Origin of the sequence: Methylocystis bryophila (assembly GCF_027925445.1) — a bacterium.
GTDB classification, from domain to species: Bacteria; Pseudomonadota; Alphaproteobacteria; order Rhizobiales; family Beijerinckiaceae; genus Methylocystis; species Methylocystis bryophila.
On the sequence record NZ_AP027149.1, the window covers coordinates 1527113 to 1640775 of the forward strand.

Annotated in this window: 102 protein-coding genes (2 of these 102 running past the window's edge); 55 read left to right on the top strand and 47 right to left on the bottom strand. The window is 62.8% G+C overall.

Features of this window, described 5'->3' with window-relative positions:
- The 3 genes in view from mtoX to QMG80_RS07175 are tightly spaced (at most 1 nt apart) and all read left to right on the top strand, a layout consistent with a single transcriptional unit that may run on beyond the window.
- Positions 1–495: the final stretch of a methanethiol oxidase gene (gene mtoX, locus QMG80_RS07165; RefSeq protein WP_085772190.1), read on the top strand. It extends 810 nt beyond the left edge of the window; the window shows 495 of its 1305 coding nt (coding positions 811–1305); its start codon lies off the left edge, out of view; it ends in the stop codon at positions 493–495.
- A complete protein-coding gene (locus tag QMG80_RS07170; RefSeq protein ID WP_158658778.1) occupies positions 492–1169 on the top strand; it encodes an SCO family protein in 678 nt (225 codons plus the stop codon). The genes mtoX and QMG80_RS07170 overlap by 4 nt, the downstream gene beginning before the upstream one ends.
- Before the next feature lies 1 nt (position 1170).
- On the top strand, positions 1171–2235 hold the full coding sequence (locus QMG80_RS07175) for a cytochrome-c peroxidase (RefSeq protein ID WP_245299927.1): 1065 nt from the start codon (positions 1171–1173) through the stop codon (positions 2233–2235).
- Between the two features lie 118 nt (positions 2236–2353).
- Here the strand turns inward: QMG80_RS07175 and QMG80_RS07180 are convergent, their stop codons facing one another.
- A complete protein-coding gene (locus tag QMG80_RS07180) occupies positions 2354–3727 on the bottom strand; it encodes an O-antigen ligase family protein (protein WP_199768975.1) in 1374 nt (457 codons plus the stop codon).
- On the bottom strand, positions 3682–5109 hold the full coding sequence (locus QMG80_RS07185) for a GumC family protein (RefSeq protein ID WP_158658779.1): 1428 nt from the start codon (positions 5107–5109) through the stop codon (positions 3682–3684). Before QMG80_RS07185 ends, QMG80_RS07180 begins: the two co-directional genes overlap by 46 nt.
- Positions 5110–5555: 446 nt before the next feature.
- Between QMG80_RS07185 and QMG80_RS07190 the strand changes: the two genes are divergently transcribed.
- The 5 genes from QMG80_RS07190 to QMG80_RS07210 all read left to right on the top strand — a co-directional run bounded on the left by QMG80_RS07190 (position 5556) and on the right by QMG80_RS07210 (position 14901).
- Positions 5556–6824 (top strand): polysaccharide biosynthesis/export family protein, encoded by a 1269-nt coding sequence (locus QMG80_RS07190; RefSeq protein ID WP_085772193.1) that lies wholly within the window; start codon positions 5556–5558, stop codon positions 6822–6824.
- Between the two features lie 424 nt (positions 6825–7248).
- Complete coding sequence (locus QMG80_RS07195; protein WP_085772194.1) at positions 7249–7812, top strand: heme NO-binding domain-containing protein; 564 nt, start codon at positions 7249–7251, stop codon at positions 7810–7812.
- Positions 7809–10703 carry a PAS domain S-box protein gene (locus QMG80_RS07200; protein ID WP_281926256.1) on the top strand — a complete coding sequence of 965 codons (2895 nt, stop codon included), beginning with the start codon at positions 7809–7811 and terminating at the stop codon, positions 10701–10703. Before QMG80_RS07195 ends, QMG80_RS07200 begins: the two co-directional genes overlap by 4 nt.
- A 615-nt stretch (positions 10704–11318) precedes the next feature.
- On the top strand, positions 11319–13250 hold the full coding sequence (locus QMG80_RS07205; protein ID WP_158658782.1) for an ATP-binding protein: 1932 nt from the start codon (positions 11319–11321) through the stop codon (positions 13248–13250).
- 184 nt (positions 13251–13434) lie between these two features.
- Positions 13435–14901 (top strand): sigma-54-dependent transcriptional regulator, encoded by a 1467-nt coding sequence (locus QMG80_RS07210; protein ID WP_199768976.1) that lies wholly within the window; start codon positions 13435–13437, stop codon positions 14899–14901.
- Positions 14902–15166: 265 nt separating this feature from the next.
- Here QMG80_RS07210 and QMG80_RS07215 read toward each other — a convergent pair whose 3' ends face one another.
- Positions 15167–16030: a glycosyltransferase gene (locus QMG80_RS07215; protein ID WP_085772197.1), complete on the bottom strand. Its 864-nt coding sequence runs from the start codon at positions 16028–16030 to the stop codon at positions 15167–15169.
- A gap of 391 nt (positions 16031–16421) precedes the next feature.
- Between QMG80_RS07215 and QMG80_RS07220 the strand changes: the two genes are divergently transcribed.
- The gene (locus QMG80_RS07220; protein WP_085772198.1) at positions 16422–17411 is read left to right on the top strand and encodes a glycosyltransferase family 2 protein; all 990 of its coding nucleotides are present in this window, start codon (positions 16422–16424) and stop codon (positions 17409–17411) included.
- A gap of 399 nt (positions 17412–17810) precedes the next feature.
- Here the strand turns inward: QMG80_RS07220 and QMG80_RS21685 are convergent, their stop codons facing one another.
- Positions 17811–18203, bottom strand: coding sequence for an HU family DNA-binding protein (locus QMG80_RS21685; RefSeq protein WP_085772199.1), 393 nt, complete (start codon positions 18201–18203; stop codon positions 17811–17813).
- Between the two features lie 71 nt (positions 18204–18274).
- Positions 18275–19786, bottom strand: a complete 1512-nt coding sequence (locus tag QMG80_RS07225; RefSeq protein ID WP_085772200.1) for a WecB/TagA/CpsF family glycosyltransferase — start codon at positions 19784–19786, stop codon at positions 18275–18277.
- Positions 19787–20149: 363 nt separating this feature from the next.
- On the opposite strand from QMG80_RS07225, the gene QMG80_RS07230 reads away from it, so the two are divergent.
- Genes QMG80_RS07230 through QMG80_RS07240 form a run of 3 tightly spaced genes read left to right on the top strand, consistent with a single transcriptional unit; the run spans position 20150 to position 23412 of the window.
- Complete coding sequence (locus QMG80_RS07230) at positions 20150–21448, top strand: oligosaccharide flippase family protein (protein WP_085772201.1); 1299 nt, start codon at positions 20150–20152, stop codon at positions 21446–21448.
- Positions 21445–22374 carry a glycosyltransferase family 2 protein gene (locus QMG80_RS07235; protein ID WP_085772202.1) on the top strand — a complete coding sequence of 310 codons (930 nt, stop codon included), beginning with the start codon at positions 21445–21447 and terminating at the stop codon, positions 22372–22374. The genes QMG80_RS07230 and QMG80_RS07235 overlap by 4 nt, the downstream gene beginning before the upstream one ends.
- Before the next feature lie 36 nt (positions 22375–22410).
- Entirely contained in the window at positions 22411–23412 is a 1002-nt protein-coding gene (locus QMG80_RS07240; protein ID WP_158658783.1) for a glycosyltransferase family 4 protein, read from the top strand.
- 109 nt (positions 23413–23521) lie between these two features.
- Here the strand turns inward: QMG80_RS07240 and QMG80_RS07245 are convergent, their stop codons facing one another.
- Both QMG80_RS07245 and QMG80_RS07250 read right to left on the bottom strand, forming a co-directional pair.
- Positions 23522–24940: a sensor histidine kinase gene (locus QMG80_RS07245; protein WP_085772204.1), complete on the bottom strand. Its 1419-nt coding sequence runs from the start codon at positions 24938–24940 to the stop codon at positions 23522–23524.
- Positions 24937–25614, bottom strand: a complete 678-nt coding sequence (locus QMG80_RS07250; protein WP_085772205.1) for a response regulator transcription factor — start codon at positions 25612–25614, stop codon at positions 24937–24939. The genes QMG80_RS07245 and QMG80_RS07250 overlap by 4 nt, the downstream gene beginning before the upstream one ends.
- Positions 25615–25825: 211 nt before the next feature.
- On the opposite strand from QMG80_RS07250, the gene QMG80_RS07255 reads away from it, so the two are divergent.
- The 5 genes from QMG80_RS07255 (at position 25826) to QMG80_RS07275 (ending at position 32999) form a co-directional block, all read left to right on the top strand.
- Positions 25826–26164 (top strand): hypothetical protein, encoded by a 339-nt coding sequence (locus tag QMG80_RS07255; RefSeq protein WP_085772206.1) that lies wholly within the window; start codon positions 25826–25828, stop codon positions 26162–26164.
- 251 nt (positions 26165–26415) lie between these two features.
- On the top strand, positions 26416–28737 hold the full coding sequence (locus QMG80_RS07260; RefSeq protein ID WP_245299928.1) for a TonB-dependent receptor family protein: 2322 nt from the start codon (positions 26416–26418) through the stop codon (positions 28735–28737).
- Positions 28738–28797: 60 nt separating this feature from the next.
- A complete protein-coding gene (locus QMG80_RS07265) occupies positions 28798–29700 on the top strand; it encodes a methyltransferase domain-containing protein (RefSeq protein ID WP_342586546.1) in 903 nt (300 codons plus the stop codon).
- 37 nt (positions 29701–29737) lie between these two features.
- Positions 29738–31591, top strand: coding sequence for an extracellular solute-binding protein (locus tag QMG80_RS07270; protein ID WP_085772208.1), 1854 nt, complete (start codon positions 29738–29740; stop codon positions 31589–31591).
- 676 nt (positions 31592–32267) lie between these two features.
- A complete protein-coding gene (locus tag QMG80_RS07275; protein WP_085772209.1) occupies positions 32268–32999 on the top strand; it encodes a S1 family peptidase in 732 nt (243 codons plus the stop codon).
- Positions 33000–33036: 37 nt separating this feature from the next.
- Here the strand turns inward: QMG80_RS07275 and QMG80_RS07280 are convergent, their stop codons facing one another.
- Entirely contained in the window at positions 33037–33447 is a 411-nt protein-coding gene (locus QMG80_RS07280; protein ID WP_085772210.1) for a response regulator transcription factor, read from the bottom strand.
- A gap of 461 nt (positions 33448–33908) precedes the next feature.
- On the opposite strand from QMG80_RS07280, the gene QMG80_RS07285 reads away from it, so the two are divergent.
- The 5 genes from QMG80_RS07285 (at position 33909) to QMG80_RS07305 (ending at position 38731) form a co-directional block, all read left to right on the top strand.
- Positions 33909–34145, top strand: a complete 237-nt coding sequence (locus tag QMG80_RS07285) for a hypothetical protein (protein ID WP_158658784.1) — start codon at positions 33909–33911, stop codon at positions 34143–34145.
- 345 nt (positions 34146–34490) lie between these two features.
- Positions 34491–35894: an alpha,alpha-trehalose-phosphate synthase (UDP-forming) gene (gene otsA / locus QMG80_RS07290; RefSeq protein WP_085772213.1), complete on the top strand. Its 1404-nt coding sequence runs from the start codon at positions 34491–34493 to the stop codon at positions 35892–35894.
- Positions 35895–36096: 202 nt separating this feature from the next.
- Positions 36097–36351 (top strand): 30S ribosomal protein S21, encoded by a 255-nt coding sequence (rpsU, locus tag QMG80_RS07295; protein ID WP_085773738.1) that lies wholly within the window; start codon positions 36097–36099, stop codon positions 36349–36351.
- A gap of 417 nt (positions 36352–36768) precedes the next feature.
- Complete coding sequence (locus tag QMG80_RS07300; protein ID WP_085772214.1) at positions 36769–36978, top strand: cold-shock protein; 210 nt, start codon at positions 36769–36771, stop codon at positions 36976–36978.
- A 979-nt stretch (positions 36979–37957) separates the two neighbouring features.
- Positions 37958–38731, top strand: a complete 774-nt coding sequence (locus QMG80_RS07305; protein ID WP_085772216.1) for a hypothetical protein — start codon at positions 37958–37960, stop codon at positions 38729–38731.
- 243 nt (positions 38732–38974) lie between these two features.
- Here the strand turns inward: QMG80_RS07305 and QMG80_RS07310 are convergent, their stop codons facing one another.
- The 4 genes from QMG80_RS07310 to QMG80_RS07325 form a co-directional block, all read right to left on the bottom strand.
- A complete protein-coding gene (locus QMG80_RS07310; RefSeq protein ID WP_085772217.1) occupies positions 38975–39328 on the bottom strand; it encodes a TIGR02300 family protein in 354 nt (117 codons plus the stop codon).
- Positions 39329–40354: 1026 nt separating this feature from the next.
- Positions 40355–40492, bottom strand: a complete 138-nt coding sequence (locus QMG80_RS07315) for a hypothetical protein (RefSeq protein ID WP_199768978.1) — start codon at positions 40490–40492, stop codon at positions 40355–40357.
- Between the two features lie 97 nt (positions 40493–40589).
- Entirely contained in the window at positions 40590–40802 is a 213-nt protein-coding gene (locus QMG80_RS07320) for a cold-shock protein (protein ID WP_085772219.1), read from the bottom strand.
- Between the two features lie 623 nt (positions 40803–41425).
- On the bottom strand, positions 41426–42169 hold the full coding sequence (locus tag QMG80_RS07325) for an N-formylglutamate amidohydrolase (protein WP_245299930.1): 744 nt from the start codon (positions 42167–42169) through the stop codon (positions 41426–41428).
- 397 nt (positions 42170–42566) lie between these two features.
- Between QMG80_RS07325 and QMG80_RS07330 the strand changes: the two genes are divergently transcribed.
- Positions 42567–43394, top strand: a complete 828-nt coding sequence (locus QMG80_RS07330) for a transglutaminase-like domain-containing protein (RefSeq protein ID WP_085772221.1) — start codon at positions 42567–42569, stop codon at positions 43392–43394.
- Between the two features lie 275 nt (positions 43395–43669).
- Positions 43670–44686, top strand: coding sequence for a tRNA dihydrouridine(20/20a) synthase DusA (gene dusA, locus QMG80_RS07335; protein ID WP_085772222.1), 1017 nt, complete (start codon positions 43670–43672; stop codon positions 44684–44686).
- A gap of 69 nt (positions 44687–44755) precedes the next feature.
- Here dusA and cobS read toward each other — a convergent pair whose 3' ends face one another.
- Positions 44756–45532, bottom strand: coding sequence for an adenosylcobinamide-GDP ribazoletransferase (gene cobS / locus QMG80_RS07340; protein ID WP_085772223.1), 777 nt, complete (start codon positions 45530–45532; stop codon positions 44756–44758).
- Between the two features lie 22 nt (positions 45533–45554).
- Positions 45555–46097, bottom strand: a complete 543-nt coding sequence (locus QMG80_RS07345) for a DUF1993 domain-containing protein (protein WP_085772224.1) — start codon at positions 46095–46097, stop codon at positions 45555–45557.
- Positions 46098–46186: 89 nt separating this feature from the next.
- Between QMG80_RS07345 and sdhC the strand changes: the two genes are divergently transcribed.
- The 5 genes from sdhC (at position 46187) to QMG80_RS07370 (ending at position 49994) form a co-directional block, all read left to right on the top strand.
- Entirely contained in the window at positions 46187–46600 is a 414-nt protein-coding gene (gene sdhC, locus QMG80_RS07350) for a succinate dehydrogenase, cytochrome b556 subunit (protein WP_085772225.1), read from the top strand.
- A 21-nt stretch (positions 46601–46621) separates the two neighbouring features.
- Positions 46622–47020, top strand: a complete 399-nt coding sequence (gene sdhD / locus QMG80_RS07355) for a succinate dehydrogenase, hydrophobic membrane anchor protein (protein ID WP_281926261.1) — start codon at positions 46622–46624, stop codon at positions 47018–47020.
- Positions 47021–47169: 149 nt separating this feature from the next.
- Entirely contained in the window at positions 47170–49005 is a 1836-nt protein-coding gene (sdhA, locus tag QMG80_RS07360) for a succinate dehydrogenase flavoprotein subunit (protein ID WP_085772227.1), read from the top strand.
- 45 nt (positions 49006–49050) lie between these two features.
- A complete protein-coding gene (locus tag QMG80_RS07365; protein WP_085772228.1) occupies positions 49051–49296 on the top strand; it encodes a hypothetical protein in 246 nt (81 codons plus the stop codon).
- A gap of 8 nt (positions 49297–49304) precedes the next feature.
- Complete coding sequence (locus QMG80_RS07370; RefSeq protein ID WP_342586547.1) at positions 49305–49994, top strand: HisA/HisF-related TIM barrel protein; 690 nt, start codon at positions 49305–49307, stop codon at positions 49992–49994.
- 22 nt (positions 49995–50016) lie between these two features.
- Here the strand turns inward: QMG80_RS07370 and QMG80_RS07375 are convergent, their stop codons facing one another.
- The gene (locus QMG80_RS07375) at positions 50017–50898 is read right to left on the bottom strand and encodes an alpha/beta fold hydrolase (protein ID WP_085772229.1); all 882 of its coding nucleotides are present in this window, start codon (positions 50896–50898) and stop codon (positions 50017–50019) included.
- A gap of 258 nt (positions 50899–51156) precedes the next feature.
- Here QMG80_RS07375 and QMG80_RS07380 point away from each other — a divergent pair, with 258 nt between their 5' ends.
- The 3 genes from QMG80_RS07380 to QMG80_RS07390 all read left to right on the top strand — a co-directional run bounded on the left by QMG80_RS07380 (position 51157) and on the right by QMG80_RS07390 (position 55620).
- Positions 51157–53343: an alkaline phosphatase family protein gene (locus tag QMG80_RS07380; protein ID WP_085772230.1), complete on the top strand. Its 2187-nt coding sequence runs from the start codon at positions 51157–51159 to the stop codon at positions 53341–53343.
- 218 nt (positions 53344–53561) lie between these two features.
- Positions 53562–55121, top strand: coding sequence for a tetratricopeptide repeat-containing sulfotransferase family protein (locus tag QMG80_RS07385; protein WP_158658786.1), 1560 nt, complete (start codon positions 53562–53564; stop codon positions 55119–55121).
- A gap of 58 nt (positions 55122–55179) precedes the next feature.
- Positions 55180–55620, top strand: a complete 441-nt coding sequence (locus QMG80_RS07390; RefSeq protein WP_245299932.1) for an adenylyl-sulfate kinase — start codon at positions 55180–55182, stop codon at positions 55618–55620.
- Between the two features lie 195 nt (positions 55621–55815).
- Here the strand turns inward: QMG80_RS07390 and QMG80_RS07395 are convergent, their stop codons facing one another.
- Positions 55816–56211, bottom strand: a complete 396-nt coding sequence (locus tag QMG80_RS07395) for a hypothetical protein (protein ID WP_210190829.1) — start codon at positions 56209–56211, stop codon at positions 55816–55818.
- Between the two features lie 933 nt (positions 56212–57144).
- On the bottom strand, positions 57145–57870 hold the full coding sequence (locus tag QMG80_RS07400) for an RICIN domain-containing protein (RefSeq protein ID WP_158658788.1): 726 nt from the start codon (positions 57868–57870) through the stop codon (positions 57145–57147).
- Between the two features lie 292 nt (positions 57871–58162).
- Here QMG80_RS07400 and shc point away from each other — a divergent pair, with 292 nt between their 5' ends.
- On the top strand, positions 58163–60358 hold the full coding sequence (gene shc / locus QMG80_RS07405) for a squalene--hopene cyclase (protein ID WP_085772234.1): 2196 nt from the start codon (positions 58163–58165) through the stop codon (positions 60356–60358).
- A gap of 265 nt (positions 60359–60623) precedes the next feature.
- Here shc and QMG80_RS07410 read toward each other — a convergent pair whose 3' ends face one another.
- The 3 genes from QMG80_RS07410 to QMG80_RS07420 form a co-directional block, all read right to left on the bottom strand.
- A complete protein-coding gene (locus tag QMG80_RS07410) occupies positions 60624–60863 on the bottom strand; it encodes a hypothetical protein (RefSeq protein WP_085772235.1) in 240 nt (79 codons plus the stop codon).
- An 84-nt stretch (positions 60864–60947) separates the two neighbouring features.
- Positions 60948–61487, bottom strand: a complete 540-nt coding sequence (locus QMG80_RS07415; protein WP_085772236.1) for a peptidoglycan-binding domain-containing protein — start codon at positions 61485–61487, stop codon at positions 60948–60950.
- Between the two features lie 88 nt (positions 61488–61575).
- On the bottom strand, positions 61576–63405 hold the full coding sequence (locus tag QMG80_RS07420) for a PAS domain-containing sensor histidine kinase (RefSeq protein WP_158658789.1): 1830 nt from the start codon (positions 63403–63405) through the stop codon (positions 61576–61578).
- 275 nt (positions 63406–63680) lie between these two features.
- On the opposite strand from QMG80_RS07420, the gene QMG80_RS07425 reads away from it, so the two are divergent.
- Positions 63681–63962 carry a hypothetical protein gene (locus QMG80_RS07425; RefSeq protein WP_085772238.1) on the top strand — a complete coding sequence of 94 codons (282 nt, stop codon included), beginning with the start codon at positions 63681–63683 and terminating at the stop codon, positions 63960–63962.
- Between the two features lie 56 nt (positions 63963–64018).
- Here the strand turns inward: QMG80_RS07425 and QMG80_RS07430 are convergent, their stop codons facing one another.
- Positions 64019–64486 (bottom strand): SRPBCC family protein, encoded by a 468-nt coding sequence (locus QMG80_RS07430; RefSeq protein ID WP_085772239.1) that lies wholly within the window; start codon positions 64484–64486, stop codon positions 64019–64021.
- 289 nt (positions 64487–64775) lie between these two features.
- On the opposite strand from QMG80_RS07430, the gene QMG80_RS07435 reads away from it, so the two are divergent.
- The 4 genes from QMG80_RS07435 (at position 64776) to QMG80_RS07450 (ending at position 68155) form a co-directional block, all read left to right on the top strand.
- On the top strand, positions 64776–65357 hold the full coding sequence (locus QMG80_RS07435) for a hypothetical protein (protein ID WP_158658790.1): 582 nt from the start codon (positions 64776–64778) through the stop codon (positions 65355–65357).
- A gap of 180 nt (positions 65358–65537) precedes the next feature.
- Entirely contained in the window at positions 65538–67343 is a 1806-nt protein-coding gene (gene lepA / locus QMG80_RS07440; protein WP_085772241.1) for a translation elongation factor 4, read from the top strand.
- A gap of 162 nt (positions 67344–67505) precedes the next feature.
- Positions 67506–67754, top strand: coding sequence for an AbrB/MazE/SpoVT family DNA-binding domain-containing protein (locus tag QMG80_RS07445; RefSeq protein ID WP_085772242.1), 249 nt, complete (start codon positions 67506–67508; stop codon positions 67752–67754).
- On the top strand, positions 67751–68155 hold the full coding sequence (locus QMG80_RS07450) for a type II toxin-antitoxin system VapC family toxin (protein WP_085772243.1): 405 nt from the start codon (positions 67751–67753) through the stop codon (positions 68153–68155). Before QMG80_RS07445 ends, QMG80_RS07450 begins: the two co-directional genes overlap by 4 nt.
- A 29-nt stretch (positions 68156–68184) precedes the next feature.
- Here the strand turns inward: QMG80_RS07450 and QMG80_RS07455 are convergent, their stop codons facing one another.
- The gene (locus QMG80_RS07455) at positions 68185–71703 is read right to left on the bottom strand and encodes an indolepyruvate ferredoxin oxidoreductase family protein (protein WP_085772244.1); all 3519 of its coding nucleotides are present in this window, start codon (positions 71701–71703) and stop codon (positions 68185–68187) included.
- Between the two features lie 310 nt (positions 71704–72013).
- Between QMG80_RS07455 and QMG80_RS07460 the strand changes: the two genes are divergently transcribed.
- From QMG80_RS07460 to QMG80_RS07475, 5 genes are all read left to right on the top strand, one after another.
- Positions 72014–72673, top strand: a complete 660-nt coding sequence (locus QMG80_RS07460; RefSeq protein WP_085773741.1) for a DUF1007 family protein — start codon at positions 72014–72016, stop codon at positions 72671–72673.
- Positions 72673–73707: a nickel/cobalt transporter gene (locus QMG80_RS07465; protein ID WP_085772245.1), complete on the top strand. Its 1035-nt coding sequence runs from the start codon at positions 72673–72675 to the stop codon at positions 73705–73707. Before QMG80_RS07460 ends, QMG80_RS07465 begins: the two co-directional genes overlap by 1 nt.
- Positions 73708–73948: 241 nt before the next feature.
- Complete coding sequence (locus QMG80_RS07470; RefSeq protein WP_085772246.1) at positions 73949–75640, top strand: AMP-binding protein; 1692 nt, start codon at positions 73949–73951, stop codon at positions 75638–75640.
- A 139-nt stretch (positions 75641–75779) separates the two neighbouring features.
- Complete coding sequence (locus QMG80_RS21690; RefSeq protein WP_425351471.1) at positions 75780–75944, top strand: DUF4160 domain-containing protein; 165 nt, start codon at positions 75780–75782, stop codon at positions 75942–75944.
- A 31-nt stretch (positions 75945–75975) separates the two neighbouring features.
- The gene (locus tag QMG80_RS07475) at positions 75976–76416 is read left to right on the top strand and encodes a DUF2442 domain-containing protein (RefSeq protein WP_085772247.1); all 441 of its coding nucleotides are present in this window, start codon (positions 75976–75978) and stop codon (positions 76414–76416) included.
- A 104-nt stretch (positions 76417–76520) separates the two neighbouring features.
- Here the strand turns inward: QMG80_RS07475 and QMG80_RS07480 are convergent, their stop codons facing one another.
- The 5 genes from QMG80_RS07480 to fae (QMG80_RS07500) form a co-directional block, all read right to left on the bottom strand.
- Entirely contained in the window at positions 76521–77795 is a 1275-nt protein-coding gene (locus QMG80_RS07480; protein WP_085772248.1) for an adenosylmethionine--8-amino-7-oxononanoate transaminase, read from the bottom strand.
- Positions 77792–78406, bottom strand: coding sequence for a dethiobiotin synthase (gene bioD / locus QMG80_RS07485; RefSeq protein ID WP_085772249.1), 615 nt, complete (start codon positions 78404–78406; stop codon positions 77792–77794). Before bioD ends, QMG80_RS07480 begins: the two co-directional genes overlap by 4 nt.
- On the bottom strand, positions 78403–79551 hold the full coding sequence (locus QMG80_RS07490; protein WP_085772250.1) for an 8-amino-7-oxononanoate synthase: 1149 nt from the start codon (positions 79549–79551) through the stop codon (positions 78403–78405). Before QMG80_RS07490 ends, bioD begins: the two co-directional genes overlap by 4 nt.
- Before the next feature lie 94 nt (positions 79552–79645).
- A complete protein-coding gene (gene fae / locus QMG80_RS07495; protein ID WP_085772251.1) occupies positions 79646–80209 on the bottom strand; it encodes a formaldehyde-activating enzyme in 564 nt (187 codons plus the stop codon).
- 340 nt (positions 80210–80549) lie between these two features.
- Entirely contained in the window at positions 80550–81059 is a 510-nt protein-coding gene (gene fae / locus QMG80_RS07500) for a formaldehyde-activating enzyme (RefSeq protein WP_085772252.1), read from the bottom strand.
- Between the two features lie 665 nt (positions 81060–81724).
- Between fae (QMG80_RS07500) and QMG80_RS07505 the strand changes: the two genes are divergently transcribed.
- The 6 genes from QMG80_RS07505 (at position 81725) to amoB (ending at position 87582) form a co-directional block, all read left to right on the top strand.
- The gene (locus tag QMG80_RS07505; RefSeq protein WP_085772254.1) at positions 81725–81994 is read left to right on the top strand and encodes a DUF6156 family protein; all 270 of its coding nucleotides are present in this window, start codon (positions 81725–81727) and stop codon (positions 81992–81994) included.
- A gap of 274 nt (positions 81995–82268) precedes the next feature.
- On the top strand, positions 82269–83036 hold the full coding sequence (gene folP / locus QMG80_RS07510) for a dihydropteroate synthase (protein WP_085773742.1): 768 nt from the start codon (positions 82269–82271) through the stop codon (positions 83034–83036).
- Positions 83037–83047: 11 nt separating this feature from the next.
- Positions 83048–83542, top strand: coding sequence for a 2-amino-4-hydroxy-6-hydroxymethyldihydropteridine diphosphokinase (gene folK, locus QMG80_RS07515; RefSeq protein WP_085772255.1), 495 nt, complete (start codon positions 83048–83050; stop codon positions 83540–83542).
- Positions 83543–84531: 989 nt separating this feature from the next.
- Positions 84532–85299, top strand: a complete 768-nt coding sequence (gene amoC, locus QMG80_RS07520; protein WP_085771887.1) for a bacterial ammonia monooxygenase, subunit AmoC — start codon at positions 84532–84534, stop codon at positions 85297–85299.
- 133 nt (positions 85300–85432) lie between these two features.
- The gene (amoA, locus tag QMG80_RS07525; RefSeq protein ID WP_085772257.1) at positions 85433–86191 is read left to right on the top strand and encodes a bacterial ammonia monooxygenase, subunit AmoA; all 759 of its coding nucleotides are present in this window, start codon (positions 85433–85435) and stop codon (positions 86189–86191) included.
- A 131-nt stretch (positions 86192–86322) separates the two neighbouring features.
- Positions 86323–87582 (top strand): bacterial ammonia monooxygenase, subunit AmoB, encoded by a 1260-nt coding sequence (gene amoB / locus QMG80_RS07530; protein WP_085772258.1) that lies wholly within the window; start codon positions 86323–86325, stop codon positions 87580–87582.
- A gap of 410 nt (positions 87583–87992) precedes the next feature.
- Here amoB and QMG80_RS07535 read toward each other — a convergent pair whose 3' ends face one another.
- From QMG80_RS07535 to QMG80_RS07565, 7 genes are all read right to left on the bottom strand, one after another.
- Positions 87993–88301 carry an SRPBCC domain-containing protein gene (locus tag QMG80_RS07535; protein ID WP_245299933.1) on the bottom strand — a complete coding sequence of 103 codons (309 nt, stop codon included), beginning with the start codon at positions 88299–88301 and terminating at the stop codon, positions 87993–87995.
- Between the two features lie 138 nt (positions 88302–88439).
- Positions 88440–88799, bottom strand: coding sequence for an ArsR/SmtB family transcription factor (locus QMG80_RS07540; RefSeq protein WP_085772259.1), 360 nt, complete (start codon positions 88797–88799; stop codon positions 88440–88442).
- Positions 88800–88989: 190 nt separating this feature from the next.
- Positions 88990–89634 carry a guanylate kinase gene (gmk, locus tag QMG80_RS07545; protein WP_085773743.1) on the bottom strand — a complete coding sequence of 215 codons (645 nt, stop codon included), beginning with the start codon at positions 89632–89634 and terminating at the stop codon, positions 88990–88992.
- A gap of 161 nt (positions 89635–89795) precedes the next feature.
- Positions 89796–90683, bottom strand: a complete 888-nt coding sequence (locus tag QMG80_RS07550) for a YicC/YloC family endoribonuclease (RefSeq protein WP_085772260.1) — start codon at positions 90681–90683, stop codon at positions 89796–89798.
- A gap of 104 nt (positions 90684–90787) precedes the next feature.
- On the bottom strand, positions 90788–92611 hold the full coding sequence (gene mltG / locus QMG80_RS07555) for an endolytic transglycosylase MltG (RefSeq protein WP_085772261.1): 1824 nt from the start codon (positions 92609–92611) through the stop codon (positions 90788–90790).
- A 172-nt stretch (positions 92612–92783) separates the two neighbouring features.
- Positions 92784–94046 carry a beta-ketoacyl-ACP synthase II gene (fabF, locus tag QMG80_RS07560; RefSeq protein WP_085772262.1) on the bottom strand — a complete coding sequence of 421 codons (1263 nt, stop codon included), beginning with the start codon at positions 94044–94046 and terminating at the stop codon, positions 92784–92786.
- A 118-nt stretch (positions 94047–94164) separates the two neighbouring features.
- Positions 94165–94404, bottom strand: coding sequence for an acyl carrier protein (locus QMG80_RS07565; protein ID WP_085772263.1), 240 nt, complete (start codon positions 94402–94404; stop codon positions 94165–94167).
- Between the two features lie 646 nt (positions 94405–95050).
- Here QMG80_RS07565 and carB point away from each other — a divergent pair.
- Both carB and greA read left to right on the top strand, forming a co-directional pair.
- Entirely contained in the window at positions 95051–98374 is a 3324-nt protein-coding gene (gene carB, locus QMG80_RS07570; RefSeq protein WP_085772264.1) for a carbamoyl-phosphate synthase large subunit, read from the top strand.
- A 163-nt stretch (positions 98375–98537) separates the two neighbouring features.
- The gene (gene greA / locus QMG80_RS07575) at positions 98538–99011 is read left to right on the top strand and encodes a transcription elongation factor GreA (RefSeq protein ID WP_085772265.1); all 474 of its coding nucleotides are present in this window, start codon (positions 98538–98540) and stop codon (positions 99009–99011) included.
- An 82-nt stretch (positions 99012–99093) separates the two neighbouring features.
- On the opposite strand, the gene QMG80_RS07580 is transcribed toward greA, so the two are convergent.
- Positions 99094–99246 (bottom strand): hypothetical protein, encoded by a 153-nt coding sequence (locus tag QMG80_RS07580; protein ID WP_158658792.1) that lies wholly within the window; start codon positions 99244–99246, stop codon positions 99094–99096.
- Between the two features lie 14 nt (positions 99247–99260).
- Positions 99261–100967 carry a HEAT repeat domain-containing protein gene (locus tag QMG80_RS07585; RefSeq protein WP_085772266.1) on the bottom strand — a complete coding sequence of 569 codons (1707 nt, stop codon included), beginning with the start codon at positions 100965–100967 and terminating at the stop codon, positions 99261–99263.
- Positions 100968–101388: 421 nt separating this feature from the next.
- On the opposite strand from QMG80_RS07585, the gene QMG80_RS07590 reads away from it, so the two are divergent.
- Positions 101389–102600 carry an NADP-dependent isocitrate dehydrogenase gene (locus QMG80_RS07590; RefSeq protein ID WP_085772267.1) on the top strand — a complete coding sequence of 404 codons (1212 nt, stop codon included), beginning with the start codon at positions 101389–101391 and terminating at the stop codon, positions 102598–102600.
- Between the two features lie 48 nt (positions 102601–102648).
- Positions 102649–103227 (top strand): nitroreductase family protein, encoded by a 579-nt coding sequence (locus tag QMG80_RS07595; RefSeq protein ID WP_085772268.1) that lies wholly within the window; start codon positions 102649–102651, stop codon positions 103225–103227.
- A 79-nt stretch (positions 103228–103306) separates the two neighbouring features.
- Here the strand turns inward: QMG80_RS07595 and QMG80_RS07600 are convergent, their stop codons facing one another.
- Together QMG80_RS07600 and QMG80_RS07605 are read right to left on the bottom strand one after the other, a co-directional pair.
- On the bottom strand, positions 103307–104980 hold the full coding sequence (locus QMG80_RS07600; protein WP_085772269.1) for an acyl-CoA dehydrogenase family protein: 1674 nt from the start codon (positions 104978–104980) through the stop codon (positions 103307–103309).
- A 228-nt stretch (positions 104981–105208) separates the two neighbouring features.
- On the bottom strand, positions 105209–105655 hold the full coding sequence (locus tag QMG80_RS07605) for a hypothetical protein (protein WP_085772270.1): 447 nt from the start codon (positions 105653–105655) through the stop codon (positions 105209–105211).
- Positions 105656–105897: 242 nt separating this feature from the next.
- Between QMG80_RS07605 and QMG80_RS07610 the strand changes: the two genes are divergently transcribed.
- Together QMG80_RS07610 and rlmB are read left to right on the top strand one after the other, a co-directional pair.
- Entirely contained in the window at positions 105898–106770 is an 873-nt protein-coding gene (locus tag QMG80_RS07610) for a 4-(cytidine 5'-diphospho)-2-C-methyl-D-erythritol kinase (protein ID WP_085772271.1), read from the top strand.
- Between the two features lie 10 nt (positions 106771–106780).
- Positions 106781–107623 carry a 23S rRNA (guanosine(2251)-2'-O)-methyltransferase RlmB gene (gene rlmB, locus QMG80_RS07615; protein ID WP_102938104.1) on the top strand — a complete coding sequence of 281 codons (843 nt, stop codon included), beginning with the start codon at positions 106781–106783 and terminating at the stop codon, positions 107621–107623.
- 20 nt (positions 107624–107643) lie between these two features.
- Here rlmB and QMG80_RS07620 read toward each other — a convergent pair whose 3' ends face one another.
- The 9 genes from QMG80_RS07620 to QMG80_RS07660 form a co-directional block, all read right to left on the bottom strand.
- The gene (locus QMG80_RS07620; protein WP_085772272.1) at positions 107644–107964 is read right to left on the bottom strand and encodes a hypothetical protein; all 321 of its coding nucleotides are present in this window, start codon (positions 107962–107964) and stop codon (positions 107644–107646) included.
- A gap of 20 nt (positions 107965–107984) precedes the next feature.
- Positions 107985–108221, bottom strand: a complete 237-nt coding sequence (locus QMG80_RS07625; protein WP_085772273.1) for a hypothetical protein — start codon at positions 108219–108221, stop codon at positions 107985–107987.
- Positions 108222–108366: 145 nt separating this feature from the next.
- The gene (locus QMG80_RS07630; protein ID WP_085772274.1) at positions 108367–109248 is read right to left on the bottom strand and encodes a hypothetical protein; all 882 of its coding nucleotides are present in this window, start codon (positions 109246–109248) and stop codon (positions 108367–108369) included.
- Between the two features lie 292 nt (positions 109249–109540).
- Positions 109541–109984, bottom strand: coding sequence for a hypothetical protein (locus tag QMG80_RS07635; RefSeq protein ID WP_085772275.1), 444 nt, complete (start codon positions 109982–109984; stop codon positions 109541–109543).
- A 64-nt stretch (positions 109985–110048) separates the two neighbouring features.
- Positions 110049–110945, bottom strand: a complete 897-nt coding sequence (locus QMG80_RS07640) for an outer membrane protein (protein WP_085772276.1) — start codon at positions 110943–110945, stop codon at positions 110049–110051.
- 266 nt (positions 110946–111211) lie between these two features.
- A complete protein-coding gene (locus tag QMG80_RS07645) occupies positions 111212–111706 on the bottom strand; it encodes a phage tail tip lysozyme (RefSeq protein ID WP_085772277.1) in 495 nt (164 codons plus the stop codon).
- 149 nt (positions 111707–111855) lie between these two features.
- A complete protein-coding gene (locus tag QMG80_RS07650) occupies positions 111856–112500 on the bottom strand; it encodes a peptidoglycan recognition protein family protein (RefSeq protein WP_085772278.1) in 645 nt (214 codons plus the stop codon).
- A gap of 166 nt (positions 112501–112666) precedes the next feature.
- On the bottom strand, positions 112667–112939 hold the full coding sequence (locus QMG80_RS07655) for a hypothetical protein (protein ID WP_085772279.1): 273 nt from the start codon (positions 112937–112939) through the stop codon (positions 112667–112669).
- Between the two features lie 28 nt (positions 112940–112967).
- Positions 112968–113663: the 3' portion of a hypothetical protein gene (locus QMG80_RS07660; RefSeq protein ID WP_158658794.1), read on the bottom strand. 186 nt of this gene lie beyond the right edge of the window; only the last 696 of its 882 coding nucleotides appear in the window; the start codon falls outside the window, past its right edge — the gene reads right to left on this strand; its stop codon occupies positions 112968–112970.

Consider the following 113663-nt stretch of genomic DNA (forward strand, 5'->3'; position numbering starts at 1 on the left):
GCGCCGGGCGCCAACTGGGCCGTGACCGCCACGGCGCTGACCTCCAAGCTCTATCTCGTGAAGCAGGACGAGCAGAAGCAATGGGGCGCGAAAGCGGTCGCCGACATCGGTGATCCCGCGGCTATTCCGCTGCCAGTCGACATTTCGATCGCAGCAGACGGGAAATCGCTCTGGGTGAACACCTTTTCCGATGGAACGTCGCGTCTCTTCGATCTGAGCAACCCCGAGGCGCCGAAGCAGATCTATGCGAAAAAGATCGGGTCGCAGGTCAATATGGTCTCGCAAAGCTGGGACGGCAAACGCGTCTATTACACGACCTCGCTGCTCGCCAATTGGGACAAGAAGGGCGGCGACAACGAGCAGTTTTTGAAGGGTTACGCCTGGGACGGCAAGGAGCTGAAAGAATCCTTCGCCATCGACTTCCACAAGGAGGGGCTCGGCCGCGCCCATCACATGAAGTTCACCGCGGCGGCGCCGAAGGCCCAAGTCCAGTGAGCTGGCGAGCTTCGCCGCCACTTGCTCTCGCGGCGGCGATCGCGCTGGCGCTCGTCACCGCGAAGCGGGCGTCGGCGGCGGAGCTTCCCGCGCCCGGGACCTATGCTTTGCAGCATATCCAGCATGCGCCGGATGTGGAGCTCGTCGACGCTGCGGCTCGGCCTCTGCGCCTATCGGGCGTCACCGGCGGCGCAGTGACGGCCCTCGCTTTCTTCTATTCCCATTGCGAGGACCCGACCGGCTGTCCCGTCGCCTGGTCGACCTTCGAGGCGGCGCGCAGAGAGGCGAGCAGCGATCCGTTGCTGAAGAGCCGGCTGCGCCTCGTCTTCGTCTCGCTCGATCCTGCGCGGGACACCCCCTCGGTGTTGAAGCTGCTTGAGGATTCCAAACGCTCGGACACAGAGATTCCGTGGCGCTTCCTGACCGCGCCCTCACGCAGCGCCCTCGCGCCGCTCTTGCAAGCCATGGGGCAGGACGTCGCTGTCGACGTCGACTCCAAGGGCGCAAGGACCGGCGCGCTCAATCATATGCTCAAGGTCTTCTTGATCGATCCCGAGGGCTGGACGCGCGAAATCTACACGGTGGCTTTCTTGACGCCGGAGAATCTGTTGAACGATGCGCGCACGCTGGCGCTCGAATTTCCGGGCGCCGACAACGGCTCGAAGGCGCGTTGACATGCTGCGCGCCTTCGTCCTCCTGGCACTCGGCTTATCGGCGCTGCTGAGCGCCGTCGGCGTCCGCGCCGAGGAGATAGCTTCACCGCTTGGTCTGCCGCCGGTTCCCGCAGCAATCACCGGCACGCCGCTGATGCGCAGCCTTGGCGAGAAGCTCTTTTTCGATCGCAGCCTCTCGGCCAACGGCACATTGTCCTGCGCGATGTGCCACATACCCGCGCAGGGCTACGCCTCCAATCAAAGCGCTCTGTCGATCGGCATGGAGGGGCGGACGCTCCGGCGCAACGCCCCTTCACTCTACAACGTCGTCTTCAAGATATTTCTTTTTCACGACGGACGCGAGATTGATCTCGCCGCCCAGATTTGGGGCCCATTGCTGACGCCGGACGAGATGGGAAACACGGGCATAGGCCCGTTGTTGGCGCGGCTCGCGCAGGACAAGGAATACGGCCCGGCCTTCCGCGCGGCTTTTCCCGCCGAGGGCGTGACGATGGCGACGCTCGGGCGCGCCATTGCCGCATTTGAGGCGAGCTTGCTCGCAGGCGACAGTCGGTTCGACCGCGCGCTCTATGGCGGCGATCGCGCGGCGCTCACCGATCAGGAATGGCGCGGCTACGAGATCTTCGTCGCGAAGGCCGGCTGCGCCGCCTGCCATGAGATCGGCGCGACCAGCGCGCTCTTCACCGATCAGTCATGGCACGACACGGGCGTCGCTTTCCGTTCCCGCAAAGAAGAAACGACCCGCGTCGAGCTGGCGCCTGGGGTGACGACCTCAGTGCGCCTTTCGGCCTTCGGTCTCGGCCGCCCCGATCCGCGAAGCGATCTCGGCCGATTCGAGATCACGAAGAATCCCTCTGACCGCTGGGCTTTCACGACACCCTCGCTGCGCGGGGTGAAGGACACATGGCCTTACATGCACGATGGAAGCTTCGCGACGCTGGAAGAGGTCGTCGGCTTTTACGACTCGGGCGGCCGCGCGAACCCAAATCTCGATCCGCGTCTCAAGCCCCTCGGCCTCACCGACGACGAGAGAGCCGCGCTCATCGCCTTTCTGAAAACCCTTTAAGCTCGCCGCGGCTCGGCGTCCCAGCGGAAGCTGCGCCTCAGACCGCTAGCGCGTTTACCGCTCGAACGGAATCGTTCGAGCGATAAGGAATCGCGCCAAGTCAAAAAGATGGAGCATGTCATGACCGGAAAACCGCTTCGCACTTTTCCGGGACATGCTCTAAGTCCTCAACGAACTCTCGTCCTTCGGCCTGATCCGCCGGCGGGGGATTGAATCGGCGGCGCAAAGGATTGAAGAAGCGCCGGCGCATGGCGACGCCGATGACGATGAGGCCCGGCCAGAAGAGATAGGACAGAATCTCCAGGTTCTCTCCGAAAGTATAGAAGGTGATGATGATCATGACGCCGAGCGCGCAGCGCGCGACTCGATCGGCCTGAGCTTTGGCGAGAAGCTCCAGCATGGTCCAGGCAAGCGGAATCGCCAAGGCCATGAAGCCCACGATCCCTTTCACGAAGAGCAATCCGTACCAGGAATGATGCGAGCCGATGGGCATATGCTCGACGAGATGCGGGCCTCTCTCGACAACGCCATGTCCAAAGATCGGCGCCTCGCTCTCCCAACGTTGCAGCGCTATCGATCGCAAAATGGCGCGCACCCTCGATGACGCCGCGCGCGCCTGGGTGAACTTTTGAGAGAAGTCCTCGACGAGCGACAGGATCGGTGTTGCAAGCAGGAAGCCGAGCGTCGAGAGCAGCGAGGCGGCCCCCAACATCAAGGGGCGCGTGAGGTTGCAGAGTATCGTGAGAAGCACGACGACGCCCGGAATTGCGACCAGCGCCAAACGCGACTGCGACAAGACGGAGATCACGATGCAGGACGCGACGCCAACCCACTTCCAGAAGCGAGAGCGATCATAAAGGGCGAAGACGAAGGAGATATTTGCAATGAACGCCGCCGCCGGCGACCATGGCGCGAAAAAGCTCCAGCGCAAATTGCCGTTTGTCTCGTCGATCGAATAAAGCTCCACCCGGAAAAATTCCGGCCCCGGTCCGCCAACGATCTGCAGCGGCGAAGTGTAGAGCGGATGAGGCAGGTGCGCCAGAGCGGCTCCAATGAAGACGGGCGTGAGAGCCAGCGTTTGCAAGGCGAGCTTGTTGGTGGCGCGGTAGACGATCTCCGCGCGGATCGGCAACATCGCGCCGATCCAAGGAAAGACCGCCATGAGCGCCCAGCCTTTCGCCCAGCCGATCGAGGATTTGAGCAAGGAGCCAAAGCCGAGCTCGAAGTTGATATGCGCTGCGACGAGCGCAAAGAGCATCGCCGCCATGGACACCCACCAGACGACGACTCCCAAAGGGACGCTGGGCGGACGATCGCAGGGATGCGACGAGACGCCGACATAGCGGGCGAGAGCGACAAAGGCGAGATACCAGCCGACGACCGGCGCGACGATGTAGAGAGCGCCGAGCGCCCAGAAGCCCCATGTCCAGAGGATCGTATAGTAGATTATGCTCTCTTCGCGAGTTTCTGGACGAAGGATTGGCGCAGCCATGCGAGGGTCCATGCGGCGCCGGCCAGCAGCGTTCCGACCAAGCCGCCGAGGATGGCGTAGAGCAGACGCGGCTGAGACGGCCTTTTGGGAAGATTGGGCGGAGCGAGCACCTGAGCGATGGGATAGGATGCGAACAAATCCGCTTTGTTCGTGTCCACGCGCGCCAGCGCCGAGGAAAACACGGCCTCTGCGACGAGATGATCCTTCTTGAGATCCTCCATCCGAGCCGCGTTGAGCGTGAGGTTCTTGATGCGTTGGTCGAGAGCGTCAACCTCGCGCTGCAGAGCGATGACCTCGCGTTGCTTGCCTTGGGCCGCCGCCGCTCCCGAGACAAGCTCCTTCAGCAGCTCCTCTTGCCTTTTTTGCACCAGCGGGGCCAGCAGCCGGGAGAGATCGTTGGGGCTCACTCCCGCCCGTCGCGCCATGGACTTGACCATCTGATAGGCCGCCGATTGCTTCGCCCGAATTTGAATCAACAATGGATTTCTTGCCCCATACAATCCGGAGAATTGCTCGACCTGCGCAGTTAGGTCCGCATAATCGGTGAGGGACTTAGCGAAAACGGAATCCGCGGAGAGGGATAACGCGGTGGAGGCGAGCTTCGGACTCATCCCCAGAGTTGCGGTGAGCGCTTTTTGCGTCGCGTCGAGACGGTCTGCTTCGGCGCGCGTTTCGGCCAGCTTCTTACGGGCTGCCTCGAGCTGGGTGGCGAACTCGTTGAACTGCTCCACAGAAACGAGGCCGGTCTTTTGCTGAAGATCGGAAATGCGTTGGCGCGCCGCCTGCAAATTCGCCTGATAACTCTTCATCGTATCGCGGACGCTGGCGTCGCGGCGCTCGATCTCGTCGCGCCGAAGAACATCCAGCTTGTTCTCGAACGCGTCGACCAGCGCCACCGCCTTCTTTTGGGCCATTTCGGCTGTCCGTCCCTTGACTTCGAGAAGTATGACCGAAGCTTCGTCGATCAGCTTGATGTTCGGCTCCCCGAACTCCTTCAGCTTCATGCCAACCGCCTCGGCCGCGGCGCTCAAGACCGGGTCGCTCAAAAGGATCTCCCGGTAAACCACTTTCGGGCTCAGACTTGCCGAGGAGAATGGCGAGGCGGCGACGGACGAGGTTTGACCGATCTTGTCGAGCGACACGGACACATTGGCGCCGGCGCCAGGCAGAATGAGCGCCCCCTTGCTCACAAAAGACCTCGGCATGAAGAGCAGGTAGGCCGCGCAAAGCGTCCAGACGACAACGACAGATATGACGCCGCCGCGAATATAGCGGTTCCGTCGATGGCGCTCGGGCAAGCCGGAGACGGAACTTTTGACGCGCCCGATCGCCCGCGACAGCAAGGAGCTCTCGGTGGGAGGGGAAGCGACGAAGCCAGTCATCCGCCTTGGTCCCAGGGCTAGGGTATTGAGCAAAGGAACAGTTATCATAGGAAGACGCCTGGGGCAAAAACAATAGGCCCGCGCGCCGTCGACCTCTAATCTTAACCTTACGAGAAAAAAGAGCGATAAACCTAGCGCGGCCCGAACTGTGGGGCCGCCCTTCTAGAGCTAGGCGCCGGCAGGGTCGCGCGGCGGCCTTCAATCCGCCAAGTTTTTCTCCGACGACCTTGGCTCGGCGAAATTCCCCTTTTGGTGAAGTTCCTCGTTTCGGATGTGTTTTCACCGGCCAGCCATTTTTCCCCGCGCGTCGAAGCGAGCGGCGACAAAACCGGAAATTGCTGGGGCAGTTCTATAAGAGCGCACGCAGAATCAGATAGAATGAGCTTGATTCGGGTCGGTTGAGCGCAAGCCCGGCTGCAGCGGGATTGAGGCGTAAGAATTATCCGATGGGAGACACAACGACAGTGAGCCGTCGCCGCGCCCCCCTGTGGATCGTCGTTCTGGCGATGACGACGCTGGCTGGCTGCGCAGTCGGAGAAAATCCCGAGAACAAGCCCGAGACCTTATACAGTCCGCAGCAGGTCGCCTACGGACGCGAGTACGAAGGTCAGGTCGGAGGCACGCCCTCTTTTGACCCGACGCCTGGCGTTTGTCCGTCTCCGGACGAGATGGATTACATCGCCCCTCGCACGCCGGGAAGGACATCCGCGCCCGATCCGCACCTGCGCTATTCTCTCGGCGATCGTTTCTACATACTGGTGCCGGGGCTATCCGATTTTTCGGGTGAATATGCCATCAACGCGGATGGGAGGGTCGTCCTACCTTTCGCGGGGGAGGTGAGGGCGGTCGGCCTAACCAACGCCGAGCTCAACCAAGTCATCGAGCAGGCTTTCCTCGACGCCAAGATCCTGAAGGAGGCCGGCGCGCATGTGGCGGTGCGGCCGACGGGATACGCGCCGATAAACATCCTCGTATCCGGGGCGGTTTTTGCTCCTGGCCGCGTGACGATCAACACCACGACTGACGCGAGCAAGGTAGGTCGCGCCACGCCGCAGTTCGGCGACGCGCCCCAGGACCGTTACGTCGCGGCGGCCCTCAAGGCGGCCGGCGGCGTGCGCCCGGACGCCGATGTGTCCAGCATCTACCTGATCCGGGGAGGCAGACGCTATCGATTGAACTGGCGCGGCGCCTTCACGGGAGAAAGGGTGGACGACGTTGCTCTTGTCGAGGGCGACAAGCTGGAGGTCGCCGAGAGCGTCTGCTTCCAGACCGGCCTCATTCGACCGACGCAAATCACGCCGCCCGGCATTCGCATCTTTCAGTCGAACCTGACTGTGCCGGCGACGAACAACGCCAGCTCCAGCATCGGCCAGTACTCTGGAAGCCTGCCGTACGGGACGCGCTTCCTGCAGGCGCTCGCCTCCGCCAATTGCATCGGCGGCACGCTCTCGACCAATGCGGCGCGGCAAGCGGTGCTTATCAGCCGCAATCCGAAGACCCGGCAAACGGAGGTGATCCAGCGTTCGATCGAGGAGCTCGTCCGAAGCGCGAACCGGGACGCTGTGAACCCTCATTTGATGCCGGACGACGCCATCGCCTGTTACGACAGCAGCGTAACGGAGTTCTCGGAAGTCCTCACGGTTTTGGGCCAGGCGTCCAACGTGGTGAACCAGAACGCTAACTCTGCCTGGTACTTCTTCCATTTGCGCAGGTAGCCGCCGCGGCGGCTTTAGGCTTGCTCCGCACGTCGAAGTTGATTTCTCGATGTCCTTCGTCAAGTCCAAGGAGAGAGAGCGGGGAAGGGCGTCGTCGAGATTTTGGCGCGCTCAGATCACGCTGCATTCAGGCAAAGGCGCCTCCAGTAAGGCGATTCGCCCGTTTCAACTCTTTGGTGTTGCGCTCTGGAGCGCAATGCGACAAAGTGGAAGCCGGTTTTTCGCACAAATCGCGCTCTAAATTTTTAGAATCGATCACATTTTCTGCGTTCAGGCGATTCTGCCTAACGCAGTGTGATCTAGCGCGGCGACTCGGCGTAGACTTGAGGCTTGTCTCGCCAGCGACAAAAATGGCTATCCCGTCACCACGAAGATAGTTAATTTCCTGTTTGAAGTTGGCAGCTTCCGTTGCCTGGGCAGAGTCATGTACGGACTGGTCAATCGAGCTCTTGAAGAGCTCATCATCGAAAAATATGGAGAGGAGAAATGGGCAGAGACAAGGAAAAAAGCTAGGGTAGAGGTCGAAGCTTTCATCAGCAATGAGCCCTATCCGGACGACGTCACCTACCATCTTGTCGGCGCCGCGCACGACATCTTGGGTTTTCGCGTCTCAGACCTGATGCACGAGTTCGGCGTCAGATGGATGACCAAGACGGCGCAAGAAAATTTTGGGGCCTTGTTGCGCGCGGCGGGCGCAAGCCTCAAGGAATTCCTGCTTAATCTTCCCCAGTTCCATGCGAAGGTGCAATTGATTTATCCCAAGCTGCGGCCCCCTGAATTCAAATGTAGCGATGTTGGCGAAGATTCGCTCAGGCTGCATTACTTCTCGTATCGACCGGGACTCGTCGACTTCGTCGCGGGTCTGCTTGACGGGCTTGGCGAGGTCTACGGCGCGCTGGTAACCGTGACCTTGCTGGAGGCCAAAGCGAAGGGAGCGGATCACGACGTGTTTGAGGTAAAATGGATCTCTCGAGCGAAATCGCCATGATGACTAACACGAGTACCGAGGGATTGCTGCGAGCTTTTCCTTTCTTTCTCGCCTGGGACGAAAGCGACGTCATTGTCAGCGCCGGACCCTCTCTTGCAAAATACTGCCCCCGCGCCAAAATAGGCGCGCGCACGCAAGAGGTGTTTCTTTTGCGTCGCCCGTCGGGATTGCTATCCACCGAGTTCGCGAGGCAAAACTCCAGCGCCTTATTCATTCTCGAAGACAGGGAGAACGGTCGCGTTCTGCGCGGGTCGCTGTTGTTCCTGGAGAGCCCGCGATCGATCGTCATGCTCGCGACTCCGTGGATCACGAGTCCGGCGCAACTGTTGGAATACGGGCTCACGCTGGATGACCTCGGCGTGCAGGATCAGACTTTGGACATGCTCCAGCTCCTGCAGACGCAGGAGGTGGCTGCCGAGGACTTGAAGCGGCTCAATCGCATGCTCACGGAGCAACGGGCCAAGCTGCATGAGCAGGAGGCGCAATCGCGCAAGCTCGCGCTCGTCGCCTCGCGGACCGACAACGCCGTGATCGTCACCGACGCCACGGGCCGAATCGAATGGGTGAACGACGCTTTCACCCGCATCACCGGCTGGCGGGCTGGAGAAGTGGCAGGGCGAAAGCCCGGCGAATTTCTGCAAGGTCCCGAAACCGACCCGAAAGTCGCTCGTTTCATGTCCGAGGAGCTGCGCGCCGGGCGCGGCTTCACCGTGAAGCTCATCAACTATCGTCGCAGCGGCGAAAAATTCTGGTTTGCGATCGAGGTCCAGCCCCTCTTCAACGAGGCGGGCGAATTGACCAACTTCATGGCGATCGAAAGCGACATCACCGAACGCAAGGAGAGCGAAGAGGCGATTCAGAAATATCGACAGCATCTCGAGGAGATCGTCGAGGAGCGGACCCGGGAGCTGCAGCGCAATAAATTCCTGCTCGAGGCGATCGTAAAAAGCAGTCCAAACGGTATCTTGCTGATCGACGACCAGGGCCGCATCAAGATGACCAATGCGGCGTTGGACCGGATGTTCGGATATGGAGGCTCAGAGCTCTTGGGGCGTCGGGTGGAGATGCTCGTTCCGCAACCGCTGCGCGAAGAACATGCGCTCTTACAAGGCGCATTCCCAGGCGGCCCCAGCGCCCGGCCAATGGGCGAGAATGCGGATCTGCATGGCCAGCGCAAGGATGGATCCATCTTTCCCATCGACGTCGCGCTCGCCTCCTTTACGGTCGGCGATGAGCAATTCGTCCAGGCTACCGTCGCCGACGTCACGGATCGCAAGCGAGCCGAAAGCGCCTGGCGCGAGTTGAACGCCACTTTGGAGCACAAGGTCGAGGAGCGGACCCTCGAGCTCGCGGCCGCCAGCGCGGCCAAAAGCGAATTCCTGGCCAATATGAGCCATGAAATCCGCACGCCCATGAATGGGATGCTTGGACTCGCGCAGCTTCTGGAGCGAGAGCCGCTCTCCGAAGACCAGCTCACCGTGGTGCGCCGGCTGCGGCAGGCGGGCCAGTCGCTGCTCGGAATCCTCAACGACATACTGGATTTTTCCAAGATCGAGGCGGGACATCTGCGGTTGGATCCGCGACCGTTCGAGCTGCCGCCCATGCTGGCGCAAATCTCCAGTCTTTTGGGAGTCACCGCGCATGAGAAAGGGCTGAATTTCCACCTCGACGATCCGCCGCTGCTTTCCGGCGCCTTGATCGGGGACGCGCTGCGACTGGAGCAGGTTTTGATGAACCTCCTCGGCAACGCCATAAAATTCACTGAACGCGGCGCGATCGATCTGCGCATCCAGGCGCTATCGGTCACGGCTTCCCACGTCCGCCTCCGATTCGAGATCAAAGACACTGGCATCGGCATCTCGCCGCAGCAACTGGCAGGTCTATTCACGCCGTTCACGCAGGCGGATGGGGCCATCACGCGCCGCTTCGGCGGCACGGGCCTGGGGCTGTCAATCTGCAAGCGCCTCGTCGAGCTGATGCACGGAGAGATCGGCGTGGAGAGCGCGCCGGGGGCTGGAAGCACTTTCTGGTTCGAGGCGGTTTTCGAGCGCTCGGTTGAGAGGCAGGCGACAAGCCTTGCGCCCGCGCCTCCCGCCTTCGAATGCGCGACGCGGCTGTCGGGGCTGCGATGTCTCGTCGTCGATGACAGTCGCATGAACCGTGAGGTCGTTCAGCGCATGCTGATGCATGAAGGCGCCCGCGCCGTCCTCGCCGGAGACGGTCAACAGGCCCTGCAATATTTGAGCGCGCAGAACGAAGCCTTCGACGCGGTGCTCATGGACGTGCAAATGCCGGTAATGGACGGATTGGCGGCCACGCGCGCCATTCGGGAGAAGCTCGGCCTCGTGGATCTTCCGATCATTGCGCTCACCGCGGGGGTTCTGGACGAACAGCGTCGCCAAGTGTTGGAAGCCGGCGCTGACGATTTCCTCGCCAAGCCCGTGGACATGGACGCGCTCGTGGACGTTCTGCTTCGTTTTGCCGGAAGTCGCTTGCGCCCGCCGGAAGCCAGCCCAACATTGCCGAGAATACGGGGCGTCGATAGCGAGCAGGCCTTGCTGATGCTCGGAGGAGACCAGGATCTATTCTTGCAGCTACTACAGAGCTTCGTTACAGAATTCGCGGCAACGCCCGAGGAAGTGCGCGAGACCTTGGACCGCGGTGATCGCAGACGAGCGGCGGATCTGTTGCACGCCTTCCGCGGCGCGGCCGGCTACATCGGGGCGGGCGACTCAGCGCAGGCGGCAGAGATGCTCGAGCACAGCATTCGCGGGGACCGCTCCGATCTGGCTTTCCGCGTGACCGCCTTTGAAACTCTGGCTTCAGTCCTCCTGGAAGGGGCGCGCGCGCATTTGGCGAGCAGTGGCCAAGGGGAGGATGTCCGATGCTAGCGGACGCCTCTCAAAATCATGTCCGCGAATCGCGAGCGCTAACGCTTGGCCTGGATCGGCGGCCCTCGTCGGCATACGCAAGCCTGACTTATTCTGAGGCGAAAGGATGCGGCGGCCGACGCTCGGCGGAGACGCGCGCCGCAGCGACGAGCGGCGCCTTCGGCTCCACGCCCGCTCGACATGACCACGAACTTGCGCAAAGGACTCGACAGACGCTGCAAAACGCGCTTCGCTGATCTGCGTCGAGGCGTCCATCTCAGCCCCCGATCTCAAAAGTTGGAATCGGCAGCTCAACGGAATGCAGGCCTCGTGAATCTGCAATCTCCTGACACAGTAGAACTAATGTCGGAACCTTCGAAGGGCGCCCCAACAGACCCCGAGAGCGTCGCTCGCGTTCAACAGGAGCAACTTGTCGCGGTCCGTAGCAACACTCCAACAATGATGCTTGCGAATGTTTGCAACGCTCTGATACTAGTCATTGGATTTTGGGAGTCTCCTGATACTGTCGCCATTGTTCTCTGGTTCATCGCGCTGTCTATTGTAAGCGGTTATGTATATCTTAGGCATTACAAGGCGACTGCGAAGCAGAAGCAACAAGGAGATTCTGCAAAATCGGTGGAAAGGGCAGTCCATAATGGTCTTGCCTTGGGACTGCTTTGGGCCGCGCTTCCCTTGTTTTTCCTTGCGGACGCCGGAGGAGGGGGGCGGCTCCTCATTTGCGTTGTGATGGCCGGGATACTCTGCGGCGCCGCTTTCGCGCTCGCCAGCATTCCTCGCGCAGCCTTTTGTTTCATCGGGCCGGTGGCGATTGGCACGATGATCGCTCTCGCCCGCTGCGGCGGCAAGGCCAATATTTTGGTGGCCTTCCTACTCTGCGTTTACACGCTGGTGCTTCTCAAGGCCGTGCTGTCTTATGCCGGACTCCTCAAGGCGCGCGTCTTGACCGAGATCGTCCGCACGAAGGAGCTCACCGAGGCGAGCGAAGCGAAGAGCATTTTCATGGCGAATATGAGCCATGAGATCCGGACGCCTTTGAATGGCGTCCTCGGACTGGCTCAGCTACTCGAGCGAGAGACGCTCTCGCCCAAGCAAATCGAGATGGTGCGGCGGTTGCGCGAAGCCGGGGCGACCCTGCTGTCGATCGTTAACGATATTCTGGACTTCTCGAAGCTCGAAGCGGGAGAGTTTCGGCTTGACAGGAGGCCCTTCGAACTCGGTTCGATTCTGGGGCACATCGGCAGCTTGTTTGGCGGAAGCGCTCGCGCCAAGGGGCTCAAGCTCGTCGTCGAGGTTGCGCCCCAATTGAACGGCGTTCCCATCGGCGACGCGCTCCGAATCGAGCAAGTGCTCATGAATCTTGTTGGCAACGCCATAAAGTTCACGGAGCGGGGCGAGGTTCGGCTGTCCGTCCGCGCGACGGCGCTCGAGGCGTCGAGAGCGCGGCTCCAATTCGAGGTAAAAGACACCGGCATCGGCATCGCTCTCGAGCATATGTCCGGGCTTTTCAAGCCTTTCACGCAGGCCGACGCCGCAATTACACGGCGTTTCGGCGGCACTGGTCTTGGCTTGTCCATCAGCAAGAGCCTGGTCGAGTTGATGGACGGCGAGATCGGAGCTTCGAGCGTTCTTGGGAAGGGCAGCACATTTTGGTTCGAAGCGGTGTTTGATCTGTCGCCGGTGAAGGCGCAAGCGCGGCGAACATTCCTCCCGAGTGGGACGTCTGCATCCGCGCGCCTGTCCGGCATGCGCTTCCTCGTCGCGGACGACAGCGCGATGAACCGGGAGGTTGTGGAGCGCCTGCTCACACTGGAAGGCGCGCGCATCGTTCTGGCTGAGAATGGTCAGGAGGCGCTCGACTTCCTCAGGAGCGGGCGAGAGCCGGTCGACGCCGTTCTGATGGATGTCCAAATGCCGGTCATGGACGGATTGACGGCGATTCGAGCCATCCGCGGCGCTCTCGGTCTCACGGGCCTGCCAATTATCGCTTTGACGGCAGGGGTTCTCGATGAAGAGCGACACCAAGTCCTTGATGCGGGCGCAGATGATTTTGTCTCTAAACCGATCGAGCTGGAGGGCTTGGTCGACATTCTTCTCTTGCGGGCGAAGCGCGCGCCAGTTAGCGAGCCGGCTATGATATCCAATTGTCCAGATGCATTTCCCGTCGTCGCGGGGTTGAACACGGCATGGGTTGAAAAGACCCTGGGCGGCGATCGAGATCTCTTTGTCAGCTTGCTCGCCAGCTTCAGCGAAGAATTCCGCGAAGCTGCGCCGCAGGTGGAAGAATGTCTCGCACGCAACGACCCTGAGGAGGCCGCGCGCAGGCTCCATGCGCTGCGAGGCGGCGCGAGCTATATCGGCGCTGAAGATTTGGTTGCCGCGGCCAAGGCTTTGGAGAGCGCCGTTCTCGATCGGCGGTCCGAGCTGGAGCCTCTCACTGCCGCATTCACGAAGAACCACCGTCTCGTCATTAACGCCATAAAGTCGGCTCTCGCGGAAATCGAGCCTCTCGGAGCCGTCGCTGGCACTGCGGGAGGGGGAAGCGGGTAGGCGTCCGTCGAGCCGGTAACAGGCAGCGCGCCCTACATATTTGGAAGCGATCGGCTTTTCTGTGTTTGGGCGGTTCCGTCTGAACCCAGTTTGATCTAGCGTCTGTCGAGGCGCTGACGGAGGATGTGGCGCCTGAGGCGCTTGCCGAAGGCAGGAAAGAGGAGCGCCAATTGCGGCGCAGGTGATGATGAAGCAAGAGGCCAAAGCAAAAGTGCTTGTTGTCGAAGACGTGGCTTCGATATCGCAGGTCTATCGCGCATTTCTCGAACGCGCGGGCTATGCGATCACGACAGCCACGAGCGGCTCCGAAGGCATCGAGAAGATCGAGAAAGAGGCCCCCGCCGTTGTCATCCTGGACCTCAACCTGCCCGACATGCGAGGGCTGGAGACCCTTCAGCAGTTCATAGCGCGTGCGGGTACGGTCAGCGTTATCGTCGCGACGTCGGAGGGATCGATCAAGGTTGCGGTCGACGCCATGCGCTTCGGCGCTTACGACTTCGTCGTAAAGCCGGTCAGCTCTGAAAGATTGGTGACGAGCGTTCGAAACGCGCTCGAACATTCGACGCTGAAGGCCGATCTGCAGATGATGCGAGACAATTTTTCTCGCGACTCCTTTTGCGGGCTCATCGGCAAATCCTTTTCGATGCAGGCTGTGTATCGCACGATAGAAGCGGTCGCGGCGTCCGACGCGACGGTGTTCATCACCGGCGAGAGCGGAACGGGCAAGGAGCTGGCCGCCGAGGCCGTCCACAAGTTGGGGCGACGCAGCGCCAAGCCTTTCGTCGCGATCAACTGCGGAGCCATTCCGCGCGAGTTGATCTCGAGCGAGCTCTTTGGCCATCTGAAAGGAAGCTTCACCGGGGCGGTCGCCGATCGGCCCGGCGCCGTGAAGCAGGCCGACGGCGGCACGCTTTTCCTTGACGAAATTTGTGAAATGCAGCTCGACCTGCAGCCGGAGCTCTTACGCTTCTTGCAGACGGGAACCTTCCGGCCCGTGGGCGCTTCGCGAACCGAAAAGGTTGATGTGCGGATCGTTAGCGCGACGAATCGCGATCCACTTGCGGAGGTCTCGGCCGGGCGCTTCCGGGAGGACCTCTACTATCGCCTGCATGTCGTTCCTCTCTGGATGCCTCCGTTGCGCGATCGCGGCGACGACATCGTCGAGATCGCAACGGAATTCCTTGCGCGCTTCTCGGAGCGTGAGGGAAAGGTCTCGCGAGTCCTGTCGGATGAGGCGGCGCGAAAACTGCTCGCCTATGATTGGCCGGGCAACATAAGGCAATTGCAAAACGTCATCCGCAACGCGATCGTCATGAACGACGCCCCGATCATTGGCGCGTCGATGTTAGCCATTCCCGACGCCACCCGCGTCGAGGCGCGGCCCGAAGGCAGACCGGGGACGCCTGTTCTCTCGGGCGTTTCAGCCCTTCGATCGAGGGAAGAAGTCGCCGCCCGCGGCAACGCCGACGGAGTAGGGGTGCTCGACCCCGAAAGATGGAAAGACCCGTCGGACGTCATGTCATTGGAGGTGATCGAGCGCGCCGCCATCGAACGCACGGTGGAAATCTGCGACGGAAACATATCGCGTGCGGCAACCTACCTGGGCGTCAGTCCGTCGACGATCTACCGCAAGCGCGGACTGAATAAATAGTCGTTGCGTTCGCCGCCAGCGCGATCAAGGTTCGCTCCACTTTTGATTTGTCCAAGCGGGAAACGCCTGGAGCGAGCCCTTTTCGATTGCGTGCCATCACGCAATCGAAAAGGATGTCCTAACCGGAAAACCGCTTCGCCCTTTCCGTGACCTTAGAGCATGTCCCGGAAAGGGCGAAGCGGTTTTCCGGTCAGGACATGCTCCAAACTTTTAATTTGGCGCGATTCCTTATCGCTCGAACGATTCCGTTCGAGCGGGAAACGCGCTAGGCTGCGAGCTCCCGCGTTTCGGAGGGTGTGGTGGGCTCGAAGGCTCCGCTTTCGACTCGAAACAGCCACTCGCCGCCCACCACCGTGTTCTTCAGATGAAGGCCTGGCCCGACATAGGTATTGGGCAGAACGATCGCGTTTTCGAGACGCGCGCCTCGCGCTATATAGGCTCCCTCACCAATGACGATGCTGCCGTTGAGCACGACATCATGCTCCACGCACACATTGGCGCCGACCTCGACGTGAGGGCCGGCCGCGCGCCGCGTCTTGATGCGGGCGCCAAGGCTAGCGCGCAGACCGTCGTCCTCGACCCATCCTCCGGGGATTAGCCCCTCGACGGCGCCGCGCGCCGCTGCGATCGCCAGCCGATGATAGGCCGTGACGTTCGGTAGGAACGTCTCAAGATCAGCATCCTTGAGCTCGGGGAGCTCGAAACGGGGAACGGCGGCGCTCTCCTCGAGCCAGGAGATCCCGAAGCGAGCATGGTCTGCATTGAGCCGCCCTTCCGTGATGATCTCCATCAAAGCGGCGCCGAGTTGCCGCGGCGCGGGGAAGATGTCGGCGCGCATGACAAGCGTCGGCCGATCCACGAATTTCGGCGCCCGGTCATGCACGACCACGGACACGCCTGGCCACGCCCGATCGGCGAGATAATCCTGCGCCGCCTTGTCGCCAGGCCTGACACTCGCGAGAATATTCATCGGCGCATGCGAGGCGTGGAGGCCGATCGTCTCCAGGAGATGCTCGATGATCGGCTTGTTCGCTACCGGCAGGAGCGGAAGCGAGCACCGCGACCCCTTGGGGAACAGGGACTCCACGGGACGATCGGCGAGCAGTAGGATTTCGATTACCCTCGGCATCTATGTGTTTCCTCGGCTGGCGTCAGTGGAGTCGACCAGATTCGCCGCTTGCGTTCAAGGTTTCACAACACGTGCCAAGGCGGGAACTTGGCGGCTCCGTCTTGATTTTCTTTGAAATTTCGGGGCTGAGCGCGGCTCCGCGGCGGTTCTCGCCCGCGGTCCTCGGGATTTGCCTCGCAAATTGCAACTCGCGAGAGAACTTCGCGGGCTGTTTGCACCCCGTATTTCCATCCAAAATCATTCGCAGTTTGCAATTGGACGGGCGCACCCTGCCTCGCAACGAGGCTAACTATCTGATTCTTTGTAAATCAGCGGCTGGCGCCAAGGCTGCACCCACCTAGCACAAAGTCCTCGACCTGCCGTTCGACGCCGAGGCCACAGGAAGACCGCCATGCCCAAAGTTTCAGTCATCATTCCGCTCTATCAGAGCGAACGTTATATTTGCGAAACTCTCCGCTCTGTTCAGGCGCAGACATTTACGGATTTCGAGATCGTCGTCGTCGACGACGGCTCCAGCGATCGGGGCCCCGCGCTGGCCAAAGACTTCGATGAGCCGCGACTACGCGTCGTGCATCAGGAAAATCGCGGTCTCGCCGGAGCGCGCAATGGCGGAATCGCGCACGCAAAAGGACAATATCTCGCCTTCCTCGACGCCGATGACCATTGGACGCCGTCAAAACTGGAGCGCCACGTCGAGCAGCTCGATTCTGATGCCGAGATCGGGGTGAGCTTTAGCGCCTCGGCGCTCATGGACGACGACGCCAAGGACATGGGCCTCGTGCAAAAGCCGATTGGCTCGATGTTCGACGTCATCAGCGTCTTCTCCCGCAACCCGGTCGGCAACGGGTCAGCGCCGGTCATCAGGCGAGAGACGTTGGACGCGATCGCCTTCTTCGACGGGGAGCGCGATCGTCTTTGCTGGTTCGACGAAAGCTTCCGGCAGTCGGAGGACATCGAGTGCTGGACGCGGATCGCCGCGACAACGGATTGGAAGTTCGGCTATGTGGACGCTCCCTTGACGCGCTATCGCGTCAATCGGCATGGTCTGTCGGCTAACGTCGAAACGCAGCTCGCGACCTGGCGTCGATTTCGCGGCAAGGTCGCACTCTATGCCCCGGACGTCGAGGCGTGCGCGGGAAAGTCCGCGGAAGCCTATCAGTTGCACTCCCTGGCGCGCCGGGCCATCCGGTCGTCGCAGTTCGCTCAAGGGCTGAAGCTGGCGACGACGGCAGTCAAGCTGGAGCCGAGGATGCTTCTGGTTGAACCGGTGCGGACGCTGTGCACGCTCGCGGCAGGCGTAGCCGGAGTCCTGCTGCCTGCGGCCACCGTCGACAAAATGGCGCGCGTGGCGATCTGTTGCGCGGGAGCCATCAGGATTTGATGGGGCAGAGCTAAGGTCGTCGCAGATTTTGCTAACTTTCTGATCGTCTCGTTCGAGGACAAGCGCGGGGCGTCAGAAGCCTCAAAGAATCGGTTTTTGCGCTCGCCGCCCTGTGCCCCCCGACCACGCGTCGAACCCAACGCGGTTCCTGCAACAGTTCCACGCCCTGGATGATGTGAAGGACGCGCGCCGCGTCGAGCCACGCTTTGGCTGAGCCGATGCGCTCGCTGCGCGCGCATCGGCTTTCCGGTCTATGTCAGGCAGTCTTTCAGCTGGGCGGGGCAGGGCGCGTCTTTCGCTGCGACAACCCTCGCTGAGCAAACCGCCACGGCTTTCAACCCCTTGCGAGCGTGAGGGGGGCGGCTTGGCCGTCGCGGCGACTTTGGCGACTGGGGTCGTTCAAGACCCGTTCGTCGGTTCCCGAGTCTGTCCTTTCTCGACCTTCTCCCTCAACCGATGCGAGGGCTTGAATCGGAGAGATCTGCGGCGGCCGCGCGACGCTCCCTTTCCTGTCGGCGGTTCGCCGTCTGCGCGGCTCGATCTATCGCGCACGAAGAACGTTCCGAACTCGTGCAGCTTTACGCTTTCCTCTCCCCGGGACAGCGCGTCGGCAATTTCGTCCAGCGCACATTTGACGAGACGCGCCGCTTCCCGTCGCGACAGGCTCGGAAAGCGCTTCAGGATGGCGGTCGCGAGGTCGTTTCGCGTTACGGTGCGAGCGCCTTTTTCCGATGTCCGCGATGCCTCGCGAGAATACGGAGATGCGGACGACGATGATTTCTCCACGGGCATCTTAAAAGTCCGCTGTCCAAAAAGATCGCCGGGGACCTTCGCGCCAACGGCGCATGGGTCCCCGGCAGAGTTCAGTAGGCGCCGGCGCCGCTCAGAACGGCGTAGGGGGTGCGCAAGAGAAGCCAGATATCGAGCCGGAGCGAGCGCCGGCGGACATATTCGCGGTCGAGCGCGACCTGGCCGACGAAGTCGATGTTCGCGCGTCCGCAGACCTGCCAAAGGCAAGTGATGCCGGGCTTCACAAGCAGCCGATCGCGATCGCTAGGGGCGTATTTCGCCACTTCGGACGGCAGCGCCGGGCGCGGACCGACGAGAGACATGTCGCCGGTGAGCACGTTCCAAAACTGCGGAAGCTCGTCGATCGAGTATCTGCGGATGAAGCGGCCGGTCTCTGTGATGCGGGGGTCGTTATGATTCTTGTAACGGATATTATGCCGGGAGGTCGTCTCGCCTTGCATCTTCGCGTGCAGAGCGTCGGCTCCGACGCTCATCGAGCGGAACTTCACCATGGTGAAGGGACGGCCGTTCCTGCCGATACGCGTCTGACGGAAGAGAATCGGACCCGACGACTCCATCTTGATCGCGATCGCCGTCACCAGGAAGATCGGCGCAAACAGCGAGAACGCGCCGAGAGCGCCGACGATGTCGAGAGCCCGCTTGGCTGCGGGCCCCGCAGGCGCGACGAGGCGACGGTCGATCTGCGCCCAAAGCCAAGCGCGCTTTTGCGCGGCCGCTCCATGGCAGGAGGGTTCGAACCGCTGACGAGCGATGAAGCTCAGCGTCCGAAGGATGAAGACCGCATTGCTGATCAGATAGCGCGACCAGAGTTGAGCCGGCTCCTGCAGCAGACGCCACGTCCATTCGCAGCCGAGGCAGCGCAAGACGACCGGCGCGCGCGACACCCTGCCGGAGAAGACGTCGAAGAGGCCGCCGACGCCGACGACCACCGGAGTCCGCAGCGAGTCGAAGTTGCGCGCGATCCAGATGTCTTGCGTCGGCACGCCCATGCCGATCAACAGGATCGAGGCGCCGCTGGCGTTGATCTCTTCGATGGCGGCTTGCTTGTCCTCGGGGCTATCGATGTAGCCATGATGAACGCCGGCGATCACATCGTCATGGCCCATCGCCTTGACCGTGCGCGCCGCAGCCTCGGCCACGCCCGGCTCGCCGCCGAGCAGGAAGATCTTCACGCCCGCCTGTTCCGCCGCCGCGCAGAGCAGCGGGAAGAGATCCGTGCCGTTCACATTGTCGGCGAGCGGCGCGCCGGTCCAGCGCGCGGCGAGCGCCATGCCGCCGCCATCGGCATAGAGTCGATCCATGCCGTGCAGAACGCGGCTATAGGCGGGATTGGTCGCAGCGACCTTGACCCCATGCGAATTGACGAAGCTCACGCGCGTGCGACGGCCGGCGCGCGCGAGCCTCGCCAGATCATTGGCGGCCCCCTGCAGGGTCGAGTTGACGATCGTTAGATCGAACAGCTGAAGACTGGGAGCGCAAGCCGCAGACTCCTTCCACAGCAACGACGAACGGGCCGCGTTGCGAAGAAGCGCGCTCTCTTGAATCTCAAGGGCGTCGAGCGACATCTCAAGCCTCCAAATTGGCATTCGTGCGCAGGGGGTTCACGAGACGTGCCAGGAGACGGATGTTTGCATAACGCTATGAAAACACAGTATAAAATAGAGGAAGGCCGGCGGACCGATCGAATTTTGCGAAGCCGATCCAACGATTTCGCATTGCAAATTGGGAATTGCAAAAACTGGGAATCCTGCGTTACTTGAGCGCTGACCGTAGCGCGCTTTCCCGTCCATTTTCATTCGCAAATTGCGAAGGAAGGCTTCTCGCAGTTTGATGCGCGTCCAACTCTCTGTTTCTTCGTGGTCTCCGGTTGGCGCCCGCGATGCAGCGTCCGGGCGAGGTAGAGTTCAGCAGGCTCGGGAGCCTCTAACGTGCTCAAAACGCTTAAGGAGCTAACGGATAAGGCGCTCTCGGGCCACGTGGGGAAGATCCTGCGGGGGTTCAGCGCGCATGGCGGCGCGGAGATGGCCAATCGCGTCGTTCGTCTCGCTGCGACCGTCGTGATCGCGCGCCGGCTCGCTCCCGACATCGTCGGCGAAGCGGCGCTCGCGCTTTCCTTGTTCGAGATGGTGCGCGTTTTCGCCAGCACGGGCGTGGGGCCGAAGGTGATCGCCTGCCACGAGGAAGAGCTCGCGGCCACCTGCAACACCGCTTATCGCTTGTTCTGGATGTGGAGCGGTCTGCTGGTCGTCTGCCAGCTCGCAATCGCGTGGGTGCTGGCGCATGTCTATGGCCGACCGGTCGCCGGCGCCATGCTCGCGACTCTCTCCATCACCTATCTTCTGACGCCGGGCGGGGACGTCCAGCTCCGTCTCGCGCTGCGCGAAGGCCTCAACGGCCCCGTGGCGCGGGTCTTCGCGACTCAGGCGATCGCCGATCACCTCATGACCGCCGGGCTCTTGCTGGCCTGGGCCAGCCCTTGGTCCATCGTGCTGCCCAAGCTGCTGACCGCGCCCCTTTGGCTCATCATGATGCGCAGCGCGCGGCCTTGGCGCTACAATCCGAAAGCAGGCTCGTCGCCCGTGCGAGACATGCTAAAGTTCGGTGGCGGCGTGCTCGCGTCTGAGCTTCTGACCGCGGTGCGCACGCAGGGCGACAATCTCATCATCGCCGCGACCATGGGAACCTCCGTGCTGGGCGCTTACTACTTCGCCTACAACGCCGGCATCGGGATCTCCAGCTCGCTGGTTCGCGCATTTGCGCTCGTCGCCTTCCCGATGCTTTGCGCCGCGAAATCCGGAGAAGAGAGCCTCTCCGCCCTGCGCCACGTCGGCGTCGTCGGCGCCGCCGTATTCGTCCCGATCGTGGCGCTGCAATCGTTCGGCGCGCCCTATTACGTGCCGCTGATTTTCGGCGAGCGCTGGTCCTTCGCGGCGCCGCTGATCGCCCTCATGTGCCTCGCCGGCCTGCCGCTGCTGCTCTCGAGTGTGACCACGTGCTGGCTGCGCGCTCAAGGGCGGGTCCACGCCGACGCCGCCAATAGCTTCGTGATCTGCGTCACGGCGCTCGGCGGCCTTTTCCTCGGCGCGCGCTTCGGCTCGCTCGAGGTGGCGGTGATCGGACTGGTCGCGGGCCAGGCGCTGGGCGCCCTCTTCGGGGCGGCGCGCTCGCTGCCCCTCGGCTCGCTCAAGGGCGCCTTTCGATTCTTGACGAAGGCGCAGATTGCATGAGCAAGCCGGAAGTTTGCGTCGTCATGCCGGTCTACAACGCCGCCGCGACGCTCGATGCGACCATTGCTTCCGTCCTTGATCAATCTTTTGGAGCCTTCGAGCTCATCGCGGTGGACGACGGATCCAGGGACGAGAGCCTGGCGCGCCTGACCGCGCAGGCGGCGCGAGATCCGCGTATTCGCGTGGTGTCGCAAAAGAATTTCGGCGTCTCGGCGACGCGCAACCGGGGCGCCGAGCTGAGCGAGGCGCCCCTGATCGCCTTCATCGACGCGGACGACATCTGGCGTCGCGAGAAGCTCGAGCGCCACGTGACGCTGCATCGCGAGGAGCCGGACATCGCCGCCAGTTACGCGCGCATCGCCTTCATTCCTGAGGAAGCGAAGAGCGTCGACGAGGGCAAGACCGTGTCGAGCCTATGCCCGAGGTCGCCGCGTCTCATAGACGTGCTGGGGGAAAATCCCATCTGCACGACCTCCAACCTCGTGGTGCGGCGCGACTGGTTCGTGCGCAGCGGCGGTTTTGATCGGGCTCTCTCCTTTGCCGAGGATCAGGATTTCGTCGCGCGGCTCATCGTCATGGGCGGACGGATCGAGGGCGTCAACGCCGTGCTCACGGGATACCGCTTGAGCCCCGGAGGCTTGTCGATGGATCTCGGCGCCATGCATGCGGGCTGGCGCTCTGTCGCCCAGCGTTACCTCGAAGAACGCGAGCTCGCGCCCCTCGAGGCCGTTTACTACCGCTACCTTGCGCGCCGCGTGCTGCGGGCCGGCGGCCCGCCGCTTCAGGCGCTCCGCTATGTGTTTGCGGGCCTGCGTAGCGACCCGGCCGCCTTCCTGAGCGATCGCCGCCGCGGGCTGTCAACTCTCGCCGCGGCTCTCACCGCGCCCCTCCTGCCCATGCGCCTTCGGCTACGGCTTTTCGCCTGACGCGGCTTCATGGGAATCCCGCCGGTGAACAGCGCGATGGCCAAGCTCAGACTCGTCAACCTGCTCGATGACTTCGCCCTCGGCGGCGTGACCCGCTACCTTGGCATCTTCGATTCCCAAATGCTGCGCTCGGTCGTCGAGCCGACGCTCCTCGGGGTCGCCCCGAAAGCCGTGATCGCCCCGCGTCTCGAAGCCGACGTCATCATCACGAATTTTCCGCCGAGCTGGCGCCGGATCTTATTCCTGGCGTCGTTGCGCATGCGCAATCCGCAAGCGAGGCTCATCCACCTCGAGCACAGTTACACGCGCGCCTGGGAGACGCTAAAGGTTCCCGCCAAGACGCGCTTTCGCGCGTTGCTGAAGATCGCTCTGCGAGTTTTCGACGACGTCGTCTGCGATTCCCAGAACCAGGCGGATTGGTTAGCCGAAGCCGCTTCGATCGACCGACAAAGGATCAAGGTGATCTATCCCTACGTCGAGAATAAGGGCCTGGAAGATCTACCGCTGCCCGACTTCTCCTCGTCGCGGCCGCTGCGTATAGGAGCCTTTGGACGCTTCCACGAGCAGAAGGGTTTCGACCTTCTGATTGAAGCCTATCGAGCGGGGGCTTTTCACGGCGCTGGGCTGCTGATCGGCGGATTTGGAGAGGATGAAGCCTGGCTTCATGCGCTTGCTGCGGGCGCGCCTGGCCTCAGCTTCTATGGAAAAGTCGTGGATGTTCCGGATTTCCTCTCGCGCTGCGACGTCGTCGCCATCCCCTCGCGCTGGGAGGCCGGCGGCCTCGTCAATATCGAGGCCCGCGAAGCCGGGCGTCCCATCCTGGTCTCGCCGGTGGACGGCCTGCCCGAGCAGCTCGGCGCTGCGGGAAGGATCGTGGATTTCACCTCAGCCGACGCCGTCGCAAAAGCAATGGCTTCGCTCGAACCCTCGACGCTCGCCGCCATGGCGAAGGCCGCGCGGGAATCGACGAAGAATTGCGGCGTCGCCCGCCAGTGTGAATGGGCGCAATTTCTGGCGGGGACGGGCGCCGGGACGTAAAGGGCGGTCCGCCCAGTCGAGACATGCTCGCGTTCTTGCGAAGAGGATTCTCGCTCGATTCTGGGCGGGGCCGGGCTTCAATCCCTTGAGCGCCCGCTCGCCCTGCAGCTCAGACGCCCGACATCTCGTGCGGTGTTTTCCTCGCCACGCGACGAATTTTCGGAAGCGCGATCTTGAAGGTCGCGCCGCCCCCGGGGGTGTCTTCGACCCAGATGCGGCCGTTGAGCTTGGTTATCAACTCCTTGGCGATGGCTAGGCCAAGACCGGTTCCAGGCGAGATTTCACTTTTTCGCCAGAAGGGCTCGAAGATCATCTCGCGATGCTCCTTGGCGACGCCTTCGCCGTGGTCGACCACCTCTATCACCGCGCCGTCCGTGAGCTTAATCAAGACCGTGCCGCCCTTCGGTTCGGCGCGCACCGCGTTTTCGATGAGGTTCATCGCGACGCTCTCGACGGCCCAACGATAGGCGGGAATCATTACAGGCTCTTCCGGCGCCTCGAGCGCCACGTGACGGTCTGCAGCAAGCGCAAGCGGCAGATAGTCTGCGGTCGTATCGAGCAGCACTTCCTGCAGATTGATCTCAGGAGGCGACAAGCATCCATCCCGCTGCTCGATCTGCGCGAGCACCAGCAACTGCTCGAGAATGGTCTGAATGCGCTTCACGTCGCGCTCGATGTCTCGCTTCAGGGGCGACTCCCCGAGAGTCTCGATTCGCCCACGAAGGATGGCGATCGGCGTGCGCAGCTCATGCGCGGAATTGGCGGTGAATCTTTTTTGCCGCGCCACTCCCTGTCTCAACCGGTCGAAGGCGGCGTTGACCGCATCGACGAAGGGAACGACCTCGGAAGGGACGTTTGCGGTTGAGGCTCTGTGGTGCAGATCGTTTACGTCGATCGCGGCGATCGTCGCCGCCGCCTCTCGCAGTGGCGCTAACCCGCTGCGCACCACAATCCAGGCGACGAGCGAAAGCACCAAGGCAAGCAGAAGGTAGGAGACGAAATTTTCCGGCGCCGCATACGCATGAAGCTGGAACAAAATGTCGTCCCAATGGAACTGACAACCGTAAACGATTGTGGCGAGGCGTCCGAGTTTTGTTTCTGTCGTGCGAATATAGCCGCGTGAATGTGGATCTGCATCACCCAGAAGGTGGAAAAGCGACCCAAAAACTTCAGCCTGGACAAAGACCTGTTGAAAGTGGGAGGCGAGCTCCTCGGATGAGCCCGCGGCGAGACGACCAGAGCGGAAATCGAAGACTGCGTATCGGAAATTTGGATTCGCCGCGAGATGCGCGCGTAACGCAGGGGTGAACTCGATTGCAAGCGTCCCGTCGCTTTGCCTATGCAGGGAATCGATCACGATGGCCCGAGCGCGCTTGGTCGTCCACACTTCCAACGCTAGTCGATGATCCCCGCCAAAGAAATAGCTGAAAGGAATCTGTACCGTGATCGGCGTCGTGAAGAAGGCGAGCATCGATCCGAGGATGCAAAAAAATATCAGATGGGAGGAAAGGGAGCGGAATCGGGTCATGACTTGGATTTCGCCAGGACATAGCCAATTCCGCGGGCGGAGTGGATTTCGACGCCCGCGTCTCGCTCCTTTAGCCGTTGGCGCAGCCGCGACACGAGCATCTTCAACGCGTCGGACTGGACATTCTCCTCCAGGCCGTAAATCTGCTCCATGAGCGCGTGATGCGTCACGGCGCGACCCGCTCGCCGGACCAGGGCCTCGAGCAGCAGCATTTCCCGCTTGGTAGCGCTCAGCGGCTCGCCGCGCACATAGGCTTCGCAGCGGTTGAGCTCGAAGGAAAGCTCCGCGATCGTCACGGGCGGGAGATCAATCCCGCCAGGACGACGCAGACTCGCTCTTATCCGAGCCAGCAGCTCGTTGGGCTCGACGGGCTTGGTGAGATAGTCGTCGGCTCCCGCGTCGAGCCCATTGATGCGATCGTCGAGAGAGCGCAAAGCCGACATGACTATGACGCGGATGCCGGGACGCGCGGCTCGAATTGTTGGCAACAGTGAGACCCCGTCGCCGTCGGGGAGCCGCCGGTCCAAAAGGACGAGCGGATAATCATGCGACATGACCGCTTCGAGCCCGTCCGCAAGCGTTCCGACCTGATCGGTGGCGTATCCGGCGCCGGCGAGCAGTCCGGCCAGTTGACCGGCTAGCTCGAACTGATCTTCGACGATCAATATTCGCATTGGAAGGATTCCGCTGCGGACTCCGCTGCCGAAAGCATTGGAAGCCGGCGCGGGGAGGTGGAGTGGCCGGACCATTATGGCGCGGTGTGGCCGTCGCGCAACACTCTTTCAAAAAAAGGAGTCTGCGCACGGGCCTTGGGCTGAGGTTACGTTGCAGTTACGCAGGGCTCGTAACCCAAGCTTCAGCAGAATCTCCACATGGACCAATGACGTGCGGCTCGTTCACCTCGTTTTTGCGCTCGCTCTGCTCATGCAGAGCCTGGCGTTCGCCGGCCCAGCGCCGGCGAGCGAGCGCACGGCGATTGGAGCGGATCGCGCCGCGGATTGCGGGCGGCGGGACGAAGGCCTTCCTGCCCCGCGGGAAGCACACCGCCACGGATGCGCGGGATGCTTGCTTCACAATTGGGACGAGTCTCTCGACGTCCCGCGCGCCATATTCGCCCCGCCGCTTCTGCGCGTCCACGCGCTATTCTATGGAGCCGCCTATCGGGCTCCGACCTCGATAGATCGAACGAGCCATTGTCGCGCCCGCGCGCCGCCCAAGGCCTAATCCGCCAATAGCAGGCCCTCTCAAACCGATCTCAGTCATTCCCAAAGCGGCTTCACGCTCCGCCTCGGAGTCCCATTATGCCTCGCTCGTCCCTTCTTCGCGGAGCGTCGCTTTGCGCGCTCGCCCTCCTCTCCACCCCCTCGTTCGCCCAACAGAATCTGCCAACGATCGAAATCCGCCGTGCCCAGCAGATCCGCGTTCAGACGCCGCACGCACAGACGCGATCCGGCGGAGGCGCGCGGCATGCGCAATTGTCGTCTTCTCCATCGGGCGTGTCGGGAGCGCCGGCGCCCTCGACGGTAGTGCAACCCCAGCAGTTCGCTCCCGGATTCAGTCCCGCGCGCGCGGCGTTGCCAATCTACCGCGATCCGCCGGGAGAGACGGTTACGACCGTGAACCACAAGTTTCTCGAACCCACACCGATGTACTCGGTGCAGGAGATGCTGCAGTATAGCCCCGGGGTTCAGGTACAGGCCGGAAACAATTCTCGCGACGTCAACATCTCTATCCGAGGGTCGGGTAATCGCTATGGCGTTGGGTTTCCGTTAGGCATCCGCAACATCATGATGTACGAAGACGGCTTCCCGATCGTCACGGCGGATGGCGTCGGAAGAGCCGACATGCTCGATCCCCATGCGTTCAGCGCCGTCGACGTTTATCGCGGTCCGTCATCCGCCCTCTTCGGCAATTATGCCCTTTTTGGCGCGATCAACTATCGAACCTTCTCTGGCGCCGAAATCGACGGGGTGGAGACCGGATCCGAATTCGGCAGCTTCGGCTACAGCGATAATTTTGTCCGCGCCGGCAAGAGATATTCGACCCGGACAATCGGGGATATCGACATCTCCTTGTTCGCCTCCGATGCGCGCGGCGACGGTTATCTCGCTCGCAACTCTTATGAAATGGATCAGGCGAGGGTGTTGGCGACCTGGACGCCGACTCCAAGCGACCGCTTCACGCTGAAACTCATCTTCAACAACAGCTTTTCCACCTTCATGAACAGAGAGTCTCAAAATCAGTATTACTGGAATCCTTTCGGAAAAACCTTCGACTGCTCGGTCGCGGCTGTGGCCAACGCACCTTTCTGTAACAACCTCAATGTGCCGGCGAATGGACTCTTCACGTCGATCAGAGCGCCCCTCGTCAATCAAAGCGTGTGGCAATTGGGATCGCATCTCCATGCGCCGCGAGAGATCGCGGGGGCCCGCTGGGAGCATGATTTCGATAACAATACGACCTTGCGATCTCAATTCACCTACGACTACTACGACTTCGCCAGCGGGACCTGGCCACCCCCGAAAGTCGGTCCCGCGGTTCTCGGCGGGCTCGGCGGTCCGGTCGCGATCAGAGGCCCATCGGTCGGCATAAGCGCGACAACCGATTTGACGAGCCGCACGACGTTGCTTGGCCTGCCCGCGACCCTGTTTCTACAAGGCTTCTACGACAATGTGAAAAGCGCGAATCCGTTGTCCAACCAAGTCCCGAACACGTGGAATTGGGGTGCGCTCGGAGGGCCCGTCGGCATGATCGACTCTTATACGTCGAACACCAGTCTTCGCGCCCGCGAAGAGATCGCTCTGACTCCGCAGATGACCGCCGTGATGGGAATGAGCTCCAATTGGAACCGAGTGTGGGGCGTCTACACCGTTTACAATTTTGCGGCGAACGGAGCCGTGACGCGGCCTACGGCGGTTGCCGCCGACAACGACTATTGGAACACGGCGCCCGAGGCGTCGCTGACGTATCGCATCACTCCGGAAGTGCAACTTCGCGGTCGCTATGCGGCGGGCTATTCGACTCCGGCGTTCGTTTACCTCACGACGACGCAAAATGGCGCGGGAAACAATTCGACGCTAAAGGCCCAGACTAACATGGGGGTCGATTTGGGCGTCGATTGGACGCCGAGGGAAGACCTACTCGTAAGCCTCATAGGCTATAACGAGTGGTACCGAAACGAGATTCTCACGCTCTCCAACGCTCTTATCAACTACCAAGAAAATGTGCCGGCATCCATGCATCGCGGCGCCGAGATCACTCTTGATTGGAGATTTCATGAAGGCTGGCGCCTCCTCGCGGCCTATTCATACACCGATCAGTTCTTCACAAACTACTGGGATAATCTCGGACCATTCAAGGGACGATTCGTATATTACAATCGAGCTGGAAATCAAATTCCAAACGTCTCCCCGCAAACTCTCACGGGTCGAATGGGATATGATGTGCCGAACGGCCAGTTGAAGGGACTCGGCGCTTACGTCGAATATATCTACAAGGCAGGCTACACGATCGACAACGCCAATTTTACGTCGCTGCCTAGCTATGGTCTCGTCAATTTCAACGTTCACTACAGTCCTGAAATTCATGACAGCTACCTGAAGCACATCGAAATGTATCTCAACTTGAACAATGCCTTCAACCACAACTATATCGCGGGCTCCTTTGTGATGAGCAACACGCTGCTCGCCGGAACGGCGATCCAGACGCCCGCGATTTTGTTGTCGACGGCCCAAGGAGCCGGGATTCTCGCCGGGCAGCCGCGGTCGCTCGTAGGGGGCGTCAAGTTCAAATTCTGATCCTTCCTGGCGTCGCGTCGCCGCTTTTGCGCGACGCGACTTGGAAATGTGGAGAGAGAGATGGCGATCGTTCTGTTCGTGGAGAAAATGTATTGCAGCGGCTGCGCTCAGCATGTCCTCGAAGCGACGCGCGCGCTTCTTCCGGAGGCCGATGTTTCAATCGAGCTCTCCTGCAAGCAAGTCGTGGTCGATCCCGCCCCCGCGGATCCGCGTCGGCTCGTCGACGCCATCGCCGGGGCCGGATATGACGCCCGCATCTTGCGGCAAGAAGTCGACGCCGACTTTCTTGCCCGGCGATCCGCAGCCCGGGCCCGGCTGGACGGCCTGGCGAAACCCGGGCGCGATCCCGCAGATTCTACCGGCGCGGAGTGGTTCCGCTATGTTTACGCCGCGGCCGGCGAGGATCCGGCGCAAGTGCCCTGGGCGCGGCTTGCGCCGCATCCCTTGCTGGCCGCCTGGCTAGCGAGCAACGACTCCCTGACCGGGCTGCGCGCGCTCGATGTCGCCTGCGGGCTTGGCGACAACGCCGAAGCGCTTGCGGCGGCCGGCGCCGAAACGACCGCTTTCGATTATGCCGAACGCGCGATCGCATGGGCGAGGCAGCGCTTTCCCGAGAGCGCCGTTCGCTACGCGGTCGCCGACCTCTTCGACCTGCCGCCGGAGTGGGAGGGCGCTTTCGATCTCGTGCACGAATGCGCCACGCTGCAGACTTTTACGCCGGAGCAGCTTCCTTCGGCGGCGGCGGCGCTGGCGAGGCTTGTCGCGCCGAGGGGCCGGCTCCTCGTCATCACGGCGGCTCGAGAGGAAGAAGAGCCGCAGACCACGCCTTGGCGGCCTCTCTCGCGTCAAGAGATCGAAGGACTCGCCGTCGACGGTCTCGGTCTTGAGACGCTTCACGATATTCCCGCGACCAGCCCCTCCGGCGCGAGGCTTTGGCGCGCGCTGCTGCGCAGACGCGAATGATCGCCACGCCCGGCTCGGCAAAAAAGGGGAAACTGAGATGATTCCGAAAAACTGTGCTGGGCTCGTCAACGCGCCAGTGACGCTCTTCGCCGCGCTTCTGTTCGTCTCGCTGGGCTCCTCCGCCTTATGCGCGCAGAACTCGCCGCCGCCACCGGGTCAAAATGGTCTTGCGATGGTCGGCTCTCCCGCCTTGCCGGCGAGTTTCGATCACCTGCCTTACGTCAATCCTGACGCGCCAAAAGGGGGCCGGTTACGCCTCGGCATGGTGGGGACGTTCGAAAATCTCAACCGCTTCAATATCAAGCTTCTGCGCGCGCCGCTGTTTCTATTGGGCGCGGTGCAGGAAAGCCTCATGGAGCGCTCGCAGGACGAGGCGAAAACCTATTATGGAGTCATCGCGCAATCGGTCGAGTTCGACGAGGCGCGAAAGCGTCTCACTTTCCGACTTAATCCCCGCGCGCATTTCTCCGATGGCGCGCCGATCACCTCGGCGGACGTAATTTTCAGCTTCGATCTCTTAAAAGACAAGGGACCGCCGCAACAGCGCGTCGAGCTCAGCCTCGTCAAGAACGCCGAGGCGCTCGATGCGCATACGATTCGATTCACGCTCCCCGACGCATATGATGCCGAGCTGCCCCTTCGTTTGGCGGCGCTGCCGGTTCTGCCGAAGCATGCAATCGATGTCGGGCGCTTTGCCGAGGCGACGCTCACGCCGCCGTTAGGTTCCGGCGCCTATGTCGTGGCGGAGGTGAAGGTCGGCGAACGTCTCGTGTTGCGTCGCGATCCCAGTTACTGGGCCAAGGACCTTCCGATGCGCCGGGGGCTGTTCAATTTCGACGAGATTGACATCGACTACTACAAAGACGCCGATACGCTGTTCGAGGCTTTCAAAGCTGGGCTTGTCGACTTCAGGGAGGAGACGAGCGCGAGCCGTTGGGCTTCTGGTTACGACTTTCCCGCGTTCACGGCCGGCCGCGTTGTGAAGGAGGCGATCAAGCCGGGGAGGCCCATCGGGATGGAGGGGTTCGCCTTCAACCTCCGCAAAGAGACGTTTCGTGACGTCCGCGTGCGCGAGGCGCTCAGCTTGATGCTCGATTTTGAGTGGATCAACCGGAACTATAATTTCGGCCTCTACACACGAACGAAGAGCTATTTCGATGACAGTCCGTATTCGTCATCGGATCGGCCCGCCAGCGCCGCCGAGCGCGCTCTGCTGTTACGCTTCCCCGGAGCGGTGCGCGAAGACATATTGGAAGGCCGCTGGATTCCGCCGGTGCACGACGGCGCATCGCGCGACAGAGAGCTTGTTCGCCGGGCGCAAGCCTTGCTGGCCGGGGCTGGCTACAGGCTCTCTGATGCCGGACTCGTCAAGGACGGCGCCCCGCTCCGTTTCGAGATTCTCGTTCGCAGCCGTGACGAGGAGCGTCTGGCCTTGCATTTCGCCGCCTCCCTGAAAAAGATTGGCGTGGACGCGCAAGTGCGGTCGCAAGAACCCGCTCAATATAATCGCCGCCGCCAGCAATTCGACTATGACATGCTGATCGGACAATGGCTGACCGTCGCTCAGCCTGGCGGCGAGCAGAGATCGCACTGGGACGAGATTTCCGCAGCCGGCTCAGGATCGGCCGATCTCGCAGGCGCCGCCTCGCCCGTGGTCCAGGCGCTGATCGACGCGCTCGTTGCGGCGCGCAGCGAGGAGGCGCTCGAAACCGCCGCACGCGCGCTCGACCGGGTGCTGCTGTCGGGCTTCTACTTCATTCCGTTGTATCATGCGACGGAGATCAGGACCGCGCATGCGCCCGAGCTCAAGCATGCGCGAAACCCCGCCTTCCCCATGTACCCCTTCGGCATGTTGCTCGATAATTGGTGGTTCGAGAGCGAGCCGCGGTAGCCAGGCCCCTTCGCCGGGGTAAGCAGCGCGGCCCAGAACTTGGCTGTCCGTCGATCCTGTGCGCCGAGGCGTCGAAACGCCGAGAAAACTGTCGTATCGGGGCGTCCGGCCCTCCCTGGGGACGACGCAGCCTGCTGCGATTAAAGTTCGGCGATCATGCCGGCAAGGCCCTTGGCCGAAAACGAGGGCCATTATCCAGACGTAGCTCATTCAAGTCTCGGGCGATGTGGGCGAACGGCGGTTTCAGAGGCAGTATGTCTCCCCAAGCAATCTGCAACGCTCGTCGACTGAAAGCTCCATGATCAGAGACGCAAACGCAAGGATTCGGCGAGATCCTCAACGAATCGAAGGGCGGCTCGAAGGGCGGCGACCTCATTGCGAGCCGCAGTTCGTTCATTCGTAGCGCGATCGGAAACTCCATCCTTCCCCCTGCGGATCGCACACGAAGACTGTAGACCCATTTTCCGTTCGGATGCTCTTCGACTATCGCCCTATCGGCCAGGGCTCATCTCCCAGCGATTCCCTTCGACCGGGCGCGCTCGCCAAATCGACAGGCGTACAAGGGTTGTTATAGGGTAGCGAAGACGGATCACAGGCAGCCCGACCTGTGGCGCGCGGCGCAAGTTTGATTTGGGGAGGCGCATCGAGTTGAGAATTGGCTTGAGAGGATAGAGCGCTGGTTGACTCTCTTTTGCTCACCGCGACGCGCATTTGCACCTTCGAGCAACAGAGGTTGCTATCGAATGCGAGCGGCTTTCTTTTCGAGCGGGATGAACGTTTGTTTTTGGTCACGAGCCGGCACGTGATGATGGATGAGGAGAGCCGCCATTTTCCGGATCGCTTGGAGATCGAACTCCACAACGACCCCGAGAACATGGCCAAGTCCACCGGGTTTTCGATTCCGCTGTATCGCGATGGCAAGCCGTTCTGGCGACAAGGCCTCGACACCGCCGGAGAGATCGACGTTGCGGCAATCGAGATTGACCGCTCCGCCTTGCCGGAGCCGACGGTCTACCACGCTTTCAATCCCGCTCACCTATTGAACGCGGTCGAGCACATCGAGATTGGCGCGTCGTTGCTGATTGTAGGCTTTCCACTGGGTTTTCACGACGCCTTGCATCACATGCCGGTCGTGCGCCAAGCGATGCTTGCGTCTTCCTTCGGTCTCCGCTTCCAAGGACAGGGATATTTCTTGACCGATGCGCGCACCCACCGCGGCACGAGCGGCGCGCCTGTCGTGATGCGTGCATGCGAGAGCGCCTTGACGCAGGACGCGCTTCCGTGGCGACTCTTAGGGGTTCACTCGTCCAGGCTCGACGTCGGCACACGCGACCTCCTCCTCGACGAGGCTCTCGGTCTCAATTGCGCTTGGTATGCCGACATCCTGCTCACGCTCACATCGACTTGACAGGAGGCTCCGGTCGATTTGGCGCGAAGCAGCGCCCTTAGTCGCAAAGGGCCGAGTTTTCGTCTGCTCCATAAGTGTGAACCAACGCCGCGTGGATAGCGGCCAGCAGGGCGTCTAGATCGACCGGCTTTTGAAAGCAGCGAAATGCGCCCTGTTCCTCGCCCGTCTGCTTGAGCCGAGCGTTCATGAGTCCACTGATTATGATGGCGGGCATTCGCATTCCCATGCGCAGTTTGCGAATTTCGCATAAGAGCTCGATCCCGCTCATTTGCGGCATGTTCAGATCGGTCACGATGCAACCGAAGGCGTCGTTCTTAAGTGTGTTGAGGAACGCCCACGCGGATTCATGGACCTGAACGATGTATCCCGCTGCCTCTAGAACGGCTTGCAATGAAATTCTTATCATAGCGTCGTCATCGATTACGTGTATTGTTTGGATTGCGCTCATGGCTAAGTCCTAGCTGATTTTTTCTCTCCTCAGAAAGAAGTATATGCTCAAGAAAAATATATTCTCCAGAAAAAACATGAGGTCAACACATATCTATTTTTTAATCTCCGCGTTAATCGCTCGTGTTGATGATGGGCCCAGAAATGAACAAGCTAGAATTTCCCTGCAAATTTTCTACGAATGGCGGCCCTAGACCGCGTCCTGATCGCGCGCAATCAGGCTGCGTCCCAGGCGCGAGAGACGCGGCGCTCGAGGTCAGACGAAAGCTCGACGAAAATCGCGGCCGGGCGCGGCGGAGAAGTCGGATCACGTTCACTTGTCGTCCCCAACGCGGTCCGCGGCGCAGAGACCGAGCGCCCGGCTGGCAAGGATTGAGGCGAGCAGGCCGTTGGCGGCGCGCCGGGCAGATCGCACCGAGGTCAATTACCTGCTATGCCGAGAGGGAACAGAGGGCCAGTCCCATGACGCTGGAACAGTTGGGTGAGATTCTGGACGGATTGGCTGCAAACGAATCTGTTCGATTCCATCATGATCTATTTCGCGAGCTATTTTCGCCGGGAGAACCCGACGATAACGCCCGCGCGGCGTGCCTCGAGTTTGCGCAGCATCATAATTGTCGGATCGACAGCAAGCCTGACAATTTTTCTGGCGAAGGCGAATTGTGGTTTGTGAAAAATGCCGACCGGACGGAGAAATGAGAAGCGTCCTGCAGGGCTATGGCCGCGCCTCGAGCATCAGCCGCGGTCAGCAGCATGACGAGTTTCCCCGCTTGATCGCAGAAGAGGTGGGGCTTTGTGTTCAGCCGGCCTTCGGGCCGAAGCAGGCAAGATCTCGGCCGCTCTCTTCAATTCTTCGGTCCCGCGGCTTCGCCCCAGTTCAAAAGATGGGCGTGACGGGCCTCCCACGACCGGCGTCCGGCGCTCAGTTAACGCGAGTGGGAGAGCAAAGCTCGCCGATGCAGCCTCACCGGACTTGACGAGGCTCGCTTCGCGTTCATCGGAAGGCTTTGCGATGAGTTTGTCTCGCATTTGGGCAACGGTGACATGAGCCGTCTGGTAGTCGTCTCCAACCGTGTCGCTGATCCTGAAACTCAGGCGTCCGGCGGGCTCGCGGTCTGCATTCTTCAAGGGCTGCGTCAGCATGGCGGACTGTGGTTCGGCTGGAATGGCTTAATCGTCGAAGAGGAATCCGACATCAGGGTCGCCTGTACCCGTCACGATAACGTCACCATGGCGACGATGCCGCTAACCGAACGTGATTTTCAGGAATTTTACCTCGGCTATTGTAACAAGGGGCTGTGGCCGGTGTTTCACTATCGCCTCGACCTCGCGCGCTTCACCCAGGAGAACAGCGAGAGCTATCGAGCGGTCAACAACCGCTTTGCGGAATCGATCGCGCCGCTGCTGAGGCAAAGCGATCTCGTCTGGGTGCACGATTATCATCTGATCCCGCTCGCCGCCGGCTTGCGCGCCCGCGGCGCCGCCAATCGCATGGGCTTTTTCCTGCATATTCCCTTTCCGCCGCCGGATGTGCTCGTCGCGATGCCAGAGTATGAATGGCTGATAAACTCCATGCTCGAATATGACGTCCTCGGATTCCAGACCAAAACGGATCACGCCAATTTCTGCCGCTTTGTTTTCGGTTTCATGGGCGGGGAAATGCTCTCAAAAGACACGCTCCTTGTCTCCGGCAAGCGATTGACCGTCTCGGTGTTTCCCGTCGGCATCGATGTGGATGACTTCGCTTCTATGGCGCAAACGCCGGAGGCGGAGATGCGGATCCAGAAGTTACATCGACGCGGCGAGGCCCGCGTGAACATCATTGGGGTCGATCGTTTGGACTACAGCAAAGGCTTGCCGGACAGGCTGCGGGCGTTCAAGCGGTTTCTAGAGTTGTTTCCGCACCACCACAAAGCCGTGACTTTGATGCAGATCGCACCGCCGACGCGCGAGGATATCCAAGCCTATATTGACATTCGGCACGAACTTGAAGCGCTTTCTGGCCAAATCAATGGAGAGTTTGGCGATTACGACTGGACGCCGGTGCGTTACGTGCGCCGAAGCATCGCGCAAGAGACGTTAGCCGCCTTGTATAGAGGAAGCCATGTCGGCCTGGTCACGCCGCTTCGAGACGGTATGAATCTGGTCGCAAAGGAATATGTCGCGGCCCAAGACGCCAACGATCCTGGCGTTCTGGTGTTGTCGCGCTTTGCTGGCGCCGCCGAAGATCTCGAGGAGGCCTTGATCGTCAATCCCTATGATGCGGACGAAGTCGCGCAAGCGATTCAGCGCGCGATTGTCATGCCACGAAAAGAACGCATCACGCGTCACCGCGCGCTCATGAAGCGCATTCGCGCACGCGACGGGCGAAAATGGATGGAAAGCTTTATTAGCGCTCTGGTCGCGGACCGAGGTCCGGATGACCTCCATCCGACAACGTCCTGCTGATCTGTTCGGCTTGGTCGCGCGGGCCCATTATCGCGGCGCCTCCTTCTTCTTCTCGCGAAGCTTAGCCGCTTGACAGTTGCGCAAGAGGGAAATCCGTGCGCATCTGCAAGACAAGGTTTTCTCTGGCGATCACGCTGGAGCGCTCGAACAAGCGGACACATTGTGGCCGAGGAGTCGCGGCGACCTTCAGATCGGAGCAGTTTTGCGTGTCTTCGTCATGGACAACAATATCGATCAGGCCCTGAAGGTGCTCAAGAAACGGTTGCAGCGTGAAGGCCTCTTTCGCGAAATGAAACGACGCAGGGCTTATGAGAAACCCTCCGAAAGACGCATCCGCGAACGGGCCGAAGCTGTGCGTCGGAGTCACAAGTTGGCGCGCAAGAAGGCTCAGCGTGAAGGACTTATCGCCGCGCCGAAGCGGGTCGAGAAAAAGCGGCCTACGTCCGTTCCGCGGTGAGCGATCATGTTCGGGGCGGCGCGGGCTTGTCGCGCGAACGGCCGAAGAGGCGGCGGGCCGCCGCGGCCGACAACACGAAGCGCTTCGAGTCGCGGACCGAGACCTGTCTCGTAGAAAAAGTTTAGCGCGAATTTTCTGGCTCTGCTGCTCGCCTGCGAGACGTTTCGACGCAAGCGCAAGAGTCCGACCGACTTGGCTTGAATGCGGCGGCGTTCGAGAGAACATTTTTTGAAAATGGGTTGTTCGGCCTTGCACCTGACGCAACTAGCGCTTATAAGAATAAAAGATCTTGGATGGCCGAGTTTTCTTTTATGCGCCGTGGTGCATCGACGACACTTCCCTTCAACATCGACTTGCTGCTCGCGCACGTGCCTGTGCGCGAGCGGAAACCTATCGTGCGATTGAAAGGAAATCGTCATGAACATCGGAACAGTGAAATGGTTCAACACCATGAAGGGCTTTGGCTTCATCCAGCCTGACAATGGCGGCACGGACGTATTCGTGCATATTTCTGCCGTCGAGCGCGCCGGAATGCAAAGCCTCTCCGAGGGGCAGAAGGTCCAGTTCGAACTCGTCCGCGACACAAGGACGGGAAAGTCCTCCGCCGGCAATCTTCAGGCCGCCTAGGCGGTCGCCTCGTTCATTGACCACGGATGTACTGGCGATGAGGCGAGGTTATCTCAAGGACCGGAGCGAAAGACTCCGGGCTCCGCTCGCCCGCAAGAATCAAATCTCTTTTTCGGGCGAGCAGAATGCTAGGCGACGGCTCAAGACTTAGCTCGGTATGATGAAGTTTCCGCCGCGGGGCCAAATGCCCCGCGTCGCTCGAGCTTGATCCCAGATTTTGTTCGGCCATATCGCCTGTCTCCCACGAATTGCCCGTTCGCGCGCGCCGGCACATCCGCCTCGAATCGGCTGATTTCCGCGCGCTTAGAGCATGTCACGGAAAAGTGCGAAGCGGTTTTCCGTGACATGCTCTAAAGTTTTGATTTGGCGCGATTCCTTGTCGCTCGAACGATTCCGTTCGAACGGGAAAGGCGCTAGCGCCGCACGGGCAAGCGGCGGCTCGCGGAGATCAGCCTTGTCGTGGTCGGCTGACGGCATAAGCGGGGAGCAGCAGATGGGCGTGGTGATATACGCTGGCGGGCGCTTTCCTCGCGGTCGAATCGTTTCGCCCGTTACGCATAAATACGCTGTTGGCGCTTCAGTGATCTGCCCCTTTGGCCATCGATCCGAGAAAGGGCTGTTTGAGGTCATGCGACATCTGCCGGATGACGGCGGTCGGGGACTTCAATATCGGCTGAAAAGCGTCACCGATGGACATGAACGCACAGCGTTCGAGGCTGCGCTGGAAATTCCGCCGCCCCTGGACGCCGCATCGTAACGTCCGCTCCACTCATCTTTTAAGCTTGCTCCCGGCCTCGATTGGCGGAAGGCGAATAGCCCATCGCGTGCTTGAGGCGCTTCCTTCCCGCCGGAGCCTTCTACAACAAGCGCGGAACAGGCCAGCAGCAAATTGAAGAGGGCAAACGCGATTCTTCCTTGACGCTTGCCTTGCCCGCAATCCGCTCGAGAGGACGGGTTCAAGGCTACCGGAGACCAGCTCATGCGTCGACAAGTTCACAAGGTGCTCCACCTTACGCTCAGTGTGCTCATGTTCACCTCTGCGCTCGGCTGCGGGGCGTTCGCTCAGTCCGCGAAGCCGCGGCCGGCAAATTCAGAGTTAAGTCGATATGGCTCCGACTGGGAATGCAAACGCGGCTTTCGACGACAAGATGACTCCTGCCTCGAGGTAAAGGCGCCGGACCACGCCTTTCTGGCGTACTCCACTTATGGCAGGGGCTGGGAGTGCCGCTACGGCTATGCTGAAAAAGGCGGCCAATGTATCGCGGTTCAGCTTCCGGCGAATTCCTATCTCGATCCCAATTCTGAAGACAGTTGGAGATGCTTGGCGGGGTATCGCCAAAGCCGTGTGGGCTGTGACCTGATCCAGGTTCCAGAGAACGCATTTTTGTCGGAAAATGCCGGAGCAAAAGGTTGGGAGTGCGAGAGGGGCTTCCGTGCGACACAATTCGCTTGCGTCAAGCTTGTCCTTCCCGATCACGCCTATCTGACGACTGATGGAGACGAGTGGAAGTGTGACCGGGGCTTCGAAATGAAGAATCGCGTCGCATGTATCGCGGTGCAGGTGCCCGTCCATGCCGTCTTCATTGGAGAGACCTACGGACGCCAGTGGAGATGCAACCGCGGCTTCGAGCTCAAGGGAGATGGATGTGCGCCGATCCAGCTTCCAACGAACGCCCATCTCGATTCTTCTGGAAACGCATGGGAGTGCGATCGCCCCTATCAGTCGGTCGGCAGCGGCTGCGTCATGGAATGACTCCCATGTCGAATACGATCCCAGACCCGTCTTAACGCGCCTCGAGGCCTTCCCGCCTTGGGCCACGATCTGCGAGCTTCGAGCGTTATGCGATCAATGAGCGCGTCTAGCGCGCTTGTCCTTCGAACGGAATCGTTTAAGCGATAAGAAACTTGTCACATCCAAATCTCGGAGAGAGTTTCATCGCGCAGGTCTGTCAATCTTTGCGACATCACCCTCACATCGACGGCGCGCCCTTGCCGCTCACATGACTTCCTTGACCAAGTATTCGTCGGGACTCTCGTCATCGATCTCGGGGATCTCATCGCCGACTTCCGGGACCTCGTCATCGCTCGATGCGGGCGCCACGTCTTCCTCAGATTCGAGGGTCTCGCTTTCCTCCGCATCGACTTCCTGAACCGGCGTCCCAAGCGGGGGCGGACGCCATCTGGCGTCGTTTGCGAAGGACCCAGTCCTTCGCGGCGCGGAATGGGCGAACTCCACAACCTGGAAAACCTCATCGCATTTCGGGCAGACGATCGGCGTGCGATTGAGGTCGAAAAATGCGGTGTTACAGGCGAGGCACCTGTGTTTCGCGCCCCGTTCCGATTTGATCATGTTCGATTCCCTCGTGATTGACGTCGCCTTGAAAAGCGGAGCGATTAGGATGATCGGATGGCGTCCGTCTCACGCCGGGGTCGGAGGATGCGCAAGATCGAACCTCTTCAAAACCTCGAATAAATCCGACACATGTCGGCAGACTCCAAGGTCGGAAAAGCGGCCGATATCTTCCAGGATCATGTCCCTGACGCTCGCGTCGCCCCGCGGCAGATTAAAGCAATAACCCTCCATGATGCGTCCTTGTCGGAAGATTGCTTGCTCGATGGCGAGCACGGCGCTTTGGAGGGGTGGAACGGCGGATACCTTCATTGTGGGCGAATTAAAACTTCTCGGGGACTCCGCGGCTGACTCCAGCGGCTTGCGCTTCCCGCTGATCGATTTCGTGCGGCGTCGTAAGGGAAAAGCGTGGTTGTCATAGAGAGGGCGGATTTCTTGCCCAAAGTAATAAGACTCCTCGACCTCGAGGGAGCAGCCTCCGAGAAGTTTGGGCGGGAGGTCCTCCACGGCAAAGCGGATAGCTTCGGCGGCTTTAGCGAAGCGCCGGAGGACAAGCGTCTTTGGGCACGAGGTCACGCGCTTCGCGTAATAGAGTGAGGCTTCCATCCTGTAATGCTCAGCTTCCATCAGATGCTCCTGGGCCGACGATTCGCGCCGCTTTATCTCGAGCGAGGATGCGTTTCAGGATGCGGCTACAAAGCCTCGCCGCTATCGAAAAGCGCCTTTTGTCCGTTGCAGCGCGGACTCGATAACGACGCGTTCCTGACCGTCCCGATCAGACCGAATGCGATATTGCAGACCGTGCCCTCCGTCGGGCAGACGCCGTGTCACACGATACGACTCCGCAGATGGCCCGCTGCTGCGGTATGAAACATGGACGCCCTCTTCGAACGCATGCGTGGGCGCGGCTACGGCTTTAGCGCTCCGGTGGCGTTCGCGCGCATTGACATGCTGGGTCATTCGCGGCCTCTGGTTGTTGGAAGATCGAGCAGGTTTGGGCCGTAGCTCCCGCCGCGGCCTCCGGCGCTATTTCTTGTCGTGGTCCTGGGCTTTGAGCTTTTCTACCGTAGCCCAGAGCCCTCCCGCCGCGACGGGCGCCGCAGCGCATTTATCTTTCTTCGGCTTTTTCGCCTCGCGATTGCCCCGGCGTTGGTTCTTGGACATGTTCAGTCACCGTCTTCTTGTGAGGGAAGGGAGAGGCGATCGAACGCCGCCGCTCCGTCCCGCTCTTGCGGGCAAAGGCTCGCTCAGTCGAAGGCGATTAATTCTGAAGTTGCAGCTGCTCCGCGGAAAATTTTCCGGTGCGACGATCGGGGAGCACTTCGTATCCGATCTTTTGGCCTTCAGCGAGGCTGCGAATTCCAGCGCGCTCGATCGCGCTGATGTGGACGAAGACGTCTTGACCACCGTCTTCAGGCTGAATGAAGCCAAAGCCCTTGGTTGCGTTGAACCACTTAACGACGCCGATTTGCATGGGATGTCCTTTCCAGACACGCCCTCGCGACGGCTACATCGCCGTCGAGAGAAATCGAAGTTCTGGAGAGGAAGTTACAAGCCGACGCGCCGGAGCGAGAGAGAGAGCAAGATCGTCTGGCCGAAACCCGATTGTATTAACATAGAGATATTATTGAGAATAACAAGTGTGATTCAAAAAGCATTTCAATTGGCGCAGGTTTCGTCCATCAGCTAGCGACGACGAGCGACGCCAGTAAGAACAATTTCTCTTGACGGCTCAGCCGCGCCTCGGTGACATCCAAGGATGGTTCAGCCTTAGATGCATATTCCCGGCGATCGGCGAATGCGCATTGAGCACGAAGCTCTCCGCCTGTTTCGTCCAGAGCGTGCAAATGAATTCGCGAGGCGTGAGGCGCTTTGAGCGTCTTCACCTGGCGCCTAAAATGTTATGCGGCGATGATAGCCCGCGAAATGCCTCCGCAACTCGGTGTGCGTTTTGCGAAAGTAGCATTTGACCGTCACGTCCTGGATTGCGCGGTTCATTCGCTGGTCCAATCATCAACCGGTGCTCGATCTCGTTGCGGGCGCGTGCGAACTCTCGAAGGCGGCCGGGCCTGCAGTTCGCGAAACCCTATGCGCCGTTCATGGGGCTTGGGGCCTCTCGGACGCCATCAGCTCTTGGTGGGCCAGAGGCAAGAGGCGCGCGAGGCGCGTGGCCCAGCTTTTCTGCCCCATTTCATCGGCAATCAGATCTTGACGAATTTCGACCTCGACGTGAAGCAGCCCGCGCCGCTCGCCATGAACCGGGATTGAGTAATCCGTGGCATCGCTCACGCTATACGGCTGATTGTCGCCGACGAGGAGCTCTTCGCGTCGTAGCAGCGTCATGAGGACTTTGGCGAAACGCGGATCGCGGTTATAAAGAAGGCCTGCCTGCCAGGCACGCGCTACGCCCAGATATACCGGCGTGAAGCTGTGCAACGCGACCAACACGGTCCGACGGCCTTCGCTTAGCCTGCGGTCGAGCTCGGCCGCGATGCGATCATGGTAAGGCCAGAAGATTTCGCGTTCCCGCACCGTTCTCTGGCTCTCGCTCAAGCCGATGTTTCCGGGTATGCGCGTAAGTTCGCTCACCTCCGGAATCGATGCGGCCGATCCGGGCGCGCGGTTGCAGTCGATCACCAACCGCGAATAATTCTGCTGCACGAGGGTGGCGTCGAGCGTGTCCGCGACCAGGTGAGCCACTGCGGCGGCGCCGATGTCCCATGCAATGTGACGCTCGCAATCGGCCTCCGAGACACCGAGACGGTCGAGCGCACGCGGCACAGAATTGCCTGCATGATCGACGAGGATGAAGAATGGCGACGAACCGAATTCGTTGCGCAATGTGGCGGCCGCCGGCTCGTCGGTCGCGAGTAGCTTGTTCAGAGTCTTATTCATCGATTCCCGAACGCTTTATGGGCGGTTGCAGAGTGAGAACACGCCCAGTGGCCAGTGACGCGCTGGCCGTTGCCGTGGGCGCAACCTCGGGTTCGCGATGGGCATTCTAACTGTCAGCGGGCATCGCTTCACCACCAGGAACGAAAGAATTTTGAGCGCGTCGTGGCCGTCGATGATCTCGGGAGCCCATTCCGCAGCAAGAGCCGGCAGCGAAAGCGCGTCCGATCCCTCTCCATGAAAGTCGGGTTTACGTGAGACGCGAGAATGACGGCGGCGCTTGCTCTCAGGGTTTTTGGCGATATCTGTTCGGTCGCGTCGGACTTTGGAAGCAAGAGAGGTTTGGATGAAAATTCGCGCTGGCTATCAGATCTCTTACGACTGTCCTCAGCCAACCCCTATGCTTCTTACATTGAGCATCCATCCGTCCCGCATCGCGGATCTGCTGACTCCCGACTACGTGAGCATGGATCCGCCGATCCCCGCGAACACCTATCACGACGGCTTCGGCAATTTTTGCCATGTGATCCGGGCGCCCGTGGGCCGGCTTACCCTGTCGTCGGACTTTTTGATGCGGGATCCGGGCGAGCCGGACGCAGTGGACCCGGGGGCGCAGCAGCACGAATTGGGAGAGTTGCCGGTGGAGGCGCTGGTCTATCTACTCGGTAGCCGCTACTGCGAGACTGATCGCCTGTCGGAAACGGCGTGGTCGCTATTTGGCAAGGTTCGGAAGGGCTGGCCGTTGGTGCAGGAGATCTGCGACTACGTGCACAATCGCGTCAGTTTCGGCTATGAACATGCGAGTCCGACGAAAACCGCTTGGGATGTTCACAACGAGCGACGAGGCGTCTGCCGCGACTTTGCCCATCTCGCCATCACGCTCTGCCGCTGCATGAACATTCCGGCGCGTTATTGCACCGGATATCTCGGAGATATTGGCGTGCCGATTGACCCGAACCCAATGGATTTCAGCGGCTGGTTCGAAGCCTATCTCGGCGAGCGCTGGTACACGTTTGACGCCCGTCATAACAAGCCGCGTATCGGCCGCATCCTGATGGCGCGCGGCCGCGACGCCACGGACGTCGCGTTGGTGACGACGTTCGGCCCTTGCACGCTTGCGGGCTTCAAAGTGATCTCAGAGGAGGTCGCGCCAGCCCCATCGAGCGCCGCCTGACTCCTGGTCTCTCCCTTCTCGCGCTCGTCGATCCAGACCTCGGCGGCCCTGCGGCGGTCGAAGATCTTGGACTCCCGGTGGATTTTCCCTTTGTTCCGGCGCATGATCTGCGCCAGATCGCCGATCGTCCCGTCCCATGATGCAGCCCCGCACAACATGAGCAAAATTTGCACGACATTGTTGTGCATGGGCAGCGGAAATAGTCGAAAACGGGCGATAACGAGAGTAAATCGGAAGCGTCGTGGAGCGCAGAAGACATTGATGTAAAAAGGAAAATGATCAGAAACAGTGACATGCGGTTTTCCGTGGCGCCCATGATGGACTGGACGGATCGTCATTGCCGCTATCTGCACCGGCTGATGACGCGCCGCGCGAGGCTTTACACGGAGATGCTGACGACGGGCGCCGTGATCTTTGGCGATCGCGAGCGGCTGCTCGGCTTCGATCCTTTTGAGCGCCCGCTCGCGTTGCAGCTCGGCGGCTCAAAGCCTTCGGATCTCGCGCAGGCGTCCGTCATCGCCGCAGGCTTCGACTATGACGAGATCAATCTCAACGTCGGTTGCCCGTCCGACCGCGTCCAGGAGGGTGCTTTCGGCGCCTGTCTGATGCTGCGCCCGACGCTCGTCGCCGACTGCGTGCGCGCGATGAAGGACGCCGTTAGTCTTCCGGTCACGGTCAAATGCCGGATCGGCGTCGATGATCAGGACCCCGAGACGGCGCTCTTTGCACTGGCTGAGCAGGTGGTTGCGGCCGGCGCCGACGCGCTGATCGTGCATGCGCGCAAGGCCTGGCTGAAAGGTCTGTCGCCAAAAGAGAATCGCGACAGGCCGCCGCTCGATTACGCGCTTGTGCATCGATTGAAGCGCGCCTTCCCGCACACGCCCATCGCCATCAACGGTGGGATTGCGACGCTCGCGGCGATGAAGGCGCAGCTGAGCGCGGTCGACGGCGTGATGGTGGGTCGCGCCGCCTATCAGGATCCGGAGCTGCTGCTCGCCGTCGATCCGGAGCTGTTCGGGGAGGAAGCGCCTTTCGCGGACGCCTTCGAGGCGATCGAGGCCTATTACCCCTATCTCGAACGCCAGTTGGCGCAAGGCGAGCGGCTCTCGGCCATGACGCGGCACATGCTGGGCTTTTTCGCGGGCCGCCCCGGCGCGCGCCGCTACCGCCAGCGCCTGACGCTCGAAGCCGTGCAGAAGGGCGCGGATCTCGCGCTGTTGCGCGGCGCGGTCGAGGAGCTGCGTGGATCGGCGGGGAATGCGGAGCCAACGCTGGCGGGAGCTGCATGGTAAACCCCTGGCGCAGCTCCGGCTCACTGTGCAGAACGACGATTTGAGCGGCTTCGACGTCGGCGCTCGTCGTTACCCCGCGCTCAGCGCGAGAAGCGCCGCGATCTCGGCCGCCTGCTGGGCGGCGCCGAGCACGTCGCCGGTGTAGCCGCCGATCTGGCGCCCTGCGAGCCGCGCGACGAGGACAGCGGCGAGACAAGCGGCGAGATCCGCGGCGAGAACTTGACCGAGAGATGCCCCAAAAAGCGCCGGCGCGAGCGACAGGAGGGCTGCGAGCGCCGCGCCCTGCGCCAAGGCGCGGGAGGAGGGGCGCGGCATGGCGGCGCCGGCGCCTTCCGGGCGCGCCGGCGACAGCGCCAGCAGCGGCGCAAGCCCCGCCATGCGCGACAATGCGCCCGTCGCGATCATCGCAGCCACGGCGAGGAGCGTCGAGCGCTCGGCGAGCGCCGAGAGCGGGGAGACGCGCAGCAAGAGCGACAGGCCGAGTGCAATCCCGCCATAGGCGCCGAGCCGGCTGTCGCGCATGATCTCGAGCTTGCGCGTGCGAGTCACGCCCCCGCCAAAACCGTCGGCGACATCGGCGAGACCGTCCTCGTGCAGTCCGCCGGTGACGGCGACGAGCGCGGCGACGCCGATCGTCGCCGCGACGAGCGGCGAAAGGCCCAGAGCCCGGGAAAGCGCCAGAGCCAAAGCGCCGATCACGCCGATCGCCCCGCCGGCGAGCGGCAGCGTACGTAGCGCTTCGGCAAAGCGTGACATCTCGACATGCCGCGGGCCTCCCCAATCGAGTCGGCTATAGAAACGCAGGCAGAGGCCCCAATCGCGCGGCCAGGCGGGAAGGCTTTTCATTTCGGCAGTCTAGTGAGAAGGGTCAAAGATCGAAATCCGAGCAGGAGGATCTTGTGCGCAACTCACCCTCGTAATCGCGCTTTCCGAGCGGCACGCCCCGCGAGCGTAGAATGGCGTATGCGGTGACGGCGTGGAAATGGAAGTGAGGCAGCGAGAAGGAGAGTATGAAGGTTTCCGACGTGAAGGCAAGGCTCCTTGGGCCGATCTGAAGGTCCAAGTCCCTGCCGGCCCAGCTATTGACTTCATCGGGAGTGAGATTCTCCAGCGCCGTTTTCGCCTTAACCACCATAGTCTGCAGCTCGGCAAAGGAAACCGATCCGACCAAGGCTGGAGGGGTGAAGGCGCCGGTCTTCAGCGCCTCCACCCCCCATACGGAATGGTGGCACGCCGCTTCGATCTGAAAATGAAACGGCGCCATGTCGTCAAACAGGCGGGTATTCACGAACTTATCGGGATCCATGCGAGTCTCCGCGAAATGCGCGGCCGCGCGGCCGAGGAAGCCTTCGATGGACCTCACGGTTTGCAAGAAGGTGGGCACGCTGAGGTCATAGAGTGACGTCGGCATCTGTTCTCCCGGGGTGCAGGTTGCGGCGCCGCAGCAATTGATCTAACTAGTTTCCCTTAGAAAAAACTGGCTGGCGAACGAGGGGAGCCATGATCGAGGCCGAACGGGGCGACCTCGCGGAGAGACGTCCGCTCTCGCCGCATCTGACCGTCTACAAGATGGCGCTGACGATGGCCATGTCGATGGCGCATCGCATCACCGGCGCTGCGCTCTATATCGGCGTTGCGCTGCTCGCGGCTTATTTCGCGGGCCTCGCCGCTGGCCCCGCCGCCTATCCGGCCGTTTCCTGGATCGTCGACGGCGTGACCGGGAAGATCATTTTGATCGGTTTCGTCTGGGCGCTCTACCACCATCTCCTCGGCGGGGTGCGCCATGCCCTATGGGATCGGGGCCTTTTGATGGGCCCTGTCGCCCGGGAGGCGGTGACGCAGGCGACGCTCGTCGGCGGCATGGCGCTCACAGCGCTGACCTTTTATCTCGTGACCCTCGTGCGTCTCTTCTGAGCCTTTTCGGAGCCCTTCGCCATGACCTCGCGAACGCCCTTCATCAGCGGCCGAACCGGACCCGGCTCGGCTTTCGTCTCCGACCGGTCCGGCTCGTCGCACGATCGCTTCATGCGGCGGTCGGCGTGGATCATGGCGCCGCTCAGCATCGCCGTCGCCGCCCTTCTGGCCTCGGTCGCCGCCAATCCGTCCTATGCGGAGGCGCGGGCCATCCTCGGGCAGCCGGCCGCGGCCATCGTGCTCATCGCCTTCGGCCTCGTCGGGACAGCGCATGCCTATGTCGGCGCGGAGTCGATCATCATCGACTATGTCCATGACGCGCAAAAAAAAGCGCTGGCCCTCTCCGCCAATAAGATCGCCGCGATCCTCATGGCGGGGGTTTGGACGGTGGCGATCGGCGTGATCGCCGCGCCGCGCTGACCTTAAGCGCGCTTTCCGCTCGAACGGAAGGGTTCGAGCGATAAGAAATCGCGCCTGAGCTTTCGATTTGGAGCGTGTCCTTTCCGATCGTGCGATCGCAAAGGACGCGCTCTAGGACCTTCAAGCTTTCGAAAACGGGCAGAACCTTTATGGCGGGACCGAACGGAGCCTCAGCGCGTTTTGGCCTTAATGGCCGAAGCTACGAGATCATCGACCATTCCTTCGACGTCGTCATCGTCGGCGCGGGCGGCTCGGGCTTACGCGCGCTTGTCGGCTGCGCGGAGGCGGGCCTCAAGACCGCTTGCGTGACCAAGGTCTTTCCGACGCGCTCGCACACGGTCGCAGCCCAAGGCGGCGTCGCCGCGGCGCTCGGCAACATGGGGCCGGACGATTGGAAATGGCACATGTACGACACGGTCAAGGGCTCCGACTGGCTCGGGGACCAGGACGCGATCGAATATATGTGCCGCAACGCCCCGCAGGCCGTCTACGAGCTCGAGCATTGGGGCGTGCCCTTCTCGCGCACCGCCGAGGGCCGCATCTATCAGCGCCCTTTCGGCGGCATGACCACCGATTTCGGCAAGGGCCCGCCGGCCCAACGCACCTGCGCCGCCGCCGACCGCACCGGCCATGCGATGCTGCACACGCTTTACGGGCAGGCGCTCAAGCACGGCGCGGAATTCTTCGTCGAGTTTTTCGCGCTCGACTTGTTGATGGACCTGCAAGGCCGTTGCCGTGGCGTGATCTGCCTCAAGCTCGACGATGGAACGATCCATCGCTTTCGCGCCGGCCTCACCGTGCTCGCGACCGGCGGCTATGGCCGCGCCTATTTTTCGGCGACCTCGGCGCACACCTGCACCGGCGACGGCAACGCCATGGCGCTACGCGCTGGCTTGCCGCTGCAGGACATGGAGTTCGTGCAGTTCCACCCCACCGGCATTTATGGCGCGGGCTGCCTCATCACGGAGGGGGCGCGCGGCGAGGGCGGATATCTCACGAATAGCGAGGGCGAGCGCTTCATGGAGCGTTACGCGCCTTCCGTGAAGGATCTCGCGCCCCGCGACATGGTCTCGCGCGCGATCACGGTCGAGGTGCGCGAGGGTCGCGGCGTCGGCAAGCGCAAGGATCACGCGTATCTGCACCTCGAGCATTTGGATCCGGCGATCCTGCACGAGCGGCTGCCGGGCATCTCGGAGTCCGCGCGCATCTTCGCGGGCGTCGACGTGACGCGCGAGCCGATTCCGATCATTCCGACCGTCCATTACAACATGGGCGGCATCCCGACGAATTATCACGGCGAGGTTTTGACGAAGAAAGGTCGGGACTCCGACGCCGTCGTCCCCGGACTCATGGCGCTCGGAGAGGCCGCCTGCGTCTCCGTCCATGGCGCAAACCGTCTCGGCTCCAACTCCTTGATCGACCTGGTCGTATTCGGCCGCGCCGCCGCGCACCGGGCCGCTCAGCTGGTGAAGCCCGGCGAGACCTTGCCCGAGCTGCCGGCGGACGCGGGCGAGGCCGCGCTCGCGCGACTCGACTCTCTCCGCTTCGCCAAGGGCGAGGCGTCCACGGCCGAGCTTCGCGAAAAAATGCAGCGTGCGATGCAGTCGCATTGCGCGGTCTATCGCACCGGCGAGGTCCTCGCCGAGGGCGCGGCTCAGATCGACGCGATCTGGCGGGAGAGCGAGGATATCAAAACGAGCGACCGTTCGCTCATTTGGAATTCCGATCTCGTGGAGACGCTCGAGTTCGCCAATCTCATCGAGCAGGCCGCGGTGACGATACATTCAGCGCTGAGCCGCAAAGAGTCTCGCGGCGCCCATGCGCGCGAGGACTTCCCCGAGCGCGACGACAAGAAGTGGATGAAGCACACGCTCGCATCTATCGACGCGCAGAAGAAGACTGTCCGCCTCGACGACCGTCCCGTGCACAGATACACGATGACGAAGGACGTGGCCTATATTGAGCCAAAGGCGAGGGTGTATTAGACCGCCGCCGAGGCGTCTGACGGCGTTGTCATTGGATCGAAAAAGATGACCACGGAACCTGAAAACCTGACATTGCGGGCTCTTCGCCAAGTCGACGCCAAGCTCGACGCGCTTTTGGAGCGTTCCCTCGAGATGACCGGTAGGCTGGCTTCGCTCGAAGATCATCTCGTGCGAGCCCAGGGCGAAGTCTCTGCAGTCCGGGCGGATTTCGTGCGCGTTGAGCATAGGCTCGATCGCTTCGACGAGAGGCTGCTGCCCATCGAGCGACGGTTGGATTTAATCCAGGTCTAGCGGCGGCGTTGAGTCCGCTGCGCATCATTCCGGTCATCGACCTCATGGGCGGCGAAGCTGTGCGCGCCATCGCCGGTAAGCGCGCTGAGTATCGCCCGCTGAACACGCCGCTTGCCGCATCGAGCGACCCTTGCGCCGTGGCGGAGGGCTTCCTGCGGTTGCATCCCTTCCAGACGATCTATCTGGCCGATCTCGACGCCATTCTCGAGCGGGGCGGCGCCAATGACGGCGCGCTGTCTCGCCTTGCGGACGCATTTCCGAAGATCGAGTTCTGGCTCGATCGCGGCGGAAAGGAGCCGCCCGCCGCGGTGAATTTTATCCGCGTCCTCGGCAGCGAGAGCCTCGCGCCGGATGCGCCGGCGCCCGATCTTTCGCGGGAAGGCGCCGCGATCCTGTCTCTCGATTTCGACGCCGCCGGTTTTCGCGGACCGGCCGGGCTGGAGAAGCAGCCGGCGCTGTGGCCTCCGAGGGTCGTCGCGATGACGCTGGCCAAGATCGGCGGCGGGGCGGGGCCGGATTTTGAGCGGCTCGCCGCGATCAAGGCGCGCGCGGGAGCCCGCGAGGTCTATGCCGCCGGGGGCTTGCGGGGCGCGGAGGATCTTGCGGGCCTCGCAGCGCTGGGGATCGCCGGCGCGCTTGTCGCGACCGCGCTGCATGAGGGGCGCATGGGGGGAAAGGAGCTTGCCGCCTACGGCTGAAGGAGGAGCCGCGCGCTGCTGCTCACGACAGAAACGCCTCGAGCGCCGCGAGCACCGCATCCGGCGCCTCCTCGGCGAGATAATGGCCGCAATCGATCGCCTCGCCGCTCACATTCTCGGCCCAGTCGCGCCAGACCTCGAGCAGCGAGGGGTTTTCGGGGAAATGGACCGCGCTCCAGAGCGCGAGCGTCGGCATGATGAGCTTCTTTCCCGCCGCCTTGTCGGCGAGCAGGGCTTCCTTGTCGGCGCCCTCGCCGGCGCGGTAATCCTCGCAGAAGGCGTGGATGCGCCGCGGTTCGTCGAAGGCCTGGGCGTAGGCGTCGAGCGCCTCGGTGAAGGGATCGAGCGTCCCGGATTTCGCGCCGCTCCTCAACGCGTCGAAGAGAAAGCCCTGGGCGTCCTGCGCGATCAAAGTCTCGGGACGCGGGGCTTCGAAGCTCATGAATTTGGCGCGGCCCACGCGGGCGAGATTGCCGTCCCCAATGCCCTCCTCGAGCGGCGCGATGTCGAGCAGCGCGAGCTTCCGCACGCGGCCGGGATGGTCGAGCGCGAGCCGCAGCCCCACGCGCGCGCCCCGGTCATGTCCGACAAGCGCGAATTGGATCGCGCCCAGCGCCTCCATGACCTTGACGGCGTCGCCCGCCATCGCGCGCTTGGTGAAGGCTGCGCCGTTTTCGCTCTCGGGCGCGTCAGACCAGCCATAGCCGCGCAGATCCATCAAGACGACACGAAAGCGCTGGGCGAGCCGCGGCGCGATTTTCCGCCAGGCGAGATGCGTCTCGCCGAAGCCGTGCAACAGCAGCAGCGGCTCGCCCGAGCCCGCGGAGCGCGCGAAGATCCTGCCGGCGTCCGTGTCGATCCAGTGGGAGGCGAAAGCGGGCAGGAGATCAGAAGGAGCGGACATAGCGGAGTCTATCTCGTAGGGACGGGATCGCATCGCTATAGCGGCTTCCTCCCCCCGCGCAACTCGCCGCTTTGGGGAGCGGCTCGCTTTGCAAGTTCCTCGCCTCTCTCAGGAAAGGTCTGAACCGGCTCGGCCCGGGCATTCCGCGCAAAAACGCTCTTCGACCCACTGTCGTCGTTCCGTAGCGTTAGCGTCACAGTGGGCCGCTAACGCACAGCCCTTCATCGTTTTCTCATCACAATGGCTGAGGGGCCTATCATGAACCACGAGCTTAAGCGTAAATTGCTTCAAAGCGTATTCGTCAGCACGGCGACGCTTTCGATCCTGAGCCACAGCGCAGCCTTTGCGTTATCGGCACAGGGGAGCTTTGGCGCCGATCACAACGACTCGCGCACCAGCAGCCCGATCAAGCATATTATCGTCATCGTCGGCGAGAACCGGACCTTCGACCACATCTTTGCGACTTATCAGCCCCTTCACGGCGCCCATGTCGATAATTTGCTGTCGAAGGGCATAATCGACGTCAACGGCAATCCGGGCCCGAATTATGGGACGACCACGCAGTTTTCTGCCGTGGATAACAACGGAATTTACCAGATTAGCCCTGGCGGCAAGGCGGCCTATGGCGTCTCAGGCAATCCGGTGCAGGCGCCCGGCACCTCCTATGCGCCGCAGACGCCCTACGGCAACATTTACGACCCGAGCACCGGAGCCGCGGTCAACGGCCCCGGCGCGGTGCAGAATATCGTCTTCCCCGCCACCCAGACCTATACGCTTCCCCAACAGGCCGAGGGCGGGTTGCCGCAATTGCCCGGGCAGCCGCACACGGGCTGCTGCTTGCTCCCGGAGGACCTGACGCTGCTGACGACCGGCTCGACGGGGCTTTCCTCTTCTTGGCCGGATACGCGCATCAACAATTACGGAACCCTGCCGGGCGGCGTTTATCCGCTCGTCACCGCATCGGGCCAGAGCCTCTACGACACCTATGGCGGCAGCCCGGTGCATCGCTTCTATCAGATGTGGCAAGAACTCGACTGCGACGCCAGCAAAGCGACGGCGCGCAATCCCTCGGGATGCCAGGCCGACCTCTTTCCCTGGGTTGAGATCACCGTCGCCGCGGGTAGCAACGGCAAACCTTTCCCGAGTCCGGCTCCTGTTCCGCTGCTCAAGGAAGGCGACGTCGCCATGGGCTTCTACAACGTCGCCAAGGGCGACGCGGCCTATTTCAAGAAGCTCGCCGACGACTACACGCTCGCCGACAATTATCATCAGCCGGTGATGGGCGGCACTTTCGCGAACTCGATGTTCCTCGGCTACGCCGACGCGCTTTACTACGCCGACGCCAACGGTGATCCGGCGACGCCGAATCACGTGCTCGTTCCGGGCTCGAACCCGCCCGTGTATTTGAACGAGATCGAGAATCCCAATCCGCAGCCGGGCACGAACAACTGGTATACGAACGACGGCTACGGCAGCGCCACTCCCACCCCCAGCGCCGAGGGCCTTCTCGACGGCGGCAGCTACACCAATTGCTCCGACACGAATCAGCCGGGCGTCGCCGTGGTCGTCAACTATCTCAAGGCGATCAAAATCAGCCCGAATTGCCAGACGGGCGCCTATTATCTTCTGAACAACTACGTTCCCGCATTCATCGGCAGCGGCGCGCAGGACCCGACCAACAACGGTCCCTTCACGCTGCCGCCGGTGATCAAGCAGGCCCATATCGGCGACGTGCTCACGGCGAATTCCGTTTCCTGGGCCTATTTCGGCGACCGCTGGAATGACTTCAAGACGGCGCCCGGCCTTGGCGCCAACGGCGGCGCGATTGATCCCGCGGCCTATCTCTATTGCAACATCTGCAATCCGTTCCTCTATTCGGCCTCGACGATGACGAATCCCTCGGAGCGCAACGCGCATCTGAAGGACTCGACCGATCTCTACGACGCCATTGCGAGCGGAAATCTTCCGGCAGTCTCCTATGTCAAGCCGAGCACCTTCGCCGACGGCCATCCGGCCTCGTCGAAGTTCTCGATCTACGAGGCCTATACGAAGGACGTCATCCAGCATCTGCAGGCCAATCCGCAGCTCTGGGCGACAACGGCGGTCTTCGTGACGGTCGACGAGGGTGGAGGATATTATGACTCGGGCTATGTGCAGCCGGTCGACTACTTCGGCGACGGCACGCGCATTCCGCTGATCATCGTGTCGCCCTTCTCCCGCGGCGGCCACGTTGCGCATCAATATTCCGATCACGCCTCGATCGTGAAGTTCATTGAGCGCAACTGGCGCCTGCCGCATCTCTCGACCCGCGCGCGCGACAACCTTCCCAATCCGGTCAGTTCCGCGTCCAACCCCTATGTGCCGAAGAACAGCCCGGCGATCTCCGATCTATGGAGCATGTTCGACTTCCCGAATGCGTATCGCGAGTCGCACGAAATCGACTAGATCACGCTGCGTTCAGGCGAAGTCGCCTGAACGCAGAACACGGATCGATTCCGAGTTCAGAGCACGACTTGTGCGAAAAGCCAGTATCCGCTTTTCCGCATCGCGCTCTAGAACGTGCTGTTGTAAAAGCTGACGTCCTCTGACCGATGAGGGCTGGGCGCAAGCTCAGCCCTTTTCGCGCTCAACCGGCGTTTTGGGAGGCCAAGCTTCGCAATCTCATGCGCGGAACTGCTCACACCGGACCGGAGACGACTGAGGCCGCTCAGGCGGCGCTGGCTCGCGGCGACATTGCGACAGCGGAGCAAATCTGCGCCCGGCTCGTCAACGCCAATCCCGGGAACGGCCGCGCCTTCGCCCTTCTCACGGAGACCGCGCTGATCCGTGGGAGGGTTGACGCTGCGCTCGTTTGCGCGACTCGCGCCGTCGACGGCGCGCCGCAAGACGCAATCGCCCATCTCATGCTCGCAAAGGCGCGCTTTGCGCAGAACGATCTCGCCGGCGCCTTGGACGCTGCAGAGGCGGCGGCGAGCTTGTCCGCCTCCTCACCGCAGGCTGACGATGCGCTCGGGGCCATTTTCGGATTGCTCGGGCGTCATGAAGATGCGGAGCGCCTGTGCCGCCGCGCCGTCGCAGCGCGCCCGGAGATTGCGCAGTTCCAGTATAATCTCGCGGCGACGCTGCGCATGCTCGGCCGTCTCGCCGAGGCGCAACAGCATTGCGATCGCGCGATCGCTTGCGATCCGAGCTTCGCGCGCGCCTATTACATCCGTTCCGATCTGCGCATCCAGACGCGCGAGCGCAACAATATCGCGGAGCTAGAGGCCGCCCTCGCCGCGGCTGGCGCGGATTGGCGCGCCAAAGTCATGCTTCACTATGCGCTCGCAAAGGAATTCGAGGACCTCGATGACGACGCCTCGGCCTTCGCGCAAGCGCGCGCCGGCGCCGAGCTGCAAAAGAGATTCATGAAAGGCGACAGCGGCGCTGAGCTCGCGCAGATCGACGCGATCATCCGCGGTCAGACCAAGGACTGGCTCGGTATTGCACGCGAAGGCGATCGAAGCTCTCGCCCTGTTTTTGTCGCGGGACTGCCGCGAACGGGCACCACGCTCGTCGAGCGCATCGTCGCGAGCCACAGCGCGATGGCTTCGGTCGGCGAGACCAACCTCTTCCCGCGCCTGGCGGCCGAGCGCCTCGGGGGCGACGCCGCGGGGAAGAGCTGTGATTTTCGCGCGCTCGGCAGCAGCTACGCGGCGGTGGTCGAGCGTGTCTATCAGCCTGACGGAAAGCGCTTCGTCGACAAGACGCTGCAAAACTATCTTTATTGCGGCGCGATTCATGCCGCGCTGCCACGCGCCAAGTTCATCCTGGTCCGACGCGATCCTCTCGACGCCGGCTGGGCGCTGTATAAGGCGCATTTCCAACAGGGCGTCGCATTCTCTTACGATCTCGAGGAGCTTGCCGATTATTGCCTCGCCTTCGAGCGGCTGGCGGCGCATTGGCGAAGGACGCTGCCCGCCGAAGCGCTGCTCGAGGTCGCCTATGAAGACGTTGTGCGCGACCAGGAAGGCCAAAGCCGTCGTATCATCGAATTCTTGGACCTGCCCTGGGAGGACCAGGTGCTGCGCTTCCACGAAAGCCCTGCGCCGTCGGCGACGGCGAGCGCGGTTCAGGTTCGCCGCCCCCTTTATGCGTCGTCGATCGGCCGATGGCGACGGCACGAGAAGGCGCTGCAGCCCTTTCGCGATCGCTTGTTGCGCGGTCGCGTGTCGACCCAGTAATCTCTTCGAACGCAACGGGTTTGGCGCCGCCTGGCTCAAGCCTCCTTCGGAGACCTTCATGAATCGCAAAATTTTGATTATGGGTTTGCCAGGCGCTGGAAAGACGACGCTTGCGCGGGTTCTCGCTCCGATGCTGAACGCGGAGCTGTTCAACGCCGACGAGGTGCGCGCGACCACCAGTCGCGATCTCGGCTTCTCGCTTGAGGATCGTATCGAACATGCAAGGAGGATGGGCTGCTTGTGCGATCGCGTCGTCGAGGACGGCGGAATAGCCATCGCCGATTTCATCTGCCCGACTCCCGAAACGCGGAGGGCCTTTGGAGACGCTTTCGTCGTATTTGTCGACAGAATTCAGGCGGGCCGCTTCGAGGACACCAACCGGCTCTTCGTTCCGCCGACGCAGTATGAGCTGCGCGTCGGACCCGAAGGAGCCCCTGATTATTGGGCGCAGGTCGTTTCCGCGCGGCTCGCGCGTCTGTCCCTTAAACCCTTCGAGTGATTTGCAATTGCGCAGGCTCGAAGCGCTTGAGCGAATTCGGATCGCAGTTGACAGAAAGGCGCAGGCGCTCGCCCCGGCCTTCCGGTCGGGGGTTCGATGCCAGAGCGAATTCCGCAAAAGCTGACAGAGTTTTGCGACCGGAACTCGCTCCAACCTTTGACTTGGCGCGAGTCCTTATCGCTCAATTCCGATGCTCTAAGGTCCGGGCAGGAAAGTTATAAACAAGGTCTGCCCGACCTGACATTCTGCATTGGGCGAAGGAACTGGGGTCGGATGGAAGTAAGCGTTGTCGCAAGCCGGGGCCGGAGTCGAATTGGTCGGCACACAGGCCGCATTGGGGTTGCCGCAATTGCTGGGATACATCGCACTCCCGAATTGGTTGCCCGTAGGCCCGCGGCAAGTATATGTCGGTCCGTTCTTGCAGGCGAGCGCCACGGGCAGATTGTAGGATGCGCCGCCCGTGTTCGCGCACTGATTGGCGGCCCACGCTTGATCCGTGCAGGAGGAGGGAATGACGCTAATGTCGTACCAAACGCAGCTGCTCATGGAAGGATAGCAGGAGCCGTTTGCTCCGAAATTCGTTTCGACCATGGTCTGATTGATAGATTGCGCCAGGAAGCAATTCGCCTTAGCGGGCGATTGCAGAGTCGTGTATGCGCAGAAGCGCGTCGCTCCAGCGCTGCTGGGCACCGTGGCTTGACACGTTTGTCCCGGCGGAATCGTCACTTGGTTGTTAACGGAGGCGCATGGCGCAGCCCAACTGATCGGCCCTGCGTTTCCGCTTGCGAGCGTGAAGGCGACATAAATTGCGTTGACGCCGGAGTTTGTCACGCTGACATTGACATTTTCCACCCCCTCGAGCCTGGGGTTGCACGCCCTCGCCGCAACTGCTCGGACTTGCGAATTAACGATCCGAGACGTCAAACCGGTCTTCGGATCCATAAATAGCGGCTCGGTCACCTTGCCTTGCGGACACACCAACACCAGGTCACCGAAAACAATTTGAGCTGAAGCTCGCTGGCCGGTCATAGTTGAGCCGACGATGACCAGTGGCAGAAGCCATATCGCGCGCGCTAATGTCGCTTGCGGTCGGGCCCTGCGCGCGCCCATATGCCGCGACCCTGCGACGATCCCATGAGCCATTGCGAGGGCGCGGGCGGTGAATATGCGGTGCAGCATGGATAGTCCCCCCAGTAAAGCTGAAGCTTATCTCTTCGATCCAATTTCGCAAGACGCCTTGAGAGTCACGCTTAATGTCGTCAATGGCGGCCGTTCACAGCAGCGTCACGAGCGCAGAGGCGCCGCGACGATGCAGTATCGAGTCACCGACTCATCGGAGGTCCCGAGGGCGTCAGCATCGAGCTTTCGCAGTGGGTTGAAGGCCTGTGTTGAGAGTGCGTGCCGTGGCCGAAGGGCGCGGGCGCATTCTCGGCCGCCGATAGAGCGCGATGCGAAAAGCGGAAACCGGTTTTTCGCACAAACTCGCCGCGCAGCCGCGAAACGGCGAGGAAGCGCCCTGCATTATTAAGGGGCGCCCTGGCGGAAATTTTGGGCCGCGTTGTTTGATGTGCAATGATACTGCTGAAGCTGCGCGAATTCGTCCGAAGAGCCGGACCTAACGTCCAGGCAAAGCCCGCTATTGAAGTTTCTCAGCTTTATCGAGCGCCAATCCGCGCCGGAGAAGTCGCCGCGCTCGATGGTCCAGACCATGCTGTGAGCATTCTTGTCGCGGCATGTCCATTGCTGCACGACCGACCCGTCGTTCTTCGCGCCGTCCCTCGCATCCAGGCACAGCCCCGTGGCCTTGTTCCGGATGAAGAAGCCCTCTGTGTCTGGAACGCAGATGCAACCCGGGCACCACCACCCGGGGCAACCGGGATTCATGAAGCCCAGCGGCTCGATTGTGTAAGACTGTTCATTTGAAGTGGAGGCGCAAGTTCGCTGTTGTATGGGCACGCCGGCCCAGCCAATGTCGCCGCCTTGTGGCGGAGTGGGCGCAAAACACTTTCCGCTCCCGACATTGATCAGCGGCCTCGTGCCAAAAGATGGGTTGCAGGCGCGGAGCCCGTCGCAGAACTGCCCTTGAAAACAGTCCTGATCGTTGCAGCACTGCGACAAGGCGATACATGTGTCCCCACAAGTCCTCAGACCCTGATCGATCGGGCAATTGGCGCGCGCAGGCAGCGGCGCCGCGATTAGGATCATCGCCCATGCCGCCGCGCAGGCAAGAAGCCAGAGCCGTATCTTCATGGCGAGCTCCGTGAAATCGGCGCACATGTCGTAGCGAACTCCCGGCTCCGCTCACGGGTGATGAATATGGCTTCAAAAGGCATAGGCCGAGGCTCCGGCGGACTTCTCCGTGTAGCAATCAGTAACACCGACCCCAACAACACGCCGACGGCGTCGGTCTGTCAAGACGACCATTCGGTTTCCTCGCTCGGACGCCCGCGACAAGCACGGCCATGACGGGTAAAGGTTCAGCATCAGGTGTAAGTCGGGGCGGAAACGGCCCTGACGGCTAGGAGCGAAAAGGAGATGCTTCGTGACGAGTTCGGCCGCCAAACGAGAGCAGACCGCGCCCGCGCATAATCTTCGCGCCGCGATTGAGTCCGCCGCGCGCGGAGCGGCCGACTGGCTCGTGCGCAACCAAAAGCCCGACGGCCATTGGGCGGGCCGGCCCGAGACCAACGCCTGCATGGAGGCGGAATGGATTCTCGCGCTGTGGTTCTTGGGGCTTGAAAACCATCCGCTGCGCCAGCGGCTCGGCCAGTCGCTCCTCGTCACACAGCGCGAGGACGGCGCCTGGCAGGTCTATCACGGCGCCCCCAACGGGGACGTCAACGCCACTGTCGAGGCTTACGCGGCGCTCCGTTCCTTGGGCGTATCCGACGACGATCCGGCGCTCGTGAAGGCTCGGGCTTGGATCGCCTCCAAGGGCGGGCTCGCCCATATCCGCGTCTTCACGCGCTATTGGCTGGCGCTCATCGGCGAATGGCCCTGGCATAAGACGCCGAACATTCCCGCCGAGATCGTCTGGTTCCCGCTCTGGACGCCCTTCTCGATCTATCATTTCGCGCAATGGGCGCGCGCGACGCTCATGGCGATCGCCGTGCTCTCGGCCAAGCGCCCGTCGCGACCGCTGCCGCCCGAGCGCCGTCTCGACGCGCTGTTTCCGCGAGGACGCGAGAACTTCGATTACACGCTGCCGCCTAAGGTCGGGGCCGGGGGGTGGGATAGGTTCTTCCGCGGAACCGACGTCATCCTGCACGCGCTGCAGTGGCTAGGCGGCGAGCTCAATATCGGCCTCTTCCGCGACGCGGCGGTGCGGCACGTGCTTGAATGGATTGTGCGCCACCAGGACGCCGACGGCGGCTGGGGCGGCATTCAGCCGCCGTGGATTTACAGCCTCATGGCGCTGCATGCGTCCGGCTACCCGCTCGATCATCCCGTGATGGCCAAGGGGCTCGAGGCCTTGAACGATCCCGGCTGGCGCTGGGACGTCGGGGACGCGACCTGGATCGGCGCGACCAACAGCCCGGTCTGGGACACGATTCTCGCGCTCCTCGCTTTCGACGACGCGGGGCTCATGGAGGATTATCCCGAGCCCGTCGAGAAGGCGGTGCAATGGGTGCTCGATCGTCAGGTGCGCGTTCCCGGCGACTGGTCCGTCAAGCTGCCGCATGTAAAGCCCGGCGGCTGGGCGTTTGAATATGCCAACATCCGTTATCCCGACACCGACGACACCGCTGTCGCGCTGATCGCGCTCGCGCCCTTCCGCAAGGATCCGAAGTGGCGCGCCAAGGGGATCGAGGAGGCCATTCAGCTGGGCGTCGACTGGCTTATCGGCATGCAGAGCGTGAGCGGCGGCTGGGGCGCTTTCGACAAGGACAACACTCAGACGATCCTCACCAAGATTCCCTTCTGCGATTTTGGCGAGGCGCTCGATCCGCCCTCGGTCGACGTGACCGCGCATATCGTTGAGGCTTTCGGCAAGCTCGGCATATCGCGCGAGCATCCGTCGATGGTCTGCGCGCTCGATTATCTCAAGCGGGAGCAGGAGGCTGACGGGGCGTGGTTCGGGCGCTGGGGCGTGAACTACGTCTATGGGACGGGCGCGGTGCTGCCGGCGCTGAAAGCCATAGGCGAGGACATGAGCCAGGACTATGTGTCGCGCGCCTGCGACTGGCTGATCGCTCGCCAGCAGGAAGACGGCGGCTGGGGCGAGAGCTGCGCCTCCTATATGGACATCGCCAGCGCGGGACGCGGCGCGACCACCGCCTCGCAGACCGCCTGGGCGCTGATGGCCTTGCTGGCGGTCGACAGGCCGCAGGACAAGGAAGCGATCGAGCGCGGCTGTCTTTATCTGATCGAGAGTCAGAAAGACGGAACCTGGTTCGAGGCGCATTACACGGGCACGGGCTTTCCCGGCTATGGCGTGGGACAGACGATCAAGCTGACCGATCCGAGCTTGCAGCAGCGGCTGATGCAGGGGCCTGAATTATCCCGCGCCTTCATGCTGCGCTACGATCTCTACCGCCATTATTTCCCGATGATGGCGCTTGGGCGGGCGCTGCGCGGACAAACGACTGCGGGACAGACCGAGGCTTCCATCGATCTGCAAGCGCGCTTGAGCCAAGGTCCCGAGCTCTCGCGGGCCTTCATGGTCCGCTGGGATCTCTATCGGCAGTATTTTCCGATCATGGCGCTGGGCCGGGCGCTGCGGAGGAACTTGGACTGATGGCGCGGGACGCCCCGCGTTTTCCCCGCTTGAAGTCATCCCCCGCCCTCGCCCTGAGGAGCCCGCAAAGCGGGCGTCTCGAAGGGCGTCCGCGGCGGCGACTCGAGGATTTTCGGGGACCCGCATGCTTCGAGACGGCTCCTTCGGAGCCTCCTCAGCATGAGGTTTCAGGAACGGCATGAGGTTCCAGGAACGCGCGAATTCGCCGGACTGCGTCAAGATCGAGAGGGCTCCCGCATGGGCGCGGCCAAGAGCGACAAGGCCCTCAATCCGCGCTTGGCAGGCGGCGGATCGTGAATTCGATCCTTCCGTCGGCGAGCTCACGCCAAGCCTCGATCTCGGTCATGTAGGCGGCCTTGGGATAGAGGTCGAACCACTCGAGCGCCTTGGCGCGCGCCTCAGGGCGGGCGAGCACGAAGGTTTCTCGCCGCCAGGAGCGGGCGCCTTTGAGCCCTCGCGCCGACCGTTTCGCGACGTCGGCCGGCCGTCTCGTTTCCGCCACCATGCGAAACACTCCGCTACGCAAAGCGAAATAAAAACGAAGCTAGCGCGAAATGGACGTGAAGGCGAGGGTCTCCTGCGCTCAAGCTTATCGCGCGGCGACGCCCGAGCGCTGGCTCAGCATCTTAATGAGCTTCGGCGTCAGCTCTCCCGTTACCGGCATGTGATTGGCGCGCTCGAATTTCTCGATCGCCTGCCGGGTCGTTCCACCGAAAACCCCGTCCTGATGCAGAACATAGCCGAGCTTGACGAGGGCGCGTTGGGCGAGGAGCACCGTCTGTTTATCGCCCGCCGCATGCGCGATTTCCTCGCCGATCGCATCCTTGCCGTGACGCGCTTTCGCGCCGTTCGCGGGGGGCCGGCCCTCGATCAAATCGCCGATAAGATCAGAGGCGTTCGCCTTGCTGACGCTGTCCGTTTTCCCGGGCTCCGACTTGGCGGCCTCGATTTTGGTCGCCGAGACCGTGGCCGGGCGTGTCGGGGGCAAGGGCGCATCGACGCGCGTCGCCTCGGGCTCGATCGCCGCCAAGTGGAACAGCGGCGCCGGATGGCGGCCATCCTGCAGGAAGAGCGCGTTGACGGGCACCATGACCATCACCGCCAGTCCGAAGAAGATCAGCAGGCGCATGGGCGCTTTCAGACCCGAGCGAAGCAGCCCGAGAAGCCCGCGCCGGGGCGCGGGTTGAAAAGCGTCGAAATCGTGAGAGGGGGGGCTCTTAGGCAATTTTTTTCACCGCTCCGCTTCTGTCGCCGCCGCCGGCGTGACGTTGAACCGTTTCGATCTTGACCGGCGCGCGCGTCTTTCCACTATTCCGGCAGTCCTGCGGCAGGCGCACGGTCACGGTCGTGCCGACCCGCGGCGCGCTTTCGATGCCGATGCGGCCGCCATGCAGCCCGACGAGACCCCGAACCACCGCGAGCCCGAGTCCTGCGCCCTCGAAAGCGCGATCGTCCGAGGCGCTCGCCTGAAAGAAAGGCTCGCCGAGCCGGGCGATGTCGGCGGGCGAGATGCCGACGCCCGTATCCTTGACGCTTATCGCGTAATGAGCGCCCTCGATCGCCAGACTCAAGCTCACGCGGCCTGAGGGCGGCGTGAATTTGATCGCGTTGGAGAGCAGGCTGACGAGAATCTGCTTGCAGGCGCGCCTGTCGGCCCAGACGTCCTCGCTTTGGGGCGGATGATTGCAGACAAGGGTTATCTCGCGGTCCGCCGCCTTCGCACGCAATGTGTCGCAGCACTGATCCATCAGCGCGCTGAGTGAGAAGGGCTCGATCAGGATTTGCATCGCGCCGGACTCGATTTTCGAAATGTCGATGATCGTGTTGACGACTTCATGCAAGCGACGGCCGGATTCGCTGATGATCCGCGCATATTCGCTCCGCTTGCGCGCCTCCTGCGGCCTCATCTCGAGCTCGGGATTGGCGAGCATTTCAGCAAAGCCGATGATCGCATTGAGCGGCGTGCGCAGCTCGTGGCTGACAGTCGCGAGGAAGCGCGTCTTGGCGGTCTGCGCGAGCTTGCTCTCGCGTTGCGCGGCGGCGATCTCCTCCTCCGCTCGGGTCGCCGCGGTCGCGTCGCGAAAAACGCAGACGAAGGCGCCCGAGTCCTCATCGGCGCAGCCTTCCGCGGCGCTCATGGGATAGGCGCGGGCCTCGAAGCGAAGAAAATGGACGCCGCCGTCGCGATCGGGTCGGTTCACGAGAATCCGAAGAGTGGCCTGCGACGGCTCGCCGTCCGCCGCGGCTTGGGCGCCGAGCGCCAGAAACGCTGGGCGATCCGCCATGTGCACGCGTTGCAGAAAGCCGCGCCCCAGCAAATCGTTCGGCTCGAGCCCGTAGGCCCGATGCTTCTCGCCCAGGACCGAAGTCGCGGCGCCGCGCCGGTCGAAATAGGCGACGATGTCGCCGATCGCGGCAGTGAGCAATCCGAGATCGCGGGCGTTGCGGCGATCGGCGCGCGTGCGCGCCCGCTCGACGAGCACCCCGCCCGAGGCGAGCAAGGCCGCGTAGCAAAGGAGCGGAGCTCCCGCCAAGGCAATGTCGAGGCGGCCGGGCGACAGCGCAATGTCGCCGAAGAGCGGCAGACCCGCGTGGATGGCGACCAACACGAGGCCCGCGCAAGCCACGGCTCCGACAACGATCGCATCGAGCGCTAACGCGGCTTCGATCAGCGCCACCGTCAGCAACAGCCCCGCAACGGGTTCGAAACCCTTCGCCGACAGGCAGACCCCGACCGCGAGCGCCGACCAGCCGCTGATCGAGACATTCTGCGCGAAGGACAGGTCGCCGGTGCGTTTCAACACGCCGATCGCGACGAAAGGCGTGAGCGAGAGGATAAACAGCGACAGATGCTGCGGCGTCGGCAGGCCGATCAGCAGCAGATAGAGCGGCGCGAGCAGCAGCGCGCCGCCGCCGGCGACCAATCGCAGCAGGATGAAGAGCTTTTGCCGTTCCCGCGAAACGGCGTCCTCGGCGCCGTGATCGGGAGCGAGCTGCTCGAGCCACGTGGGCGCGTTGAGGCTTTTCACGGCCGAGGAACACTGCAAGGCGACACTCCCTGAGAGCGAGGAGTTTTGCAAATCGACGTTAAGCGACTGCTAAGGACGCGCCCCCGGAGCTCCCCACGCGTTGGATTATTGGCGACGCGCCGCCCCTCGGCTGGAGAACCCTTGCTAAGGCGGGCTCTTTGAAAAGGGAGAAATTTACCGGCGGGAAAGGTCCTTGCGCGCAAGTTGACTGGCGCCCATCCCGCTCGCAGGGAGCCGCTCGAGCGATAAGGACTAAAGTTTAGGCGCGATTTACATGGGAGCCGGGTAGAGGCGTGTGGTTTCTCCTCAAAAGCCTGCTCGTCCTCGCTGTGATTTTCTTCTTGGCGAGCCGCGAGAGCCAACCGGAGGGCCAGGTCGCCACCAAGGCCAAGGTCGAGCCGGGGCGCCGCGCCACGCCGGCGCGTGAAGCCGATGTGATCGAGACGCTGAAGAGAGCCGCGGCGGAAAAGCTCGCCGAAGGCGTCAAGGAACGATGTCTCAAGCGCCCGGAGGACTGCCTCTCCGTGGCCAGGACCGTCGGCTCCGGTCTTTCTGCTCTCGACAAGACGCGCTGAGGATCAATGAGTCCGACGCAACCGCTAGGCGAAAACCTGCCGTTCTTCAGCCTTTTTCATGCGCCGTGCTCGATGAGATCCGGAAGCCTTTTCGCGAGGCTTCTCAACACGCTCTCCGAGCCCTTCTGCATGACCTCGTAAAGCGCGTCCGCCGCAGGGTCCGCAGCAAACCCCTCATGCGTGAAGACGACGCGCGCGCCGCCGTTCGGAAGTGGAGCGAGCGTCCAGGTGACGCTGGTGGACATCTCGCGGCCGAAGGCTTTCAGCTCCTCGTGCCCGCCGGACCAGCTGAAGCGCAGCAGTTTTTCCGGAATGACCTCGAGCACCTGGCATTTGAACTCGCCGTCCCAACGCTCGATCGGCCGGCTCCATATTGTGAACTTATGTCCTACGACCGGTTCAATGTCGTTTGGAAAGAACCAGACCGCAAGCCATTCGGAGTCCGTCATGGCGCGCCAGAGCGTTTCGACCGGCTGTTCGAAGTCTTTTTCCGTATTGATGCTTCGGGTCAGAGCTTCCGACACGGCGTCATACTCCTGTTTCCTCAAAGCAAGCAAAGTCTAAGCCACGTTCGAGGCCAGCGCGGGGCTCCAGAGTCTGCGCCACGCTCAGGGGGCCATGGGCGGTTTTGCGAAGCGGCAGGGCGTGCCGTAACCCGGCTTTCAAGCTGGAGCATTTCGCGAAATCCGGCTGGCCTCTGCGCGCGAGACCTCGTATGAAAAGCCAGGACTGCCTTAGATTCGCGCCGCGGCGCGCCGTCGTCTCATCACCTTTATGGCCCGCTTCACGCGGGCTCGAATCGGGAGCCTCGCCGTGCTGGAAGACCATGAAGACACCTCGAATTCGCCCGCTGCGGCGGCGGCAAACGCGCTGATCGCCGACCTTCAGGAAAAGCTGAAACGCGCCACGGCCGACGCCGATCGGCACGCTGCCGACAAGGCCGAGGTTCTGCGCATGGCCGACGCGGCCTCGCGCGAGCGCGACGAGCTGTCCGCGCGCCTCGGGATCTTGGGGCAGGAGCGGGATAGGCTGTCGGCCGAGGCCGAAACCTTGAAAAACGCGCTCAATCAGGCGACCGGCCGCGCCGAGGAGGCGTTGCGGGAAGCGGGGCGTCTCGCCCAGGAGCTTGCGCGCCAGAACCCGACTGATTCGCTCGAGGTGATCTGGGGCGTCGTCTGCAAGGAAACCAAGGCCGGCGTCGCCTTCCTGCGCTCCAAAATCCCGGAGGGGCATCCGGGCTTGAAATGGTTCGATCTGGCCGTCGAATGGTCGTACGCGATCGGCTGCTTCACGGTTGAGAGCACCGTGGCTTTCGTCAAATGGGCCACGCCTGTCGCCAAGGAGCTTTGGGGAAAGGCTATGGTCGAGTTCGAGCGCGCGCTCGCAAAGAAATAGCCGCGAGCGCGAGATCACGCTGCGTTTGAGTGGAAGCGCTCAAACGCAGATAAGTGATCGATTCCAAAGTTTTAGAGCGGGATCTGTGCGAAAAGCCGGTTTCCACTTTTTCGTATCGCGCTCTCGCGCTTCTGTGGCCCCGCCCTTTCCTCGACGCCCCGGCGCTGCTATCCGGGGCGCATGACCGCTCACCCCATCGACAACATCCGCAATTTCTCGATCGTCGCCCACATCGACCACGGCAAGTCGACGCTTGCCGACCGGCTGATCCAGCTCACCGGGACGATCGCCGACCGCGAGATGGTCGACCAAGTGCTCGACTCGATGGACATCGAGCGCGAGCGCGGCATCACGATCAAGGCGCAAACCGTCCGCCTCGACTACAAGGCCAAGGATGGCAAAAGCTATGTCCTCAATCTGATGGACACGCCCGGGCACGTCGACTTCGCCTATGAGGTCTCGCGCTCGCTGCACGCCTGCGAGGGCTCTCTTCTCGTCGTCGACGCCTCTCAGGGGGTCGAAGCCCAGACACTCGCCAATGTCTATCAGGCGATCGACGCCGGGCATGAGATCGTCCCCGTCCTGAACAAGATCGACCTGCCGGCGGCCGAGCCCGACCGCATCAAGCAGCAGATCGAGGAGGTCATAGGCCTCGACGCCTCCGACGCCGTGCCGATCTCGGCCAAGACAGGCCTTGGGGTCGACGAGGTGCTGGAAGCCATCGTCAAGCGCCTGCCGCCGCCCAAGGGCGACGAGACCGCGCCGCTCAAAGCCGGCCTCGTCGACAGCTGGTACGACGCCTATCTCGGCGTCGTCGTGCTCGTGCGAATCTTCGACGGCGTCATGAAGAAGGGCCAGAAGATCAAGATGATCGGCGCGAATGCGCATTATGAGATCGATCGGATCGGCGTCTTCAAGCCCAAGATGCAGGACGTCGCCCAGCTCGGTCCCGGCGAGATCGGCTTCATCACCGCGCAGATCAAGCAGGTCGCGGACACGCGCGTCGGCGACACGATTACCGACGACAAGCGTCCCTGCGCCGAGGCGCTCCCCGGCTACAAGCCCGCGCAGCCTGTCGTCTTCTGCGGGCTCTTCCCGGTCGACGCCGCCGATTTCGAAGATTTGCGCGCGGCCATCGGCAAGCTGCGCCTCAATGACGCGAGCTTCTCCTATGAGATGGAGACCTCGGCGGCGCTTGGCTTCGGCTTTCGCTGCGGCTTTCTTGGGCTCCTGCACTTAGAGATCATTCAGGAGCGCCTGCATCGCGAGTTCAACCTCGACCTCATCGCGACGGCGCCGTCAGTCGTCTACAAGATCCTGCTCACCAACGGCGAGGAGATCGAGCTGCATAATCCGGCCGACATGCCGGACGTGGTGCGGATCGAGGAAATCCGCGAGCCCTGGATCCGCGCGACGATCATGACGCCCGACGACTATCTCGGCGCGGTGCTGAAGCTCTGTCAGGATCGGCGCGGCGTGCAGGCCGACCTCAACTATGTCGGCAAGCGCGCGATGGCCGTCTACGACCTGCCGCTGAACGAGGTCGTGTTCGACTTTTATGACCGCCTGAAGTCGATCTCGAAGGGCTATGCGAGCTTCGATTATCAGATCACCGACTATCGCCCCGGCGATCTCGTCAAGATGAGCATTCTCGTGAACGCGGAGCCCGTCGACGCGCTCTCCATGCTCGTGCACCGCACGCGCGCGGATGGGCGCGGACGGCAGATGTGCGAAAAGCTGAAAGAGTTGATCCCGCCGCATATGTTCCAGGTGCCGATTCAGGCGGCGATCGGCGGCAAGATCATCGCGCGCGAAACCGTGCGCGCCTTCCGCAAGGACGTGACGGCGAAGTGCTACGGCGGCGACGCGACTCGTAAGAGAAAGCTGCTCGAGAAGCAGAAGGAAGGCAAGAAGAAGATGCGCCAGTTCGGGCGGGTGGAAATCCCGCAGGAGGCGTTTATCGCCGCGCTGAAGATGGAGGGGTAGGGCGCCAGATCTGACAGGACCGACCATTGGGCGTTGCCGGTGGGCGAAAGGAGAAGCTAGGGTGACACCGATAGCTGAACGCTTAAAGCTTAACCTTGAGACAGAATTTCGCTCTATAAATTTCGCTCGTGGTAAGATGCGACACGGCTGAAAGACGGACGCATGAGCACGAAAGTCGACGAGAAGGGCGAAATCACGCTGTCGAAAGAGATTCTCGAGGCGGCAGGCATTCACGCTGGAGACAGCGTGATCTTGCGCCCTCGGCTCGACGGCGGGGTGGTCGTTGAAAAGGCCGGTAGCCACGCCAGCGGCGACGCTTATCGAGCAGTTTTAGAGGACATGGCGCGGCGCAAGCCGTTCAAAGGGTTTACGACAGACGAGTTGATGGCCTTCACGCGAGGCGAGGATTGATATTCGTCGACACGAACATCTTGATTGACATCGCCACTGGCGACCTGGCGTGGTTCGAATGGTCGATCGGCGCTCTGGAAGCGGCGAGGCGCGAAGGGGCGCCTCTGATCATCAACGCGGTCATCTACGCGGAGTTTTCCTTGGGGTTCGCGAGCGAAAGCGATTGCGACGCGGAGATCGCGCGATTGGGGCTCGTCATTTTGGATGTGCCAAAGGCGGCAGCATTCCGCGCCGGCGTTGCTTTCCGCGCTTACCGCCGCTCAGGCGGCCTGAAAACGAGTCCGCTACCGGATTTTTTCATCGGCGCCCATGCGAGCGTCCTCGGCGCACCTATTTTGACGCGAGATGTCGCTCGCTACCGCACATATTTTCCAGAAGTGAAGATCGTTGGACCCAGCTGAGGCGTCGTCCGCTTTCTGTCTTGCCGCTCTCACTCCGCCGCGATTCGCGCCGCGTCGATCGGGCGGCGGAACTGCTCGAGCAGGCGCTTCTCCTCGGCCTGCGCCGCTTCGGTGTTGCGAGCCTTGATGTGGCCGAAGCCGCGGATTTTCTCGGGCAGCCGCGCCAGCGCCACCGCTGTCGCATGATTTTGCGGGTGTAGCCGCTCGAGGATCTCGTCGAGCAGCGCCTCGTAATTGGCGCGGATCTCCCGCTCCCTGATGCGATCCTGATTGAAGCGCAAGATGTCGAAGGGCGTGCCGCGCAGCCCTTTCAGCTTCGCGAGGATGCGTAACACCCCAAAGACCCAGCCGCCGAAGGTGATCTTGCGCGAGCCGCCGAAGTCATTCTTGGGCTGCCAAGCGGGCACCGGCGGCGCGAAGTGGAATTCGAGCTGGAGATCGCCCTCGAAGGCCGCGCGCAGCTGTCGTTCGAAAGCGCCGTCGGTGTAGAGCCGCGCGATCTCATATTCATCCTTGGCCGCCATCACCTTGAAGAGATAGCGGGCGACCGCCTCGGTCAGCTCCTGCGGGCCAGGGACGCGCGCCGCCTCCAATCTGGCGACCGCCGCCACGCGCTCGCGATAACGCCGCGCATAGGCCTCGTTCTGATAGCCGACGAGATATTCGGCGCGTCTTTCGATGATTTCTTCCAGGCTGCTCGACAATCGCCGCGCCTCGCTCTTGGGGCGCAGCGCGCGCGCGACACGTTCGACACTCGCGAGATCATGGGCGGCGCGCCTCCCCCAGAGGAAGGCCTGCTTGTTCATCTCGACCGATTCGCCGTTGATCTCGATCGCGCGCAGGAGCGAGGCGTCGCCAAGCGGCAGCAGCCCTTTTTGCCAAGCGTAACCCAGCATGAAGATGTTTGCGGCGATCGAATCGCCGAGAAGCGACAGGGCGAGCGCCGTCACGTCGAGGAGATCGATGCGCGGTCCGGCGGCGCGGAGAATCGACTGCCGGATCGCCTCGGCCGGCAAAACAAAATCGGGGTCGCGCTCGATGTCGCCGGGAAACACCTCCGCGCTGTTGACCACGAGCGCGGTTCGCTCCTTGTCCACGACCGAGAGCACGAGCTTCGCCCCGGAGACGACGAGGTCGCAACCCAAGATGAGGTCGGCTTCTCCAGCAGCGATGCGGATCGCATGCACGTCCTGGGGCGCACGGGCGATCTTGACGTGGCAATAGACCGCGCCGCCTTTCTGCGCGAGCCCGGCCATGTCGATGACGCCGACGCCCTTGCCTTCGAGATGCGCCGCGAGGCCGAGGAGGGCGGAGATCGTCACGACGCCGGTCCCCCCGAGCCCCGCCACCAGCACGCCATAAGGCGTCTCGCCGATCGCGGCCAAACGCGGAGCCGGAAGCGCGGGCTGGCTCGCGGTCTGCGCGGCGGTCGGCAGCGGCGCCTTCTTCATGCGCGCGCCATGCACGGTCACGAAGCTCGGGCAGAAGCCTTCGAGACAGGAGAAATCCTTGTTGCAGACCGACTGATCGATGCGGCGCTTGCGGCCGAACTCGGTCTCGAGCGGCTGCACCGCGACGCAGTTCGAGGCGGTGCCGCAGTCGCCGCAGCCTTCGCAGACGAGCTCGTTGATGATAATCCGCGAGTCGGGGTCTTCGAGCAGCCCGCGCTTGCGCAGGCGGCGCTTTTCGGTGGCGCAGGTCTGATCGTAGATCAGCACGGTGACGCCCGGGGTTTCGGCGAGATCGCGCTGCACCTCGTTCAAGATATTGCGGTGGTGGATCTGCAGGCCCGGCGGCCACGGCGTCGCGACCGGATATTTGCCGGGCTCGTCGGTGACGAGCGCGATCTTGCGAACCCCTTCCGCCGCGACCTGATGGGCGATGGCTTCGACCGTGAGCTCGCCTTCGTGCTTCTGGCCTCCGGTCATCGCCACGACGCCGTTGAACAAGATCTTGAAGGTGATGTTCGTCTTGGTCGCGACCGCAAAGCGAATCGAGAGCGAGCCCGAGTGGTTGTAGGTGCCGTCGCCGAGGTTCTGGAACACGTGCTTGCGGGTCGAGAAGGGCGCCTCGCCGATCCAGTTCGCGCCCTCGCCGCCCATATGGGTGTAGCCCTCGGTCGAGCGGTCCATCCACTGCGCCATGTAATGGCAGCCGATCCCCGTATAGGCGCGCGCCCCTTGCGGCACATGGGTCGAGGTCGAGTGCGGGCACCCCGCGCAAAAATGCGGGACGCGCGTCGTGACCTCGGTCATCGTCGCGCGGCGCTGCTGCAGCCGTTCTAACCGCAGGACGCGCGCCTCGAGCTCCGCCGAGGGATGGTGTTTCATGAGGCGGCGCCCCAGCGCGACCGCGATGTCGTTTGGGTCCAGGGCGCCCTTTCCGGGAAAGAGCCAATCGCCGCGCTCGTCCTGCTTGCCAATGCAAATCGGATGGTTCGCGGCGTCGTAAAGCTGCTCCCGCAGCTGGGTCTCGATGAGCGAACGCTTCTCCTCGACAACGACGATGAGATCAAGCCCGCGCGAAAATTCCGCGAGCCCCTTGGGCTCGAGCGGCCAGGGGCAGCCGATCTTGTAAAGCCGCAGCCCGAGCTGATTGGCTCTGACCTCGTCGATGCCGAGGTCGTCCATCGCCTGCCGCACGTCGAGATAGGACTTGCCGACGGTGATCACGCCGATCTTGGCGTTAGGCCCCCCCGAGGTGACGATGCGATTCAGCCGATTGGCGCGGATGAAGGCGAGCGCCGCGGGAATGCGGTGCTCGTGCATGCGGGCTTCCTGCGCCAGCACGGGGTCGGCGGCGCGGATGTTGAGGCCGCCCGGCGGCATGAGGAAATCTTCGGGGATCCGGATGGGGGCTCGGTCAAGGGAAGCGTCGATCGAGGCGGTCGATTCAACCGTGTCCTTGACGCATTTCAGGCCGACCCAGAGACCGCTGTATCGCGACAGGGCGAAGCCGTAGAGCCCATAGGTCAATATCTCCTCGACGCCGGCGGGAGCGAGGACCGGCATCATCACGTCGATGAAGTGATATTCCGACTGATGCGCGATCGTGGACGACTCGGCCAGATGATCGTCGCCCATGAGCGCGAGCACGCCGCCGTAGCGCGAGGTTCCCGCGTGGTTGACGTGGCGCAGCGCGTCGCCGCTGCGGTCGACGCCGGGGCCCTTGCCGTACCAAAGCGAGAAAACCCCATCATATCGGCCTTCGCCGCGCATTTCGGCCTGCTGTGCGCCCCAGATCGCGGTCGCGGCGAGATCTTCGTTGAGACCTGGCATGAAAGTGACGCCAGCCGCGTCCAAATGGGGCTTGGCGCGGAGCATCTGTGCGTCGACGCCCCCGAGCGGCGAGCCGCGGTAGCCAGTCACGAAGCCCGCCGTATTGAGCCCCGCGCGACGGTCGAGCTCCTTCTGCGTCAGGAGAAGACGCACGATCGCCTGCGTGCCGGTCATCAGCACGCGATTCTTGCGAAGATCGTATTTGTCCTCGAGCGTCGCGGCGCCGAGCACGGGATCGAGCATGGAGGCGTCGGCAGAAAATTCCGCCATGTTTTGGATCTCTCCTGCGACCGTGATGACGCGCAAGCAGGTCCCTGGGAGGGACGAAATCTACGCAGATCGTTACTTCGCCGGGGCGGCTGCTGTCTGCTGCGTCCCCGTGTCCTTGAAAGGAACTCTGTGGCCGATCGCGGCTCCTGCGGACCGCGCCGGTTTGCGGCCGAGCCCGGACCTGAGCCAAAAGCGCGCCCCTGTCAGATTACGCCAGTCCGCAGAGCCATTTCAAGAAGGCCTTATTGCGGTCCACCGCTTCGTGATAAAGGGGGCGCCTGTGGCCTCGCGGCCGCCAACCATCGGACAGATGCGAACACGCTTCAACGCGGCCCTTCTCCTTCTTCTCCTCGGCTCGGCGTGGCTCTTGAGCGCGACCGAAGCGGCGAGGGCGCATCCGCATGTCTGGGTGGCGGCTCGCAGCCAGGTCGTTTTTGGTCCGGACGGGAAGATCGTCGGATTGCGGCAGGCCTGGGAATTCGACGAGATGTACTCGGCCTTCGCGGTCCAAGGCCTCGGCAAGGACGGTAAGCCGCCGACGCGCGAGGAGCTCGCGCCGCTCGCCAAGACGAATGTCGAATCGCTCGCGGAGTTCGACTACTTCACCTTCGCCAAGCAGGGCGGCGCCAAGCTTAAATTCAAGCCTCCGGTGGAGGCGACGCTCGAGGCGGACGATCGCAAGATCGTCACCTTTCGCTTCTTCTTGCCTCTCGAGACGCCCGTCAGCGCCAAGAAGCCGTTTTCATTCCAGGTGTACGATCCGACCTATTACGTGTCATTCGGCTTCGAGAAGAAGGACCCGGTCACGCTCGCCAAGGCGCCCGAGGGCTGCTCGGTCAGCGCCCTCGAGCCCAAGCCGCTCGCGGCGGAAGACAACAAGCAGCTCACCGAGGCCTTTTTCCAGAATTTTTCGCCCGGCGCAGACTTCGGCGTGAAGCTCGCGACGCGAATCATCGTGGCCTGTCCGTAATGGTTTCGCGCCGAACTGTCTTGCGGGGCGCGCTCGCGCTCGTGCTCGGGGCCGCAGTGAGCCCCCTCCCGCAAGCGAGCGCGGAGCCTTTTGGGGCGAGCCAGCCGCGACACAAGAACCCCTTCGCCATCGGCGGCGGGGAGGGGGCGGGCGCGGCGGGGGGGCTGGCCGGAACGATCCTGGCCTGGCAGAACTGGTTTCATCTCGAGCTGCAGAACGCCGCGCGACGGGTTAAGAGCGAAAACGCGGCCTATTGGTCGCTGATCGCCGCGAGCCTCGCTTATGGTGTCTTTCACGCCGCGGGTCCCGGGCACGGCAAGGCCGTGCTCGCCTCCTACATGATCGCGAGCCGCAGCGCCGTGCGCAGGGGCATGATCCTCGCGGGGCTTGCCGCGCTGCTGCAAGGCCTCGTGGCAATCGCCATCGTCGGGCTCGCGGCGGCTCTTCTTGGCTTCACGGCGCTCGAGATGAAGAGCGCTATCGATTGGGTGGAGCTCGCCAGCTATGCGGCGATCGCCGCCCTCGGCGCGGCGCTTCTGTGGAGGAAGGGCGGGGCGCTTCTATCCGCGCTGCGCGCGCCACCGCAGGCGCCGGCGAGCGCGAGCGGCTTCCGTTGTGAAGCCGTTGACGCCTCTTCGGGCGCGCATCCGCAAGACTGCGAGCACTGCGCGCTCGTTGATCCCCAGGATTTGTCGGACCAGAAATTTTCCTTCGGCAGCGCCGCCGGCGCCGTCCTCGCTGCGGGACTGCGGCCTTGCTCCGGCGCGATCCTCATTCTCGTCTTCACGCTGGCGCAAGGGATCTTCAAGGCCGGCTGCGCCGCCGTTCTGGCGATGTCGGTCGGCACAGGCTTGACAACGGGCGCGCTCGCCGCGGCGACCGTTCTCGCTCGGCGTCTCGCGCAGAGCTGGGCCGGATCCGAGCGCCGCGCGACGATGATCGCCGCCCGCAGCGCGGAGCTCGTCGCCGCGGCGCTGGTGTTGTTCATCGGTTTGGCGTTGCTGCTCGGGGCCTCTAGCGCGCAGGCGGCTTGAGCGCAGGAGCGAACCGCGCAAAATCTGACAGGCTTTTGCGATCATGATCCGCTCCAACCTCATGATAGAGAAGGATTTCTTATCCTCTCGGACCGCTCCGCTCGAGGGAGAAGCGCGCCGAGCGATTATTGCGCCGCAATAAGCAAAATTCCTGCGTGCGGCGAGGTTTCCGGCTAGGAATTCGCTAGCTTTCAAACGGCCGATTCGCGCCCGGCGCTTTTTTTCGAGCAGGACAAACCCCATGCCGCCGATCGAGGATCCTTACGCGACGCGTCCCTGGCTCAACGCCTATCCCAAGCACGCCAAAGCGGAAATCAATCTCGAGAACCCTACGCTCAACGCCGTGTTTCTCGACAGCGTCGAGCGCTTTCCGCATCGCCCGGCGCTCGAGAGCTTTGGCGTGAGCATGAGCTATTTCGCGCTCGGCGGCCACGCCCAGGCCGTGGCGTCGTGGCTCTTGGCGCAGGGGCTCAAGAAGGGCGAGCGCGTGGCGATCATGTCGCCCAATCTCGCGAGCTATCCTGCCGTGCTCTTTGGCGTGCTGCTCGCCGGCGGCGTCGTGACCAACATCAATCCGCTCTATACGCCGCTCGAGCTCGAGCGGCAGATCAATGACGCCGGGGCGCGCTTCATCTTCGTTCTCGAGAATTTCACCCACGTCGTCGCGGAAGCCTGGCCGAAGATGCGGGTCGAGCAGGCGATCATCCTCAAGCCCGGCGATCTCCTCGGCGCGAAGGGCGTGCTCATCAATTTCGTCTCGCGCTATGTCAAGCGCGCTGTGAAGCCCTACGTCCTGCCGGGCTCGATCTATTTCTACGAGGCGCTGCGCTTCGGCCATCTGCATCTGCGAGAGCCCGTCGCCGTCGCGCCCGATGACATCGCCTTCTTGCAATATACGGGCGGCACCACGGGCTTCGCCAAGGGCGCCGTGCTGCTGCACAGGAACGTCGCGAGCAATGTCGAGCAGGCGGCGATGTGGCTCGAGCCCTGGTGCCGCGAGCCGCAAAAGATCGTCACCGCCTTGCCGCTCTATCACATCTTCGGATTGACGGCCTGCCTGTTGATGATGGTGCGGACCGGCGGCTGCTGCCTGCTGATCGCCAATCCGCGCGACATCGCGGGCTTCATCAAGACTCTGCGTAAATCGAGCTACACGATGTTTTCCGGGGTCAACACGCTTTATGCGGCGCTCGCCGACGCGCCGGGGTTCGCCAGCCTCGAGTTCTCCACGCTCTCCTTCTGCATTTCCGGCGGCATGGCGACGCAGCACGCGGTCGCGCACAAGTGGAAGGCGATCACCGGCAAGGCGATCATCGAAGGCTATGGCCTTTCGGAAACCTCGCCCATCGTCTGCGTCAACTCGCCGGATGTCGAGGAATTCACGGGTACGATCGGTTACCCCGTGCCGTCGACCGACATTTCCATTCGCGCCGAGGACGGGTCGATCGTCCCTTCCGGCGAAAGCGGCGAGCTATGTGTCAAGGGTCCGCAAGTCATGGCGGGCTATTGGGGAAAGCCCGAGGAGACGCGCGGCGCCATGACAGCGGACGGATTCTTTCGCACCGGCGATGTGGCGACGATGCTGCCTGACGGAAAGATCAAGCTCGTCGATCGGCTGAAGGAAATGATCCTGGTGTCCGGCTTCAACGTCTACCCCAATGAGGTCGAGGACGTGCTGGCGCATCATCCGCAGGTGAAGGAAGTCGCGGTCATTGGCGCGCCCGATCCCCGTTCGGGCGAAGCGCCCGTCGCCTTCATCGTCCCGCGCGACGGAGGCGTGACGCCCGAGGAGCTCCGCAAATTCGCCCGCGAGAGCCTCACCTCCTACAAAACCCCGAGACATTATGAATTTCGCAAGACTCTACCGAAAAGCCCGGTCGGCAAGGTTCTGCGCCGGGTGCTGCGGGAGGAGTATTTGAGGGAGAAGAGGTGAGGCGGCTGGATGCTGGGCGACTGGCGCCAACGCGCCCTCCCGATCCTTGACTTTTGCGGCCATGGTGCAATAGTTGCACCATGGCAACCGGTGGCCCGCCATGCCCCTATTGCGCCGCTTCGGCTCCACCAGCATCCGCATGTATGCCGACGATCACCGCCCACCGCACTTTCATATCGTCGCGCCCGATTTTCAGGTGCTCGTGCGGATTTCGGATTTGGCCGTGATCGCGGGGAGGCCGAAGCCAGGGAGATGGCCGAGGCGATGGCATGGGCGCGCGACCATCAGGAACTGCTTGCCCTGAAGTGGGCGGAACTCAATGAACGAGGTTGACCATGCCCAAGAAGACGTTGCCACGCATCGCCGCCGTATCCCCTGGCGACAAGCCGCTGACCTTGCTCGTCCGCTGGGATAAAGGCGAGGAAAGTCTCGTCGACGTCGCTGGCATGATTGAGACGTTTCGCGTCTATGCGCCGCTTCGCAGCTCGCCTGAACTCTTCCGTCAAGCCCGTGTCGGCGAACATGGGACCGATGTCGTCTGGACTGACGACATCGACATCGCCGCCGATACCCTTTGGCGGCTGGCGCAAGAGCAAGCGGGCGTCACCTTGTCGCCTGACGCCTTCAAGCGATGGCGTGAACGTAAGGCCTACACGCTCGACACGGCGGCGACCGCCTTGGGGATCAGCCGCCGTATGGTGGCCTATTACGAGCAGGGTAAGAAGCCGATTCCGCGGGTCGTCGCGCTCGCGACGCGCGCCCTGGAACTGCGATAGCGCCCCGAGAAACGGCGCATTGAAATCGACCTTGGCTCACGTGCGACAGGCCGCTCCAAGTTCTCATCGGCGAGAAGCTTCGCCTCCCGACGCAGCCGATGTTCCTAAGCTATCCTGCCTGCGAATGTCGCGGCTTCCTCAATCGCCGCATAGGCGAGGTCGAGGTCTTCTCCCGTCACGCAGTAGGGCGGCAGCACATAGATCGTCGGACCGAGCGGGCGCAGCAGCAGTCCCCGCGCATTGAAGAAGCGCATGAGCTCGAGGCCGATCGTCGCAAGATAGCCCTCCTCGTCGACCGCGAGATCGAGCGCCGTAATCGTGCCGATGCGACGCGCGTTGCGAAAGCGCGCATCATTCGCAAAGCGGCTAATGCGTTCCTCTTGCAAGGCGCATGTTCTCGCCACAGTCTCTCGCGCGTCACCCTTTTCCCAGATGTCGAGATTGGCGAGCGCGGCGGCGCAGGCGATCGGGTTGGCCGTAAAGGAGCTCGAGTGAAACAGCGCCTTGGCGCGGTCTTCCGAGAAATGCGCCTCGAAAATCTCGGCGCTGCACATCGTCACGGCGAGTGGCAGCGCGCCGCCCGTTAGGCCCTTGGCGTAGCAGGCGATGTCGGGGACGACATTCGCTTGCTCGCAGGCGAATAAAGTCCCCGTGCGGCCGAAACCGGTCATCACCTCATCGGCGATGAAGAGCACGCCGTGGCGCGCGCAAATCGCCCTCATCTCGCGCAGCACTGAGGGCGGGTAGATCAGCATGCCGCCAGCGCCCAAGATCAGCGGCTCGGCGACGAGCGCTGCAGGCTTCGCCTTGCAGGCGGCCTCCAGCGCGTAGAGCGTGGCCTGCTCGCGCCCGGCGGCCGGGAAGGGGATGCGCTCGACGTCGTAAAGCAGCGGCGCATAGCTCGCATTGAAGGGACCGCGCGCCGAGGTCGACATCCCGCCGACCGTGTCGCCGTGATAGCCATGCTCCAGCGCGAGAATCCGCGTGCGATTCTCGCCGCGGTTCCTCCAAAACCCCAGCGCCATTTTGATCGCGACCTCGACCGAAGTGGAGCCGCTGTCGGAATAAAAGACATAGTCGAGGCCTTGCGGCGTCAGCGCGACGAGCCGGCGTGCGAGGGTCTCCGCCGGCTCATGCGTGAAGCCCGCGAAGATCAATTGATCGAGCCGCTCCGTCTGATCGCGAATCGCTCGCATGATCTCGGAGCGGCGATGTCCATGACTGATCACCCACCAAGACGAGATCGCGTCGAGATAGCGCACGCCGTCCTTCGCCGTCAGCCATGCGCCTTCGGCCTCAGCAATCTCGATCGCATCCGGCTGCAGCGCGTGCTGCGTGAACGGACGCCAAACCGGCGAAGACGAAGCCGCAAGGCTCATAGGAAATCCCGTCTGTCGAAACCGGCGGCGAAGGCGTTGGCGAGGCTTTCGCGCGTCAGCGCCGCGAGGCGAGGCAGGCGTCCCAGAATGCGCGTCTCGCCCATCTCGGCGATCGCGCTTTCAGCCTCGGCGTCTTCCTCGCCGATGAAGGCTAGCCCAAGCACCGGCGCGCCGCGGCGTCGCAGGGCCTCCAGCGTCAGTAGGCTATGGTTGATCGTGCCGAGACGGGTGCGCGCCACGACGACGACCGGCAGGCGCCAATGCGCCAGCAGATCGGCGTTGGTCGCCTGGAGCGTCAAGGGAGTCATCACGCCGCCCGCCGTCTCGATCACGAGCGGACGCGGGGTTGGCGGATCGAGCCTGTCGATGGCGAGGCCGTCGAGCCTTGCGGCAAGATGCGGAGAAGCGGGCGTCCTGAGGCGGTAGGCTTCGGGCAGAATGCGTTCCGGGCCCAGGCCAGCAAGCCGGGCAACAATTTGCGAATCGGTCTCGCCGTCGAGCCCCGCCTGCACCGGCTTCCAATAAGCGGCGCCAATCGCGCCGGCGAGAGCCGCCGCAAAGATCGTCTTGCCGACATCCGTGTCAGTTCCCGCGACGACAAACGCGCTCATGCCGGCGGCTCTTCGAGCTTTCGCGCGAGCGTCGCGACCATGGCGTCGATCTCTTCTTCGCTCGCGTTGAGCGTGACGGAGATCCTGAGCCGCGCCGAGCCCTCCGGCACGGTCGGCGGACGGATCGCGCGGATGTCGAAGCCCTCGGCCTGCATCTCGCGCGCGAGGGCGACAGCGCGTCCATCCGAGCCGACGATCACCGGCTGGATTTGCGTGCCCGAAGGCGCGACCGTCGTTGCGCGCAACGCCTCGCCGAGCCGGACGACGCGGCGCGCCAGCGCGGTGCGACGCTCCTCGGCGGCTTCGATCAAGGGAAGGGCGGCGCGGATCACCTCGGCTTGAAGCGGCGAAGGCGCTGTCGCGAAGATGAAGTTGCGCGCGCGATTGACGAGGAAGTCGCGCAGGGCGCGCGGCAGGCACAGGAGCGCCCCCGAAAGGCCGAGCGCCTTGCCGCAAGTGTGCAGCGTCACGACATTCTCGCGGCCTTCGATGTCATGCGCGAGACCGCGACCGCCAAGGCCGTAGACGCCCGTCGCATGCGCTTCGTCGATGAGCAGGAATGCCCCATAGGCGTCGGCGAGCGCGGCAAGCGTCGCCAGCGGAGCTCCGTCGCCGTCCATGCTGTAGAGGCTCTCCACGAGGATCCAGGCGCGACCTGACGCGTTGTTGGCGCGAAAGGCGCGGAGCGCCTGCTCGAAGGCCTCGGCGTCATTGTGGGGAATCGCGAGGCGCTCGGCACGGGACAGCCGCAATCCGTCATGGCAGCTCGCATGAATGAGCGCATCGTGAAGCACGAGATCGCCGCGCTGCGGCAGCGTGGCGAGCAACGCTTCATTGGCGGAGAAACCGGCGCCGAAGAAAAGCGCGCTCTCGGCCCCGAAGAAGCGCGCCGCGTCTTCCTCCAGCGCTTCGTGCTCCGGGCAATTGCCGCGTAGAAGCCGCGAGCCGCCGGCGCCGAGGGAGACGCCCCGCGAGAGCGCAGCGGCGGCCAGATTCCGGAGCGCCTCAGATCGGGCGAGCCCGAGATAGTCGTTGGAGGCGAAATCGGTTCCCTGGGCGGGCGCAAGCGCGCGGAGCCGATCGCCTGCGCGAAGTCCTTCGAGATCGGCGAGATGGGCGTCAAGCCATCGGGGGGATTCGTTCACGCAGGAAGCCTCCAGTAGAGCGTCGCGCGGGGGCAAAACGGAAAAGGAGCCGCGAACGGCTCCTTCAACGCACTCAGCAGATTTTTTCGCGGGCTCAATAAGCCGCGAAGGGATGCTTGGCTTCGACCCGGGCCGACAGAACGCTCTGCGCGGTGGGATCGCCCTTGAGCGCGCGCGCGATGGCTTCCTTGGTCGCCTGATAGTTGAAGTCCTGGATCTTCTTGTCGTCATTGGCGTCCCAGTGGATGAAGACGCCGACGCAGATGAAGAGATCGTCGGCCTTGTCGACTGGGATGACGCCTTCGGCGACCGAATCGGCCACGGCCTTGGCCACGCCATATTGCGCCGGGCCGAACATCTGCACAGCCTGCTTGGCGTTCTTGATCGTCACCTTGTTGAAGAGAATCGTCGGCGGCTTCACCAGGAGGTTCGGCGCGACGACCGCGAGCAGGGTCGTGAAACCGTCCTTGTTATTGACGAGCGCGTTAGCGAAAGCCTTCTCCACCGCGCTGCCGCGCGGTCCGATCAAGAGGTCAATGTGCGCGACTTCATTGCCGTCGCCGACGAGCGATTCGCCGACGCCCGTTTTGCCGGTGCCCGGTCCGCCGACCGGCTTGCCCAAGAGCGCGCCGAGAATCGTATCCAGTATCGAGGCCATTGTTCGCATTCCTTCCGGTCTGTTTATCGCCTCACGCGCCCGCAATGCCGGTCGCGGGCAGGTTCCGGCGTTAGGATTATCATTTCCCCCCGGGCCGAAGCGACCTTCGCTCCAGCGCGAGAAGGCCGAAAAAGCGTTTCGGTCCCGCCTTGCGCCGATCAATCAGGCGTCGGACCGTCCTCGATCCGGCCTTGCGAGCGTCACTCCAAGCGCCGCTCCGATCCCGCCGGCGCCTTCTGGAGCCGACGAATTATTTCATCCGACGAATTATTTCATGCGCCGACTTTCGCGGCGGGGAGTTCAAGCTCCCCGCCACGATAGGCCGGCAGGCCCCTGGCGCTTAGTTCGCGCCGAAGGGGTGCTTCACGTCGTTGCGCTTGGCGACGACCTCGGCAGCCTTCGGCTCGCCACGCACGGCGCGGGCGAGGGCTTCCTTGGTCGCCTGATAGTTGTATTCCTGGATCTTCTTGTCGTCGTTGGCGTCCCAGTGGATGAACACGCCGACCGAGATGAAGAGATCATCGGCTTCGGCGACCGGGATCACGCCTTCGGCGACCGAATCGGCGACCGCCTTGGCGACGCCGGCCTGCGCCGGGCCGAACATTTGGACAGCCTGCTTGGCGCCCTTGATCGTGACCTTGTTGAACAGAATCGTGTTCGGCTTGGCCAGGAGGTTCGGAGCGACGACAGCGAGCAGGGTCGTGAAGCCGTCCTTATTATTAACAAGCGCATTGGCGAATGCAGTCTCGGCAGCGCTGCCGCGCGGTCCGATGAGCAGGTCGATGTGGGCGACTTCGTTGCCCTCGCCAACCAGCGACTCGCCGACCAGCATCTTGTTGATCAAAGCCATGTGCGTTTCCTTTCGACAAAACCAAACGCGTCCCGCGGATCCGTGGCTAGGATCCGGGGCGCCCCCCTTATCGTTCCTCGGCTGGAGCCGCAGCTCCCTGCCGGCCCGATGCGCGCGCGGGACCATCCCGAGCAGCGCGGACTCAATCATTTTTATCGGCGTTTGCCAAGTCGTGAGGACACGAGACTGCATTAATCGCGAAAGCTAGCGTTTTCCGCATGTTTTCTGCAGAGGCGCGCAAGCCGAATTGGCCTTCGTCGCCAGCGGCGGCGCGAAATCGACAAGAGGCGGCGCTCGTATTTACCCGTCTTCCGCTGATCAGGCTTAGCGCGAAGCTGACGAGCTTCACCTTTGCCTCGTCAGCCCTCGACTTTGACGCGGAGGACAGAGCGCCGGCGACCCTGCTCGCTGCTCTTATATTTGCCGCGCCTCCCGCTCGAACTGACGCCGCTTGCCGTCAGCTTCTCGGCGCTGGGCGTTCAAGAGGAGAAGCGTGAACACAGAAATCGCGATGACTCTTCCAAAGTAAGAGCGCGTTCCTTGCAACAAATAGTTTCCACTTTTTCACAACGCGCTCTATATCGAAGCCTCTGGCTCGCGTTGGGCGGCCGGCGTGACAGCGGGCGGCTGCACGCGGCTGCTTTTCAAACAGAGAGAACGTCGCCGTGAACGACAGTCTGCGTCTCAAGTATTTTCTATCCTATAGCGGCAGGGGCCTGCCGCTGAACCTCATCACGGAAATCGAGCCTCTCGGGCTCGAAAATCGCAACACTTATTTTCGCGCTGTCTATGACGGACAGGATCGGATGACTCTTTGCGAGAAGATCGTCTATGGCGAGGTCGAGCTACGCCACTCTTATCGCTATCGTGACGGCGGAGATCTCGCCGGCGCGACGATCGAGATGGACGGCGAGACGACCGATCTCGATTTTTGACGGCGATTGACTCCCCGGGGAGCGAGATTCGCCATTCCCTTCCGCAGCGGCTAAACGCCTCGCGCAGGACCGACTGACGCAATAGGCGAGACGCCTTTGCGATCGGACTTCGCTTCGGCATTCCGCTTCTAACGCCAAGCCTTACCCATCCGAACGGCGCTGTTCGGAGGACAGGCGTCGCTAAGCCCGGGAGACGGCGGTGACTTCGGAAAGACTGATCTTCGAGGCGCGGCGCGACGCTTTTCTCGCGCGCCTTGCCGCTGGGCGCGCGATCATGGGCATCGTGAATGTAACGCCGGACTCCTTCTCCGACGGCGGCCTGTTCCTGGCGCGCGAGGCGGCGCTCGCGCAAGCCAAGAAGCTCGTTGCCGACGGCGCGGATATCGTCGACATCGGCGCAGAGTCGACGCGGCCCGGACATGTCCCCGTTTCGACGGAGGAGGAGTGGCGACGATTGGAGCCGCTGCTGGCTTCGCTCGTCAACGAGGCGGGCGCGCCCGTCTCGATCGACACCTATAAGGCCGAGACGGCGCGCCGCGCGCTGGCCGCGGGCGTCGTGATGATCAACGACATCTGGGGATTGCAGCGCGATCCCGCGATGGCGGAGGTCGTCGCAGAGGCCCAGGCGTCCATCGTGATCATGCATAACCGCGAAGCGGCAGAAGACAGCATCGACATAGTCGACGACATGCAGCGCTTTTTCGAGCGCTCGCTCGAGATTGCCCGTCGCGCTGGCGTTGCAGACCGGCTCATCCTTCTCGATCCGGGCGTCGGCTTCGGCAAGACGCGCGCGCAAAACTACGCCGCGCTACGCGCCATTCCACAATTGCGTCGACTCGGATTCCCTGTGCTCGTCGGCGTCTCCCGCAAGTCCATCTTTCGCGATCTTGCCGGCGAGCAAATCGACGGACGCCTCATCGGGACGCTCGCAGCCAATATCGTCGCCGCAGGACTGGGCGCGCAACTCTTTCGCGTGCATGACGCGCTGGAGCATAAAGCGGCCTTTGCGGTGCTCGAGGCGCTGCAATTTGGAGAACAGTGAGGGAACCGGGAATGACGGCCACTACAGTCGGCTTCGGTCTGGGCTCGAACATCGGCGACGCGCCGGCGAATTTGCGCGAAGCGCTTCGTCTCCTCGGAGCGCGGGACGTGGCGAGGCTCACGGCCGTCTCGCGCATCTATCGAACCGCTCCCTGGGGCGAGTTGGATCAACGCGAGTTCGCCAACGCCTGCGCGATCGGCGAAACCTCCCTCACCCCTTATGAACTGCTCGCCGCGGTCAAGACGATCGAGGCCGACATGGGGCGCGAGCCGACGCGCCGTTGGGGACCGCGGCTCATCGATATCGACATCCTGTTTTATGGCGCCGAGGCGATTGACGACCCGGAGCTTACGATTCCGCACAAAGAACTCTTCGCGCGCCGATTCGTCCTCGCCCCGCTCGCCGAAATCGCACCGGAACTGGCGCTCGGCGGCGTTACCGTCAAGGAAGCCTTGCGTCGGCTGGAGGAAGGCGGCGTCAATGTCTGGGACGCGGGAGCAACATGACGTCAAGACGCGTGAATGGGGGGGCTTTCAAAAGTTGCAGGGCTTTGCGCTGGGCGCATTGATGCATCGCAGCATGCCTTGTCGCAGTCTTTTGGGCTGGGGGCCGCTCTAAGCTCCCGGGGCGTCATTTGGCCGGAGTTGGGTGTCACCGTTAGCTCGAACTTGACCCTATCATTCGGTGCGGTGCAGCACAAAATGTCGCAGCCTTTGCGGTTGAGGGCGCGCAGGGGGATGGCCAGGGCTCGAGGCTGCGACAGAACCGCTCTAGATTGCCTAGATTATCGAGAGATTTGTATTTTATTGCGCCTGCGAGAGGGATTAGGGGAGATAGGTCGTCTCGGGATAGAGGTGGCGGGAAACCTACCCGAATGGGTCGATAAGCCCCTTCGATAGATTGTCATCTCCAGTCCTATCGAGTATTGTTTTTGAACGCCCAAACGGAAATGGTCTGGGCACGCTGGGCTCATCCCCAGGCGGGATCCAGAGGAGGGTCGCGACAGGCGACATCCTCGGCGTTTCGCCTCGGGGCGGCTCCAAGCGGCGCGTCGGGCTCGTCGGCTTGAACGGCAACGAGAACGAAACAGAAAATAAAAAACGAGCAAAAACAAAAACAAAAACGAGAGGGAAGGGCGCAGGGCTTCGCGCATTTCGTCAAAGAAGAAAGACATCGGACGGACGCCTCGGCGCGGCTCGCGCAGGGGACGTTTGAAGTCCGGGCCGCTTTTGGAGCGAGGGGCGCCGTCTGGCGTTTCGAGCGCCGGGAGGCGAGAGACGAGATCGACAAAAGAAAAAGAAGAGCGAAGCGCGTCGAAACGCCAAGAAGAGCCGAAACGCTTAAGAAGAGCAAGAACGAGCGTGAAGGCCTGGGATGTCGGGGGTTGAGAAGCCTTAAAAGCTCGAGCAGGACGGGGGCTACGCCGCTTACTCTTTGGCGGAACGGCCGCAAGACGCGCAAATCTGAATAGAGAGCAGACTTAGGAGGACCAAGCATGAGTTCGACAACAAGCACGGCTGCTGGCGCAGCCGCTGGCACAGACACCATCGTCGATCTGAAGGGAATGTGGATCGGCCTTGCGGTGCTGAACGTGTTTTATCTGATCGTTCGCATCTATGAGCAGATCTACGGCTGGCGCGCGGGTCTCGACTCGTTCGCTCCGGAGTTCCAGACGTACTGGCTGTCGATCCTTTGGACGGAGATCCCGCTGGAGCTCGTCTCGGGCATCGGCCTTGCCGGTTACCTCTGGAAGACCCGCGACCGCAACGTCGACGCCGTGGCTCCTCGCGAGGAGATGCGCCGTCTCGTGGTTCTGGTTCAATGGCTGACGGTTTACGGCATCGCCATTTACTGGGGCGCGTCCTTCTTCACGGAGCAGGACGGCACGTGGCACATGACGGTGATTCGCGACACGGACTTCACGCCGTCGCACATCATCGAGTTCTACATGAGCTACCCGATTTACTCGGTGATCGCGGTTGGCGCGTTCTTCTATGCGAAGACCCGCATTCCGTATTTTGCTCATGGCTACTCGCTGGCGTTCCTGATCGTGGCGATTGGTCCGTTCATGATCATCCCGAACGTTGGCCTGAACGAGTGGGGCCACACCTTCTGGTTCATGGAAGAGCTGTTCGTGGCTCCGCTGCATTGGGGCTTCGTGTTCTTCGGCTGGATGGCGCTGGGCGTGTTCGGCGTCGTGCTGCAGATCCTCGGCCGCATCCATGCGCTGGTCGGCAAGGAAGGCGTCGCGCTGCTCGCCTGATCGGCTGCGCGCGAGAGATCGGAGGGTCGCGCCTTGGGGCGCGGCTCTCACCAGACAAGCGTAAAAACTGAAGAAGAAGACGACAATCCGGCGAGGACAGCCGGAGCGTTGAATGACACCAAGGAGAAGAGAGATGTCGACATCGAAGAGCGGGGGAGCGGTCGGTCCGTTCCATTCCGTCGCGGAAGCGGCGGGATGCGTTCAGACCACCGATTGGATGCTTCTGACGCTGCTGTTTTTTGCGGTTTTGGGCGGCTACCACGTCCATTTTATGCTGACGGCGGGCGACTGGGACTTCTGGGTTGACTGGAAGGATCGTCGTATGTGGCCGACGGTTGTGCCGATTCTGGGCGTGACCTTCGCGGCGGCGTCGCAGGCCTTTTTCTGGGTGAACTTCCGTCTGCCGTTTGGCGCGGTGTTCGCGGTTCTGGGCCTGCTGATCGGCGAGTGGATCAACCGCTACGTGAACTTCTGGGGTTGGACCTATTTCCCGATCTCGCTGGTGTTCCCGTCGGCTCTGATGGTTCCGGCGATCTGGCTTGACGTGATCCTTCTGCTCTCGGGCAGCTATGTGATCACGGCGGTGATCGGCGCGCTGGGCTGGGGCCTGCTGTTCTATCCGAACAACTGGCCGGCGATCGGTCAGTTCCACCAGGCGACGGAGCAGCATGGTCAGCTGATGTCGCTTGCGGATCTGATCGGCTTCCACTTCGTCCGCACGTCGATGCCGGAATACATCCGCATGGTCGAGCGCGGCACGCTGCGCACCTTCGGTAAGGACGTTGTGCCGGTTGCGGCGTTCTTCTCGGGCTTCGTGTCGATGCTGGTCTACTTCGCGTGGTGGTGGCTGGGCCGCTTCTATTCGACGACGAAGGTCATCAAGGAAATCTAAGCCTGACGACGCGCTTCCTCGCGGACCTGTCCTCGTCTCGAGGCGGGACCGCGGGGAGGGGAAAAGAGCGGGGGCCGTAGGGCCTGCGAGAGCGGGTCCGGCCCCAAACGAAAGAAACTGGGAGGTTGTTGATGAAAGCCCTAGTCAAGCTGGCTGCGCTGGGCGCGGCGGCGGTGGTGGCGACGGTTGGAGCTGCGGCTCCGGCCTTCGCGCACGGCGAGAAGTCGCAGCAGGCGTTCCTTCGGATGCGCACGCTGAACTGGTATGACGTCGCCTGGTCGAAGACCTCGGTGGCGGTGAACGAAGAGATGGTGCTTTCGGGCAAGGTGCACGTGTTCTCGGCGTGGCCGCAGGCTGTGGCCAATCCGCGCGTGTCGTTCCTGAACGCCGGCGAGCCGGGTCCGGTTCTGGTCCGCACGGCGCAGTTCATCGGCGAGCAGTTCGCGCCGCGTTCGTTCTCGATGGTTCCCGGGAACGACTATGCGTTCTCGATCAACCTGCGCGGCCGTCGCGCCGGCCGCTGGCACGTTCACGCTCAGATCAACGTTGAAGGCGGCGGACCGATCATCGGGCCGGGCCAGTGGATCGAGATCAAGGGCGACATGAAGGACTTCACCGATCCGGTGACGCTCCTTGATGGAACGACGATCGACCTCGAGCACTACGGCATCAGCCGGGTTTACGCCTGGCATATGCCGTGGCTGATCGTGGGCGCGGCCTGGATCCTGTTCTGGTTCGTGCGCAAGGGCATCATCGCTTCCTATCTCCGCGTTGCGGAAGGCCGGGACGATGAGGCGACCACCGACGAAGACCGCCGCATTGGCGCGATCGTGCTGGCGCTGACGATCCTCGCGACGATCTTCGGCTACGCCTACACGAACTCGCAGTTCCCGCGCACGATCCCGCTTCAGGCCGGCTTGCAGAAGCCGCTGACGCCGATCACGAGCACGGGCACCGTGGGCGTCGGCAAGGATCAGGTGAGCGTTGACCTCGGCGGCGGCGTCTACAAGGTGCCGGGCCGTGAGCTGACGATCAACGTGAAGGTGAAGAACTCGACGGCTCATCCGCTTCGCCTCGGCGAATATACGACGGCCGGCCTGCGCTTCCTCAACCCGGACGTGTTCACGACGAAGCCTGAGTTCCCGGACTATCTGCTTGCGGATCGCGGTCTGTCGACGGATCCGACGCCGATCGCGCCGGGCGAGACGAAGGACATTGTCGTGAAGGTGCAGGACGCGCGTTGGGACATCGAGCGTCTGTCGGACCTGGCCTATGACACGGACAGCCAGATCGGCGGCCTGTTGTTCTTCTTCACGCCGGACGGTCAGCGCTACGCCGCGGAAATCGGCGGCCCGGTCATTCCGAAGTTCGTCGCGGGCGACATGCCCTGATCGACGCCTGACGTGACAATCAGCCGGCCGGAGAGAAACCTCTCCGGCCGGTTTTTTATGAAACGGATTTGCGTAACTTTAGATGAGCTCCCCGCAGCTGTGTCTGCAAGGAACGGGGAGTGCGGGCCTCATCCACGCCGATCACCACACCCTTCGGGACAGCGCCTCGCGCTCCGCCATAAAGCTCGAGTAAATCTTGTCGGGCCCGGTCGGGGGTGGAGACTCTCAGGGCGTCGTCAGCCCGGATGTCGTCGAGCGCCTAGGAAGGGCGCCGATCAAAACGTTATCAGCAAGCCCTCCAGCATGTGACGCCTGAGCTCGGCTCGGGTTAGTCATTATCGCTAAGACGCCTTCGCCGTTTCTGTCTGTATTGCCGCCGCAAGGTTCCAGCGGGGTCAAGGGGCTGGATCTCAGTCGGGCAGATGAGCGGCGATTTGTTCGAGAAGATATTTCGTCCCCTCCCGGCGCGATTCATTGCCGTCCTTGCCATCAAGAAAGACGGCCTGTTCCGTGATTTTCAGCGCAGTTCTATCGCCTTGCGGAGTGAGCTCGATAGTCGCAAGGGAGACCGACATGAAGACGCCATCGACGTGCATATCATAGTCGTAGACGAGACGTTGGTTTTCGACGATCTCATGATAGCGCGCCACAAATTTGGTTTCGGGGCCGTCCGGGAATTTGCCGTGGGCGATCTCCTGGCCGCCGGGGCGAAAATCCATTTCGCGCTGGATCGCCCCATCCGCTGGGCCCAACGAACCAGCGCGCCTTGGATGCCGGGTCAGCGAAGGCTTTGAACACGCGGGCCGGCAACGCATCGTAGATGCGCTCGACAGTGAACGATCCGTGGATGGCTTTGGTCATAACTTGCTCCGTTGGGGGCTTTTGGAAGTGAGAGTGTCCGCGGCGAGCATTTCGCCGAGCAGATCCAGCCGATTTTCCCAGAGCTTGCGGCGATCGGTGAGCCAGGCTTCGGCTCCCTTGAGCGCTTCGGGATCGATCGAGCAGGTGCGCACCCGGCCCTGCTTTTCGGTGCGCAGCAGGCGGCTCTCCTCCAGCACATGCAGATGCTGCATGACTGCCGCCAGCGACATCGACATCGGTGCGGCCAACTCACTGACCGAGGCGGGACCGCGAGTCAGGCGCTCTACGATCGCGCGCCGCGTCGGATCCGCGAGCGCGTGAAACACTAGATCGAGCAGGGCCTGTTCATTAAGCATTCGCTTAACTATTCTGATGGGCGTTGATAGTCTAGTATTTGCTTTAGTATGTCTGTGCGGTGGCCCGTTCGCCGAGCTTCGTCAGGCGTCCTAGACGTGAGCTTGCAATGGGTGGGCTACTCGGACCGGACCGAGCGAGGCATTTCCGCGGAGGGTCAGTTTCAATGAGAAGGCGTCTGAGCGGCCTCAATCAACCTTCGGACAGCAGCTTGTCGACGAAGGCGGCGACGCTCTCGGTGCGACGCGGCCGGCGCAGTCTTTCGCTTCGCAAGATGGCAAGCAGATCGTCAAAGGCGGCTTGAAGGTCATCGTTCACGAGAACATAATCATATTGGGTCCAGCGAGAAATTTCGTTGCGAGCGTTGTTCAAACGATTTTCGATCGTTTCGGGAGAATCTTCGGCCCGTCGTTCCAGTCGCGCCCGCAGTTCCTTCATCGAGGGCGGAAGAATGAAGACCGTTACGGCCTCGGTGGGCATCTTCTGCCGCACTTGCTGTGTGCCTTGGTAGTCGATGTCGAATAAGGCGTCGCGGCCTTGGGCGAGAAGCTCCTCGACGGGCTGGCGCGGCGTGCCGTAAAAATTGCCATGCACCTGCGCCCATTCCAAAAGCTCGCCTGAATCGCGCATCGCCTCGAATTGGCGCTGCGCGATGAAACGGTAATGAATGCCGTCGACCTCGCTGGTGCGGCGGGGCCGTGTTGTCACCGAAATGGAAAGCGTCAGATCGAGGCGACGATCCTGGAGCAGCATGCGCGTCAGGGTGGTCTTCCCAGCCCCGGAGGGTGAGGACAGGATCAGCACAATGCCGCGGCGTTCGGATTTTTGGGGAGGCATGGACAGCGGAAAAACGAGGACGGTCTGGGTGGCGGTTTGCGCAGGGTTACGTTCGCCGACGCTTCCCGCCAACTGTCCTTAGTCGAAGCGACGTTTTTTGTCCAAGACGCGCCGCTCGCTCCTTTAAACTCTGTCCGCAGCTTCGGCGTAGGCGCAGGTCGCTACTCGATGTTTTGCACCTGCTCGCGCCATTGCTCGATCTCAAATTTCATTTCGAGCCCGATCGTCGTCAGTGAGGCGTCATTGACCTTAGCGCAGAGCGTGTTCGCTTCGCGTGAGAATTCCTGCGCGAGGAAGTCGAGGCGTCGACCCATCGGCCCGCCGGCGGCCAGCAACGCTCGCGCGCTCTCGACATGCGCGCGCAGCCGATCAATCTCCTCGCGTATATCTGATTTTACGACGAGGAGCGCGGCTTCGCGATGCAACCACTGTGGGTCGAGCCCACTCGACGCCTCCAAAATGATCGACAGCTGCTGGGCGAGGCGGGCGCGCACAGCTTCCGGCTGACGCGCGGGGCTTGCGTCAGCCTCTCGCGTGAGCTCCTCTAGACGGTCGAGGCGCTTGGCGAGCACCATCGAGAGCGCCATGCCCTCGCTTCGGCGCGCGGCGACGAGCGCGCCGAGCGCGGCCTCGAGGCAATGCATGATTTGCGTTTCGAGCTCAGCACGTTCCGCCTCTTCTTCCTCTGGCTCGACGAATTCGACGACGCCCCGCAACGCAAGCAGCCCATCCAATGAGGCCGGCCGAAGGTTCGCGTTCAGGGGGAAGCTTTCGAGAGCCCGGAGCAGAGTCTCGAGCGCCTTGCGATTGACGCGAAGCGCTCCGGCGGACGTGGTCCGGGAGGCGGAAAGCGCAGCCGAGCAGGCGCCCCGCGCCAGCCTTTCCGAGATGGCGCGGCGCGCCTTGACCTCGACCGCATCAAAGCCTGGGGGCAGGCGCAGTCGAAGGTCCAAACCCTTTGCGTTGACGCTCTTGACCTCCCAGGCGTAGCTCCAGACGCCATGCGCCCCGTGAGCGCGAGAGAAACCGGTCATGCTGGCGATGGACATCTCGGCTGCGCCTTTGCGCGGGATTCAGGGAGCGTGGAAAGGGACTTGAGACATCCCTCGCCGTTTCGACGTCGATGACTCGCAGTTTGCGGTCGACCGGCGCCTCAACGCAGGGAAACGTCGGCCGGCACGGTCTTGGGCGAATTCAAATCCCAGGACTTGTCGAGAAGCGGATCGAGCCGCGTGCCTTGCGACGCGTCGATAACGCGTCGCCCACTCGGGGTGGAGCTTGAGGCGACGCCGGTATCGGCGGCCGCAAAGTCCATGCGACCGCTTGTTCCCACGTCCTCAGGGAGGGCGTGCGCCAGCGAGGCGCCGAGTTCCGTCTCGTCGCGGCTCCCGGGGGAGACTCCAGAAACCGCTGCGGCGTCGGTCCTTGAAGCGGTCTCTTGGTTCGTCGCGAGCGCGAGGAAAGCTCGAGCCGGACGAAGGGCAGCGACGGCCTCAGAGCGCGTCGGCTCGTTGAGCGCTCCGACTTCGAGCAGCCCCGCGCGCGAACCATAGCGGCTGAGACGCAGCGCCGCGCCCGCGTCGGGGCGCAGCTCGCGGCCTCGAGGATAATCCGTCGCTGCGTCAGAGGATGCGAGGAGGCGACCGAAACCGCCGGCGTCCCCATGCTTGCCCTTAGCGTCGGGCGTCGGTGGAGGCGGGGTCGGCTGCGTGAGGCTTGGCGTCGCGCGCTCGGCTTCTGGGGGCGTTGCTCTCTCGTGCTCGATCTCGCGCCAATGTTGAACGTTGTGATTATGCTGATCTAACGTTTGCGCGAAGACATGCCCGCCCGTTCCATCGGCGACGAAGTAGAGATCGTTCGTCTTCGCCGGATTGGCCGCCGCCTCCAAAGAAGCGCGTCCGGGATTGGCAATGGGGCCTGGCGGCAGGCCCTCGACCGCATATGTGTTGTAGGGCGTGTATTTTTCGATCTCGGATCTTAGAATTGGACGGCCAAGCGAAGCCTTGCCACCGACAAGGCCGTAGATGATGGTCGGATCGGACTGGAGCCGCATTTTCTTGCGCAGCCGGTTGACATACACCGCCGCAACCAACGGGCGCTCCTCCGCTTTTCCGGTTTCCTTCTCGACGATCGAGGCAAGCGTGACGAGCTCGAAGGGCGTCCGGATCGGCAGGTCCGCGCGGCGCCGCGCCCAGACCTGATCGACGAGCTTTTTAAGATCGTCCTGCATTTTCGCCAGGAGCTTCGAGCGTTGAAAGCCGCGCGTCACCTTGTAGGTTTCGGGTAGGAGCGCGCCCTCCTTGGGCGTCTCCAAAATCTCCCCGGAGAGAATGTCGTTGTCGCGTAAGCGTTGCGCGATCTGCTCGCTCGTGAGGCCCTCCGGTATCGTGACGGAATGAAGCACTTGGCGGCCATTGACGAGCACGTCGATCACGTCGCGGATGCTCGCCGCCTGCTTGAAAAGATATTCGCCCGGCTTCACCTTGCCGATCTTGTTCTCGACCAAAAGCGTGGCGTTCATCAAATAGGGGTTGTCGACCACGCCCTCGCGCTCGAGCTGCGAGATCATTTCGAGGGCGTCGGTGCGTGGCGTAAAATAGACGATCTTGTCGGCGCGCAAGGGGCCAGGCTCGTTCAGCATATGGCGCATTGAAACGAGCCCGAAAATCCCCACGACGAGCGCCACCAGCACGAAGCTGAAGCCGTCGCTCATAAGCGACAGGCCGCCTCCGCGCCGGCGTCGCTTTCGCATGCGCGTGCGCCGCTGGCGCTCCTGCGCCTCCACGCGGGGGTTGGTTTTTTTCCTCCAGAAGCTCCAAGAGCCGGGGCGGCTTTCCGTCTTGGGCGGAGGCGCGGCCGGACTGGGCGGCGCGCCCTGCACCGCCGCCTGCTGGGAGGCGGCGGCGGTGTCGGCAGAAACCGGATTGTCGGTCCGGAACGTCTCGACGCTGTCGTTCTTGCCGGTTTCGCTTGTCATGCGCTCATGCCGCCCGCATCGATGAAAAGTCCCGCCGCCTCAAGACCATCGAAGCAATGTCGCGACAAGGCTTCGGCATCGCTGTGTTGGGCGCAGAGGCCGAGACGGCGTCCACGCCCATTCAACCCGATCATACCGCGACGCGCCAGGGGCGCAAAGAGCCGCCCGCGGCTCAATCGACCCGGCGCAGCAGCAACGACGCATTCGTGCCGCCAAAGCCAAAGGAGTTGGAGAGCGCCACGTCGATCTTTCGCTGACGCGCGACATGCGGAACGAGATCGATCGAGGTTTCGACGGAGGGGTTGTCGAGGTTGCGCGTTGGCGGCGCCACCTGATCGCGTATCGCCAGAATCGAATAGATGGCCTCGACGGCGCCCGCAGCGCCGAGCAGATGGCCGATGGCCGATTTCGTCGACGACATGGAGAGCTTGGGCTCTACATTGCCGATGAGACGCTGGACGGCGCCGAGCTCGATTTCGTCGCCGAGCGGCGTCGAGGTGCCATGCGCATTGACGTAATCCACGTCGTCGATCGAGATCCCGCCTCGCTTCAGCGCAGCCTTCATGCAGCGATACGCCCCGTCGCCATCAGGCGAGGGCGCCGTGATGTGGTAGGCGTCGCCGGACATGCCGTAGCCGATGATCTCGGCGTAGATCTTCGCGCCGCGGGCCTTGGCGTGCTCATAGGACTCGAGCACCACGCAGCCCCCGCCTTCGCCCATGACGAAGCCATCGCGGTCCTTGTCATAGGGGCGCGACGATTCTTTCGGCCGATCGTTGAATCCGGTGGATAAGGCTTTGCAAGCCGCAAAGCCGGCGACGCCAATCCGATTGACCGGCGACTCCGCTCCGCCCGCGACCATCACTTCCGCTTCGCCGAGCGCAACGAGGCGCGCGGCGTCGCCGATCGCATGCGATCCAGTGGAGCAGGCGGTCACCACGGCGTGATTGGGGCCTTTGAGCCCATGCATGATGGACACGTAGCCCGCCGCCAGATTGATGATGCGGCCCGAAATGAAGAAGGGCGAGACGCGCCGCGGTCCTTTTTGCAGCAGCGTGACCGACGTCTCATAGATCCCGCCGAGCCCGCCGATCCCGGAGCCGATCAGGACGCCCGTCGTCTCTTGCTTTTCTGGCGTGTCGGCTTTCCAGCCCGCGTCAGCCAGCGCCTGCGTCGCGGCAGCCGCGCCATAGATGATGAAATCGTCTACCTTGCGCTGCTCTTTGGGCTCAAACCAGTCGTCGGGATTGAAGCTCCCCTCGACGCCCGGCTCGCGGGGAACGATCGCCGCAATCTGGCAGGCGAGATCGTCCGCCTCGAAAGTGTCGATGCGTTTGAATCCGCATTCGCCAGCAATCAGGCGCCGCCAGTTCGTTTCGACGCCGCATCCCAGAGGCGTAACGAGGCCGAGACCTGTGACCACCACCCTGCGCATAGCTCGCACTCGCAAGCAGAATTCGTTGAGTTAAGCTTCGCGCGCCGCGCGTCTCTCGAATCCCCCGCGCGCGCGCGGAAGGTCGAGCAGCGCGGCGCTCGAGACGGCGGGGCTAAGCTCAGGAGGCCTTCGCGCCCTCAAGGAACTTGACGGCGTCGCCGACCGTCAGGATCGTTTCGGCTGTGTCGTCCGGGATTTCGATCCCGAATTCCTCTTCGAAGGCCATGACCAGTTCGACGATGTCGAGCGAGTCGGCGCCCAGGTCGTCGATGAAACTGGCTTTGTCGACCACCTTCTCGGGCTCGACGCCGAGGTGCTCGACGACAATCTTCTTCACGCGCTCGGCGACATCGCTCATATGCTTCAATCCCTTATTTACGTCTTCCACGGCTCTAGCGCATGGCGCGCCGCTTTCGTTTTCGCCTGGGGGCGCTGGACGCCGCCGCGTCTTCAAAACCGCCCTGGTTCGCCGTTCCCGCATATCGAGGAAAGCGAACCACCGCAAGAGGGGGCGAGCGGAAAGACGTGCGCCCGGGATCAGGCGCAGGACGATGCGTCCCCCGCTTGCGTTCTTGGTTGCTAGAACTCGTCCCGATCGCGCGCAATCACGCCCTCGATGAGGACCAAGCTCCAAATCAAAAACTTAGAACTGTCCGGCTCGGAAAGCCGCTCCGCGCTATTCCTGGACATGTTCTAACATGGGCCGGCAAGAAGAGCGAGCCGAGAGCGCACAGGCCGGTTTCGAACCGTCGCGAAGCCCGGAGCTGGGGCGTATGCGGCCAAGTCGCCGCTAAATATAAGACAGCCCTATCGGAGGGCTCGCTAAAACGGGAGTTTTCGCCGACGCGTGCGAGACGCCTCTTCTCACAACCTTCGCAATCGTTTAACACCTCCCCACCCACAACGAGCCGGGCGCGCCCGCTCATATCCAGCAGGACGCGTTCCGGTCCAAAGGCCGGCGGCGCGGCCTTTTTTTATGCGCGCACAGTCGCAAGCGGAACAGAATGCCAAAGAGAGACGACATCTCGACGATCCTGATCATCGGCGCCGGGCCCATCGTGATCGGCCAGGCCTGTGAGTTCGACTACTCGGGAACGCAGGCCTGCAAGGCCCTGAAGGCCGAAGGTTTCCGGATCGTGCTCGTCAACTCCAATCCGGCGACGATCATGACCGATCCGGACATGGCCGACCGAACCTATGTCGAGCCGATCACGCCGGAGATCGTGGCGAAGATTATCGAGAAGGAGCGCTACGCTGTCCCCGGCGGCTTCGCGCTGCTCCCGACCATGGGCGGCCAAACCGCGCTGAACTGCGCGCTTTCGTTGCAAAAGATGGGCGTGCTCGAGAAGTTCGGCGTCGAGATGATCGGCGCTTCCGCGGCAGCGATCGACAAGGCGGAAGACCGTGAGCTTTTCCGCGAGGCGATGAAAAAGATCGGCCTCGAGACGCCGCGCTCGCACCACGTCAAGACTTTGCCCGCGGCGCTCGTCGCGCTCGAGGACATCGGCCTTCCCGCGATCATCCGCCCTTCGTTCACGCTTGGAGGCACCGGCGGCGGCATCGCCTACAATGAGGCCGAGTTCATCGATATCGTAAAGAGCGGCATCGACGCCTCGCCCACCAATGAGGTGCTGATCGAAGAGAGCGTGCTTGGCTGGAAGGAGTACGAGATGGAGGTTGTCCGCGACAAGGCGGACAATTGCATCATCGTTTGCTCGATCGAGAACATCGATCCGATGGGCGTGCATACCGGCGACAGCATCACCGTCGCGCCCGCGCTGACGCTCACGGATAAAGAATATCAGATCATGCGTGACGCCTCGATCGCCGTTCTCCGGGAGATCGGCGTCGAGACCGGCGGCTCCAACGTGCAGTTCGCGGTGGATCCTGCGAGCGGGCGCATGATCGTGATCGAGATGAACCCGCGCGTGTCGCGTTCCTCCGCCCTGGCCTCGAAGGCCACGGGCTTTCCGATCGCGAAGGTCGCGGCGAAGCTCGCCGTCGGCTACACGCTCGACGAGGTCGCGAACGATATCACAGGCGGCGCCACGCCAGCCTCTTTCGAGCCGACGATCGACTATGTCGTGACCAAGGTTCCTCGTTTCGCCTTCGAGAAATTCCCGGGCGCCGAGCCCGTGCTGACGACGGCGATGAAATCCGTCGGCGAGGCGATGGCGATCGGCCGCAGCTTCGCCGAGTCTTTGCAGAAGGCGCTGCGCTCGCTCGAGACGGGTCTCTCGGGACTGGACGAGATCGAGATCGACGGTCTCGGCAAGGGCGACGATATGAACGTGCTGCGCGGGGCGCTCGGCACGCCGACGCCGGATCGCCTGCTCGTCGTAGGCCAGGCGCTTCGCCTCGGGATGAGCGTCGCGGAAATCCATGAGGCCTGCAAGATCGATCCGTGGTTCATCGAACGGCTGGCGGAGATCGTCGCGCTCGAGAACAGGGTGCGGAAGTTCGGCTTGCCGAAGGATGCGGAGAATCTGCGCATGCTCAAGGCTGCCGGATTTTCAGATGCTCGCCTCGGCACTCTCGCGGATCGGGAAGAGCAAGACGTGCGCGCGGCGCGTCAGAGCCTCGGCGTGCGCCCCGTCTATAAGCGCATCGACACCTGCGCCGCCGAATTCGCTTCGCCCACGGCCTATATGTATTCCACATATGAGACGCCATTCGGCGAGGCGCCCGCCTGCGAGGCGCGTCCTTCGGAGCGCGACAAGATCGTCATCCTCGGCGGCGGGCCCAATCGCATCGGCCAGGGAATTGAATTCGACTATTGCTGCTGTCACGCCTGTTTCGCGTTGCATGACGCCGGCTACGAAACAATCATGATCAATTGCAATCCGGAGACCGTCTCCACCGATTACGATACCTCCGACCGCCTTTATTTCGAACCGTTGACGACGGAGGACGTGGGCGAGATCCTCGACCTCGAGCGTAGGGCGGGACGCCTTAAGGGCGTGATCGTGCAATATGGGGGGCAGACGCCACTGAAGCTCGCCAAGGGGCTCGACGAGAGCGGCGCGCCTATTCTCGGCACGCCCGTCGATTCGATCGACCTCGCCGAGGACCGAGATCGCTTCAAGCGGCTGTTGGACAAGCTCGGCCTCAAGCAGCCCAAAAACGGCATCGCCTATTCCGTTGAACAATCGCGAATCGTCGCCTCCGAACTCGGATTGCCCTTGGTGGTGCGCCCGAGCTACGTGCTCGGCGGTCGCGCCATGGCGATCATCCGCGACGCCGGAGCGCTTGACGACTATCTCCTCGGCGTGCTGCCGAGCCTTGTGCCCTCCGAGATCAAGACGCGCTACCCGAATGATAAGACCGGGCAGATCAATATGGTGCTCGGCAAGAATCCTCTGCTCTTCGACCGCTATCTGACGGACGCGATCGAAATCGACGTGGACTGTATCGCGGACGGTCAGGATGTGGCGATCGCGGGTGTGATGGAGCACATCGAGGAGGCGGGCATTCACTCCGGCGACTCGGCCTGCTCGTTGCCGCCGCGCTCGCTCTCCGCTGAAACGATCGTCGCGCTGGAGAATCAGACCAAGCGCCTCGCCACGGCGCTGGGCGTCGTCGGACTGATGAATGTGCAATATGCGCTCAAGGACGGCGTGATCTACGTGCTCGAGGTCAATCCTCGCGCCTCGCGCACGGTTCCTTTCGTCGCCAAGGTGGTGGGCAAGCCGATCGCCAAGATCGCCGCGCGCGTGATGGCCGGCGAGCGGCTGTCGGGCTTCGATGTCTCCACGGGCGGGCTCGGCCATGTCGGCGTCAAGGAATCGGTCTTCCCCTTCGCGCGCTTTCCCGGGGTGGATACGGTGCTCGGCCCGGAGATGCGTTCGACCGGCGAGGTCATCGGCCTCGACTCCTGCTTTGCCGCGGCCTTCGCGAAGAGCCAGCTTGGGGCCGGCGCGCGCCCGCTCAACGGCGGCGTTATCTTCGTTTCCGTGCGCGACGCCGATAAGGAGCGCGTCGTCGCGCCCTTGCGCCTCTTGCAGAAACTCGGCTTCGAGACGGTCGGCACGGGGGGCACGGCGCGCTTTCTCACGAGCCGAGGCATTCCGACGCAAAAGATCAACAAGGTGTCCGAAGGGCGCCCGCATATCGTGGATGCGATCAAGAACGGCTCGATCCAGCTCGTTTTCAACACGACCGAGGGGGCTCAGGCGCTCGCCGACTCACGCTCCTTGCGCCGGGCGGCGCTGCTGCATAAAATTCCCTATTACACCACCCTGGCGGGGGCGATCGCCGCCGCCGAAGGTATTGAGGCCTATGCCACGGGAGAATTGAAGGTTCGCGCCTTGCAAGACTATTTCCGCTGAGGCGGGCCGTCTGCGGGCAGGCGAAAAGGTCGAGGTTCGGGCGGCGGCCCGGCCGGACGCGCAAAAGCGCCAAGCTTTCCGTATAGTGCGATTCGTCGCGCGTCCTCCGCCGGACGCGGCCTTCGGGCTTTGATAGGCGACGAGCCAAGAAGAGTGGATGAGAATGGAAAAAGTGCCCATGACCGCCGCCGGCCACGCTGCGCTCGAAGAGGAGCTGCGTCGGCGCCAGCAGATCGAGCGGCCGCGAATCATTCAGGCGATATCTGAGGCGCGCGCTCATGGCGATCTCTCGGAGAACGCCGAATATCACGCCGCAAAGGAGTCGCAGTCGCATAACGAGGGCCGCATCGCCGAACTCGAAGACAAGCTCTCGCGCGCCGAGATCATCGACGTCTCGAAGCTGTCGGGCTCGACGGTGAAGTTCGGCGCGACGGTCACCGTCTTCGACGAAGAGACCGAGGAGGAAAAGCGTTATCAGATCGTCGGCGAAACCGAGGCCGACGTGAAGGACGGCAGAATCTCGGTCGCCTCGCCCATCGCCCGCGCGCTGATCGGGAAGAAGGTGGGCGACACGGTCGAGGTGAAGACCCCGAAGGGCGGCAAGAGCTATGAGATATTGACCGTCGCTTTCGTGTAGGCCTGCTTTCTCAAAGCTGACGAGGAGCGCGTCCGGCTGAGGAGCGCCAAGAATGGCGCTCGTCGGAAATGGCTGCGCAGGTCTACTCCAACATCGAGGTTCCGGCGTCGATCGAGGAGAGTGCCATGCCGGCCGCGAGCGACGTATGGGGCAGATTTGCTCGCCGAAACGGCCAATGCTTGACGGCCGGAATGCTCACGACGTTATCCGAGCGCTCGATCGCTTCGTCCTCCACGCAATCTCCGCCAATCAAGATTGCGGCGCGTGCCGCCCGTATTCTTGACTCAGCCGCTTCACTTCGTCGGCATCGAGTGGGAAGTCGAGCGTCTGCTGGAGCGCCAATAGCTTGGCGCCGTCGCCCAAGATGATTTGCGCGGTTTGACCGGTCTCGTGCAGCGTGACGAACCGACAGGTCTCACCCTGCCGCGCGAGTTCAGCGTTGAGGCCGTCGAGCAGTCCGGCGACGTCGATCCAATCGCCCGCATTGCGCAGCGGAAGGCGCGCGGGCAAGCCGTTGATCAGGAGCGTTAGCCGGTGATCCCGCGCTTTGTCCTCGCTCGGTTCGAGATGCGCGCATTCAAAGCCTACGCGTTGGCCCCCAATTTCCGCAAGAACCGCGAGGAGGGCGGCGTAATCCGGCGGCACATCGGCGTCCTCGGCGTCGAACCAATGCAGGCCCTTGCATCTCAGAAGCAGCTCACAGAGGGCCGCCTCCGCGTCTCCCGAGCGCCAACATTCTGCGATCTCCTCGTGGTCCTCGGCGCTCAGTCCCTCGACCAAGGCGGAGTCCAGGATAGCGGCGTCCACGAGCCGGGCAATGAGCTGATCCAGCGTCATTCCGGCGGCGCGGGAGCGTAGCGTGAAGCGCCGCCAGGGATCGAGCTTCGCCATCTGCGCCGTCACTGCCGGATCGTCGACCATTCCCAGCGCGACGAACGCGTCAAACAGAACGGCCGTTTCTTCGGGATGCTCTGCGGTCGCAAACAGGCGCTCGAGCCGCTCCATGACGGCCGGGCTCGCGGCCCTGGCGCCGAGCGATCCGATGGTTTTGACGGCAGAGCGTCGCAGCGCGGCGTCATCAAGGGCCGACAATAACCGTGGCAGCGCCGCGTATTCTTCCAGCTTCGCCAAGCGCTCGAGCGCGAAGCCGCGGACCCATTCTTCGAGTCGTGAGCCCATGACCCGCTCGAGCACAAGCTTTTGCTCCGCTGGCGGCAGGCGCTCCAAGACGTCGAAGAGGCGCCACACATCATTGGCCGCTCTGTAGCCGGCGCAACCCAAACGCGCGTCGATCTCGCGCAGCGCGAGAGAGCGGGCTTCGGCGGCGACTTCGGGCTCCGCGCTATCGGCAAGATCAAGTAGGGCGTTCACAGCGAAATAGCGGTCGTCCTCGTCAGCAGGGGCTGGCGCCAGGATTTCACGAATGACGGGAAGACAGGCCGGGTCTTTCACTCTGGCGAGCGTCGTGGCGGCTTCGCTCCGCAATGTGGGCTCGGGATTGGTCAAGAGGCCCAGAAGAATTTCGCGTTCTTCATCGAGATCGAGCGAAAGGATCGCATAAAGCGCGAGCTTTCGTTCCCCAATATTTTGCGACGCGTCCTCGAGTCGTTGCCGCAGAAGCGCCAATGCGCGGATGCTGTCGGGCCTTGAAAGGGTCCGTGGGGGCATAAACCTCAGAGCCTGAACGGCGTGGCTTTTGGCCGCCTCGTCACCTTCCTCCAGCGCCTCGATGAAATACTGAGCGCCCGATGGCTCCCCGGCCCTGAGGAGGATGTAGCCAATGCGCACGCGTTCGGCTGGAGAATACCGACTTGAAGCTCGTTTGAAGCGCTCGGTGAGTTCCTCCCGGTTGGCTCGCACGAAATCCTTGAGGACAGCTTCGGAGACATCGATCGTGTTGGGGTTCGTGACAATATCTTCGATGGTAGGAGCAAAAGCGCGATGCCGCTCGCGCACTTCCTCTACGCTAAGAGGCGGAAACGAGACCTCGTCTTTACGAGGATTCGACTCGGGGATCGGGCTTGATAACGAGGGTGGGAGCTTCTGCATGACGTGACACCCGCAGGAAATTAAAAGAAAACTCTGATTTTCGGGCTGGATCTTCGAGTCGGGAACGGGCTTTTCTCACCTTGGCAGCCTGGTCCCGCAGATCCCGCCTCAATAATCCTATCATCGGCTCCGCTCTCTGCAAGGCGATGCATTTGCAGGCTTTGCCCGCTGAAACTCCGGTGTTATAGCCGCTGCATCCGCGCATGAGGCGTCTGTTCCTCCCCTCCGTTTCGCGGCGGCGGGGGCTTTTACGAGGCGCGTTTCGGCGCGCAGAATGTCTGTGTCACGTCTCCGGCAGCGGGAGGTGACCGCGCCGGGGAAGCTGAATATGTCGAAAATCAAGGTCGCCAATCCTGTCGTCGAGCTCGACGGCGATGAGATGACGCGGATCATCTGGGCCTATATCAAGGACAGACTGATCCACCCCTATCTCGATCTCGCGCTCGACTATTTCGACCTTTCGATCCAGAACCGCGACGCGACCAACGACCAGGTGACGATCGACGCGGCCAACGCCATCAAGCGGCACGGCGTCGGCGTGAAATGCGCGACGATCACGCCCGACGAAGCGCGCGTGAAGGAATTCGGCCTCAAAGAGATGTGGAAGTCGCCGAACGGCACGATCCGCAACATTCTGGGCGGCGTGATCTTTCGCGAGCCGATCATCTGCAGCAACGTTCCGCGTCTCGTGCCGCATTGGACGCAGCCGATCGTCGTCGGCCGCCACGCTTTCGGCGATCAGTATAAGGCGACGGACTTCAGAGTGCCGGGCAAAGGCCGCCTCACGATCAAATTCGAGGGCGCCGACGGAAGCATCATTGAGAAAGAGGTCTTCGCCTTCCCGGGCGCCGGCGTCGCCATGGCGATGTATAATGTCGACGACTCGATCCGCGAATTCGCACGGGCCTCGTTCAACTATGGCCTGCAGCGCAAATTTCCGGTCTATCTCTCGACGAAGAACACGATCCTCAAGGCCTATGACGGCCGCTTCAAGGATCTTTTCCAGGAGATCTTCGACGCGGAGTTCAAGGAGCGCTTTGCGACGCTCGGCCTGACCTATGAGCATCGCCTCATCGACGACATGGTGGCCTCGGCGCTGAAATGGTCGGGCGGCTATGTTTGGGCCTGCAAGAACTACGACGGCGACGTGCAATCGGACATCGTCGCTCAAGGTTTCGGCTCGCTCGGGCTCATGACCTCGGTGCTGATGACGCCGGACGGCAAGACCGTCGAGGCCGAGGCCGCGCATGGCACGGTGACGCGCCACTATCGCGAGCATCAGAAGGGCCACGCGACCTCGACGAATTCGATCGCCTCGATCTTTGCCTGGACGCGTGGCCTTGCGCATCGCGCCAAGCTCGACGACAACGCCGAGCTCGCGCGTTTCGCCAAGACGCTCGAAGAGGTCTGCATCGCGACGGTTGAGAGCGGCTATATGACCAAGGATCTGGCGCTGCTCATCGGCCCGCGGCAGAAATGGCTCTCGACGACGGGCTTTCTCGACAAGATCGACGAGAATTTGAAGAAGGCGATGGGGTAGCCAAGCCCTCTTTCCTGAGGCTCGCGCAGCGTGCGGGAAGGTCTGAATATGGACGTCTTTGAAGCGATTACAACGCGAGCCAGCGCCACAGCGTTGACTGAGCCCGGTCCCAGCGACGCGCAGATCGCGGCGCTGCTGCAGGCGGGCGCCTGCGCGCCGGATCACGGCCGCCTGCGGCCTTGGCGCTTCCTCGTGGTGCGCGGCAAGGCGCGGGAGGAACTCGGCGATCTCATGGCGGCGGCGGCGAAAGCGCGACAGCCTGACCTCTCACAAGATGCGCTGGAGCGCGAAAGGCGCAAGCCATTGCGCGCGCCTTTAATTGTCATCGTCGCGGCCAATTTGGCTTCGCAGTCAAAGATTCCGGAAATCGAGCAGATACTTGCGGCTGGCGCCGCAGCCCAAAACATTTTGCTTGCGGCGCATGGCTTCGGCTTTGGAGCCATCTGGCGCACCGGGGCGCCTGCCTATGATCCCGAAGTCGTGAAGGGTCTGGGTCTGCCGGAAAGCGCGCGCATCGTCGGCTTTCTTTATATAGGCTCGGTTTCGTCGCCAGCCGCCCGCCGTTCGGCGACAGAGACGAACGCCATGGAGTGGACGCAGGGCTCGTCGCAAAATTTGTCGGCTTGAAAAGCTGTCGCCTGAAGATCGGTCCCCTACGCCAAATGGCGCGGAGGACCGACGTAAAGTCCATAGGCCCGTGGGCCTATCAACCCTCCAGCAGCCGCCGCGCGATCACCTGCGCCTGAATTTCCGCGGCGCCCTCGAAGATATTGAGGATGCGCGCATCGCAGAGCACGCGCGAAACGGGGTATTCCAAGGCGAAGCCGTTGCCGCCGTGAATTTGCAGCGCGTTGTCGGCCGCGGCCCAGGCGACGCGGGCGCCGAGCAGCTTCGCCATGCCGGCCTCGAGGTCGCAGCGCTTGCCACCGTCCTTCTGACGCGCGGAAAAATAAGTGATCTGCCGCGCGACGTGGATCTCGACCGCCATGGCGACGATCTTGTCGAAGATGCGCGGGAAGGAGAACAAGGGCTTGCCGAACTGGATGCGCTCCTTGGCGTAGCGCAGGCCCAAGTCCAACGCGCATTGCGCGACGCCGAGCGCGCGCGCCGCAGTCTGAATGCGCGCCGACTCGAAGGTCTCCATCAGCTGCTTGAAGCCATTGCCTTCCACGCCGCCGAGAAGGTTTTCGGCCGGCGTCTCGAAGCCGTCGAAGCCGATCTCGAACTCCTTCATGCCGCGATAGCCGAGGACTTCGATCTCGCCGCCGGTCATGCCCTTCGCAGGGAAGGGATTCTCATCCGTGCCGCGCGGTTTCTCGGCGAGCAGCATCGAGAGGCCCTTGTAACCCTTCTCCTCCGGATTGGTCCGCACGAGCAGCGTCATGACGTCGGCGCGCACGGGATGGGTGATCCAGGTCTTATTGCCGGTAACCTTATAGACGTCGCCCTCACGCACCGCGCGCGTGCGCAGGCCGGCGAGATCCGAGCCGTTGTTCGGCTCGGTGAAAACGGCCGTCGGCAAAATCTCACCGGCCGCGATCTTCGGCAGATATTTTTCCTTCTGCGCCTTCGTCCCGCCGACGAGGATCAGCTCGCCGGCGATCTCCGAGCGCGTGCCGAGCGAGCCGACGCCGATATAGGCGCGCGACAGCTCCTCGGAGACGACGCACATGGCGATCTTGCCCATGCCGGAGCCGCCAAATTCCTCCGGAATTGTCAGACCGAAGACGCCGAGCTCGGCGAGCCCCGAGATCACCTCCAGGGGGATATATTCGTTCTTGGCGTGCCACTCCTGCGCGAAGGGCGTGACATTGTCGGAGGCGAACTTGCGCATCTCGGAGCGGATCGCCTCGAGCGTCTCATCGAGTCCGGATGCGCCGATCGTCTCGGCCGCTTCGTGATGGTCGATGAGCTCGGCCAAGCGCGCCTTGTTTTTGGGTGTAAGCCCCTCACGAATGAGGCGGTTGGCGGCCTCGCCCGAATGCGCGCGCACCTCGTCGCAGCTCAAGCCGAAGTCGAAAAGCCGCACAATCTCGCCCTGGCTCATCGGTATGCCGCCAAAGACTTGCGCCAGGAATTCGGCGAAGCCGATACGGGTCAAAAGCTGCTCGGTCTCGCCGTAGGTCCCCTCGGACGAGAGCCGCTCCGCGTATGCGATGAGCTCGCTCAGCGACTGCCGATAGGTGGCGAACCAGGCCAGGCCATGCGCGGCGTGCTGCTCGTTCTCGATCAGTTCGGCCGAGAGCTTGCCGTCCTTTGTGACGCGCGCGCGCACCTTCGTCAGCGCCGTCTCATAGAGCGCTTCGACGCCGGCAAGCGCGGCCTTGGCGTCGGCCAGCCACACGGATGCGTCGGAATGGTTCGCGGCGGAAGTCGTCATTTCTCTTGGCTCTCGAAGCTGCGCCCGGCCGGGCAAAGATGTAGGTCCTGCCCCTACATGCCGAGATTTGCCCGGCGGCGCAACATCGGGCCGTCATTTCGGGAGAGACGGCGGGCGATCGGCGAGAGAGGCCGAGATCACGCTGCGTTCAGGCGGAATCGCCGGAACGCAGAAAACGTGATCGATTCTGAAACTTTAGAGCGCGATCAATCCCAAAACCGGTCTCCACTATTCGAATTTCATCTGCCAGGCGACGATCGCGCGAGAAAACCGCGCCTTGGGAAGGTAGCAGAAACTATTGGTGGCGAGCTTCGCCTCTTCGCAATGCGGATGCTCGGTGATCCAGTCATAGCCGAGGCGGTCCATGCAAGCGCGAATCTCGTCGGGGATCACGCTCGACCTCTTGCCGCGCTCGAGCGGATTGTTCTGCTCGGCCTTATATTCGCAGTCGGTCACGTCCGTCCCTTGCGCCAAAAAATAGCGGCCGCTATTGCCCGTCAGGAACATCGCCTCGGTCACGACGAGGAAGGCGAGTCCCATGGCGAGCGCCACGCCAGCTTGAAACGTGCTCTTGAAGAAATTCAACCCGAAGACGGACAAGAGGCCGAGTGTAAAAAGCCCGCCGCCGAGAATGAGCATAAGAGGGGAAAAGAAGACGCCTGCGCTCTCGTTCATGGATCGATCCTCGCGAGATCGGCCGCTCGAGCGGCGGCGCTTGCTTATTAAAGTGGGAATTCGCCGATTTTTTCAAGGCGAGAACCCAGCGTGGCCGGAACTATCAATGTCGCAGCGCACGCGCGGACGCGGCAATTTGAGGCTAGCCAGCGCCGAACGCTCTGGCGTCGAGAGGCGCAACCGCCTATTGCGGTTGCGATGACACACAAGAAGTTCCTCCTGGATCAAGGCGTGGGATTTAAATGCTGATCACCCGCGCCCCGGCTAAGGTTAACCTCACCCTGCACGTGCTCGGCCGCCGCGCCGCGGACGGCTATCACGAGCTCGAAAGCCTCGTCGCTTTCACGGGCGCAGGCGACGTCCTGAGCTTCGAGCCCGGGGCTTCGCTGTCGCTCGCCGTTGACGGACCGACGGCGCGCGCCGCTGGCGAGGGAGCCGAGAATCTCGTGTTGCGCGCCGCTTGCGAGCTTTCCGAGCGTTTGCCGCAATTGCGGCTCGGCGCCTTTTATTTGACTAAACGGCTGCCGGTGGCCGCCGGCCTTGGCGGCGGCTCCTCCGACGCCGCCGCCGCTCTGCGGTTGCTCGCTCAAGCGAATGCGCTCGAGCGCGATGATCCCCGCTTGCTCGAGGCCGCTCAGGCGACGGGCGCCGATGTGACCGTTTGCCTGGCGCCGCAGGCGCGCATGATGCTCGGCGCCGGCGAGACAGTCGGCGCGCCGCTCCAGCTTGCCCCTCTGCCCGCAGTCCTGATAAATCCGGGCGTCGCCGTCGCCACGCGCTCCGTATTCCAGCGCCTCGGGCTGCAGGCTGGCGAGCGCGCCGCCGGCGCCGCCCCGCATCCTGCCCTTCCCGAGCGAGCAGACCGGGAAGCTTCATGGCGCCTGCTCGGCAAGTGTCGCAACGATCTCGAGCCTGCGGCCTTGGCGGAGGCTCCGGTCATTCGCGATGTGCTGGCGCTTCTCGGCGCCGCTCGAGGCTGCAAGCTCGCGCGCATGTCGGGATCGGGCGCGACCTGTTTTGGCTTGTTCATCTCGCCGCGCGCCGCCGCGCGTGCGGCAGCCGCAATCCGCGCCACCCATCCGCATTGGTGGGTGAGCGCGGCCATGCTGCGTTAAGGGGCTGACGATGCGTGCGTCGCACGGCCGTAAACCGACTGCTCGTAAAGCCTTCCCTGAGAAGCGTCGCGCCTCCGAGGCGGCGTCCGACGATGTCGCGCTGCTCTATGGCGTTCACACGGTGCGCGAGGCGCTGCTTGCGGGAAAGCGAGAGTTCCTGGCCCTCTACGCGACGGAGAATGCTTTGCCGCGCATCGCGGAGGCCGCCTCGCGCGCGGGGCTTGAGCCTCGGCTTATCGATGCGCGCGAGCTGACGCGACGCCTGGGGGAGGAGGCGGTGCACCAGGGCTTGTTGCTCGAAGCCTGTCCTCTGCCGCAACTCGCCCTCGACGAGATCGAGACGAAGAGCGGACTCGTGCTCGCGCTCGATCAAATCACCGATCCACACAATGTCGGCGCCATGCTGCGCTCGGCGGCGGCCTTCGCCGTCGACGCGACGATCGTAACGGAACGCCATGGTCCGCAATTTTCCGGCGTGTTAGCCAAGGCCGCCTCCGGTGCGCTCGAGCATGTGCCCGTCGTCAACGTCGTCAATCTCGCGCGCAGCCTCGAGCATCTCTCTCGGCAGGGGTATTGGCTGGTGGGCCTCGATTCGGAAGGCGAGACGGATCTCGAGGAGGCTCCGCTGCGCGCGCCCGTGGCCTTGGTGCTCGGCGCTGAGGGCAAGGGGCTGCGCCGCCTCACGCGCGAACGCTGCGATCTCGTCGCGCGCCTCGACATGCCGGGTCCGATCAAGAGCCTCAATGTGTCGAACGCCTGCGCGGTCGCTCTTTCCGTGCTTCGACGGCGCATCGCCACGCTCGAGCCCAAACGCAAAAAGGCCCCGCCCGGCGGGGAGCCGGACGGGGCTTGAAGCAGAGGGAGCGAGCGGGCCTATTGCAGCGCGCGCTTGAGCCAGCTCGGCGCGCCATTGCTGAGGAGATAAATCAAGGCGACGCCGGCCGCGCCGAAGATGATGCGGATCGCCCAGATCACGCCGACAAGGGTTTGCCGCTCCCCGTTGATCGCATCCATCTTGACGTTGAGCTCGGCGAGCTGCGCGTCGATCCGCGCTTCGCGCTCGCGCGCCGCCTCATTGGCCATGGCTTCACGTTCGAGCCGCGCTTTCTCGATCTCGTCGAGGCGGGCGCCGAGCGCTCCGATGTCGCGATAGCATTCCGCGTTCGGCATGGGGCAGAAATCCTCATCGCGCATCGGCGTTTCCGTGCAAGCGTTCACCGGGTCAGAGGCCCAGGCTTCTCGGCCGAAACGCCGTGCAGATAGCCGTTGAAGGCGGCGACGACGGCGACGCCGAGGCCCCCGATCCACTGCGCCCAGACTTGCCAGAGATGCGAGGTTTCGGGCGGGATTGGCGCTGGGAGGCCGTTCGCGGCGACATAGGCGAGCGCGGCGCCCAGGATGGCGACGGCGAGGTTCAGGATGACGGAGGTTTTCGGATCGATCGAGGGCATGGGATTCCTTTGGGTTGCCTTTGGATTGATGGAAAACGGAAGCGCCCCCTCCCCAGCCCTCCCCCGCGCTGTCGCGCGGGAGAGGGAGCTTGCACGCGCTAATTCCCTCTCCCGTGAAACGGGGGAGGGTTAGGGAGGGGGCGCTTTAGGAGAGCGGTTGGGCTTCGCCCAGAGCGAGCCGCAAAGACTTGGCGAGCCGCAGACTTACCGCGTGGCCGATCGCATGCGCGTCGGCGACGAGCTGCGCGGCGTTGAAGCCGTTCGGGGCCTTGCCCGTGGCGCGAATAAGCGCGTCCTGGCTCACGGCGGCGTAGAGCGCGCCATTCGCCGCGCCGACCATGTATTTCGCAAGCGCCGCCCAGGTCACCGCCCCATACATGCCCCAGGTGGCGCAGCCGATTCCGTTCGCGTCGTAAGAGAAATGCGTCATACAGTGGCCGTTCGTCGGGACCGGATCGCCGGCGACGTCGAAGACAAAGCCATCGCTCTCGGGCGGCGGATTGATCCAGGCGTCGGGCAGCTCGACGCCCGCCATGACCGCGCCGAAAAGCCAGATCGCCGTCTCGACCTCCTTGCGATTGGCGGCGTCGACCGCGACCCAGCAGACGATCTTGTGCGGGTTCCAGGCGCCGGGGGCGAAGCCCTTGGCGGCCCAGAAGTTGAGCGCGAACTCCTCGTCGCAGCCCGTATCCTGCGCCGGATAGCCGCCGCCGGAGAAATTATGATAGGCGGCCTCGATCTGCGCATTCGAGAAGAGCGTCGGGCCAGACTCCGGCGCCGCCTCGCCCTTCCAAGCGCCGATCATGTGCGCCGCGCCGGCCACGACGCAGTCCCCGAGCCGATCGTTGAGATACATCCGCCCGAGCGCCGCGCGCGCCGGTCGATCGAGCAGATCGAGCGCCGGCGGAGGCGCGGGCAGACTAGCGCGCAGATAATTGGCGAGACAGAGCTTCGGCGCATGCGGGCGCGGGCGGATGCGTCCGCCGACGGAGAGACGGCGGTTTTGGGCTTCGACGATGCGCGGCATGGGAGTCTCCTGGGGTAAAGCTGGAGAGCCCCTTGAACCTCGATGACGAGAAGCATCGCGCGGCGCCTCGGCTTGTCAAGGACGGCCCAAAGCGCGTCCTGTTGGACGCGCGTCCAACAGGACGCGCTAGCGGGCCGCCGCTTCGCGGTCGCGCGGAGCGCGATCCTTGACAAGCGCGAGAGCGCCCGCGCCAAAATGCTCGCCATCGGGTTTAAGGGGTGTTGCGGTTCAGGGGCGTGGGCGCGTCGCCCCCTCCCCATCCCTCCCCCGCTGCGCGGGAGAGGGGGCTTGGTTACGGCAGCTTCGCGAGCGTCGTGCAGAACTGGTTGATCGCGGCGCCGTAGATCGCGAGCATGGTGGCGGCGCGGCCGCAGACGACGGCGCAGGACGAATTGACCTTCAGCGATTGGATTTGCGCGTGGATCAGCCACGCGAGCTCATAGTCAGTCATGAGCGTCGGCGGCCAGTTGATGAGGCCGCCATTGGTCTGGACGATATTCACCGTGTTGAGCAGGCCGGTGTAGCAATTTACCGCGTCCGTATCGGGCGGCGTCGCCGCATTGGCGGCGGTGATGGCGCTGTTCAGATCCTTCGTGGTCCATTGCAGGATGCTCGCGAAAGGACTCGACCAGGCGCTCTTGGCGGCCGGCGCCTCCGCTGGCCTCTTCGGCGGCAGGGGCGCCGCGAGGGCCGGAACGGCGAGAACGAGCGCGATCAGTGCAGCGAGGACGCGCATGCTGTCTCCTTTTTTGCGAGATGGAGTCCCGGCGCGCGCTGGCTACGCGCGCCGGCAATGACGATCAGAAGGAAGGGAGCCCGAAATCCGTCGTCGGATTGCCGGAGAGCAGGCCGCTGAAGTGATAGCTCACGCCGAGCTTGATCAGATTGGCGCGCATGGGGATCTCGGCCAGGAACTGCTGCGGAACCGGGAAGCTCGGGATCGTCCCATAGACGAAGCCCGGGAAGCTCGCGGCATGCGTGCCGAGATCGGCGTGCAGATATTCGACCTTCGCCGACCAATTGTTCAGGAAGGCCCATTCGACGCCGCCGCCGGCCGTCCAGCCCGCATAGATGCGGCCTGTCGAGCCGGGCGCATAGGTTGCGGCCAGCGCCGATCCATAGGCGTATTCATTGACGTTGGCCGCGCCATAGGCCACGCCCCCCGTGCCATAGACAAGCAGCGCCGGCGTGATCAGCAGGCCGAGGCGCCCGCGCGTGGAACCCGCCCAGGGCATGGCGCGTCCGATCTGCGCGACGGAAGCGTTGAGTCCGCCCGGCGTGACGAAAGTGCTGGTATGGCCGCCATTGCCGACGAAGACCTCGGCGTCGGTCTCGGCGCCAACGACGATCCGCGAGAAGCTCTGAAGCTGATAGTTCCAGCCGACATGGCCGCCGCCCGCAAAGCCGCTCGCGTTCATGACCGCGACGCCGGGCAGATAATAGGGATAGGCGTTCCATTTGTTGACGCCGGTCAGGCTCAGGCCCTCGCCGGCCGCGATGACGGTCGCGGGCGAATTGTCCCACACGAAGCCGCCGTCGACGCCGGCATAGAAGCCGGTCCAGCTCGGGGCGGTTGCGGGCGCGACGGGCGCGGATTTGCGCGAGGGGAGATCGGCCGCGAGGGCGTGGCCCAAAAGGGCCGCAGCGGCAAGCAGGCGGATGGCGGCGGTGGTGCAGAAGAGAGGTAGTTTGCGCATGAGGAGGTTTCTCCACGCGCCCGCGGTCAGCAGTGATTCTATACGCTCATTCCCCGCAACAGGCTTCGACCGGCGAGACGGGCGCGAAGTGTTTAGGTGATAGAGACGGCCGCCGCCGGCCGCTGACCACGGGCGCAAGAGCTCGTGACCGGCGGCGGCCGTTCGCCGGGGAGGCGAATTCAGAAAAAGGGAGAAGGCTTAGCCGCGGCGTCTCTCGAAGCCTCCGCGCGCGACCTTCAATGCGAACCAGTTTTGCAGCGCGTCCTTCATGATTGCTGCGTCAGCCAATTGAGCCAAGCCAGCGCACGCTGGCCTCTGATCTCCGGCTGGCTCTTGGCGCCGGCTCGCTCATATTTGGCGCAGGCGACGGCGCCGGCGTCATGCGCATTGGTCGTCGAGAGGAGCAGCGCGAAGGCGAGAGATTCGGTCGTCTGAAATTCGCGCCAGGCGATCTCGCATTGTTGCGTCAGCGAGAGACCGTTCTTGGCCGTGAGCCGGCCCGCGCAAAGGGGCTTGGCGACGCCGAGAAACTGACAGCCGCGCGCGAGGCGGTCGTCATGCATCTGCCAGAGCCCATAGGCCGTGTAGAGATCGCCCCAGGCGTCGATGAAGAAGCTCGACTCGGCGTCGGCCTGCTCGACCATCGCCGCGGCGTGATGGGCGCGCAGCGTCCCGCGCGGCGAGCTCTTGCCGTCGAAGAAGCGGTAGATCGAAAGCGCCCGCTCATGCTGCCAGGGCAAATATAGGGACGGGTTGAGCATGGGGATGTTCCTTTCAAAAGCGCCTCATTCTGAGGAGCGCCGAAGGCGCGTCTCGAACCTCATCCTGAGGAGCGCCGAAGGCGCGTCTCGAAGGATGGGAAAGCGTCCTTCGAGACGCCCGCTGCGCGGGCTCCTCAGGACGAGGGCCGTTAGACGTGTCCAAGGGGAAGATCGCACGCCGATGGCGGCGCAAAGGATTTCGCGACGCGCGCCGGCAGCGCCGCCTTGATGCGCTCGGCGTAAGCGAAGACCTCCGACCATTTCAGATGGCCGGGGTCCCAATGAGAATTGTTCGGCACATCGCCATGGCCGAACCAGCCGGCGACATGACCGAGCTTGCCGGAGTTGCGATGCGGATTGCCGCCGGCGCGCGGCCAGTCGTCGTCGGGCCAGGGGTGCGAAAGCGGAATGCCGTAGTCGCGATCGAGCGCCACCATCAGATGCGCGAGCGCGTCGAGAGTTTTGGCGTCGGGGAGCCAGGGCGTGGTCTGCGAGAAGGCCACCATCTCGATCTGCACGAGCGCGAGATCGTTGTGCGCCTCGAGCGACGCGCCGATGTAGCCGAGCGGCACGAGCTGATGGATTTTGATCTCGCCGCGGTCCAGCCCGAGGATGAAATGCGGCGCCCAATGGCGCACGAAGACGCCCTCGCTGCCGACGAAGCCGCCCTCGGTTGTGTGCAGCACGCCGGCGCGCGGCGCATCCAGGCGCACCGGCACGGCGTAGAACGGACATTTGACGAAACTGACGGGATAAGGTCCCGCCTCCTTCACATAAGGATCGACGGTGGTCATGGCGGTGGCTCCAAAGGATGGCGCGAGAAATGCCCCCTCCCCAGCCCTCCCCCGCCTTACGGCGGGAGAGGGAGCAGGCTCAGGGCGGGGATTAGCGCGCGAGAATTCCCTCTCCCGCGAAGCGGGGGAGGGTTAGGGAGGGGGTTCAGGGGGAAGAGTGGCGCGCTCACCCGAACGCGAGAGCGGCGCCGATGAGCGCGATGAAGAGCGCCGCGCCGACGAGCGCGCCCCATTGCGCGTCGACCCTGCGCGCGGGCCGACGCCATGTCTTGCGATCGTCGAGGCGCACGGCCTGCGCCGGCTTGTCGTCATGCGTCGCCCAATCGAGGATGAGCGACACGCTGAGAGACGCCGCCAGCGCGATGCAGCCGGAGGCGAGCGACCCATGCGTCATGATCATATGAGGCGGTTGGCGAGGAGCCAGAGGATCGCCGCGCATTTGAGCAGCGGCCTTAACCCGAATGCGCTCAATATTTCGCCGCCAGGATCGTCTGCAGAAAGGCGAGCTGGCCGGCCTTGGCGCTGTTTTGCAGCGCCTCTTTCAGCAGGAGCGCGCGGAAGACATTCCCCCACCAAGGCGCGTAGCTCGAGGAAGCGCTGTTCCCGATCCACAGCGTCGCATCCGTGAGCGTGCCGCCGCTGAGAATAACCGAGGCCGTCGAGGCTGTCTGCCATGCGCCGCCGTCGATCGAGACGGCGAGGAGCTGATCGACCGAAGACCAGGACAGGATGATCAGATGCGGAGTCCCGGTCGAGAGCGCGGAAGCGCCCGTGATCGTGCAGGAGGTCGCGCCCGTATATTTGACGCAGATCTTGCGCTGGTTGACCCCGACAACCCAGCCATTCGCCGCCGTGAGGCCGGAGCCCGCGAGCGCATAGACCGTCGTTCCCGTCGTCGGCGCCGAGGCGGAAAGATCCGCGACGACCGCAAGCGTGAAGTCGCCGGTGATCGGCCATATTTGCTCGCCGTTCGGACCGGAGAAATTCGCCTTGACGTTATTCGCCGTCGCGCCGTCGAAGCTCCAGGCGTTGATCCCCGTCAAGCCGTCTGCGTTGCTCGTGAGCGTCGGCGCCGCGCTCGTCGACCAGGAATAGCTCGCCGCGCTCTTGCCCGCATCGAGCATCTGATCGGCATAGGTGCTCGACCCCGAAGCGTTTTGCGC

Excerpts from the sequence above, each read along its gene's own strand:
- QMG80_RS07460 (WP_085773741.1), top strand. The coding sequence starts at position 72,014 with ATGCGAACACGCTTCAACGCGGCCCTTCTCCTTCTTCTCCTCGGCTCG.
- QMG80_RS07310 (WP_085772217.1), bottom strand. The coding sequence starts at position 39,328 with ATGATCAAATCGGAACGGGGCGCGAAACACAGGTGCCTCGCCTGTAAC.
- sdhD (WP_281926261.1), top strand. The coding sequence starts at position 46,622 with ATGACCTCGCGAACGCCCTTCATCAGCGGCCGAACCGGACCCGGCTCG.
- QMG80_RS07640 (WP_085772276.1), bottom strand. The coding sequence starts at position 110,945 with ATGCGCAAACTACCTCTCTTCTGCACCACCGCCGCCATCCGCCTGCTT.
- folP (WP_085773742.1), top strand. The coding sequence starts at position 82,269 with ATGGGCATCGTGAATGTAACGCCGGACTCCTTCTCCGACGGCGGCCTG.
- sdhA (WP_085772227.1), top strand. The coding sequence starts at position 47,170 with ATGGCGGGACCGAACGGAGCCTCAGCGCGTTTTGGCCTTAATGGCCGA.
- QMG80_RS07235 (WP_085772202.1), top strand. The coding sequence starts at position 21,445 with ATGAGCAAGCCGGAAGTTTGCGTCGTCATGCCGGTCTACAACGCCGCC.
- QMG80_RS07180 (WP_199768975.1), bottom strand. The coding sequence starts at position 3,727 with ATGGCTGCGCCAATCCTTCGTCCAGAAACTCGCGAAGAGAGCATAATC.
- carB (WP_085772264.1), top strand. The coding sequence starts at position 95,051 with ATGCCAAAGAGAGACGACATCTCGACGATCCTGATCATCGGCGCCGGG.
- amoA (WP_085772257.1), top strand. The coding sequence starts at position 85,433 with ATGTCGACATCGAAGAGCGGGGGAGCGGTCGGTCCGTTCCATTCCGTC.
- QMG80_RS07565 (WP_085772263.1), bottom strand. The coding sequence starts at position 94,404 with ATGAGCGATGTCGCCGAGCGCGTGAAGAAGATTGTCGTCGAGCACCTC.
- QMG80_RS07590 (WP_085772267.1), top strand. The coding sequence starts at position 101,389 with ATGTCGAAAATCAAGGTCGCCAATCCTGTCGTCGAGCTCGACGGCGAT.
- greA (WP_085772265.1), top strand. The coding sequence starts at position 98,538 with ATGGAAAAAGTGCCCATGACCGCCGCCGGCCACGCTGCGCTCGAAGAG.
- QMG80_RS07385 (WP_158658786.1), top strand. The coding sequence starts at position 53,562 with ATGCGCGGAACTGCTCACACCGGACCGGAGACGACTGAGGCCGCTCAG.
- QMG80_RS07635 (WP_085772275.1), bottom strand. The coding sequence starts at position 109,984 with ATGCGCGTCCTCGCTGCACTGATCGCGCTCGTTCTCGCCGTTCCGGCC.
- QMG80_RS07380 (WP_085772230.1), top strand. The coding sequence starts at position 51,157 with ATGAACCACGAGCTTAAGCGTAAATTGCTTCAAAGCGTATTCGTCAGC.
- QMG80_RS07595 (WP_085772268.1), top strand. The coding sequence starts at position 102,649 with ATGGACGTCTTTGAAGCGATTACAACGCGAGCCAGCGCCACAGCGTTG.
- QMG80_RS07465 (WP_085772245.1), top strand. The coding sequence starts at position 72,673 with ATGGTTTCGCGCCGAACTGTCTTGCGGGGCGCGCTCGCGCTCGTGCTC.
- QMG80_RS07480 (WP_085772248.1), bottom strand. The coding sequence starts at position 77,795 with ATGAGCCTTGCGGCTTCGTCTTCGCCGGTTTGGCGTCCGTTCACGCAG.
- QMG80_RS07210 (WP_199768976.1), top strand. The coding sequence starts at position 13,435 with ATGATGAAGCAAGAGGCCAAAGCAAAAGTGCTTGTTGTCGAAGACGTG.
- QMG80_RS07475 (WP_085772247.1), top strand. The coding sequence starts at position 75,976 with ATGCCCAAGAAGACGTTGCCACGCATCGCCGCCGTATCCCCTGGCGAC.
- rlmB (WP_102938104.1), top strand. The coding sequence starts at position 106,781 with ATGCGTGCGTCGCACGGCCGTAAACCGACTGCTCGTAAAGCCTTCCCT.
- QMG80_RS07600 (WP_085772269.1), bottom strand. The coding sequence starts at position 104,980 with ATGACGACTTCCGCCGCGAACCATTCCGACGCATCCGTGTGGCTGGCC.
- QMG80_RS07320 (WP_085772219.1), bottom strand. The coding sequence starts at position 40,802 with ATGCAAATCGGCGTCGTTAAGTGGTTCAACGCAACCAAGGGCTTTGGC.
- QMG80_RS07550 (WP_085772260.1), bottom strand. The coding sequence starts at position 90,683 with ATGTCCATCGCCAGCATGACCGGTTTCTCTCGCGCTCACGGGGCGCAT.
- QMG80_RS21690 (WP_425351471.1), top strand. The coding sequence starts at position 75,780 with ATGTATGCCGACGATCACCGCCCACCGCACTTTCATATCGTCGCGCCC.
- QMG80_RS07265 (WP_342586546.1), top strand. The coding sequence starts at position 28,798 with ATGGCGATCGTTCTGTTCGTGGAGAAAATGTATTGCAGCGGCTGCGCT.
- QMG80_RS07655 (WP_085772279.1), bottom strand. The coding sequence starts at position 112,939 with ATGCGCGGCGATCCTCTGGCTCCTCGCCAACCGCCTCATATGATCATG.
- QMG80_RS21685 (WP_085772199.1), bottom strand. The coding sequence starts at position 18,203 with ATGCCCGTGGAGAAATCATCGTCGTCCGCATCTCCGTATTCTCGCGAG.
- QMG80_RS07470 (WP_085772246.1), top strand. The coding sequence starts at position 73,949 with ATGCCGCCGATCGAGGATCCTTACGCGACGCGTCCCTGGCTCAACGCC.
- QMG80_RS07400 (WP_158658788.1), bottom strand. The coding sequence starts at position 57,870 with ATGAAGATACGGCTCTGGCTTCTTGCCTGCGCGGCGGCATGGGCGATG.
- QMG80_RS07645 (WP_085772277.1), bottom strand. The coding sequence starts at position 111,706 with ATGCTCAACCCGTCCCTATATTTGCCCTGGCAGCATGAGCGGGCGCTT.
- QMG80_RS07620 (WP_085772272.1), bottom strand. The coding sequence starts at position 107,964 with ATGCGCGATGAGGATTTCTGCCCCATGCCGAACGCGGAATGCTATCGC.
- QMG80_RS07240 (WP_158658783.1), top strand. The coding sequence starts at position 22,411 with ATGGCCAAGCTCAGACTCGTCAACCTGCTCGATGACTTCGCCCTCGGC.
- folK (WP_085772255.1), top strand. The coding sequence starts at position 83,048 with ATGACGGCCACTACAGTCGGCTTCGGTCTGGGCTCGAACATCGGCGAC.
- QMG80_RS07195 (WP_085772194.1), top strand. The coding sequence starts at position 7,249 with ATGTACGGACTGGTCAATCGAGCTCTTGAAGAGCTCATCATCGAAAAA.
- QMG80_RS07395 (WP_210190829.1), bottom strand. The coding sequence starts at position 56,211 with ATGGTCGAAACGAATTTCGGAGCAAACGGCTCCTGCTATCCTTCCATG.
- QMG80_RS07365 (WP_085772228.1), top strand. The coding sequence starts at position 49,051 with ATGACCACGGAACCTGAAAACCTGACATTGCGGGCTCTTCGCCAAGTC.
- QMG80_RS07375 (WP_085772229.1), bottom strand. The coding sequence starts at position 50,898 with ATGTCCGCTCCTTCTGATCTCCTGCCCGCTTTCGCCTCCCACTGGATC.
- QMG80_RS07625 (WP_085772273.1), bottom strand. The coding sequence starts at position 108,221 with ATGCCCTCGATCGATCCGAAAACCTCCGTCATCCTGAACCTCGCCGTC.
- lepA (WP_085772241.1), top strand. The coding sequence starts at position 65,538 with ATGACCGCTCACCCCATCGACAACATCCGCAATTTCTCGATCGTCGCC.
- fae (WP_085772251.1), bottom strand. The coding sequence starts at position 80,209 with ATGGCCTCGATACTGGATACGATTCTCGGCGCGCTCTTGGGCAAGCCG.
- QMG80_RS07630 (WP_085772274.1), bottom strand. The coding sequence starts at position 109,248 with ATGCCGCGCATCGTCGAAGCCCAAAACCGCCGTCTCTCCGTCGGCGGA.
- sdhC (WP_085772225.1), top strand. The coding sequence starts at position 46,187 with ATGATCGAGGCCGAACGGGGCGACCTCGCGGAGAGACGTCCGCTCTCG.
- fabF (WP_085772262.1), bottom strand. The coding sequence starts at position 94,046 with ATGCGCAGGGTGGTGGTCACAGGTCTCGGCCTCGTTACGCCTCTGGGA.
- QMG80_RS07390 (WP_245299932.1), top strand. The coding sequence starts at position 55,180 with ATGAATCGCAAAATTTTGATTATGGGTTTGCCAGGCGCTGGAAAGACG.
- amoB (WP_085772258.1), top strand. The coding sequence starts at position 86,323 with ATGAAAGCCCTAGTCAAGCTGGCTGCGCTGGGCGCGGCGGCGGTGGTG.
- bioD (WP_085772249.1), bottom strand. The coding sequence starts at position 78,406 with ATGAGCGCGTTTGTCGTCGCGGGAACTGACACGGATGTCGGCAAGACG.
- dusA (WP_085772222.1), top strand. The coding sequence starts at position 43,670 with ATGATCAGAAACAGTGACATGCGGTTTTCCGTGGCGCCCATGATGGAC.
- QMG80_RS07220 (WP_085772198.1), top strand. The coding sequence starts at position 16,422 with ATGCCCAAAGTTTCAGTCATCATTCCGCTCTATCAGAGCGAACGTTAT.
- QMG80_RS07190 (WP_085772193.1), top strand. The coding sequence starts at position 5,556 with ATGGGAGACACAACGACAGTGAGCCGTCGCCGCGCCCCCCTGTGGATC.
- otsA (WP_085772213.1), top strand. The coding sequence starts at position 34,491 with ATGAGCCGTCTGGTAGTCGTCTCCAACCGTGTCGCTGATCCTGAAACT.
- QMG80_RS07540 (WP_085772259.1), bottom strand. The coding sequence starts at position 88,799 with ATGCTTAATGAACAGGCCCTGCTCGATCTAGTGTTTCACGCGCTCGCG.
- QMG80_RS07175 (WP_245299927.1), top strand. The coding sequence starts at position 1,171 with ATGCTGCGCGCCTTCGTCCTCCTGGCACTCGGCTTATCGGCGCTGCTG.
- QMG80_RS07185 (WP_158658779.1), bottom strand. The coding sequence starts at position 5,109 with ATGACTGGCTTCGTCGCTTCCCCTCCCACCGAGAGCTCCTTGCTGTCG.
- QMG80_RS07415 (WP_085772236.1), bottom strand. The coding sequence starts at position 61,487 with ATGCGCCTGCTGATCTTCTTCGGACTGGCGGTGATGGTCATGGTGCCC.
- QMG80_RS07410 (WP_085772235.1), bottom strand. The coding sequence starts at position 60,863 with ATGGTGGCGGAAACGAGACGGCCGGCCGACGTCGCGAAACGGTCGGCG.
- QMG80_RS07345 (WP_085772224.1), bottom strand. The coding sequence starts at position 46,097 with ATGCCGACGTCACTCTATGACCTCAGCGTGCCCACCTTCTTGCAAACC.
- QMG80_RS07200 (WP_281926256.1), top strand. The coding sequence starts at position 7,809 with ATGATGACTAACACGAGTACCGAGGGATTGCTGCGAGCTTTTCCTTTC.
- QMG80_RS07535 (WP_245299933.1), bottom strand. The coding sequence starts at position 88,301 with ATGGATTTTCGCCCCGGCGGCCAGGAGATCGCCCACGGCAAATTCCCG.
- QMG80_RS07445 (WP_085772242.1), top strand. The coding sequence starts at position 67,506 with ATGAGCACGAAAGTCGACGAGAAGGGCGAAATCACGCTGTCGAAAGAG.
- mltG (WP_085772261.1), bottom strand. The coding sequence starts at position 92,611 with ATGACAAGCGAAACCGGCAAGAACGACAGCGTCGAGACGTTCCGGACC.
- QMG80_RS07305 (WP_085772216.1), top strand. The coding sequence starts at position 37,958 with ATGCGTCGACAAGTTCACAAGGTGCTCCACCTTACGCTCAGTGTGCTC.
- fae (WP_085772252.1), bottom strand. The coding sequence starts at position 81,059 with ATGGCTTTGATCAACAAGATGCTGGTCGGCGAGTCGCTGGTTGGCGAG.
- QMG80_RS07605 (WP_085772270.1), bottom strand. The coding sequence starts at position 105,655 with ATGAACGAGAGCGCAGGCGTCTTCTTTTCCCCTCTTATGCTCATTCTC.
- QMG80_RS07270 (WP_085772208.1), top strand. The coding sequence starts at position 29,738 with ATGATTCCGAAAAACTGTGCTGGGCTCGTCAACGCGCCAGTGACGCTC.
- QMG80_RS07245 (WP_085772204.1), bottom strand. The coding sequence starts at position 24,940 with ATGACCCGATTCCGCTCCCTTTCCTCCCATCTGATATTTTTTTGCATC.
- cobS (WP_085772223.1), bottom strand. The coding sequence starts at position 45,532 with ATGAAAAGCCTTCCCGCCTGGCCGCGCGATTGGGGCCTCTGCCTGCGT.
- QMG80_RS07215 (WP_085772197.1), bottom strand. The coding sequence starts at position 16,030 with ATGCCGAGGGTAATCGAAATCCTACTGCTCGCCGATCGTCCCGTGGAG.
- QMG80_RS07250 (WP_085772205.1), bottom strand. The coding sequence starts at position 25,614 with ATGCGAATATTGATCGTCGAAGATCAGTTCGAGCTAGCCGGTCAACTG.
- QMG80_RS07300 (WP_085772214.1), top strand. The coding sequence starts at position 36,769 with ATGAACATCGGAACAGTGAAATGGTTCAACACCATGAAGGGCTTTGGC.
- QMG80_RS07285 (WP_158658784.1), top strand. The coding sequence starts at position 33,909 with ATGACGCTGGAACAGTTGGGTGAGATTCTGGACGGATTGGCTGCAAAC.
- amoC (WP_085771887.1), top strand. The coding sequence starts at position 84,532 with ATGAGTTCGACAACAAGCACGGCTGCTGGCGCAGCCGCTGGCACAGAC.
- QMG80_RS07225 (WP_085772200.1), bottom strand. The coding sequence starts at position 19,786 with ATGTCGCTCGACGCCCTTGAGATTCAAGAGAGCGCGCTTCTTCGCAAC.
- QMG80_RS07455 (WP_085772244.1), bottom strand. The coding sequence starts at position 71,703 with ATGGCGGAATTTTCTGCCGACGCCTCCATGCTCGATCCCGTGCTCGGC.
- QMG80_RS07610 (WP_085772271.1), top strand. The coding sequence starts at position 105,898 with ATGCTGATCACCCGCGCCCCGGCTAAGGTTAACCTCACCCTGCACGTG.
- QMG80_RS07315 (WP_199768978.1), bottom strand. The coding sequence starts at position 40,492 with ATGTCCAAGAACCAACGCCGGGGCAATCGCGAGGCGAAAAAGCCGAAG.
- gmk (WP_085773743.1), bottom strand. The coding sequence starts at position 89,634 with ATGCCTCCCCAAAAATCCGAACGCCGCGGCATTGTGCTGATCCTGTCC.
- QMG80_RS07650 (WP_085772278.1), bottom strand. The coding sequence starts at position 112,500 with ATGACCACCGTCGATCCTTATGTGAAGGAGGCGGGACCTTATCCCGTC.
- QMG80_RS07330 (WP_085772221.1), top strand. The coding sequence starts at position 42,567 with ATGAAAATTCGCGCTGGCTATCAGATCTCTTACGACTGTCCTCAGCCA.
- QMG80_RS07280 (WP_085772210.1), bottom strand. The coding sequence starts at position 33,447 with ATGAGCGCAATCCAAACAATACACGTAATCGATGACGACGCTATGATA.